Genomic DNA, 113,944 nt, shown 5'->3' on the forward strand with positions numbered 1-113,944 from the left:
TCACGCATGGCACGCGTCAGGGCGTACGACAGTCCGGCTACGCCGCCGTTCATCCACTTGGCGATGCCGCCTCCGTCGGCCGGCTCGACGAAGACGCGTTTGCGCAGCCAGTCGATGTACGTGACCTGCCAACTGCGTCCACCGAGCAGCAGGCGCCTGGGGCCGGGGCGTTCCTCCGTGAGCACGCTCGGGTCGGTGCGGCCGATCTCCGTGCGTCCGGACAGAACGGTGAACTGCGGGGGTGCGGTAAAGGAGGCGGTGAGTTCGATGAAGTGCCTTTTGCCGAAGCGGCGTTCCGCCTCGGGGCCGACGAACAGCATCCCACCGTCGCTGTCGAGGAAGCCCTCCTGAGTGAGGAAGCGCAGGATGGGGGCAGCCGACTTGTCGAAGGGGGCGAGGCCGTTCCACTGCCGGTCCCACAACCGGTCGCCGAGCTTGTGCTGTTGCAGGGTGACAGCGAGCAGTTGCTGGGCCACCAGGTGACGCGGCTCCGGCGGGGGGACGACCGGTTCCACCCAGCCCCGCGACCACAGCAGCAACAGGCCCGCCGCCTGCAGCAGTGTGTCCTTGCGGGTGGTGAGGAACAGACAGTTCCGCGCAGTGCCGGAACGCCGGCCGGTGCGGCCGATGCGCTGCAGGAACGAGGCGACAGAGGTCGGTGAGTCGATCTGGATGACGCGGTCCAGGTCACCGACGTCAATGCCGAGCTCGAGGGTTGACGTGGAGACGATGACGCAGTCGCGGGCCTCGGCGAACGCCTGCTCGGAACGGGTGCGTTCGTCGACGGAGAGCGAGGCGTGGGACAGGAAGACGGTCACCTCACGCGCCCGGAGCGCGGCCCCCAACTCCTCGACCTGGCGGCGCGAGTCGCAGAAGACGAGCCGCTTCTCCCCCCTGTGCAGCGCCGCGATGAGTTTGGCCGCGTTGTCGAGGGAGCCGACGTAGTCGAGTTCCACTTCGCCCGCAGCCCTGCTGGACGGTCCGGGAGTCGCTGTGGCGCCGTGTCCGCTGCCGTCGGTGGCCGGCAGGTGCACTCCAGGGGCAACCACCTGACCGGTGCGGCTGCTGACACCCGCGCCTTGCAGCCAGTGCAGCAGCTCGGCCGGGTTGCCGACGGTCGCCGAGAGCCCGACGCGCTGGATGGGCCGTCCGGTGACCCGCTCCAACCGTTCGAGCACGGCGAGCAGGTGCCATCCCCGGTCATCCCCTGCGAACGCGTGCACTTCGTCGATGACGACGGCCCGGACGCTTCCCAACAGGCGGGCGTGGTCGGTCTTGACACCGATCAGCATCGCTTCGAGCGACTCGGGCGTGGTCAGCAGGATGTCCGGCGCCTCGGCCCGGATGCGCTGCCGCCTCGATTCCTTGGTGTCGCCGTGCCAGAGCGCGGCCCGTCGCCCCAGCCACTGGGCGTACGCGTCGACACGGGCGACCAGATTGTTGAGGAGTGCCTTGAGCGGGCACAGGTACAGCACGGATGTGCCGGTCCACTTCTGCTCGGTCATTGCCGACAGCAGGGGGAAGCAGGCCGCCTCGGTCTTGCCCCCTGCCGTCGGAGCCAGCAGTACGGCGTCCTGCCCGTGCATGAGCGGCGTGATCGCCGCCCGCTGCAGGGGGCGCAGATCGGGCCATCCGAGGGTGTTGACGATGTGGTGCAGGACGACGGGGTCGAGTCGGTCCAGTACGTCGGCGTCGGCGTCACCCGGCTCTCTCCCGGCCGCGAGTCCCCCGTCCGCCATCACAGCTCCAGGTCGATGTCATCGGCCGACGCGGAGTCCCCTGAGACCGTGGCGGCCAGGTTCCGCTCGACGTCGGTGAGTTCGCTGCCGGCGACGGTGAGCCGGTAGTGCTGCCGGGGGTCGAAGTCGTCGAACTGGTCCACGCGGTCGAGCACGTCCCCGACCAGTTTCTTCAGGAACAGCCGGGGAGCCACCCCGACCTTCCCGCCCAGCGCCCCGCCGACGGCCACCGCTAGGTCAGCGACATACGCGTCGTCGACGACCTTCCGCACGCGCTCGGGCATTTCCGCGGCATCGGCGTACAGGTCACGGATGGTGAGGCCGAGTCCGACCAGGGACTCCTGGTTGAAGCCGGGAAGCCTGATCTGTACGGCGCGAGGGTTGTCGAAACGCGGGTCGGTGGTGAAGTCGGTGGCCAGCCGCTGAGCGAGCGGGGCCAGGCGCTGCACGCCCTGCTGGCCGTCGTAAAAAGCCGGGGTGCCCGTGATGACCAGGTAGAGGCCGGGGAAGCGGCCGGAGTGCACCTCGTCGATGAGTTGCCGTAGCGCGTTGAGTGCCTTGTCGCGGGCGTCCGACCGGACCCGCTGCAGCGTCTCCACCTCATCGAGGACGACGAACAGCCCGGTGTGCCCGGAGTCGCGCAGCACAGTGAGAAGCCCTTGGAGGAACCCGAGGGCGCCGAAGTGGTCGAGGTCGCCGCGCACCCCGGCGGCCCGGCGGGCGGAGGCAGCGACATGCGGCTGGCCGCCGAGCCACGCCAGAACGGCCGCCGCAGTCGCCTCATCGCCGTCCGCGAGAGCCGCCCGGTAACCGCGCAGAGCGGTCGCGAAGGACGGAGCGTGCCGGGACACCTCGGCGAGCCGTGCGACGAGCAGCTTCTCCACCTCGCTCGCAAGCTCCTCCTCGGTGGCGCCGGCCGCGAGGGCGTCCTCCTCCAGGGCGTAGAACCAGGCGTCGACGACGGGCCGCAGCGCACTGGGCGGGAAACTGGAAGTAGTGAGTCGTTCGGTGAGCCGCCGGTAGACCGTCTCCAGCCGGTGCAGTGGGGTCTCGTTCTCCGAGATCTGGATCTCGGCCACGGCGAAGTTACGGCGCTTGGCCCGCTCCCCCAGCCATCGGGTGAAGAACGTCTTGCCCGAACCGTATTCGCCGCGCACGGCCTTGAACACAGAGCCGCCGGACGCCACGGCGTCCAGTTCCGCGTCCAGCGCCGTTTCGAACCGGTCGAGTCCGGTGGCCAGCAGGTCGAGTCCGCTGTCGGGTACGGCGCCGCGTCGCAGCGCGTCGATGACGGTACGGCGGCGGGCGGCCGAGACGGGTGTGGCGCGGTGCTGGATCACCCTGCCAGTTTCCCATCCGCGGTGCGGACCGAAATGCCCTACCTCCAGTAATCGGGGCGTACGCCCTTGACCTGCGCCATGGTCTCGCACGACGTGTGGTCTTCGTGCCCCACTTCGGCAGAATCGGTTGACGGTGACCGGAAAGCGCTGCTGAAATCACTCTCCGTACATGCGGCAGGGTGGGAAGTGGGATTCACGTGGCGGCACTGGACAATGTGAAGCTTAAGGACGTACTCGCGGACGTCGCGTCTGGCTCCTTACAGTTGCCCGATTTCCAGCGGAACTGGAAGTGGGACGACGACCGGATCCGCGCGATCATCGCGACGGTGACGCTGGACTATCCGCTCGGCGTGGTGATGACGCTGCAGACCGGTGGTGCCACCCGGTTCCGCTCCCGGACTCTCACCGGGGCACGGCCGGACGGGGATCCTGCCGCGGACCTCCTTCTGCTGGACGGGCAGCAGCGCCTCACGTCGCTTTTCCAGGCCCTTTGGCTGGACGCCCCGGTGGAGACCGCGGACGCCCGTGGCAAGCCCATCGAGCGGTGGTACTACGTCGACATCGCGAAGGCCGTCGGCCCGGCCGCGGACCGCGACGAAGCCATCCTGTCCGTCCCGGCGGACAAGGTGCTCCGCACCGACTTCAACCGTACGGTGGTGCTGGATCTGAGCACTACGGAGAACGAGTGCGCGGCAGGTCTCTTCCCTCTGCATCTCGTCTTCGACGCCCAGCGTGTGAACCAGTGGATGATGGCCTACGTCAAGGCGGACGAGGAGCGGAACTGGGGCCTGTGGGGTCAGTTCGACGAGTTGGTCCTCCAGCAGGTTCGTGCCTTTCAGGTCCCGATGATCCGGCTGGCGGCCTCCACCTCCATGGATGCCGTCTGCGCGGTGTTCGAGCGGGTCAACACGGGGGGTGTGCCGCTGAACGTCTTCGAACTGCTCACCGCCACCTATGCCGGGGACCGCGAGTACGTGGACCGGACCGGGGACTACTACCAGCTCCCCGAAGTGTGGCGGGAGATCAAACAGGCGCTGGCTGCCAAGTACCCTGTCTTCGGCCGGCTGGAGAGCGGCATCGAGAACGGGCTGAGCAGTATCGACTTCCTGCAGGCCATCGCCCTGGTACGCACCTGGGAGCGGAAGCAGGCCGGCATCGGGGCGACGGTGTCGTGCAAGCGCCGGGACCTGCTGGACCTCCCGCTGGCCGACTTCGTCCGCCTGGCGCCGAAACTCGCCGACGCCTTCGCCTGGGTGGGCGACTTCCTGGAACGGCAGTGCATCGTCCGCCCGAACGACCTGCCGTACAAGACACAACTCGTCCCGCTTGCGGCCGTCCGCGCCATCCTCGACACGGCGATGGACGGCCTGGGGGCGGAGGAGAGGACCGAGCAGTGGTACTGGTGCGGGGTTCTCGGCGAGATGTACGGCGGCTCCACCGAGACCCGCTTCACCCGTGACGTCGAACAGCTCGTCCCCTGGCTCGCGCAGGACGACCGGGCACCCGACACCGTCACCGACGCATTCTTCTTCGCCGACCGCCTGGACAGCCTCACCACCCGTAACAGTGCCGCCTACAAGGGCATCTACGCCCTGCTGGTCAAACAGGGCGCGGTCGACTGGCACTTCACCGACGCACCGCTCAGCCCAGGTCGGCTGGACGAGTACAGCGTGGACCTCCGGCAGATCTTCCACAAGGCATGGCTGAAGCGGGGCAACAGCCAGGGCCTGCCGACCAACTCCATCGTGAACAAGACCCCCCTGTCCTACCGCGCAGCGATGGACATGACCGGGGCTCCGGCGTCCTACGTCTCCACGCTGGTGGCGGCCTCCGACATGCGCCCCGAGTGGTTCGACGACGTACTCGCCACTCACCTCATCGATCCGGAAACGCTCCGCCAGAACGACTACGAGCGGTTCTACAACGATCGTTCCAAGCAGTTGCAGGACCTCGTGCACGCCGCGATGGGCAAGCGGACCATGCTCCGTGATCTCGCGGAGGGCGAAGCCCGATGACCACCGCACCCAGCGGGCAGGATCTCGCCGCGCTCAAAGGCAGGTCCGTGCCCGTGCAGGACATCCTCGACCTGTTCCAGGTCAGAGTCCGCGACCACCGGACGGTGCACCGCATCTCGCAGGCACTCACGGACGCCGGGCTGACGACGCTCCCCGACTTCGCCGTCTGCGGCCTGCGCAGCAACGTCGACGTGGTACCGCTCGCGTCCGTCCCCGCGCAGGCCGCCCCCGCCGACACCGAGGACGACGAAGCGGAGGAAGCACTGCCCTCGGCCGCCCTTCCGCAGCGTCTGCTGCTCGGGGACATTCCGTCGGCGCGGCGCGGCCTGGTGTCCGTCGGTCCCGGTACCCCCCTGCCGCAGGCCACGTTCCTGATGCGCACGAAGGGTGTGGCACAGGTCCCGGTGACCACCGGCATGGCGCAGATCCACGGGGTGGTCACGTGGGGATCGGTCGCCAAGATGTACGAGGCGGGCAAACAGCCGACGCTGGACAACGCGATGGAGAAGGACTCCCTTCCGGTCGCCGACACCCGCCAGGAATTCTTCTCCGCCCTGCCGGTCATCCGCGAACACGGTTACCTTCTGGTCCGCGGCGACGACGGCTGTCTCTCGGGCATCATCACCGCCGCGGACGTCACGGACCGCTTCGAGGGCGCGGCACGGCCCTTCTTCATCGTCGGGGAGATCGAGTCGCTGCTGCGCCGTTGCCTGGGCGCGGCGCTGGACGAGGAGACGATCAAGGCCGTCCAGACGAACAAGAAGTCCGAGCAACGCACCGGGCTGGTCTCCGACCTCATGTTCGGCGACTATCTGAAGCTCCTTGACGGCGACCAGACGAAGACGTCGCTGGCCGAACGTGCCGACGCCAACTGGGAGGCCCTGAAGTGGCCCAACATGCCCAGGGAGCAGTTCATCGGCCGCCTGAAACGAGTGAAGGACATCCGCAACCGGATCGCCCACTTCGACGAGAAGCCGCTTCCGCAGGAGATGATCGACGAGCTGACGACCTTCGCGAAGCTGCTGCGGGCGTTCGTGGCCTGAGGCGGCGCTCGGGGTGCCTGCAGACGAACGTCAACGGCACCCCGAGCATGTCAGCCCGTTCGGAGGACGAACTGCTCGCGCAGCAAGCCCTCGTGGAGCCGTAGGGTGCGTCCGTCCGGCAGAGTCTCCAGCACCTGTACGCCGTCGTAGTTGAGGAGCTGCCGCAGGACGGCGGCGAAGCCGTCGCCCCGACCGGTGGGCATGCCCGCGCGCTGGGCGAGTGCGGTCGCCGGCAGCGTGCCGCCCGCGTCGAGCAGGGCGGCGATAGCCTTGTGCACCTGCTCCTGCTGCGGCTTGCGGGCCAGACCGTCGAGCTGCCCCTGGTACGTCTCCGAGTCGAGCAGCGCGGTCACGAGCGACTCGGTCCGCGAGACGGGGGTCGGGGTGAGCAGGGCATCGTCGCCCCCAGGGGTCAGCGCAACCTCGAAGAGAGCATCGGGAAGTGTCCCCGGTTCGGGTTGCTTCTTACGGGGCTTCGCCGGCCCCTTCTTCGTAGCCGCGCCGGCAAGCTGAGCCGAGGGCTCGTCCGGGACCGGCCTACCCGCCTCCTCCGGAGCCCACCAGACCGGCCGCTGGTCCCCCAGCTCCCGCCAGCCCTTGGGCGGTTCCGCCCCGAACGGCAAGAGGGCGAGCACCGGGATGGTGAACTCGGCGAGGGAAGCCCCGCCGTGGTAGCCGGCCTTGAGCGCGGTGTAGCGGGAGTCCGCGTCCCAGAGCGCGACGACGGATGCGCCGGGTTCGGGCCACACCACGCGCGGCCCGGAAAGGGCGATCTCCCGTTCGCCGAGCGGGCCGCCGCCGGGCGGGCGGTGCCGGGCGGACGCCGGCTCGGTGGCCGCGTCGGCCTTCGTGCCGTGCCGGTCGACCACGTGACCGTGGTCGCTGGTGACGATGACGGCCATGCCCTGGGCCGCGGCTACCCGGAGCAGATCGCGCAGGCCCGGTACGTCATCGACGCGCCAGGCTCCGTCGCCGAGCTTCTGTTCCTTTGCGAGGCGGTCGTCGATGGCGTTGAGGACGACGGCGACATGCGTCCTGCCGTCGGTCAGCGCTTCCGTGAGCGCCGGCCCGAAGGTGTCGCCCGCGGTCTCGGTGCGCAGGTCGTCCTTGTGGAAGACGGCGGCGGGGGCCCCGCCCCACAGCTTCAGCGCGGGGAAGAGCCGCTTCTCGTCGGCCTGCGTGCCTTTCATCAGAGTGCCCGCGAAGAGCGAGGTCCGGGACACGGCCGTCACCGTGGGCAGGGCGGCGGCCATGGCCCGCCGACGCGGGGCGTCCTCGGCCAGCGGATCGAACTCCGCCCAGGAGCGGCGGAGTTCCTCGCTGAGTTCGTTCGCTATGGCCGCGCTCATGCCGTCGAGCACGAGCAGCAGCACCCGCCGCTCCTCCCCGCGCCGGACGACGGGTCCCACCACCCGGTCGAGGAAGGTCTCGACGGTGAGCATGCTGCCGGGCGGGGTGCCGTCCTGCGTCCAGCCGGCCAACGAGCGCGCGAAGGACGCGTCGATCTGCCGCCGCCGGTCCCGGGCACGGGTGCCCAGGGTGTCGTAGGCGGCCTTGAGGACGGGGTCCGGGTCGCCGCCGGCCTCGATGTGCTCAAGGGCGAGGTCGGCCCAGCCGGTCTCGGTGACGTGCCGCTGCAGGGCGTCGGCGACGGTAGGGGCGTCGGCGGCCGGATCGGTGGCCAGCCAGCGGGCTAGACGCTGTCCCATCCGCGCGCGCTCGATACGGGCGGACTCCTCCGGGTCACCGGCGAGCCGGTGGTCCGCAAGGCGCTGCACGGCGTCCGCCATCGCGGCCGTGTCACCCGTCATGAGGGCCTGCCCGACGGCGGTGAACCGGGCGTCGAGTCCGCCGCGCAGGACGGGGCTCGCCGCGACGGCGGCCTCGGCGCCGAACTGGCGCGCCAGCACGGCCGCCCGGTCGAGCACGATGCCGGTGGTGCGGCGTGCCTCGCGGGCCTGGTCGGCGTCGGCGCCGCCGCCCCGGTTTCCGGCTGTCAGCAGCGTGGTCACGTACTCCTCGGCGGACCGGCCGAAGACGGTGACAAGAGCGTCGAGTTGTTCGCCGACCGCCGGGGACCAGTCGCCGAAGTAGCGTTCGGCGCGGCCACGGGCCTGGTAGGTCTCGGGGGCGGGCTCGGCGTGCTGCCACAGCGCCGCGCACACGAGGCCGAAGGCGGCGGCGTCCGCGCCACGCTCGGCGTCGACGAGCGAGAGCAGGGCTCGTCCGGCGAGACCGGCCTGGTCCTCCTCGCCGAGCAAAGCGGTCAGCCCGGTGCGCTCGGGACCGCGCAGGTCCGCCAGCCGTTCGGGGGCGCCGGGCCGGGTCGACCAGTGCAGCAGGGTCTGCGCGTCGAGCCGGTCGTCACCGGGACGTCGCGTGCCCCCCTCGGTGTCGTAGCGGCCGAGGCGCAGGCGGCGCTGGGCGAGCGCGGTGAGGGCGTACTGCCGGGACAGCCAGCCCCCGGGCACGGGTGCCCAGCCGCCGGGCGGAGTGGCGTCGAGCAGGGCTTCGGCCGCCCAGTTGACGTCCTTGAGTCGCGGGTCGATCTGCCGGGCGCCGAAGGCCTCCCGTACGACGTCCCAGCTGTCGACCGTGTCGATGCGCAGCTTGTGGACGCGGGCGATGATCGCCGGGTCGAGTTCGTTCTGCTCGCGGTCGGTGAGGACGACCAGGACGGCGGGGCCGGGGCGGCGACCCGTCAGGTGGTCGAGGACGAGTTCGTGGACGGCGAGCGGCGAGAGCGCCACCGCGATGCCGGCCGTCCGGTCCTCGCCCCAGGCCGGCTCGGCGGGGCCTTCCCACTGGGGCGCGGACCGCAGCAGCACGACCCGGCGTCTGCCCCCGCCGTTCCCCGTCAGGGAGGCGGCGAGGGAGGACTGCGAGGACAGGTACTGGGTGACGGTCGCGGTGTTCAGCCGGACGGCGCCGGGGGCGGCAGCGACGGTGCCCGTCATTCGACGACCTTCCAGCTGATCTCGATGGTCGCGTCGGGGTGGCGGGCGGCCAGTTCGGACAGCTCCGCCTGGAGGTCGGCGGCAGCGCGAGCCGCGGTCGTACGGCGTCCACCGGACGTTCGCGCCGTACCGCTACCGCTGCCCGAGGAGGCCGGTGTGGGCGTCTCCTGCGGGGTGTAGGGGATCCGCGGATCGCTGGTCGGCGTGTTCAGGGACAGGTCGTCGGCCGTGGGCTGGGGCGCGACGGGAGCAGGCGGCGGGGTGGCGGCGGCCTGGCTGCGCTTCACCAGGGCGACGACCTCGCGCTGGGTCCGGGTCAGGGCGTCACGCAGGTCCGCGGTGCGCTGGTCGTCGCGGGCCACGTTGCGCAGCGAGTCGAGCAGTGCCGCGCCCTCGGGGCCGAGTCCGGCGGCCAGTTCGAGGGTGCTCCAGGGCGCGGAGGCGACGGCCTCCGCGACGCTGCGGGCCTGCTTGATGGAGGTTCCGTAACGGTCGGCGCTGGTCTCGCCCAGGTCGAAGGAAGCGAGGGCTTCCACGGTCTTCTTCGCTCCGGCCGCGCCCTTTCCTGCCTCCGCCGTGAGCGCGTCCAGCAGTTGCAGGGAGCGGCGGGCGAGGGCGAGCCGTCCGGTGTCGGCGGTCTGGTCGAGGCCGAGGAAGGAGGCGTGGACCTCCAGCTGGTGCGCCAGGTCCGCCGCGTGGTCGCGGTGGGCGCGGGCGGCCTCGATGATCTGGCGGGCGAACTGGTTGACCATCCGGCCGCGCCGCAGGGCGGGTGCCTTCTGCCCGAAGACCGTCTCGAAGCGCTGCCGTGCCGTGTCCCAGTCCGACTCGGCGGGCAGTGGCTGGCTGCGCAGCGCGTCGTGGTCCTTGATCGCGGACAGTTCGGGCGCGGGGTCGAGTACGGTGCCGCCGCGCACCCACACCCGGTCGTCCGTCTCGGCGAACGCGGCGACGACGAGCCGGGCGAGGAAGTCGGGCAGGCCGCGCGGGTCGGGCTTGTCCGTCCAGTCGGTCAGGGTGATCAGGGACAGGTCCCCGGTCGCGCCCTGGGCGCTGGCGAGCTGACGGAAGTGGTCGGCCCAGTAGCGGGACAGTTCGAAGTACGCCTCCTTCTGCTGCCCGAGGCGCAGCGGCCCGGCGATGCGCTGCATGAGCTTGCGGTCGGCGGCGGGGACCTCCACCCGCCCGTCGCGCGCCTCCGCGGCGGCCCGGACGTGGACGAACACCTTCTTGGTGTCGGTGGACTTGACGGCGATGCCGGTGCCGTCGGGGTCGAGGTCGGGATGCGCCGGGTACTGGTGGGTGAGCAGCTTGCCCGCGACGTGCCGGATGCCGTCGTGCAGGCTCTGCCCGAAGGACAGGGTGAGCCCGTCGGCATCGGGCAGCGCGACGAGGTGGTCGTCGAAGTCGGGTACGACGTCGGCGGCCTGCTTCTGGGCGAGCCCGTACGCCTGCTTGAAGGCACCCTTGACCTGCTTCAGCAAGGCTTCGCGCTGGGTTTCGAGGAGGCCTTTGGCCCGGCTGCGGTTGTCGGCGTTGAGGTGGCCGGCGTACTGGGTGTCGAAGCGGTGCTCGTCGGCGAGGGCCTTGTCGATGACGACGAGCCGCCGGAAGTCGGCGAAGCGCTGCGCGGACAGGTGGGCGGGCAGCCAGGCGACGGTACGGGACCGCTCGCCCTGCTGGCGCTCACGCAGCCGCCGGATCCGGTTGACGTCCTCGACGGGGCCCCACTCGCCCTCGTCGAAGGGGAGGTCTATGGCGATGCGCCAGTGGCCGTCCTCCTGCGGCATCAGGTCGTGGTCGGGCAGCTCGTCCTCGTCGGCGACGTTGCCGAAGACGATCTCGGCGGTGCGGGCGGTACCGCGCCAGGTGAAGCTCAGCTGATCGCTCAACTGGCCGTGCTCGACGCCCAGTTCCTCGGACAGCAGGCGGCGGGCGAGCGCGACCCGGTTGCCGGGGTTGTCGTTGACCTGGGCGTTGGCGATGACGGAGTCCACGTCGACGCCGGACAGCTCAAGGCGTACGCCGGGGTTGGCGTCGGTGCCGGTCTCCTTGATCTCGGGGAACCGGGCCGCCCACTCGGCGACCTTGTTCTTGATGATGCCGACCTCGGCGCCCGGGATCGGGGCGAGGACCGACCCGTGATTGAGCGCGCCGAGCCGCCGGATGGTCAGCTCGGCCAGCGCGGGCACGCTGGGCGCGAGCGCGGACAGCAGCAGGGTGCACACGAGCCGGTTGTCGCCGACGAACATCCGGCAACGGTTGGCGCGCTGCGGGTCGGTGATGGACTCGGGCCGGTTGACGTACTGCTCGACGTCGTCCTCGGTGATGTCGTACGAGCTGAGGAGGTACGGCCGCAGCTTGGTCTTGTAGAGCTTGTCGGCGGCCTCGAAGACGACCTTCAGGCTGTCGGTGAACGGCTTGTCACCGCCCTCCGCGATCACCGGGTAGAGGTCGCCGACGGGGATGAGCTGCCCGAGGCGGATCTCGTTGCGGTGGTCGGCGAGGAGCTGGCCCATCAGCTTGAGACCGGTACGGGAGCGCTGCAGCGCGGACGAGATGTGGACGAGGGTGTCCATGAACGCCGGCGAGAAGGGGTACGTGAGCCGGAACGACTCCGCGTCCGCGCCGGTGGTGCCCTTCTCCGAGCCGAGAAGCGTGTCCCACACCTGAGTGCCGACCCGCTTGGTCTGCTCGAAGGCCGTGTCGACGAGCCGTTCCGCCTCGGGGTCCTTGGGCTTGAGAAGCCGGGCGTGGGCGATCTGCGGGAGGTTGCGGTCCTCCAGAGTGATCTTGTCGAATCGGCCCGAGGCCAGGTTCAGGGTGTCCTGGATGGACGACTCTGCGGCACCGGAGACCTCTTCGCCGACGAGTTCGCGCAGGTCGCGCTGGCGCGCGATGAACGACACGACGGGAATGGCGCGGCGGGCGTCACCGCCCTCGACGAAGTTCGTGATCTTGCTGGCCTCACGCGCCACGAACTTCTGGTCGTGGATGAGGGTGGCCAGCCAGAGGATCAGCTCGTCCATGAACAGAATGAGTCCGTCGTAGCCGAGCGACTTGGCGTGCTCGGCGATGACGGACAGACCGGCGTCCAGGGAGATGAAGCCGTGCTCGTCCTCGACGGCGTTCTTGGCGAAGCCGGGGAGGAGGTTGGTGCTGGCGTCGTTGACCAGCTTGGCGCGCAGCTCGGCCGGGGTGGAGGGGTTCGTGAGGTTGAGCGGGACGCCTGCCTCGTGGTTCTCCTCGGCGGCGAGTGCGATGTCCAGGAGCTGCGGGGTCCATGCGAAGCCCTCGCCCCACTCGTCCTCGTCATCGTCGTCCACGCCGGTACCGAGGCCCCGGATCACGGCCTCGTCGCCATAGGTGGCACGCTGCGCGCGGATGTCGTCGAAGAGTCCGTCGGTCCGGTACACCTGCGGAGTGGATGCCTCCGGGTGCAGCTTCTTGACGTGGTGCACGTACCCTCCGAGCACCCGCTGTTCGAGGGCCTTCGCGCCGAGCATGTGGTACGGCACGAGCAGGAACTTCTTGCCGTCCGTGGTCAGCCACTCGTGCTTGGTCAGCACCGGGTCGAACTCGGTGCGGGCACGCGCGGCCGTGTCGCCGCTGAGCAGGGCGTACAGCACGGCCATGAAGTGCGACTTACCGGAACCGAACGAGCCATGGAGATACGCGGCCTTGGAGCGGTGCCCGTCGAGCGAGGACCTGATGAGCTTCAGCGCCTCGTCGAAGTTCTCCAGGAGCCGCTCGGTGACCACGTAGTCCTTGAGCGCGTGCTCGGCACCCTCGGGTGTCGTCGCCTCGGCGAGGGACAGCACGAAGTCCGAGGTGGAGATGGACTCCTTGATGTCGATGACATCGCGGAGGAGTGGCGGCTGAGCCATTGCGGGTCTCGCTCTCCCTGGCAGTTTCCGGTGCTGCTGCTCGTACTCGATGTGGTGCGGGTGTGCCGTCCCGGCCCGAAGCCGGTTACCGGTCCGGGCCGCAGAGGAGGACCCGGAAGTACGGGTGACCGGTGGGCGGTGCGACGTGCCGGTGGTCCTGGCCGGTGGCGAGGAGAGGACCGGGCACGTGCCACCGGGCGAGAACGACGTTCACGGCACCGGTCAGGTCAAGGGAGACGGGCTCGCGGCGCTTGCACTCTTTGTCCCCCTCGTACTGAACGATCACCCGTACGGCCTGCGCATAGCACCCTACATCGGTACTCCGGCCGACCCCGTGCCGTACAGCCCCGTGCACCGTCCGCGCATCCTGCTCTCATCCGCCGGGCGGCTGCGGCGGGTGCCACTGACCCGACCGGTGTTCGTCCAGCAGCCGGCGGCTCGCGACCGTGAAGGGGTGTTCTGGGCCCAGGCTGCGTTCCCGTCGTGCGACGACATCGGTCATCAGCTCGATCGCCGCGTCCAGGTGGCCGAGCGCGGACCGGGTCCGGGAGGAAAGCTGCCGGGCCGCGAGCACGATCGGGTACTCGGGGCCGAAGCGCCGCACATACGCTTCGACGATCTGCCTTATCTCCTCGTCGGCCTCGTCGAAGCGGCCCAGGAGATACAGCGCCCAGGCGTGGTTGTGCCCGGCGCCCAGCGTCACCGTGTGGTCGGGGCCGAGGAGCCGGGCGCATTCGGACGGCAGTGAAAGCAGGGCGCCCCCTTCTTCGGTGACCACATCGGAGGCGGGCAGCATCTCCAGCAGACTGGCGCGGGCGCGCAGGGTCAGTGGGTGTGCGGGGCCGAGTGCCGTACGCCGACCGGCGACGACGGCCCGGAGAAGCGCCACCGACTCCTCGCGTCTGCCGAGGTTCGCCAGCACGAGCTGAAGGCCGTAGCCGCTGTCCGAGGTGTCGGGGTCGTCAGCGCCGAACAGTCTCTCCTGGGTGACACGGACACCGCGCAGCGACGCCTCGGCTTCGGCGTACCTGCCCAGTCGGAACAGCGCCCGGCCGGCCCTGGAACGGGCGGCCAGTACCAGACGGTGATCAGCGCCGAGCTGCTGCTGTGCAAGATCCACCGCGGTACGTGAGGTGTCCCAGGCCGAGAGGTAGTCGCCGGTGCGGTGCAGGGCGACCGACAGCCGGGTCGCGACGGCCAGGGCGTCGGCCAGGGCCGACGGATCGTCGATGCGTCGCAGCAAGGCGAGCGCGTGAGGTACCAGCAGTCGCAGCTGTGGATCGTGGGGGCCCGCGTCGGGGACGGCGGGAACGGCCGCGTCGAGCAGCCGGACGGCCGTCGTGTCGAGAGCGGGCAGCCGGTCCCCAGGTGTCGCCGCCGCCACGCTGTCGAGGAGTACTCCATGGCTCTGTACACAGCGCACGCCGACGTCGACCAGTTCGGTCAGCGACTGGTCGAGCAGGGCTCTCAGCGCTGTTTCGGTACGGGCACGCGGGAGGACTCCGCTGATGTCGGCACGGTTGAGCAAGGACAACGGCAGCGGCTCCGGAGCGAACCGGGCCAGCAGCCGGAGCAGTGCCGCCGCTTCAGGCAGCCCGCGCGCCTCGAACGTGTCGAGGGTCAGCTGCCAGGTCAGACCGACCAGGTGCCGGGGGTCCGCATCGGACAACGCGTCCGCACCTTGGTCGATGAGCTGGACCCGTTCGCCTTCGTCGAGATGATGCCCGTAGGCATCCATCGTCCAGGGGTCGAGCACCTGATGGGAGAGGAAACCGCCGGCGAGGGTGAGGGCGAGTGGCAGCCGCCCGAGCCGGTCCGCGATCTGCGCCGCCTGCTCTGCCGTGCCGCTGTGCGGGGCGAGGTCGCACAGCACGAGTGCGGCGTCCTCCCGGGGCAGTACGCCGATGTGCTGCAGTTCGGCCCCTGGCCACCAGCGAGCGGCTGCCCGGCGGGTGGTCACCACGACAGTGCCGCGTGGGCTGGTGCGCAGCCAGCTGCCGTCCCGCAGGATCTCCGGCTCGTCCGCGTTGTCGAGGACCAGCAGCCAGGGCTCGGCGGAGCGGTCGAGATACTGCCAGACGAGATCGGCCGCGGGACGGAGACCGTTGCGGGCAGCCAGCAGTTCGCCGTCGCTCGCCCCCCGGTCGGCAGCGACCGCCAGCATGCCGGCGCGCAGGCTCGCTCGGTCGGAGGCATTGACCCACAGGCCTGCCCGGCCGTAGTCGCCGGTGGCCATCTGGAAGAAGGCACAGGCGACCGCTGTCTTGCCGGAGCCGCCCATGCCGTAGAGCACGTAGACCTCGCCGCCGCGCCGTGCCTCGACGCCTGCCCGCAGGCGTTCCATCACCTCTGTCCGGTCGCGCAGCACGGCCGGAGACCGCCCGACCGCCGGACGGCGGACCGAGTCCGGGCCACTCGGCCCGGACGTGTCGCCGCCGTAGTGGTGGTGTTCGTTGATGTGCTGGTCGCCAGACGCCTGGTAGACGCGCCCCTGGTCCTCAGCGTGACCGTCCATCCCGCCCGTCATCGGTCGGCGATGTGCTGGTCTCGTCCCGCCTGGTAGACCCGGGCATGACCGGACGCCGTGGCGTGCTGCGTGACCGACCCGGCAGCCGTGCCGTCGGGGTCGAGTTCGGCCAGGAGCGCGCGCAGTTCACCGGCGGCGGCAGGTCGGGCGACAATCAGGCGTCGCACCAGCCCCTGCCACTGCAGACGCAGTTCGTTCAACGTCTCCTGGTCATGTGTCGCCATGGCGGCCAGTACATCCTCGCGGCCGGCCTCCAACTCGGCAGCCACGATCTCCGCACGCTCCGGTTGCATCCGCCGCCAGAGCTGCGTGAGCCCGTCGCGAGTGCGCTGCCAGGCATCGGCTGCCATCAGCGTGACCAAGGTGGTTCCTGCGCTTTGTGCGAGCGAGGTGACCTCTGGGTCCACGGCACCTCTCCATTCACTCGTCTTTCCGACAGCATGGCGGAAAAGCGACGCCTGTCAGGTGCTGGCGTGAATCCTTCTCCCGGTCAATATCGTTCCACTCTTGAGCGAGGTGAGACAAGGAGGCATGGCTCGACGCCATTCCGATCGCAGTCGGGCTTAACTCATCGTCAGGCGAGCTGCTTGAGCGGTACAGTACCGTCACCCAACCGATTGAGGGGGCGACGGCAGTGACCAGGCCATGGGAAGCAGATCCTGACACGACTTTTAAACGGCGTCTGGGTAAATCGCCCCAAGAACTGGGGAACACCACCGGCACCCCTGACTGCCCCGACATCTGGGAACTCGCCAACGGAGACATCGCCGTCATCGGCAGGGACCTCACCCAGTCGCTCGGCGCGAACCTGCCCGATGGGGTCTCGATCGGGGCGGACGAACGACTCGTCGTCATCCCGAGGAACATGCTCGTCGCGGCGAAGCCGGATATCCCCAGTGTTTGATTCCTTCCCTAACGGGGTTTCCGAGCACATGGATCGCCCCGCGTATCATGCGGACTTCAGCCGGATCTACAACAGTGGCATCAGCTTCCTGAACAAGCTCGAACGCGGGCAGAATTTCAAGGAGCGAGGCTTCGACAGTTGGGAGGCTTTCGCCGCCGGCGACTGGACGAGGGCATTGTCTCTCGCCGACGAAAGACGCGACGACTACGCGCAGGAGCTCCGGAATGCGGCGCGGCTAGGCATCCCTCATCGCCGTCTTCGTGTCGTGGAGTTCCCCATTACGCCCTACGTACAGTGGGAGTTTTTCGTGCTGCGGGTGCGCGTGGACCTGGGCGACGACATCAAGGTGCTCGACGCCCGCAAGATCTCGGACATCGAGAAGGACCGCGCCGTTCCGGAGGTGGTGATCCTCGGGGACGCGGCCATGTACGAGGTGGTCTACGACGATGACGGGAACGCGGCAGGCGCCAACCGCTTCACCGAGCGAGCCCTGATCCGGGAAACGTCCCTCGGATTCGACACGCTCTACGAGCGCGGTGAGAGCTTCTGCGACTTCTTCGACCGGGAGATCGTCCCGCTTGCCCCGCCGAGGGGGTCCAGTGCTCCGACGGGCTTTCGCGATTCGCGGTGATCAGCGAGGCGGGGTGACGAGCCAGCCCTCCCGCCAACAGATCAGCACCCCGGCGACGATGACGAGAACGCCCGCCGCCTCGGCCACCCCTCGGCACTCAGGAGTGCGCTCGTCTTGTCATGACTGAGGTTCCTCCATCTCGACGGCAGTGGTGTCCGCGCCGTGCTGTTCAGTGTGCGCTGCGGCGGAAGGCCCTTGGTCTTCCACGACCTCGCCGTCCACGACTTCCCCATCCATCACTCGGTGCGACGGTTCCGCCAGTGGCAGGCTGGAGAGGTGCCTCTTGAGCCTCTTGGCCATCGGAAGGTAGGTCGCAAAAGTGAGCCCGCCGGAGACAGCGGCCCCGACGAGGGGGATGGCCTTCGAGACGGTCTTCGCGAAAGAATCCTTTGTCATCTTGACACCGAGGTAGGCCGCGACTTTTTTGACGACGGGATAGACGAGGCCTTTGGTGAGTGCCTTCTGAGGCAGCTTCTTGACGGCCTGCTCCGACATCATCCCCGCGACTTTCCCCACAGCAGCGTTCGCCGACTGGGTGCCGAACATCACGCCGAAGAACAGCGTGAGCACTCCCATGGTCGCGTCGTCGAGGTCATCGCCGTCCTCGGAGAACAGATCGGGCCAGCTGTAGAGGTACGCGAGCTTCTGCGCGATACGCACCATGTGGCCGAAGTACTGGGCCAGGTCGGCGGGCACAGTGGCGGGAAGGGCGAGGACGCCGGGTATTCCGGCAGCGGCGGAGAGGGCGCTGACCTTGGCGGTCTCGTAGCGGATGGAGTCGTTGGCCGCCTTGTCGAGAACCTCGAAACTGATGCCCGCCGCAGCGGGGGTCTCTTCTATCGCCCTTCGGATGTCGTCCTCGGAGCAGTGGCGAGCCAGCGCACTTCGGAGGTACGCCTCCCTGTGAATACGCACACCCGGGAGCTTCGCTGCCGCCAGCAGCACCGCGGAGAAACGCGACTCGGGGTTCTCGACCTCTTTACCCTGTTTCATGGCAGGAACTTACAGTAGCTCGGCACCCCAAGGGTCCTACTTTGTCAGCTCCGTTGGGACCTCGTTATGCGAGTGACGGTGGCGTGCGGGCCGGGTCCATCACGGTGTCGATCGTCACCGGGGAAGGCGACCGCCGTCGCGAACCAAGCGCCTCCGGGCGGACGTTGATCGCCGTGGCAGCCGGCGCCGGCGCGACACCTGGCGGGCGAGGCGCCGAGGCTGCTGAAGGTGCTGCGGAGGCGGACATGCGCAGGGCTCCCGGCAAGCACATGCCCGCCGGAAGGCCCTGCCATCGAGGGGCCGCCCCTGTCAGAGTGCCGCGAACTCGACGAACGCGGTCCACGCCGTGGGGTCTACGGCCAGGGCGGCGCGGGCTGTGTCTTTTGAGTCGCGGACGTGGACCGTGCCGGGGCGGGCGGCTACCTCGACGCATTCGCCGCCCGAGCCTGTGCTGTAACTGCTCTTGAACCAGGCCAACTCGGGTACCGGCTCTATGAGCTGTTTGGCGTTCATCTCTCTCCAAGCAACTTCTCGATGAGGGCCAGCGACTCGCGCGGAGTGAGCGCCTGGGCCCGAAGGATGCCGTACTGCTCCTCGATCTCCCGTACCTGCCTCCGCTCCGTGTAGAGGCGACTGTCCTTGTACGCCTCCACGTAGGCGATCCTCTGCCCTTCGTGCGTCTCGATCAAGGTGAATGGACCTTCCAACCCAGCATGCTCGTCCCGCTCGATCGGCATCACCTGGATCTCCACGTTGCGCCGGTGCCCGTGCAGCAGGATCTGCTCCAACTGGCCCTGCATCACGGCCCATCCACCCAGCGGTCGCCGCAGAACGAACTCCTCGATGACAAAGCTGATGGTGGGCATCGGGGCTCGGGAGAAGGTCTCCTGTCGTGCCAGGCGAGCCGCGACCCGCTGGTTGATGGTCTCCTCGTCCAGCAGCGGCCGCCACATGGAGAACACCGCTCGCGCGTAATCTTCCGTCTGCAACAGCCCTGGAACCGCCTTCGTCGCATACACGTGCAGGGCTGCCGCCTTGGCCTCCAACCGCGCCGCATCCCGAAAGAACGCCGGATACTGAGCGCGAGCCACCTCCTCCTTGCTCGCGCTCAACACCCCACCCGCGTCCAGCACCTCATCCGCCTGATCGATGAACTTCGGCGGCGGAATACGTCTCCCCTGCTCGAACGACGCGATCGTGGAGGCCGAGTACCCGGTCAGCGACCCGAGCTTCGCGCGATCCATCCCCGCCCGATCCCGGAACAGCTTGAGCTGCCGCCCGAACACACACAGCACGCCCGCGCCGAACTCGTACTCCGACTGCTGAACCTCGTCGTCCACGCCGCAGCTCCTCCCGTACGACCATCACGGTCAGCGGACTCCGCCCGGCCAACGCATGGTCCGGAAACCGGTCGCGCCCAACACCACGTACAAGCACACAGCCCACGTGTACAGCCCGTACCCGTCAGCGCATCACTCCTGTTCAACGCTACTCACAGTCCGCGACCGTTGACCGCATGAAGTCAGCAACTCCCCCGAACGGGCATATGCCACAGCATCCCGTCCACGACCGCGAGTTCACCATGCGCTTCACCTCAACCCCGCGCGGTGCCCGCCTGGCCCGTCGACTGGTCTCGCACCGCGTGAACGACTGGGGCCACCCCTACACGACCCCGGTCAACGAGGCACTCACACTCATCACGGCTGAACTCACCGCCAACGCCGTACGCCACGGCCATGTCCCCGGCCGGGACTTCCACCTCCAACTCGCCCTGACCGAGGGCACCTTCCGCATTGAGGTGACCGACACCCGCGCCGAGAAGCACCCCTTGCCCACTCCTCCGATCCCCGGCTCCCTGTCCGAGTCCGGCCGCGGCCTCTACCTCGTCGCCGCGCTCGCGGACGACTGGGGAGTCACTCCTCGCTCGGCCGCTCCCGGCAAGACCGTATGGGCAGAGCTGCGCGTACCGGCCGAAGGCCACCCACACACGCATCAGGTGGCCCCTCGTCCGGGAGACTCGGCATCGGCGTACGGGCACAACACCGAGTCGTTTACGGCTACTTCTTCACAGCTGCGCGGCGGCCTCGGGTTGCGGCCTGGGGACGCCAGTTACGGAGATCGTCGTCGGTGAGTCCGTGCTCGCCCTGCTTCTGCTGGCGGTAACCAGCGAAGAAGTCCGCCGGGGAGCCGCTGTAGAGCATGTCGAACTCGTTGTGCCACTGCGACAGCCACGGCTGGAGTTCCAGCAGGCCAGCGAGGAACGGCGTGATCTCCTCGGTCGACAGCGCGGTGTTGGTGAAGTACGTGGCGAGCGCCTGCGCCCGCTCCCGGTGATCCCAGCCGGCCCACCCGTACAGCTCGGGGGTGGCGGCATTGGTCTCCCCATAGGAGATGAACCGCTCTTTGGGCACGTCGAGCTTGCCGCGCGCCTTCCAGTAGGAGGGGCGGAGGAAGTCGGCGGAGGTGTACTTCGGCGGTACGGGGATGGAGTCCCGGATCTTTCGCTTGGCGGGCTCGTCGGGTGCGGCGTCCTCCTTGCGCTGGAGGTCCCACACCTCTTCCCAGTCGGCGCGCTTCTTCATACCGGAGGGCTTATAGCGCAGGGCGGAGAGGAACGGCACGTGCTCGTCGGTGATCAGCTCGGCGACGACCTTCGCAAGTTCCTTGCGCGGCGCGTAGAGATTGGCGACGGAGACGAAGTCCTCGTCACGGGAGAGGGCGTCGGTGAGGCGGGCCAGGGTGAGGATCGTGGGCTGACCGTTCTCGTCGAACCAGAGGTCACGGTTCTCCATACGGTCGAGCAGCCAGGAGCGGAGGGCCTTCTCCTGGAGGGCGTCCCAGCCTTCGGTGGCCCAGCGTCGCTTGTACTCAGAGCGCTCGACCATGCCGATGGCGCGGTTCGACTCGATCGCGTCAATGCGCTTTTGGACGATCTCGCGGTAAGCGGCAGGCCAGTGAGCAGGGATCTCCGTGATGAGAGTGGAGTCGTTTCGCCTGAACCACTCATCGCTGGCTTCGCCTGCTTCAACTCGGCGAGCCAGGACGATTTCGAAGGCACGCTCACCGAAGGCGAGTGCGGGGATGTTGGGGTCCTCAGGTTCCTCGGAGACGCGGAGGTCTTCAGAGTGAAGGTTATAGAGGGCGTAGACCTGCCAGTCCAGCTCTTCCTGGAGAGCGGTCATTCGGGCGCGAATGGAGTGCCAGGCAGCGCCGGACTCTCGAAGGGCGAGGGCGGTTGGGATTGCATTAGCCGTGAGGAAGGATGGGCTCGTATCAGAGAGTCGCTGGGCGAGAGCGTCGATGGCGGCGGCAAGGACGGCCGTATAAGGTTTGGGAAGTGGGAACTCCTGGAGCTTCGTGCCTGTGAACTCATAGTGCACCATCCACTGTTCAGGCACCCAGCGATTACCGCCACCACTGGAATTATCCATGCCACCTTTAGCTTGGCTCACCATTTTAAGCCAGAAGCATGCAGCAGAGCTATTCAGCAATCCAAGGACTTGCAGACGCTGCTCCTCACTCGCTCCTTCGTTCAGCTTGACCACCGGTGCGGACTGCTTGAAGACCTTTCCGCCTCGATCCAACACGAAATGATTCAGCCGCGAAACAAATGAAAAGGTAATTGAATATGGGTCTCGGTGACGATCCGCAAACAGCATGCCCAGGTCAAACCAGCGAAGTCCGCGCTCCTCCGGAACTCTCCCGAAATAGAGACGTCGCCGGAGATTGGTTCGACAGGGCCAGAGGTACCTCATAGCCTGCGGGCTGAGATCCCGTTCCTTGCCATCCCAGCTCCTCGGCATGATTACGTGCTGAGGCGAGTTGATCGAGTAGTCACGAACCTCATCCCCATTGACCAGGTAGACGCAATCAGCAGCGAATCCTAGGCGCGACGAAACTTCTGCGGGCAACAGAAAAGCGTCATCCTCCAGCGTGAGCGCTGTCATGCCAATGGCGGCCGATTCTTGGGCGAGAGATGTGACTGCCGAACGAGATAGTCCTTCGACCATTTCCAGGCCGCCATCGGCCAGGATCCAAGGCTGCTTACCGAAATAGCGATGCCGCTCTAGATCGTCCACGGAAATCCACTGGCTTACAGAGCCCGGCTCATCAATTTGTTTGACGATTGCCTGCCATACGTTTCCGTCTTCTGGGCTTAGCGGAGCTGTGGGTTCGCCTTGGACACTACGCGCGGTGCGGACGGTCTCCGCCCTCCCGGCACCGCCTCGACGCTTTCCCACCAGGATGACCGTCGGCGTCCCATGCCCAGGGATGTATGCCCCAGAAGTGTCAATTACCTCCGTCAACTCAACTTCATGACCGAAGTACGTCTCAATCAGCCGGGTACCAAACTCACGCTTCATGAATGAGTTCGCCGTAATCTGTCCGACCATACCGTACCCGAGACCGCTCTTAGCGTCCCCTACCCCCGCCAACTCGAAGAACCTCTGAGCAAACGGCACCGACAGGGCGTACTTCCCCGCGCAAGCGTCATACAACCCACGATAAAGCTCGTTGAGCTTCTTGTCTTTAACCGTGATGTACGGCGGATTCCCCACCACCACGTGATATCGCCCCGGCCGCAGGATGTCCGGATACTCATGCACGTCCTCTGTCTCGTATTTGAAGTCGGCAAGTTCGTCCGCAACCTCCTCCAGTCCATCGAACAAGTTGCCCTGCCTGTGCCGGTGCTTGATTAGTGAATCTCCCACCGCTAGGTGAATTGGCCACTCATATTTGGCCGCCTCCGCCAGGGTCCGCACACCACCCGCCGCCATAGCCGCAACCAGCAACCGGAACCGCGCGATAGCCACCGCGAACGGGTTGATGTCCACCCCATGCACCGAGTCCAGCGCAGCCCGCACCCGCTCGTGCACGTCCTTCCCCGGCTGCCCCTCCCCCCACAGCCGCACCAACCGCCGAAACGCCCCCAGCACAAAGTGCCCCGACCCACACGTAGGGTCGATCATCTTCAATTCCTCGTAGCCGAACTCCCGCACCGCCGGATTCATAGTCCGGTCAAGGATGAACTCCTCAACAAACTCCGGCGTCTGAAGCAGCGCATACGTCTTCCGCGCAGCCTCGCTCAAGTCCTGGTACAGGTCCCCCAGGAACCGCGTGTCCCATCCCTCCGTGCCGTCCTCGTTCAGCGGGTCGGTGAAGTCGTGGACGAGGACGCCCGCCTCGTCCCTCCCCCGCCAGAACTCGACCAGCTCTCGCGCACCATCATGCGAAACCGGCACCTGATACAGCGGGTTGTGCCGCTTGTCAAAAAGCAGCCGTCCCGCCTGCCCCTGCCCCAGCTCCTCGAACGCCTTCTCCAGCCACCCCCGGTACGTCGGGTCGTCGTCCGACTCCACATACGCGTCGTACCGAGACTCCGCCAGCTCCCGCCGGTCACCGTCCGGCCCCGTCAGGTACGGCTCGGGAATCAGCCGGTTGTCCTCGCAGAACCGTACGAACACAGTGCCCAGCACCCACGCCACCGCGACCTGCGTGACCCGCTCGTCCAGCCACGAGGTCCACGTCGCCGCCGTACGCCCCAGCTTGCGCGCCTGGTCGTACTCGGCCCTCAGCCGCGCACCGACATCCCCCAGCACCTTCACCTGTCGCCCGAGGTCGGTCTCGACCGCCTTGACCTGCTGCTTCAGGTCGTCCAACAGAGCCTTGCGGTCGATCACTTCGCGTCTCCCTCGACACCACTGGCACTAGTAACAACCTCACCGGACCCACGGTGTGCGTTACCCACCCACGTGTCCGGAAGCTGAATCCACTCCCCCAGGCCGGCCTGGTACGGCACAGCCACCTGCCCGAGCCGGGGCTCACGCAACGGGTCACTCTGCGGGACCAGGAGCCACAGCCCCCGTCCGCCCCGCCGGGCCGCCGATGCCAGCCGGTCCAGGACGCCCATCGCGTCGTACCGCGCGAACACCCCGGCCTCCGTCAGCAGCACAGGACCGGCCCCGCCACCGCCGTGACCCAGAAGCTCCGCAACCCGGGGCTCCACCGTGCCCCACGCCGTCCGCACGTACTCCGCGAACCGCACCGCACCCTTCGAACCCGGCTCGGCCGCGTCCGCCTTCAGCAGGGTCTCCCAGGTCGGCTTCGTGCCCGGAGTGACCTGCGCGTGCAGGGCCTCCAGGAACAGCTCCGTCACCGACAACGCATCCGCGCCCAGCCGCTCGGCCCCCAGTTCCCGCACCGCGTCCCGCACCAACTGCTGCCGGACGGTCAGCACTCGGTACCCGTCCCGCCGAGCCGACGCCAGCAGCCGTTCCTCCGCGCGCACCGCGCCCGCGAGCTGCGGGTCGTCGGCGTACCGCGTCACCGCACCCGTACGCGTCGACTGCCGCCACGCACCCGTCGTGAGGTAGCTGGACGCGTCGTCCACCCGCGTCGGCAGGTAGCGCAGGGTGCCCGTGTCGTCGCGCATGTTGAGCGACAGCTCGAAGCCCGCGTCCCGCAGGGCCTTGGTCAGCGGGCCGGCCGTCGGCAGTTCGTGGGAGGCGCCACCCCGGCCGTCCATCACGACCAGCTCAGGGAAGCGAGCGCGCACCCGCTCGTGCACGTCCTCGCCCGTCAGACCCGGCTGCCGCCCCTCCGGCACTCCCGGAATCCAGCGCACAAGCCCTGCCTGCGTGAGCCGCAACGCCCTGACCAGCGACAAGTCACGCGGATAGATCTCCAGACGCGGAGTGGCCGCGGCGTTCACCGACGCCGCAGCCGCCAGCTCCACCATCCGCCGCTCGTCCCACTCCACCGCCCCCGGCGGCACCGTCAGCGCGCCCAGCTCGGCCAGCACGGTCGCCGCCGTCGGCAGGGTGTCCAGCCTCGCGAGCCGATCAGCCGTCTTGCCGAGACGCGTCGCGTACTCCAGCAGGCCCGGCGCAGTGGGAGTGTCCGGGCCGTCGATCTCCCTCACATCAAGGGCAAGCAGGCCTGCCCCCAGGGACTCGTCCGTCGCCTTGCGGTTCGGCTGGTGCTGGAACTCCGCCTCCTGCGGCACCAGTTGCTCGACCTCGACCACAGCCCGTACGGCCGCCAGCGCCATCGCCCGCCGCTGCTCACGCCCCGCGAGATGTGTGCCGCGCCGGACGGCCAGGGCATCCGCGATCTCCACCGCCGAAGCGACCCGGCCCATGCTCACCAGCAGGTCGACGATCTCCTCGCGCAGCGCCTGGACGGAGGGCTCCGCCTTCCAGCGCTTGCGCTCCTCCTTGAGCATCTGCGGGATACGGCCGTGGCTCAGCCCGAGGCCCTCCGCGACGTCCTTCTGCTTCGGCCAGACGCCGATGTCCGGCAGCACCCCGTGCTCGTCGGGCAGGCGCAGCAACAGCCGCACCATCTCCGCCTTGTTGCGGTTGGAGCCGTTGTTGTTGACGGCGGGCACGAAGACGGTGGCGAGGGTGTCGAGGCTGACCGAGCGCAGCGTGCGGGCGGGCAGCGTGCCCGCCGAATCGCCCGTCGCGAGGTGGCCCACCAACGCCGACTCGGCGGCGGTGAGCTGGTCCAGCTCCTCCTTGGCCTCCGCCCGTCCCTTGGGCGTCAGCGGGGATACGGGCGCCTCCCGCAGCCGCTCGCCCCACTCGCGCTGCCGCTGCTGGACCTCGTTGCGGGTCTTGGCACCCAGTCCAGGTGCGTTGACGAGCTTGCGGCGGCTGTAGTCCAGCAGTTCGCCGACCGTCGTGATGCCCAGGCCGTACAGGAACGACTGGGCAGCCGGCGTAAGACCGGAGACGGTCAGCGGAGTGTCCCGCGTGACCTCGGCGGCCAGCCGGTCCCGCTGCTGCTCGGCGCTCTCCGGCTCGGCATCCGCGATCGCCGCGGCGGCGGCGCCCTGTGCAGGCAGCGTCTCCGCCGCCGCCGTAGCCGCCGGGGCCGACGCGCGGGTGCGGTGGCTGGACGGGACCGTCTGGGAGGCGTCGAGGAAGACCTTGCGCCAGGCGTCCCGCATCGGCTTCAGCTCGGGGTACCGCTTGCCGGCGTCGCGGTGCAGGGCCTTCTGGAAGAAGGCGACGAGACCGTCCCGTACGGCCGGGTCGAAGGCCTCGGCCGCGATGGTCGGGTACGGCCACTCCTTCGCGTCGGTCATGCGCGGCAGGACGCTGCCGTCGCCCCACTTGGGCAGCTCGCCGGAGGCCATCTGGTGCAGGGTGACGGCGACGGCGTACCGCTCGGCGTGCGAGTCGTACGAGCCGCGGGTGATGACGTCGACGAAGGGGTCGAGGTAGCCGTCGGTGCCCGCGTTGGTGCTCTTCGCCGGGTAGCCGGCGAGGGAGAAGTCGATGAGGACGAGTTCGCGGGTGCGGTTGGGGCGGATGCGGATGGCGATGTTGTCGGGCTTGATGTCGCGGTGCCAGACGCCTTCGCCCTCCAGGAAGTCGACGGCTCCGAAGAGGTAGTCGCCGTACGCCTCAAGCTGGTCGACCTGGAGGCGGCCGTTCTCGCGGAGCTGTCGGGCGACGGTCTCCTCACGGCGGCGCGGGCGTCCGCCGCCCTCGGTGCTCTGTCCGTTGTCGTCGCGCTCGTCGCCGACGTATTCCAGTGCCAGGACGGTACGGCCGCCGAGGTGCAGCGGCTCGGGTTCGACGAGGCGGATGATGCCGGAGTGGGGGCGCAGGCGTCCCATGGCCTCGGCCTCGCGGGCGAGGATCTCGCTGCGGCTGTCGGAGAGGGCGACCTTCAGCACGGCCAGCGGGCGGGTCTTGCGGGCTTCGGCCTGAAGGTCGCGGACGAGGAAGGCGCGGCTGGTGGAGCCGGTGCCGAGGCGGCGGCGGATCTCCCACCGGCCGGCGAGCAGGTCACCGGCGACGGCCTCCAGCGGGTCCTTGTCGGTGGCGGTTCCGTCGTCCTCGTCGCCCGGCTCCTCCGTAGCGGTGGCCGCCGGGGCCGGGGCGGTGAGGGAGTCCTCGACGACCTCCAGCAGCTCCAGGAACTCGTCCACGCTGGACAGGCGCTGACCAGGCCGGTAGGCGGTGGCGGCCTGCACCAGGTCGTCCACGTCCTCCGACAGTCCGTCCACCAGGGAGCTGGGGCGCAGGCCCTCCCCCGCCTCCAGGCGGGCGAGCAGCTCTGCCTGGCTGGCGGCCGGGGCCTTGCCGGTGACCAGCAGGTAGGTGAGGACGCCGAGCCCGTACACGTCGAGGTGGACCGGGTCGGGGTTGAGGGCGGTGAGTTCGGGAGCGAGGTAGGCGTCGGCGTCGTCGGCCAGGTGCATCGCGGACAGGGCGGTCGGCGCGAAGCGGGTCATGCCCTGGCCCTGGGAGGAGTCACCGCTGCGCTGGGTGGCGATCTGCCAGTCGGAGATCTGGAGGTGCGGGGTGAGCCAGGCGGCCTCCTCCCCCACGGCCCGGCCCTTCCTGCCGCGCGGCCGGGGAACGACGAGCACGGAGCGGGCGGCGAGCGCCCGGTGGTGGATACGGCTGGAGTGCGCGGAGCGCATGGTCTCGGCGAGCTGGCGTACCAGCGCCATCCGCCCGAGGATGTCCAGCTTCTCGCCGTACTGGACCAGGTACTCGTCCAGCTTCAAGGTGTCCGGGTGGTAGTCGAAGATCAGCGCGGGGCCGGCGGTGTGCCCGGAGGGGAAGTACTGCTTGAGCTCGACCACGCCCGGGTGCCTGAAACGGCCCAGCACCGCGGCCTCGCGCCGGGCTGCGTTCTCGACGGACTGGCGCAGGGAGGCGTCGGAGCCACGTTCGCTGAGATAGATGCGGACGCGGGCGGCCTCGGGGAGGTCGCTGTGGCGGGCGAGGTAGTCCGCCCACGTGGGACCGGAGTCGAAGGACTTCCGCTGCAGCTCGTACGGGCCGACCTTGTACTGCGCGTCGCTCTTGCGGATGCCGATGTTGTTGAGGGCCGCCTCGATCTCGCGCGAGCCGATCGCGGTGATACGGCGCCGCTCGTCACGCGGGGGCTGCCCCAGCATCTCGACGAGCTGGTGGACGGTGTGGACGCCGTTCTGGTCGTGGGCGGGCAGCCGTACGCGGAGGCTGCTGTCCGTGAAGCAGACGGCCTCCGCGACCCAGACCCGCTTGCCGCCGGGCAGCGCGAGCAGGCCGGCCAGTTCCTTGGCCTTGCGGTTGACCAGGTGCAGCGGGTTGCCGTGCGTACGGCGGCGGCCACCGGGAGTGGTCTGCACCCAGGTGCCGTTCTCGGACGTGACCGAGCCGTGCCAGTCCTTCAGCTCGATCATGCAGACACCGCCGGGGGCCACGACCAGCAGGTCGACCTCGCGGACGTGGCCGGTGTTGGCGGTGAAGGTGAAGTTCGACCAGGCACGCCAGGGGTCGGAGTCCAGCAGCTTCTCCCGGATCGCGTCCAGGCCGCGGCGCTCGTGATCGAACTCGGACTCGGTGACCGTGACCCACCGGCCTTCCCGCATGCCTGTTCCCCGCTCCTCGTGTCCCGCAAGGGCGACCGTTCCCCGTGGTCAGACCCTTGACGCAGATCCTAGTGGCTGGCCGTGCCATGAAAAGAGACGGTGAAGGACGGAAGTACGGGACGTTCTCCCCATATTGCCCGACTCCGGTGACTCGTGGTGCGCGCACCACCAATATCCTGGAGTCCCGCCAACGCCTTCAGGTGAAAAAGCGCAAACTCCACACAGCCGATGTCATCGTGATCGACGCCGTCCAGTCCGGCGCCATCACGTCCGGTGCCATCGCGTCCGGTGCCCGGGGGAAGACACCGCAGCGTCCGAAATCGATCTACATCAACTGGCGCGTGCACTACCGTGGTTACCCGCTGCGCACCTTCCCGGAGGGTACGTCGGCGGTGTTCCAGGTGCCGGTCCTCGGCGATGAGCGACGAGTGGTTTCCACCGCGTGTTGCACGTGGTGTGACTGCGGATGCCCGGTAGGGCGATCCCTGCCATTCCCAGCTCACGCTCAGGAGTGGAAACCGATGAACCCCGTTGAGTACAAGCTTGCACGTCGTGACCGGATTCGTCAGATTCTGGTCGACGTCACGGTGGGAGTCGTCACCAATCTGCTGGTGACGGCCCTTACCGTGGCAGCACGCCTGGTCTTCTGACCGGCAGGTGGCGGGCCCGGGAGCCCGCCACTCCACCTACCGGCCCACCGTTTCAGAACAGACGCATCTCTCCGGGCGGAGTGTCCTTCTTCTGACGCTTTCTGCGACGGCGCCGTCCCCGGCCGGGACGGGGCAGATGTGGCTGTCGCGCCTGCTCCGGCAGGTTCTCCCAGGTGGGTCGCAGACCGTGGATCTCGACGTCGCCGACGAGCCCTTTCAGGTAGTCCCGGGTCTCCTCGTCCGTGGAGTAGAGCACGGTCGCCCGGCTCGCCCGGGTCATCAGCACGTGGTAGGCGTGCCGGACGAGTCGGGCGAACTCGTCGTCGTCCACGCTCTTCGGCTTCACCTTGGGATCGAACGACCCGGGAACGGCGACCCGCTTGACGCCCGCCTCCTTGTCCGCCCGCTCCTTGCCCCGGCGGAACACCCAGCGGTCGCCCCGGCGCACCATGTCCTCGCCCATGATCACGCCGCACCAGTCCCACTCCAGGCCCTGCGCGGTGTACACACAGCCGATCTGGCCGAGGCCGTTCTCGTGCACGGACCAGATCTTGGAAGGCGGGACGGTCTTGTTCTCGCAGAAGGATTCGCTGTCCGCGTTCCACGGCCGGTGCCAGTCACCGATCCGGACGTCGGGTTCGAGTCGCTTCTCCTTGCCCAGGGGTTTCGTCCAGGGCCAGCAGTATCCGGCGACCATGCGCGCGGATGCTCCCGCCCCGGCCTCGGAACGGATGATCCGCTCGAGTTCCTCGGGGCTGTCCACGACCTCGACGTGCATCAGTCCGTCAGGGGTCCACAGCTCAGGCTCCGCGTCCGACACCCCCAGCGCGCCTCGCACCCAGCGGATGTAGGCGTCGCTGCCGCCGCACCGGAACTGTTCCCGCAGGCGGCAACGGACAAGGTGGGCGTCGTAGCGCCGTGCCGCGTCCTCCACCAGAGCGGCGGTGCCGACCTCCTGCGGGCGAACGGACTGACCCTCGTCGAGGAAGAACACCGTCAGGCGGGAGGCGTCGAGGAGTTCGTCCACCTGAGGCTTGGTGCCCCAGTCCTCGGGTTTCCAGAAGCGGTTGGTGGAGCGTTCGCGCAGACGATGGGCCTCGTCGCAGATCAGCACGTCCAGAGGCGGGTCGGGCGGAGTGACGAAGTTGCTGAAGTAGGTGAAGGTCTCCTTGAACTCACGGTCGCCGTAACCGACATGCTCCTGCAGGGCGCCGTTGAAGGCCCTGCTACCGCTCGCGTACTTGACCGTGCGGCCCTCCGCCTCCAGTTCAGCCTTGAGCTGGAGGCCGATGGCGCTCTTGCCCGTGCCGGCACCGCCCGTGACGAGGAACACCACCCGTCGCTCGTCAGGGAGGAGCGCGGGCTGCAGAGGATCGGGAAGCACCTTGGCAGCCGTGTCGAGGATCTGGTCAGCGACCTTCTTCTGCCGGCCGCGCAGGGTGAAGACCGTGTCCTCGCCGCTGGAGCGGATCATGGCGTCGAGCAGCGGGGTATTGCGCAGTCCCATGCTCCGTAGCAGGATCTCGGCCGCCGAGTCGGCGCCGTCGGCGGCGAAGCTGCTCCGCAGGTCCGACAGCAGTTGGGCACGGCGGTCGTTCGTGTAGACACGGGCGTAGGAACCGGTCGGCGCGTCCACGCCGACCAGTGGGAGCACCGAGGCGTCGGTGGCGTTGTGCAGATAGGCGAAGCCGCCGCACTCGAAGTCCAGTCCGTACAGCGGACCTCTGTCACTCGTGAACGCCTCGTAGTACTCGCGCAGTTGCAGCGCGGGATGCTTCTTCTCCCCCATGCCGGGGACATGCACCAGCTCCGCGGTGGCTCGCTCCACCCGGGTCACCGTCGACCACCGCTTCAGCTCGACGAGTTGGACGGACAGCCCGTTCTCTTCGGGATGATGCCCCACGAGGACGACGTCGATGAGCCGCGGGTCCCCGGCGCGGTCGGTCTCGTCGAGCGTGGCCGCGCACTCGACGACCATCTCGACGTTCCCGCGGTCGGCGGCGACCAGGTCCTCGGCAAGATGTACCAGGCTCTCTGCCCAGGCGGAACGTTCGGTCAACGAAGCGTCGGTGCTGAGGAAGTGCTTCCACCTCGCGGCGAGGTGGGGCACCATACGGCGTCTTGAGTTCAGGTTGAGCAGATCCCGCGCTGCCAGTTTCAGCAGGAGCATGGACACGAGGTGGATCCCCCAGGGCACGAGTGACTCGTGCGGATGGGGGCATGTCCACGTGGGGAAGCCCGTCGGACCGCAATGACGTCTGGGATCTTAAAGAAGTGATCACCTTCCCGGCGCATATGACACGTCGGTCGGCTGGAAGCACGGACATCATGGCCGGATATCACGCGCTCACCGCCGCAGCAGGGGCTCCTCGATCCCAGCAGGCCGTGGCTTCGGTCGACCGGACACCAGTTCCCGTAGCTTCTCCCGGGTCTCCGAATCGGTCGAGTACACGATCGTGCCGACCATGCCCCGCGTCAGCAGCACCTTGTAGGTGTTCCGGATGAGACGGTCCACATCGGTGTCCGGTGTGGACTTCTTGAAGACCGGGTCCTTGGACGCGGTGCGGTCGGTGATCCAACGGTCACCCCGCCAGACCAGGTCCGGGCCGATGATGACGCCGGACCAGTCGTACTCGAACCCCTGGGCCGTGTAGACGCAGCCGATCTGGCCGAAGCCCGCAGGGTCGGTGGCCCACAGCGCGGACGGGGGCGCGCCGGAGACCGACCGGTCCCCGCGCAGGTTCCAAGGCCTGGCCCAGCCCCCGATGACGACGTCGGCGGGCAGTGGATCGCCGGGCTTGGGCTCGGGGGACCACCGCCAGCAGTAGCCCGCGGACATCCGGGCGCCGTATTTCTCGGCGCGGCGGGCGTCGAGGAACGCCTCCAGTTCCTCAGGGCTGTCGGCGACCAGCAACTGCATGCGGTCGTCGGGCTCCCACACGACCGGCCCGCCGGGCTCCAGGCCGAGGAGCCGGACCACCCAGCGCAGGTAGGCGTCGCTGCCTCCGCAGCGGAACTGGCTGTCCAGGGGGACGACATGGCAGTCGATGCCCCGTCCGGCCGCGGCCTCACGGATTTCGTCCACGGTGCCCATCTCACCGGGACGCACCACCTGGTGCTCGTCGAGGAAGAAGACCGGCACGTGGGCGACGTCGATGAGTTCGTCGATCTGTGCCCTGCCGGTCCGCAGTGCCGCGCGGGTGTAGCGGTTGGCGGAGGTCTCCCGGATGCGGTGCGCCTCGTCACAGATCAGGGCACCCAGGCTGTTCTTCTCCGTGGTCATGAAGCTGTTGAAGTACTTGAAGAGATCCTGGACTTCCCGTTTCCGGGAGCCGGCCACCTTGCGCATCGTCTTGGTGAACGACTGCGAGCCGGTCGCGTGGACCGCGGCCACACCCCTCCGGTACAGCTCGCCGAGCAGTTGGAGCGCGATCACGCTCTTCCCGGTACCGGGGCCGCCAGTGACGATGACGACTTCCTTGTGATCGGCGCGCTTCGCTCTCTCCACCGCGTTGAGCACCATGCGGTAGGCGACCTGCTGCTCGTCGAGGAGGACGAACTGCTGTCGCTCCCTCACTTCCTGGGCTGCCACGGACATCAACTGCTTCGACGGCACGGTGGCGCCCGCGAGCAGTTCGTCGGCCGCATGAGCACCGGGGTGCTTGTCGCTCAGCTTCGACCGGAGGTGGTCCAGGAACGCACCGCGACGCTCCCCTGTGAAGAGCCGTCCCTGCCCGTCACGCTCGATCTCCCGCAGCCCCGCCACGCCGAACTCGGTGGCGTTGTGCAGGAAGGCCACTCCCTGGATCCGCTCGCCGTGCCCGGCCACCGCGCCATTGAAGTTGACCAGGTAGTCGCAGTATCGCCGCACCTGCTCGATCGGGTTGAGCACGGGGTGCGCGTAGGCGTCGACATGGCACAGGGTGGGGTCGTCCTCGTGCGGAGCCGCCTGGCTCCACTGCTTCAGCTCCACCACGACGTAGGACGGATCCTGCGTGACCGGGTGCACTCCGGCGAGGACGACGTCGGCGCGCTTGCTGTTCAGCGGGAGCGCGTACTCCAGCATGACTTCCACGTCGCCCAGGCCGGCGTCGTTGAGTGCGGCGGCCAGGACGGGGATGCTGCGCTCCCAGGAACGCGCCTCCGAGGCGCTGGGCCGATAGCCGTGCATGTGGACGAACTGGTCTGTGAGGTGCAGGAACAGCGAACCGTCGAGTGCCATGACGGCGACCGTTTTCGCGGACGCGCGGAACAGCAAGGACTTCCCCCAGGCAGCACGAAGTGACACGTGCGGGTGGGGGCGTGTCCTTCGAGACTCCACCGGGGTGGAGCGGAAGCCCGTCGGGCCGCGTTGACGATGTGTCTGAGGGTACCTGGCGGTACTGGCAGTCCTACCGATGGGCGCAGTGGGGGCAGCGGACGCCGTGCCCGGTCTCCCCTACCGGAGTGCACGGCCTCTGCCCTCTGGAGTCGGCGCGGTCGACCTCGGTGGCGTCCGCGTCACTCGCCAGTCAGCGCATCGCGGATACCGGCACCGAGTCGCGCCTACCCGAAGAAGCCAGAAGGCTCCGTCGCGGCCGTATTCCTCGGCCGCGGCCACCTGGACGCGGCCCTCGGGTAGGTCCGGCAGCGCCCGTTCGATCATCCGCTCCGCCAGACGGGGCTTCACGGCGAAGCCCGCGCCCGTCAGGGAAAAGCGCGGCCCGGAACTCCGCCAGTCGCTGGTCCACTCGGGCGGCACATACAGCTCAGTATTGTGCTCTGACGGTTGCCGCGAACGGCCGGCTCCGAGGCCTTGCCCGCTTATCTGCGCCAGGGACCCTTCAGGGAATTCAGTGCTGCCCGAGGGGCTTTCCGCCGCCTGACGCGGCAAAACTCCGAAAGATCGGAAATGGCCTCCGCCACAGGTCAGAGACCCTTTCCAAGGCAAAGCCGCAGGCAGCGGCAGACGAGTCGGGCTGTACGCCGGGTTCTGTTCCCCGGGTTCCTCGCGGAGCCCGGGGCGACGGCCATCCATCTAGGGCCGGCGTTGCCGCCGGCCTCGTGCGGTCTACCCGCGGACTCGGGCGGGCAGCCCTCGAACGTCCGCGCAGAAACACCGGGGTGTTTCCTTTTGACCTTGCTCCGGGTGGGGTTTACCTAGCTGCCCAGGTCACCCTGGGCACTGGTGGTCTCTTACACCACCGTTTCACCCTTACCGAGGACCGAGATCCCCGGCGGTCTGCTTTCTGTGGCACTGTCCCGCGGGTCACCCCGGGTGGCCGTTAGCCACCACCCTGCCCTGTGGAGCCCGGACGTTCCTCGGGAAGCCCCCTAGGGGGACTCCACGCGGCCGCCCGCCCGGCTCGTCTGCCGTGTCGACCATGGTACCGGCCGGGTGGGCCGGCGCGGACCGGCGGCCGTCGCGAGGACCGAGCCCGCCAGGATGAGCGCGAAGGCGGCCAGCACCGTCAGGGTCAGCGGCTCGTCCAGGAAGAGCGCGCCCGCCGCCACCGCCACCGCCGGATTGACGTACGTGATCACCGTCGCCCGCGTCGGACCCGCCTCCTTGATCAGTTCGAGGAACGCCACGAAGGCGACCGCCGTGCAGATCACTCCCAGGCCCGCCAGGGCCGCCAGGACCGAGGGGGAAGGGAGGGAGGACGGGCGGGTCAGGGCCGCGGCGGGCGCGTAGACCAGGGCCGCCAGCGTCAGGCAGGCCGCCGTCAGGTGGAGGGAGGGGACCTCCTTCAGACGGCGTGCGGCTATCAGGGGGGCCGTCGCATAGCCGAGCACCGTCAGCAGGACCTCCACCAGGGAGCGGGCGTCGCCGCCGGTGAGGTGCGGGAGGGTCAGGACCGTCACGCCCGCCAGGCCCAGCAGCAGACCGGTGGTGCGGCGGGCTCCCAGGTGTTCCCTCTCCTGCGCGACGAGGAAGCGCGAGACCAGGACCCCGACGATCGGTACGCCCGCTATCAGCAGGCCGGCCGTGGAGCTGGACAGATGCCGTTCGGCGTCGGTGAGGGTGAACCAGGGGCCCATGATCTCCAGGCCCGCGAAGGCCAGCATCGGGCGCCAGTGGGCTCGGACGGTGCCCGCGAGGCCGCCCTGCCGCAGCGCGAACGGGAGCAGCAGGGCCGCGCCGAGCGCACAGCGGGTGAACACCACCACCGGCGGGGACACCGCGTCCACCGCCACTTTGATCATCAGATAGGGGATGCCCCAGACCACTCCCATCAGGGAGAACAGGAACCAGCCGCGTGCAGTCATGCAGTGAGTGTCGGCAGGGTCAGCCGCCGGCGTCTTGAACGCTGTTGCGGTAAGCGGCCGGGGTCGCCCCGAGGACCCGGCGGAACCAGCGGGTCAGGTGCGCCTGGTCGGCGAAGCCCACCAGGCCCGCCACTTCGGCCGGGCGCAGACCGGCCGCCAGGAGGCCGCGGGCCCGGCTCACCCGGTACTGGGCGAGCCAGGCGTACGGCGGTATGCCCATCGTCGTACGGAAGGCCCGCAGCAGCTGGTAGCGGGACAGGCCGAGGTCGGCGGCGAGCAGGGCGAGGGAGGGCGGGTCGGTGAGTTCGTCGGCCAGCCGGTCGCGTACGACGTGGGCGATGTGCGCGCCGCCCGCGACCGTGCCCTCCGGGACACGCGCCGTGGAGTGGCGGCAGGCCAGGGCCGTCAGCAGCCAGGGCAGGCGGGACTCGGCCTCCAGGGGGTCGGGGCAGGCGCTGAGCTCGGCGTGGGTGATGCGGAGCGCGGTGGCCAGACCGGGGTCGTCCAGGAGGGGTTCGCGGAAGTGCGGGAGGCCGCCGAGGGTGCCGTCGGCCAGCAGGGACGGCTCGGCGTACAGGGCGCGGTAGGCGTAGCCGTCGGTGGGGGTGCCGGGTCCGCCGGTGTGCATCTCTCCGGGTTCGAGGACGACGATGGTGCCGGGGCCGGTGCGGATGTGACCGCCCCGGTAGTCGATGACCTCACTGCCGCCGACGCACACGCCGACGGTGTACTCCTCGTGTGCGTGCGGGGCGTACACATGGCTGTCGAAGCAGGCGGTGAGCAGGTCGAGCGGGGGCCCGCCCCGGCCCAGTCGCGCTCTGGTCCATGACGCCTCTTCCGCCATCGGGCACCCCCTTGCCGTGCTGCCTGCTCCCGCTGCAACGCTCCCGGGGCCCGCTTCCATGCCGCGTCCCGGCCAGGCTTCGGCAGGAGACCGTGCACGCCTCCCACAACCGCGCGCAACCCTCGCACCACGGCGCGCCTCCCCCGGCAGCGCGCAACCCTCGCACCACGGCGCGCCTCCCCCGGCAGCGTGCAACCCTCGCACGACGGCGCGTCTCCCCCGGCAGCGTGCACCCCGCTGCCGGCAGCACCCCTCCTACGACAGCGCGCACTCCTCCCCCGGCAGCACACACGCGTCCCGTAACAGCACACACGCCTCCCGTAACAGCACACGCGCCTCCCCTGACAGCCCGCACTCCTCCTACGGCAGCGCCCGCTCCAGCGCGTCGAAGGCCGCCCCGATCCGGGTCCGGTGGTCCTCGGCGACCTCGTCGGCCCGCTCCCCCGCGAGCAGGCGGCGCGCGGAGGCGACGTAGACCGAGCGGTAGGCGGCCGCCGTCAGTGCCGCGAGGAGGTCCGGCTCGGCGGTCCCGGCCTCCGCGAAGGCCCCGGCGAGCGCCGCCTCCACCTCCTCGGCCCCTTCCCGGGCGCGGTCGCGCAGGCCGGACGAGTCGACGACGATCCGCCAGAAGGCCGGGAAGTCGTCGTCGACCCCGCCCAGCGGGTGCCTCTGGTCGAGGAGTTCGAGCGCGAGGCGGCGCAGCGCGGCGAGCGGGGTCTCGCCGGGGTCGCGCCGGCGCACCGCCCCTGTGAAGATCTCGACGGCCTCCGGGATGCGGTCGAGGAACAGGTCTTCCTTGCGGGGGAAGTAGTTGAAGACCGTCATGGCGGAGACGCCGGCCGCGCGGGCGATCTCCGTGACCGTCACCCGGTCGAATCCGCGCTCCACGAACAGGTCCGTCGCCACGTCGGAGATCCGCTGCCGCGTCTGCCGCTTCTTGCGCTCCCTCAGGGGAAGGGCCGCCTCTTCGTCGTCCGTCACAGGAAAACTATAGCGGCCCAAAACTTTTAGTGACTATAGTCAGATGCATGACGACGACGGACTATGACGTGGTGGTGGCCGGCGGCGGGCCGGTGGGACTCTTCCTCGGCTGCGAACTGCGGCTCGGCGGGGCCCGGGTGCTGGTCGTGGAGCGGCTGACCGAGGTCGACGAGACGATCAAGGCGGGCGCGGTCAACATCCCGAGCGCGGTCGCCTTCTACCGGCGCGGGCTGCTGCCCGCGATGGCGGCGGTCTGGGAGGCGTCCCTGAAACGGATGCGGGCCTTCGGGGCGGGACACAAGCTCCCGCCGAAGTTCGCCGGGCACTTCGCCGGGATCATGATGGACCCCGACCTGTTCGACGGCTCCGACCCCGCCTGGGCCGACGCGGGCCCGGCCGCGCGGGCCGGCCTCGGCGTGCCGCAGGCCGAGCTGGAGCGGATCCTGGCCGCGCGCGCCGCCGAACTGGGCGTCGAGGTGCGCCGTGGCGTGGAGCTGACCGGCTTCGCGGCCGACGAGGACGGGGTGAGCGTGCGGCTCGCCACCGCGAGCGGTCCCGAGGACGTCCGGGCCGGCTGGCTGGCCGGCTGCGACGGCGGCCGCAGCACCGTCCGCAAGCTCGCCGGGTTCGACTTCCCCGGTACGGCACCGGAGATCACCGGCTACCAGGCCGTCGTGGAGCTGACCGGCGCCGAGCGGCTGCGCCAGGGCTGGAACACCACCGACGTCGGGACGTACGTCCACGGGCCCTTCCCGGGCCGTATCCTCAGCGTGGAGTTCGACGGGCCTCCGGCCGACCGCTCGGCGCCCATCACCGCCGAGGAGCTGCAGACGAGCCTGCGCCGGGTGTCCGAAGTGCCGGAGGTGACGATCACGAAGGTGATCTCGGCGACCCGGTTCACCGACAACGCCCGTCAGGCCACCGAGTACCGCAGGGGCCGCGTCCTGCTCGCGGGCGACGCGGCGCACGTGCACTCGCCGTTCGGCGGGCAGGGGCTCAACCTCGGCATCGGGGACGCGATGAACCTGGGCTGGAAGCTCGCCGCCGTGGTGTCCGGCCGGGCGCCGGAGTCCCTGCTGGACAGCTACACCGCCGAACGGCATCCGATCGGCGCCTGGGTGCTCGACTGGACCCGCGCGCAGATCGCCCTGATGCGCCCCGACCGGCACGCCCGCGCCCTGCGCCGGGTGGTGACGGACATGGCGCTGACCACCACCGGCACCACCTACCTGGTCACACAGATCTCCGGGGTCTGGCAGCACTACGACCTGCCCGGCGGCCACCCGCTCACCGGCCGGAGCGCCCCCGATCTGGAGCTGGCCGACGGCACCCGGCTCGGCGACCACCTGCACACCGGCCGGGCGCTCCTCCTCGACCTCTCGGACGACCCCGAACTGCGCGCCCGCGCCGAGGAGTACGGCGACCGGCTCGGCGTCCTGACCACCGCCTGCCCCGCCCGTCCGGGCCTGGCCGCGCTGTTCGTGCGGCCCGACGGGTTCGTGGCCTGGGCGGGAGACACCGGGGACGACTCCACGGCACTGGCCGGGACCCTGGAGCACTGGCTCGGCGCACCGGCGACCGCCGCCCGGCCCACACCTTGACCCTCCGCGACGTCGGCATCCGTACCGGTCCCCGCCGGATGCGAGGTCGGCGTGGTCCGGCCGCACGCGGTTGACGCACCGGTGCCGGCGGATGACGTACCGGCGCTCGGGTGCCTCACGCGGGTACGAACAGGACCTTCGCCGTCCCCGGATCGGCCCGGGTGAGCCGTACCCGCAGCCGCTGCCCGAGCGACAGGTGCTCGCCCTCGATCCGGCCGATGACGGCCGGATCGGCCAACTGCACGGTGCCGACCGCCGGCTGGCGGTCCGACAGCTCCACCACACAGGCGTCGAAGGATTCCCCGACGCGGTCCTTGAGCAGGGCGGCCTCGACCAGGTCGATGCACTCGCGCTCGACCGTGGCCGCGCGTCGGCTGCCGTCGGCCATCTGCCGGGGCAGGGCGTCGAGCGCCGCGAGCACCCAGCCGGGCGGGGCGTGGCCGGCGGCCGCCGCGAGGCAGAGCTCCCCGGCATAGCGGTCGGCCAGGCGGCGCAGCGGGGCCGTGCAGTGGGCGTAGGGCGCGGCGACGGCGGCGTGTGTGGTGATCGCGGGCGGCTTCCCGTCCCGGAAGACCGTGTAGCCCGCGCCGCGCAGCAGGGTCGTGCACTCCTGGAGGAAGGCCGCGTGCTGGGGACGGTGCGGGTCCAGGGTGCGGATCAGGGCCGCGTACGACACATGGTGCGGCCAGTCGATGTCCAGGGCGGCCGCGGTGCGGCGCAGACGGGCCACGGCGCCGTCGGGGGCGGCCGGGAGGGTGCGCAGGATGCCGGTGCCGATGGCGAGCATCAGGTCGGCGGCGGCCATCCCGGTGAGCAGGGAGATCTGGGCGTTCCAGCCGTCGGCGGGCAGCGGGGCGCGGTAGGCCGGCTCATAGGTGTGGTTCCGCTCGGTGATCTCCTGCTCGGGGACGTTGAGGGAGATGCCGCCGCGCTCCACCTCGAGGCGCTCCCGGGCCTGCCCGATCTCCTGGAGCAGCGCGACCGGCTCCTCGGCCGTCCCGCTGTCGATCTGCCGCTGCACACCCGCGTAGTCGAGCTTCGCCCGGCTGCGGACGAGGGCCCGGCGCACGTCGACGGCGACGGTGCGGCCCTGCGCGTCCAGGTCGAGGGTCCACAGCACGGCCGGCCGCGGCTGCCCGGGCAGCAGGCTCGCGGCGCCCTCGCTGAGCACGGCGGGGTGCAGCGGGACCTTCCCGTCCGGGAAGTAGAGCGTGTTCACCCGCCGGTGCGTCTCGGCGTCCAGGGCGCCGCCCGGGACGACGAAGGCGGCGACGTCGGCGATGGCGTAGCGGACCCGGTAGCCGGTGCCGGGCCGGGACAGGTGCATCGCCTGGTCGAGGTCGGTGGAGGCGGGAGGGTCGAGAGTGAAGAAGGGGATGTCCGTGCTGTCGTACGAGGGCACGGCGGGCCGCCTCGCCGCGCGCTCCGCCTCCTCCTGGACCTCGGCCGGGAAGCTCTCCGGAACGCCGAGCTCCACACGGAGTTCGGCGAGGGCGGCCCTCAAGGGGGCCTCGGGGGCACCGGTCACGCGGATGGGCCGACGGAGCATACAAACGAGCGTAAGCACAAACCGGCCCGTCCGGCGCCCGAGGACGGGCCCGTCGGGCCGAACGGGGGGCCAGGGCCGAAGCCAGGGCCGAAGGCAGGGCCGGGGTCGAGGCCCGGGCTGGAGCCGAGGCCCCGTCCTGGGGGGCCGGCACCCCAGGACGGAACGGCAGCGCCCCGGGACCGTAGGGCAGCGCCCCCGGACGGTCCGGCAGCACCCCGTACTCTGGCGCAGAACCGAAGAGAAGGAGTACCCGTGCTTGTCCTGCTGCCGCCCTCGGAAGGCAAGGCGTCCTCGGGCCGTGGCGCCCCGCTGAAGCTGGAGTCGCTGTCCCTGCCGGGGCTGACCGGCGCGCGCGAGGCCGTGCTCGGGGAACTGGTCGGGCTGTGCGCCGGGGATCCCGGGCAGAACGAGAAGGCGCGCGAGGTGCTCGGGCTGAGCGAGGGGCTGCGCGGCGAGCTCGCGAAGAACGCCGGGCTGCGCACGGCCGGGGCCCGTCCCGCCGGGGAGATCTACACCGGTGTGCTGTACGACGCCCTCGGCCTGGCCTCGCTGGACGCGGCCGCCAAGAAGCGGGCGGCGCGCTCGCTGCTGGTCTTCTCGGGGCTGTGGGGCGCGGTGCGGGTGACGGACCGCATTCCCTCCTACCGCTGTTCGATGGGCGTGAAGCTGCCGGGGCTCGGCGCGCTGGCCGGGCACTGGCGTGCGCCGATGGCCGAGGTGCTGCCGGAGACGGCCGGTGACGGCCTGGTGCTGGACCTGCGCTCGGCGGCCTACGCGGCGGCCTGGAAGCCGAAGGGCGAGGTCGCCGGGCGGACCGCGACCGTGCGGGTGCTGCACGCGCCGACGCGGAAGGTCGTCAGCCATTTCAACAAGGCGACGAAGGGCCGGATCGTACGGAGCCTGCTGTCGGCCGGGATCGCGCCGAAGGACCCCGCCGGGCTGGTGGAGGCGCTGCGGGACCTCGGGTACGAGGTGGAGACGCAGGCGCCGGAGAACGCGGGCAGGCCGTGGGCGCTGGACGTGCTGGTGGAGGAGATCCACTGAGGTCCCTCGGTCACCGCTGACTCCCCGACGACCTCGCCAAGTCCACCGGCTCCACCGACTCCACCCACTCTTCCAAGTGCGTTGCAACATGCGCAACGCCCTTTGCGCATGTTGCTGCTCCTGGGCACGATGAGGGCATGACCTCACCGCTGCCCTCCTCTTCGGCTGCCTCCGTGCTGGATCTCGCGCCCGTCGTCCCCGTGGTGGTCGTGCCGGACCCCTCCGTCGCCGTACCGCTGGCGCGGGCGCTGGTGGCCGGCGGGCTGCCCGCGATCGAGGTGACCCTCAGGACCCCGGCCGCGCTGGACGCGATCCGGGCGATCGCCGAGGAGGTGCCGGACGCCGTGGTCGGCGCGGGCACGGTCCTCACGCCGGAACAGGTGACGCGGTGCGTGGCGGCCGGGGCGCGCTTCCTGGTCAGCCCGGGGTGGACGGAAGCCCTGCTGGGCGCGATGCGCGGATCCGGGGTGCCGTTCCTGCCGGGGGTGTCGACCACCTCGGAGGTCGTCGCGCTGCTGGAACACGGGGTGCGGGAGATGAAGTTCTTCCCGGCGCAGGCGGCGGGCGGTACGGCCTATCTGAGGTCGCTGGCCGGTCCGCTGCCGCAGGCCCGCTTCTGCCCGACGGGAGGCATCGGGCCGGCCACCGCGCCGGAGTATCTCTCCCTGCCCAACGTCGGCTGCGTGGGCGGCAGTTGGATGGTCCCGGCGGACGCGGTGACCGCCGGGGACTGGGCCCGTGTCGAGGAGCTGGCGCGGTCCGCCGCCGGGCTCAGGGACGCAGGTGGGACGTGTCGTTGAACAGGCGCACGCTCGCGTTGCCGTCCGCGTAGTACGCCACCGCCGACAGGGAGGCGGCGGAGAGCTCCATGCGGAACAGCGACTGGGGCGGAGCGCCGAGGGCGAGCCGGACCAGGGTCTTGATCGGGGTGACGTGCGTGACCAGCAGCACCGTGCGGCCGGCGTACGCCGCGACCAGCTTCTCCCGGGTGGCCGCCATCCGGGTGGCGGTCTCCGCGAAGCTCTCGCCGCCGCCCGTGGGGTGGGCCTCCGGGTCGGCGAGCCAGGCGTTCAGGTCGTCCGGGTAGCGGTCGCGGACCTCGCCGAAGGTGAGGCCCTCCCAGGCGCCGAAGTCCGTCTCCCGCAGGCCTTCTTCGATCGCCACGTCCAGACCGAGGCGGGCGGCCACCGCGCCGGCGGTCTCGCGGGTGCGGGCGAGCGGGGAGGCGACGATCGCCTGGATCGTGCCGCGCCGGGCGAGCGCCTCGGCGACGCGCCGGGCCTGTTCACGGCCGGCGTCGGAGAGGGAGGGGTCGGTGCCGCCGCTGCCGGAGAAGCGCTTCTGAGGGGTGAGGGGGGTCTCGCCGTGGCGGAGGAGCACCAGGGTGGAGGGCGCGCCCATGTCGGGGACCGCACTCCAGCCGGGCCGCTGCTGCTCACCGGGAGCGGCCGGGGCTTCGCCGTGCGTGGGAGCGGCCGGGCTCTCGCCGCGAGCGGGAGCGGGAGCGGCCGGAGCCTCGCCGCGAGAGGGAGCGGGAGCAGCCGGAGCCTCGCCACGGGTGGGAGCGGCCAGGGCCTCGCCGCGAGCGGGAGCGGGAGCAGGAGCAGGAGCAGGAGCAGCCGGAGCAGCCGGAGCTTCACCGCGGGTGGGAGCGGACAGGCTCTCGCCGCGGGATCCGGAACCCGGTGTCCGGCCCTCCGCCAGCGCCGCCCGCGCCCTCGCCGCACCCGCCACCGGGTCCCCGGGCGGGCCCGACGGTTCCGGTGCGGCGGACGGGGTGTCCAGGGCCGCCCGGGACTGCGACGGCGACCACTGCTCGCCCTTCGCGCCCGCGTCCATCGCCTCGTTGGCCAGGCGGTCGGCGTGCTTGTTGCGCTCGCGGGGGATCCACTCGTAGGTGACCCGGTCCGACGGGAAGACCCGGCGCGCCTCGGCCGCGAGCGGCTTCAGGTCGGGGTGCTTGATCTTCCAGCGGCCCGACATCTGCTCCACGGCCAGCTTGGAGTCCATCCGGACGCCGACCCGGGCGGAGGGGTCGAGGGCGTGCGCCGCGCGCAGGCCGGCCAGCAGGCCCCGGTACTCGGCCACGTTGTTCGTGGCGACGCCGAGGTACTCGGCGGCCTCGGCCAGGACCTCCCCCGTCGCCGCGTCGCTCACCACGGCCCCGTAGCCGGCGGGCCCGGGGTTGCCCCGCGACCCGCCGTCGGCCTCGACGATGAACTCCCGCACCGCGCCGGCTCCTTACAGACCCGACTCGGCCGTGCGCACCAGGATGCGGCGGCAGTTCTCGCAGCGGACCACCGTGTCCGGCGCCGCCGTGCGGATCTCGTTCAGCTCGGTGATCGCCAGCTCCTGGCGGCAGCCCTGGCAGGTGCGGGCGTACAGCTTGGCCGCGCCGATGCCGCCCTGCTGCTCGCGCAGCTTGTCGTACAGCTTGAGCAGGTCCGCGGGGACGGAGCCGGCGATGACCTCGCGCTCCTTGGTCACCGAGGCGGCCTCGCCGTCGAGCCCCTCGAACGCCGCGTCCCGGCGCCCGGTCGCGTCGTCGATCTTCGCCTGGACGGAGGAGACCCGCCCGGTCAGCTCGCCGACCCGCTCCTGGGCGGCCTCACGGCGCTCCATGACCTCCAGGACGACGTCCTCCAGGTCGCCCTGCCGCTTGGCGAGGGAGACGATCTCGTGCTGGAGGTTGGACAGGTCCTTCGGCGAGGTGACCGCGCCGGAGTCCAGACGCTGCTGGTCGCGGGTGGCGCGCTGGCGCACCTGGTCCACGTCCTGCTCGGCCTTGGTCTGCTCGCGGGCGCAGTCGCCCTCCTCCGTCTGCGCGGCGACCAGCAGGTCGCGCAGCTGCGTCAGGTCCTTGGTCAGGGACTCGATCTCGGCGTGCTCGGGCAGCGACCTCCGCTTGTACGCCAGCTGCTGCAGGCGGACGTCGAGGGCCTGGACGTCGAGGAGGCGGATCTGGTCGGCGGGCGCGGCGTTCAGTTGGGGGCTCCCATTAGCTACTAGTGGCGGAGGACGCCGCGTGGGCGGTCCAGGGGTCGGTGACCGTCTTGGAGACATGGACCCTGAGGTCCCAGCCGTGGCGGTCGGAGATCTCGTCGAGCTGGGCTGCGGCCAGCTCGCACCAGGGCCACTCGGTGGCCCAGTGCGCCGCGTCGAGCAGCGCGAGGGGACCGTGCGCCACGGCCTCGGAGGCCGGGTGGTGGCGCAGGTCGGCGGTGAGGAAGGCGTCGACGCCGGCCGCGCGGACCTGGTCGAAGAGGCTGTCGCCGGAGCCGCCGCTGACGGCGACCGTGCGGACGACGGTCTCGGGGTCGCCCGCCACCCGGATGCCCTGCGCGGTGGCGGGCAGCCGCTCGGCGGCCCGGGCGGCCAGTTCGCGCACGGTCACCGGGTGGTCGAGTTCGCAGACGCGGCCCAGGCCGCGGCGGCCCTCCGGATCGGACGGGTCCGGGACGAGGGGCCGTACGACCCTCAGGTCCAGTGCCCCGGCGAGTGCGTCGGAGACGCCCGGGTCGGCGGTGTCGGCGTTGGTGTGGGCGACGTGCAGGGCGATGTCGTTCTTGATGAGCGTGTGCACCACCCGGCCCTTGAAGGTGGTGGCCGCGACCGTGGTCGTTCCGCGCAGATAGAGCGGGTGGTGGGTGACCAGCAGGCCGGCGCCCAGCTTCACCGCCTCGTCGACGATCTCCTGGACGGGGTCCACGGCGAACAGGACCCGGGTGACCTCCTGGTCGGGGTCGCCCACGACCGTGCCGACCGCGTCCCAGGACTCGGCCCGCTCGGCGGGCCACAGGCTCTCCAGCGCGGCGATGACTTCAGACAGACGGGGCACGGGGAAAAGGCTACCTGGCCGTTCTGCGGGGCTGAACCGCTCCGCTCTCGCGCGGCCCAGCTCAGCACATACGTCCCCGTTCCCTCAGGCGAATCGATTTTGCGACACCCGTATGTGTGAAGCCCAGGTCAGCCGGTCCCACGTCTGTGCGTGCGAAAACTAGCTTCGTCGCCGGAGGTGACCGAACGATGACGGCCTGTGCGATCGAACCCCCTTCCACCGGGGCGTCCGGTGCGGACGGCGGTGTGCCCGGGACGGGGTGCGCCATCACGGCGGACGGCGCGTACGCGGCCCGCCTCGCGCTGGACGGCGATTCCTGGTTCCCGGAGCGCTGGACCCTGGACGGCCCGGAGCCGTACGCGGTCCCGCTGCCGGGCAACCAGCCCGAGGAGCCCGGCACCCAGGTGCAGCCGATGGCGGACGGACGGGTGCTGATCCACCGGCTCGTCGAACGGCGGCACGCCTTCTCCCTGCTGTACCCGACCGGTCCCGGCACCGGCGAGCTGCCGCTGGGCGCGGTGGAGTCCCGGGAGCCCGGCATGCGGCTCGGGCTGCTGCCGCCGGCACCGGGCGGTGCGCACGCCTACGCCCTCGCCGTCGGCCCGCGCTCCACGGCGGTGTGGCTGGTGACGGGCGGCGCCTTCGGGCCCGAGCAGCTGGCCGAGGTCCCGGGGCGCTGCTCGGGCGGGGTCTGGCTGGACCGCACCGGGCGGATGCTGGCGCTGGACCGGGAACTGGGCGGGCGCACCAAGACGGTCGTGGTGGACCTGGAGCGCGGCGGTGAGGTCTCTCCCCTGCTGCAGATCGCGGACGGCAGCGACGACCGGCTGCTGCTCGCCGACCCGGACAGCGGGCTGCTGCTGATCTCCTCGGACGCGCCGTCCCCGGGGCAGGAACGATTGGGCTGGGGGGTCATGGGCAGCACCCTGCCGGTGCGCTTCCCGGAGTGCCTGCGCGTCCCGGACTGTGCGGTGACGCCGTTCGCGATCCAGCCGGGCCAGGTGCTGATGCCGGAGAACTGCGCGGTGGCCCTGCGCTTCGAGGGGGCGTTCGGCAGCTGGATGGGCATCTGGCGGCCGGCCGAGCGCAGGGTGTGCCATCTGCCCGCGCCCCAGGGGTGGCTGACCGGGTCCGGGCTGTGGACGCGGGACGGGCTGCTGCGGCTGCCGTACGCCACGGGGGAGGTCCCGTGCGGCGTCGCGGAGCTGACCGCGCCCAGGGAGGAAACGGCGGGACCCGGGGCACCGGGGGCCGCGGGCCCGGGGGATCCGGGCCGCGGCGACACGACGGCGGCGGGGGCTACGGCCGCGGCTGCGGGGGCGCCCGAAGTGTCCCGGCAGGCGGCGGAAGCGGAGCGTCCGGACCCTGTGGCGGCCCGCCCGGTACCGCTGCAGCAGGCCCCCCTCGGCCGACTTGTAACGAAGTAGCACCGGTCGGCGTGGCCGCCTGGATTCGGCCCGAGGTGTGCCGGTTACACTCGCCCGGCTGTAAGAGATCATGTTGACGGGGTGAATTCTTCCGATGAGCGACACCAGCACGACGGAGCAGCTGTCTGCCGACTCTCAGGAGGCTGCCGGCCACGGCCGGCACCGGGGCCCGGTCGCGGCTCAGGACGGTGAGGCGATTCCGCACGGGCGGCACCGCAAGCCGGCCGAGCAGAGCGCCGAGGCGGCTGCCTGACCACAGAACGACAAGGGGGGCTGTGCACCGTACGGTGCACAGCCCCCCTTGTCGTTCTCCCGGCTCACCCGCGCTTGAGGCCCAGTACCTCCGCCGCGGCGAACGTCTCCCCCGGTGGCCGGTCCGCATAGTGCGGGGTGAGCAGCGCGTCGAGTTCGTCGTAGCTGAACGCCTCCTGCTTGCTGTCGAACTTCGCCTGCACCCGCGGCCGTTCGACGATCGCGACCATGCCGCCGTGGACGACGAGCAGCTGGCCGTTGACCCGGGCGGCCGCGGGCGAGGCCAGGTAGCCGACGAGCGGCGCCACATGCTCGGGGGCGAGCGGGTCCAGGCCCTCGTCGGGTTGCCGCAGGCCCGCGAAGACGTCCTCCGTCATCCGGGTCCGGGCCCGCGGGCAGATCGCGTTGGCCGTGACGCCGTACCGGGCGAGGGCGAGCGCGGTGGAGGTGGTCAGGCCGACGATTCCGCCCTTGGCCGCCGCGTAGTTGGGCTGCCCCGCGGAACCGGCGAGGAACGCCTCCGAGGAGGTGTTCACGATCCTGCCGTACACCGGTCCCCCGGCCGCCTTGGACCGCTCCCGCCAGTGCGCGGCCGCGAGGTGGGTGGTGTTGAAGTGTCCCTTGAGGTGGACCCGGATCACCGAGTCCCACTCGTCCTCGGTCATGGAGAAGACCATGCGGTCGCGCAGGATGCCCGCGTTGTTGACGAGGATGTCCAGCTTGCCGAACTCGGCGATCGCCAGGCCGACCAGTTCACGGGCCTGGCCCAGGTCGGCGATGTCGCCGGTGTGCGCGACGGCACGGCCGCCGGTGTCGCGTATCTCGGCGGCGGCCTCCTCGGCGGGGGCGGCACAGGCCGCGCCGGAGCCGTCGCGGCCGGGCTGTCCGTAGTCGTTGACGACGACGGCGGCGCCGAGCCGGGCGAGTTCGAGGGCCTCGGCCCGGCCGAGACCGCGTCCGGCGCCGGTGACGACGGCGGACAGCCCTTCAAGTGGCAGTGACATCGGTGGAGTCCTCAGATCTCGATGCACGTACGCAGGGCCGCCCCGGTACGCATCTGGTCCAGTGCCTCATTGATCTCCGCGAGCGGCACCCGGTGGGTGATCAGGCCCTCCAGGTCGACGCGGCCCGCCCGCCACAGGGCGATGGTGCGCTCGTAGGAGCGCAGGACGTCCCCGCCGCCGTACATGGACGGCAGGATCCGCTTCTCGTCGAAGAACAGCTCGAACATGTTGAGCTGCAGGAAGTCGTCCATGGCGCCCGCGCCGACCACGACGAGGGTGCCGCCGCGCCGGGTGTTCTCGTACGCGGTGCGGGCGGTGGCCGACCTGCCGACGACCTCGAAGACGTAGTCGAAGCCCTCGCCGCCGGTGACCTGCTGCTTGGCGTCGGCCAGTTCCTCCGGGGAGACGGCCTTCGTGGCGCCGAACCTCAGCGCGGCCTCGCGCCGGGAGGCGACCGGGTCCACGGCGACGATCTCGGCGGCGCCCTTCAGCCGGGCCCCCTGCACGGCCGAGATGCCGACGCCCCCGCAGCCGATGACGGCGACCGACGAACCGGCCTCCACGTCCGCGGTGTTGAGGGCGGCGCCGAGGCCCGTCGTCACCCCGCAACCGATCAGGGCGGCGATGTCGAAGGGCACGTCCTCGGGGATCGGCACCGCGCAGCCCGCGTCCACGACGACCTCCTCGGCGAAGGTGCCGGTGCCGGCGAAGCCGAAGACGTCACCGCCGGGGCGCTTGAAGTTGGGGGTGCCCGCGTTCATGAACCCGGCCAGGCACAGCTCGGTCTGGCCGCGGCGGCAGGCGGGACAGGTACCGCAGGCGGGCAGCCAGCAGACGACGACCCGGTCGCCGGGCTTGAGGTGCTTCACATTCTCGCCGACTTCGAGGATCTCGCCCGCGCCCTCGTGGCCGGGCACGAACGGGGCGGGCTGCGGCAGCACCCCGTTCATCGCGGACAGGTCCGAGTGGCACAGCCCGGTGGCCCGCACCCGGACCCGGACCCTTCCCGGTCCAAAACCCACCGCCTCGATGTCCTCGAGGACCTCCAGCTTGTCCTGGCCGATCTCGTGCAGTACGGCTGCGCGCATGGTGCGGCTCCCCTCTGAGGCTGTTCGGACGTGCTTTCGGCAGTGCTGTCAGGAGTGCTGTCCGGAGTGCCGTCAGGTGTGCCGGACGACGGTGTCGGCGAGAACGGGAGCGTCGTCCCGCTCGGCCGCGCTCACGGCGACCCGCACCGTGCCCTCCTGCCGCCACATGCGGATGCGCAGGGTCTCGCCCGGGTACACCACTCCGGCGAACCGGGTGGTGTAGGAGCGGACCCGGGTCACATCGCCGCCGAGCAGCGTGTCCACGACCGCCTTCAGCGTCATGCCGTAGGTGCACAGCCCGTGCAGGATGGGCCTGTCGAACCCGGCGAGCTTCGCGAACTCGGGGTCGGCGTGCAGCGGGTTCCAGTCGCCGGAGAGGCGGTAGAGCAGGGCCTGGTCCTCGCGGACACGGCGTTCGACGGTCCGGTCGGGTTCGCCGGCCGGCGGGTCGAGGCGCCGGGACGGGCCGCGGTCGCCGCCCCAGCCGCCCTCGCCGCGTACGAAGATCTGGGAGTCGTTGGTCCACAGCGGGCCGTCGGCGTCGGCGACGTCGGTGCGCAGGACCAGGACGGCGGCCTTGCCCTTGTCGTAGACGGCGGCGAGCCGATGGGTCGCCCTCGCCCTGCCCTCGGCCGGGATGGGGCGGTGGATCTCCAGCGTCTGCCCGCCGTGCAGGACCTTGGCGAGCTCGACCTCCACACCGGGCATGGACAGCCCGCTGATCACGCCCGGGGCGCCGGAGCCCGCGACGGTGGCGAAGCCCGGCAGGACGTGCAGCCGGGACTCCAGGGTGTAGCGCAGCTCGCCGGGATCGGTGGCGGGGCTGTCCTTGTCCGGGTTGTCGCCGGCGCCGATGCCGAGGTGGTAGAGCTGGACGTCCTTGGTGGTCCAGCTGATCTCGCCGGTCCGGGGCTCGGCGGCGAGGGCCTTGGCTGCGTCGATGGGCATGGGGCTCCTGACGGGTCTCAAGACCTCGGTGCGGACGCCCGCACCGTCGGCCGCACCGAGGTCGTCCACGGGGCGGATCTAGAACGCGTTCCAGTCCGGCGCCCCCTGTATAGCCCAGCACTCCGCAGTTGTGAAGGCTCCTGACGAGGCGTCAGGCAGCGGGGGGTGTGACATTTGTACTGCCCGAGTGCGGACATCCGCCTCTGCCGCGGACGGCACCCGGACTCCTAACGTCGTAGGCATGACACACACGACACGGATGCGGAGCGCCGAGTCCGTCACGGGGGGCGATCATGGTGCCGACCGTCCGACCGCCGGCATCCGGTTCGTAGGCTGTGCCGTCGTACCGCCGTCGGGCGGACACATCTGATCGGGGGAAGCAGAGACATGTCGTGGTGGGCGCAGACAAGACGCCGCATTCAGTGCCTGCGCGAGGCGCGGGCCCGCTGGCAGGCGGACATGGAGGAGTTCAAGACCGCGCAGCGGGCCGCCAGGAAGAGCGGCAACGTCCCGGCCGTCGACCATCCGGGCCCGCCGCCCACCGGCTTCGCCCTGCTGCCCTGGCTGCTGATGGGCATGGGGGCCTTCTCCAACCTGCTCCAGGGCAAGACCCCGAACCCGTGGGTCGGCGGCCTGGGCCTGTTCGCCTTCAACTCCCTGTACGTCTACGTCACCTTCCGCGCCTTCGACCGGGAGAAGCGCGAGGCCGTCTCCACGCGGGTGGCCCTGCTGCTGATGGGCCTGCTGACCACGGGGCTGTCCGTCGGGTACGGCGGCAACTGGCTGATGTTCTTCCCGCTGCTGGGCCTCGCCACCGGCGCCACCCTGCGCGGCCCCTGGCTGGGCCGCACCGGCGTGCTGCTCGCGGTGTACGCGGGGGCCGTCTCGGGCGTGCGCGACGGATGGGGGGACGCGTCGAACATCGGCTACGCGACCTTCCTGTCGAGCATGGTGACCGCCGCGATACTCGGCCTGTCCGAGGCCGTGCGGGAGCTGCGCGCCGCCCGGGAGGAGCTGGCCCGGCGGGCGGTGGAGAAGGAGCGGCTGCGCTTCTCCCGCGATCTGCACGACCTGCTCGGCCACACCCTGTCGGTGATCGTGGTGAAGTCGGAGGCGGCCCGGCGGCTGGCCCCGCGCGACATGGACGCGGCACTGGCGCAGATCGGGGACATCGAGTCGGTGGGCCGGCAGGCCCTCACCGAGATCCGCGAGGCGGTGACCGGCTACCGCGAGGGCAGCCTGGCCACCGAGCTGACACGGGCCCGCTCGGCGCTGTCCGCGGCGAGCCTGGAGCCGGTGGTGCGCCAGTCCGGGACGCCGCTGGCCCCGCAGACCGAGGCGCTGCTCGGCTGGGTGGTGCGGGAGGCGGTCACCAACGTGGTGCGGCACAGCGACGCCAGCCGCTGCGAGATCACCGTCGAGAGCACCACCGAACAGGCACGGCTCACCGTCACGGACAACGGCAGCGGCAAGGCCGTCACCCGCCCCGCGGAGGGCATCGGCGGCACCGGCCTGAAGGGGCTGACCGAGCGCCTCGCGGCGGCGGGCGGCTCCCTCACGGCCGGCCCGTCGCCGCGCGGCGGCTTCACGGTCACCGCCGAGCTCCCGGTGGATCCGGCGGAACCGCTGGAGCCGGCCGGGGCCGTGGCGGCTACGGCGCCCAGGGCGGGCTGACCGCCCAGCTGACGTCGTCGCTCCACGAGGTGCTGCTGTCCCAGGCGTTGGAGCCGCCGTCGCCCGCTATGTAGGCGTTGTAGTCGTAGTGGCGCAGGTACTTCGCCGGGTAGTTGTACGACGCGAACGAGGTGCCGGTGCCGCTCCTGCCGGTCTGCGGGCAGAAGGTGGCGTCGGCCCGGAACCGGCCGGTGCCGTCCATGGGCTGCCGGCGGATCCGGTAGTCGTAGTGGCGCAGGAAGTCACCCGGGTAGTTGCGCGACTCGAAGGAGACACAGGAACTGTCGGCGAGACCCCGGCGCACGATCCAGGTCGCGTCGTTCTTGTCGAGGGACGAACTGCCCGAGGTCACCGGGGACAGGACGCCCGCGCCGTTCTGGTGGCGGACGTAGTCGGCGGTGCAGCAGGACGTCGTCGCGCGCAGCGAGATCTCCGAGCCGGGGCTGAGCGTGCCGGTGCTGCCGGTCGGGCCGCCGTAGCCGGCGGAGACCACATCGGCCTGGACGGCGTCGTCCGCGGCGTCCGTCGGGATGCCGGAGGTCATCACGCCCTCGAAGAAGGAGCCGATGGAGCCGTTGCTGTTGTCGCCGCCGGTGCCGAGGACGATGGCGCCCTCCTGGTGCATGGGCGCGTAGCCACTGGTGGTCGGCTCGCCGCCGGAATAGGTGGTGGTCAGTCCGCCGGATTGCGCATTGCCGTATTTCAGCGCGAAATGGTTCTGACCGTTGTTCTTCAGCAGTGCCGTCACGAACGGCAGGGGTCCGGTGCCGGTGTCGGACGTGTTCCTGCTGTACCCGGCGTCGGACTGGAACAGCCCGTTCTCCAGATCGGCCTGCACCCAGGGCCCCTGCCCGTAGCACGGGGAGAACCAGCACTCGGTGCCGAAGTTGATGGCGTCCATGTGGCCGTTGCCGGTGTCCTTGTTGTCGGTCTCGGCGTTGCCGTAGTCGAAGCAGCAGGCGCCGTTGACATGAGTGCCGGAGGTCACCATGTACATCCCCTCGGCCTGCCCGTTCACGGCCACACCCGAGGTGGAGTCGTCCCGGTAGCCCATGCCGGCGGAGATCTCCAGGCCGTAGACCCGGTGCCCGCCGACGGTCACCGGCAGGGCGTCCGCGGGCGCTCCCACGTCGGCGGCACCGGCACCGCCCGCGCCCTCGACGGTGAGGTCGTTGTGGCGCGGGGACTGGTCGTGGATCTCGGTGATGATGCAGGTCGTGCCGGCGCAGAAGGAGTCCTGGGCGGCGGCGTCGGCGTAGCCGCCGGCCTTCGTCGGGCCGATGTTCGCGGTGGCGCCGTCGGAGGCCCGCTTCACCTGGTAGAGCGGGCCGCCGTACGACGAGTAGAGCGCGCGGACGAGGCTGTGCGCGGCGACGCAGGGCGTGCCCGAGGCGGCGTAGACGTCACAGGGCAGCGAACCCGCGGCGGCGGCCGGGGGTGCGCCGGCGCCGATGAGCAGCGCGGCGAGGGTGGCGCAGATCGCGAGGACGCAGAGGAGGACGCGGGGGGTTCTCAAGAGCACGGTGCACCTCGGTTTCGTCGTGGGGCGGTGCGGGATCCGGTTCCTGGTGCATGGGGGTGCGCGCACCGGCCGAGGTGCACACACATCCACTGGTCGATATTTCGGACGCCGTTCGATCGAAATACCGAACCTGTTCAGAGGAAGAATTGGACGGGGATTACTGGAAATGCAGAGGCGATTTTTTTGCGTACCGTCCAAGGCCGTCAACCCCTGCGACGACGGAAAAGGGAGAGTCTTTAATCGAGCCCGGCGGCGATGCCCCGTGGACGGTCGGGCGTGCCCTCACGCACCGGCCGCGGTCTCCGGGGCGCTCCACGGGGATCCCGGGTTTCCGGCCGGGCGGGCTCGCGCGTCCGCCGTAGTCTGAGCGCATGAACGAGTTGCCCCGGGAGCACCGGCCCGCCAAGTCCATCCGGGTTCTGCTCGCCGAGGACCAGGGCATGATGCGCGGCGCCCTCGCCCTGCTGCTCGGCATGGAGGACGACATCGAGGTGGTCGCCCAGGTCGCGAGCGGCGACGCGATCCTCCGGGCCGCGGAGCTGCACCGGCCGGACGTGGCCCTGCTGGACATCGAACTCCCCGGCATCAGCGGCCTGGACGCGGCGGCCGAGCTGCGTGAGCAGGCGCCCGACTGCCGGGTGCTGATCCTGACCACCTTCGGCAGGCCCGGCTATCTGCGCCGGGCCATGGAGGCCGGAGCGGCCGGGTTCCTGGTCAAGGACGGACCGGTGGAGGAGCTGGCCGCGGCGATCCGGCGCGTGCTCACCGGGGAGACCGTGGTCGATCCGGCGCTGGCCGCGGCCGCGCTCAGCGCCGGGCCGAATCCGCTGACGGCCCGGGAGTGCGAGGTGCTGAAGGCGTCGGCGGACGGGGCCACGGTCGCGGACGTCGCCGCCCGGCTCCATCTGTCCGAGTCCACGGTCCGCAACTACCTCTCCGCCGCGATCGGGAAGACGGGCACCCGCAACCGGGCGGAGGCGGTACGGGAGGCCCGGCAACAGGGGTGGCTATGACCTCCCGGGGGCATGCTCCGCCGCCGCGGCCTGACCTCCCGGAGGGGCTGCATCATCACCATGACCGTTGCCTCCCGGAGGGGATGCTCCCCGCCGCGGCCATGACCTCCGGAGAGGCCGTCACGTCAGCATGACCGTGACCTCCCGGAGCGGCTACTTCGTCACCTCTGCCGACGCGTAGGACGTCCCCGCCGGTGCCGTGCACACGAACCAGTCGGCTCCCTGGAAACCGTCCACCGAGCGGATCGCGGATCCCGTGTCGTGGGCGGAGAAGCCCTGGGCCGGCTCGGCCACGGCCGTCGTGCCGTCCTTCCAGTGGCAGGTGACCTGCCGGGCGGTCTTGGCGACGATGCCGATCACCAGCCGGCCGGAGCTTTCGCCGCCGGTCCCCAGGCGGGTCGCGGCGGCCTCCAGGTCCGTGCCCGAGAACGTGTCGAGCTTCTCGACGCTGTTGAACATCACCTGCTGCGGGCGGCCGGTGTCGCCCCAGCCCCGGGTCGCGAAGTACGAGATCCTGCCGATCAGGTCGGCGGGCCTGTGCGCGTCCGCCGGCTTGATGCCCAGCTCGGCCATGGCGTCGAACTGCCGCTTCGCCTCGTCCTCGGTGCGCGGCGCCCCCCACACCTGGACGGCGGCGTGCCACTCCTTGCCCTGGTAGGTCCCCCGTGCCAGCTCGGTCCGCTGCGGCTCGTACACATGCCGCGCCTCGGCCGAGGCGGGCGGCTTCGCCACGTTCGACTGCCGGTCCGCGTGCCCGCCGCCCGGCAGCCCCGAAACCGCGAGCGCTCCCGTCGATCCGGCCACCACCATCACCGTGGCCGACGTCACCGCCCAGCGGCGCGCCCTGCGCCGCCGGCCGCCGTGCAGCACCGCCCGTACCGGGGCCGTACCGATCTCGACCCCGTCCGCGGCGTCCGCGAGCAGCAGGGCGATGTCCGTCTGTGTCATGCCGTGGTTCTCCCGGTCCTCGCTCATTACATCCGCCCTCCGTACGTCACCGTCTCCGCGAGTGCCGGTACGGCGCGGAGTTTTGCGATCCCCTTGGCCGCGTTGCTCTTGACCGTGCCGACCGAGCAGCCCATCGCCTCCGCCGTCTGGGTCTCCGTCAGGTCCTCCCAGTAGCGCAGGACCACCGCCTCCCGCTGCCGCACCGGCAGCCGGGCGAGCGCCTCCAGCAGGGCTCCGCGGTCGTCGGCCTGGGCCATGCGGTCGCCTGTGTCGGCCACTTCGCGCACCAGGCCCGAGTCGTCCCTGGGCGCCAGGAACTCCTTCAGCCTTCTTCTGTGCCTGCGCGCATGCGCGTTGATCATCACGCGCCGTACGTACGCCTCCGGGTCGTCGGCCGAGGCGACCTTGCGCCAGTGCACATAGACCCGTTCGAGCGTCGACTGGACCAGGTCCTCGGCGGTGTGCTGCTCCCCCGTGAGGAGAAATGCCGTACGCATCAGCCGCGGCCAGCGGCCGATCACGAATCTCCGGAACTCTTCGTCCCGGGCCTGCTTGCGATCCCCCATGGGCACCTCCTAGATGTCACAAGGAGTCCACGGGGCGCCCGGACCGTTGCCTCAGTTCGCGGAACTCGGGGAAATCCTCCGCGGCAGCCACAGCAGCATGAGCACCGCCCCGCCCAGCACCACCCCGGTGCCGGCCCGGAACGCCGGCGCGTATCCCTCGGTGAGCGCCTGGGCGCCGGTGCCGCTGCCGGTGTGCGCCGTGCGCGCCGCCGCTGTCGTCGACATGACGGCGAGCCCCAGCGAACCGCCCATCGTGCGCGAGGTGTTGACGAGGCCGGAGACCAGCCCGGCGTTCGAGGGCGCCGCACCCGAGGTCCGCGCGCATCGACGGCAGGGCGACGTTCACCACGGACACATCGAGCACGACCAGGAACTGTCCGGCGCAGGCCGGCGCCACCACCAGCCAGGTGGGCGGGGTGACGCGGCGGGACATGAGGGGCGGGGTGTCGGTGGCTTCCGGCATGAGTGTCATGCCCTCAACCCGGTTACGGTCCTTGCATCGGCATTTCGGACCACGGGGTCCTGGGCCGTACGGCCTACGCCCGCCTAGGCCGCCCGCAGCAGTGTGACCACCGCCGCGCCGCCCAGACCGATGTTGTGGGCGAGGCCCACCCGGGCGCCGGGCACCTGCCGCCGCCCCGCCTCGCCGCGCAGCTGCCAGACCAGCTCGGCGGCCTGGGCCAGGCCCGTCGCACCCAGCGGGTGCCCCTTGGAGATCAGCCCGCCGGACGGGTTCACCACCCAACGGCCGCCGTACGTCGTCGCCCCGGACTCCACGAGCTTGCCGGACGCTCCGGCCGGGCACATGCCGAGCGCCTCGTAGGTCAGCAGTTCGTTGATGGAGAAGCAGTCGTGCAGCTCCACGACGTCCACGTCCTCGATGCCGAGCCCGGCCCGCTCGTACGCCTGCCGTGCCGCCTCGCGGGACACCGGCTGCCCGACGACGTCGATGCAGGAGCCGGACGCGAAGGACTCCTCGGTGTCCGTGGCCATGGCCTGCCCGGCGATCTCGACCAGTCCGGTCAGGGAGCGCTCCTCGGCGAACCGCCCCGAGACCACCACGGCCGCGGCCGCGCCGTCCGAGGTCGGCGAGCACTGGAGCTTGGTCAGCGGCCGGTGCACCGTGCGCGCGGCGAGGATGTCGGCCACCTCGTAGACGTCCCGGAACTGGGCGTTGGGGTTGTGCGCCGAGTGGCGATGGTTCTTCGCGGCGACCGCGGCGAGCTGCGCCTCGGTGGTGCCGTGCCTCTCCATGTGCTCGCGGGCCGCGTCCCCGAAGATCTGCGCGGTCGGCGGGCTCATCTCGAAGCCGTGCCGGGCGGCCATGATCCCGTAGTGCCGGGCCACCGGTGAGGTCGAGAAGTCGCCCCCGTCGGCCCCTCCCCCGAGCGCGCCCTTCTTCATCTTCTCGAAGCCGAGCGCCAGCACGCAGTCGCAGACACCGCCCTCGATCAGCTGCCGGGCCAGCATGAGCGCGGTCGCGCCGGTCGCGCAGTTGTTGTTGACGTTGTAGACGGGGATGCCGGTCAGGCCGAGTTCGTAGGCGGCGCGCTGGCCGGCGGTCGAGGGCTGGAAGCAGTAGCCGACGGGAACCTGTTCCACATCGGTGTAGGCGATGCCGGCGTCCGCGAGCGCCGCGCTCCCGGCCTCCCGCACCATGTCCCAGTACTGCCAATCCCGGGTCTCGGGCTTCTCGAAGCGGGTCATGCCGACCCCGGCGACATAGGCCTTCATGGCGGGCCAGACTAGAATGTGTTCCACCAACGCACCAGACCCTGACGACAGATCAGAAACCCATGGCTTGGTCAAGGATTCATTAGAGGCCCGAAGCAACGGAATAGTTGCCTGTGCATACGAGGTTTACCCGCCACTCATCTCGCGCGGAAGGCCTTGATCCATGACCCACACGACGACCGACCAGCCCGACCGGAGGGCCGGCGCGGCAGTGGTCCCGGTGCTCGCCTTCGCGGGCATCGTCGTCGCGGTGATGCAGACGCTGCTGGTGCCGGTCATCAAGGACCTGCCGCAGCTGCTGGACACCGCCCCCAGCAACGCCACCTGGGTCCTCACCTCGACCCTCCTGTCCGGCGCCGTCGCCACCCCGATCATGGGCCGGCTCGGTGACCTCTACGGCAAGCGGCGCATGCTGATCCTCAGCCTCGCCGTGATGGTGGTCGGCGCCCTGGTCAGCGCGCTCACCAGCCAGCTCCTCACGATGATCGTGGGCCGCACCCTCCAGGGCTTCGCCATGGGCGCGATCCCCCTCGGCATCGGCCTGATGCGGGACATGCTGCCGCGCGAGAAGCTCGGTTCGGCGATGGCTCTGATGAGCTCCTCCATAGGCGTGGGCGGCGGCCTCGCGCTGCCCGCCGCCGCCCTGGTCGCGCAGCACACCGACTGGCACGCCCTGTTCTACGGCGCCGCGGGCCTCGGCGTCCTCGCCATCGTCCTGACCCTCCTCGTCGTGCCGGAGTCCCCGATGCGCGCCGAGGGCTCCTTCGACCTGCTCGGCGCGATCGGACTGTCGACCGGCCTGGTGCTGCTCCTGCTGCCCATCACCAAGGGCAGCGACTGGGGCTGGTCCTCCGGCACGACGCTCGGCCTGTTCGCCGCGTCCGTGATCGTGTTCCTCCTGTGGGGCCTGTTCGAACTGCGCAGCAAGGCGCCGCTGGTGGACCTGCGCACCACCGCCCGCCCCGCCGTGCTCTTCACCAACCTCGCGTCGATCATGGTCGGCGTCGCCTTCTACGTCGTCTCGCTCGTCCTGCCCCAGCTGCTCCAGCTGCCGAAGGCGACCGGCTACGGCCTCGGCCAGTCCATGGTCGTCGCGGGCCTGTGCGTGGCCCCGCTGGGCCTGACGATGATGTTCACGGCTCCGGTCTACGCCCGGCTGTCCGCCCGCTACGGCCCCAAGGTCACCCTGATCACCGGCCTGCTGATCATCGCCGCGGGCTACGGCGGCGGCCTCGGCCTGATGGACGCGGCCTGGCAGACCATCGTCACCTCGGTCGTCCTCGGCGCGGGCATCGGCCTCGCCTACTCCTCGCTGCCCGCGCTGATCGTCGGCGCGGTCCCGGCCTCGGAGACCGGCGCGGCCAACGGCCTGAACACGCTGATGCGGTCCATCGGCACGTCCGTCTCCAGCGCCGTCATCGGCATGGTGCTGGCCAACACGGCGAACAACGTGGGCGGGGTCGCGATCCCGACCATGCACGGCTTCCGCGTGTCCTTCCTGATCGCCACCGCCGCCGTCGCGGTCGGCCTGGTGCTGGCCCTCTTCCTGCCGAAGGCAGGCCGCCCGGCTCAGCCGCAGCACACGCAGCTGCGGGCGAGCAGCGAGGAGGACGCCGTGCTGGAGCTTGCCGAGGAGGTGCTGCGGGGCTTCCGGGGCCGGGTTCTGGATGCCGCGGGCGTCCCGGTCGCCCGGGCCAAGGTGACCCTGATCGACCGCCGGGGCCGGCAGGCGGGCGCGACCCTCTCCGAGGCGGACGGCAGTTATGCCCTCGCGGTCCCGGCCGAGGGCGCGTATGTGCTGGCCGCCAAGGCCGCCGGGCACGGGCCGCTGGCCTCGTCCGCGACCCACTCCGGGGACGAGCACGCCGTCGAGCTGGACCTTTCGCTGCCGGGCGAGACGGTCAGCGCGTAGCGCTCCGCGGGGGGGCCGGGCGCGGTCCGTGGGGGGGCGGTCTGTCGTCGGGCGGCTGCGGGTGCGAGGTGGCTGATCGCGCAGTTCCCCGCGCCCCCTTCGGGGTGCCGGTCGTACCCCCTGTCGATCAGCTGGCGGGGAGTGCGGCAGGAGCGGCGCAGGCTTCCGGCCCCTGTCTCGCGGCTGCGGGTGCGTCGTGGGCGGGCGCGCGGTTCCCCGCGCCCCCTTCGGGGCGCCGGTCGTACCCCCTGTCGGGCAGCTGGCGGGGAGTGCGGCCGCAGCGGCGCAGGCTTTCGGCCCCTCTCTCGCGGCTGCCGGTGCGTCGTGGCCGATCGCGCAGTTCCCCGCGGCCCCTTCGGGGCGCCGGTCGTACCCCCTGTCGGGCAGCTGGCGGGGAGTGCGGCAGCAGGTTGGGGTGCCGGTCGTACCCCCTGTCGGGGAGTCGGTGGGGGAGGTGGGGCAGCATGGGTGGTCAGACTGTCGTACGACCGGAAGGCCGCTCATGCCCGCCGTACCCGCCCCCGAGATCCTGGCCGCGTTCGAGGCTGCCAAGGGGTTCATGCCCGTGGACGAAGGGCTGGCTCTCTACGCGGCGGCGGTGGAGGCGGGGCGGCTGGGGCTGCCGCTGCTGGAGGTCGGCACGTACTGCGGACGGTCCACCGTCCTGCTCGCCGACGCGGCCCGCGAGGCCGGCGTCAGCGCGCTCACCGTCGACCACCACCGGGGCAGCGAGGAGCAGCAGCCGGGCTGGGAGTACCACGACCCGGAGACCGTGGACCCCGAGGTCGGGCTGATGGACACGCTGCCGACGTTCCGCCGCACCCTGCACCGGGCGGGCCTGGAGGACCACGTGGTCGCGCTGGTCGGCCGCTCCCCGCAGATCGCCGCGATCTGGAACTCCCCGCTCGGCCTGGTCTTCATCGACGGCGGCCACACCGACGAGCACGCGAGCGCCGACTACGAGGGCTGGGCACCCCATGTGGCCGAAGGCGGCCTGCTCGTCATCCACGACGTCTTCCCGGACCCGGAGGACGAGTTCACCGGCCAGGCGCCGTACCGGGTCTACCTGAGGGCCCTGGAGTCGGGCGCGTTCACCGAGGTCTCGGTGGCCGGGTCGCTGCGCGTCCTGCGGCGAACGGAAGCGCGGACCCGGACCCACGGTTAGAGTCGCACTCGTGTCGTACGTAGGCCCTGACTTCGAACCGCCGCAGCCCCGTCGACCCCGGCGCGGCCCGCTGACCATCGCGCTCGCCGCACTCGTGCCCGGCGCCCTGCTGGGCTGGCTGGTGTACGAGGCGGTGGGCGGCTCCGGGAGTCCGGACGGCTCGGACACGGCGGGCGCGCGGAACTCCGCGACCTCCCCGAGCACGGCCGCGCCCTGGTCGGCACCCGCCACCGCCGACGGGAAGGCACCGGCCACCGGCGGCGCCGGGAAGACGAGTCCGACGCCCACCGCCACCGGCTCCGGCCCCCTCAAGGGCAAGGTCGTCGTCATCGACCCGGGCCACAACCCGGGCAACTTCCAGCACCCGGACGAGATCAACCGTCAGGTGGACATCGGCACGAACAAGAAGGAGTGCGACACCACCGGCACGTCCACCAACGCGGGCTACACGGAAGCCCGGTTCACGCTGGACGTGGCCCACCGGCTGCGCGCGATCCTGGAAGAGCAGGGCGCCACCGTGAAACTGACGCGCGACGGCGACTCCCCGCCCTGGGGCCCGTGCGTCGACGAGCGGGCCCGGATCGGCAACACGGCGCACGCGGACGCCGCCATCTCGATCCACGCCGACGGCTCGGCCGAGGGCAACCGCGGCTTCCACGTCATCCTCCCGGCGTCCGTGCACGCCGGCGCCGCCGACACCCGCCCCATCGTCGGGCCCTCCCGCGACCTGGGCGAGCGCATCGCGGGCAAGTTCCTGAGCGTCACGGGGGAACCCCCCTCCAACTACATCGGCGAAGGTACCGGTCTCGTCACACGTCAGGACCTGGGCGGTCTCAATCTGTCAACGGTTCCCAAGGTCTTCATCGAGTGCGGCAACATGCGGGATAGCAAGGACGCGGCACTGCTCACCAGCGGGGCCTGGCGGCAGAAGGCCGCGCAAGGGATCTCTGAGGGAATCGTGAGTTTCCTGCGCGAGTCGTGACCGGCGGGCGGAACCGGCCGGACAGCAGGATCTTGTGGACGATAGTGTCTACCGACGACGAGACGACCTACGAAGGACCTGAAGTGAATATCCGCTCCCTCACTAGAGGCGACGGCGTGGTGATCGGGGCAGCGGTATTGCTGTTCATCGCGTCGTTCCTCGACAACTACTCGTACGACGGGGCCGACGGCCTCGACCTTCCGAACCTGTGGGCCAGCGGACCGGTTCTGCTCAGCGTCGTCCTCGCGGGACTCTTCGGCGCCGGGCTCCTCGTCTTCACCCGTACCACCGAGAAGCCTCTCAAGGTGGCGGGCCTGGACCTCGGCCAGTTCGGCGTCGCGTTCACCGTCTTCGCGGCGTGGAGCGCCCTGGGCAACGTCATCGACCCGTCGGGCGGCGCGAACAACATCCGCGACGTCGGCAGCGGTCCGAGCGCCGGCACGGGCCTGGTCCTCGCGCTGATCGCCACCCTGGTGATGGCCGCCGCCGCCATCGCCACCCCGCTGGTCCCCGCGCTGCAGGCCGGCCTGGTCCCGGCTGCCAAGCCCGCCGCCCCGCAGCCCTACGGCGCCCAGCCGCCCGGTGGTTACGGCTACCCGGGTGCCCAGCCGCAGCAGCCCTACGGTGCGCAGCCGCAGCCGGGCCAGCCGTTCGGGCAGCCGGGTGTTCCGGGTGCCCAGGGTGTCCCGGCCGCCGCGGCCGCCCCGGCGCCGCAGCCGGCCGCCGCGGACTTCTCGCCGTTCTGGTTCGCCGTTCCGGTGGCGCGTCCGCTGTTCTCGGAGGACGGCTCGCCGGCTCCGATCGCCGAACTGGCTCCGGGTACCTGGTACCTGGCGGTCGAGCAGCGCGGTGCGCAGCTGATCGCGCAGACCCAGGACGGACGCCGCGGTGTGCTGCAGGACACCTCCGGGATCCAGCGCGGCTGAGCCGCACCGGCACCGCTCCGCACGGCCCCTCGCCCTTCCGGGCGGGGGGCCGTTGCCGTACAGTCGCCTCCCCGAACGAACTGACGGATCGTCAGGAGGTAGGCATGCGGCTCGGTCTGGCACTCGGCTACTGGGGGCGCGGTCCGGACGCCGGCCATGTGGCGCTGGCCCAGGAGGCGGAGCGGCTCGGGTACGCCTCCGTGTGGACGGCCGAGTCCTGGGGCTCGGACGCCTTCACCCCACTGACCTGGATCGCCGCACGGACGTCAACGATCGGACTGGGTACGGCGGTTGCCCAGATGGCCGCCCGTTCCCCGGCCACCACTGCGATGCACGCGCTCACCCTGGACCATCTCTGCGGGGGGCGGATGACGCTCGGGCTCGGCCTGTCCGGGCCGCAGGTGGTGGAGGGCTGGTACGGCCGCCCGTTCCCGAAGTCGCCGCTGACCGCGACCCGGGAGTACGTGGACGTCGTACGGCAGGTGCTGCGGCGGGAGGGGCCGGTGGTCTCGGACGGCCGCTTCCATCCGCTGCCGTACCGGGGGGCGGACGGCACCGGGCTGGGCAAGCCGCTGAAGTCGATCACCCACCCGCTCCGCCGCGATCTGCCCGTCCTGCTGGGCGCGGAGGGGCCCAAGAACGTCGCCCAGACGGCCCGGATCGCCGACGGCTGGCTGCCGCTGTACTGGGCGCCGAGCCGGCCGGAGGTGTACGGGGACGCGGTGCGGGAGCTGCCCGAGGGGTTCGTGGTGGCCCCGATGGCGCGGGTGAAGGTGTGCGACGACGTCGCCGAGGGGCTGCTGCCCGTGAAGGCGATGCTCGGCTTCTACATCGGCGGGATGGGGCACGCGGCCCGCAACTTCCACGCCGACCTCATGGCCCGCATGGGCTACGAGGAGGCGGCGCGGCGGATCCAGGAGCTGTTCCTGGCCGGGCGGCGCGAGGAGGCCGTGCTGGCCGTGCCGGACGCCTTCGCCGACGAGATCTCCCTGGTCGGCCCGCGTGAACGCATCGCCGAGCGGCTGGAGTTGTGGCGCAAGGGCCCGGTGACGGACCTGCTGGCCCTGTCACCGGACCCGCACACCCTCAGGGTGCTGGCGGAGCTGAACTCCTAGCCGCCGGTCAGCTGGGAGGCGGACGGAACCTTGTCCTTGACGGGGGCACCGGCGCTGCTCCCCGCGTCCTTGACCTTGTTGATGATGTCGTCGAAGGCGCCTGGCGCGGATGCGTCACCGCTCTTCAGCTTGGACGGCAGGCTCTTGAGCGCCTCGATCCCGGCGGTCAGTGGGGCGAGGGCCTTGGAGAGCGTGGGGTCGCCCTTGGCGTTGCGCTGGGCTGCCTTGAGCCGGTTGTAGGTGAAGGCGCCGGCGAGACCGGCCTTCACCAGGGCCAGCCTGCGGCCGTGGGCGCCCTTCTTGAACTTGCCCGCCTTCCAGGGCTTCACGATCCACTGGTAGGTGGCACCGGCCGCGAGGCCCGCGTTGGCGACGAAGCGGGTCTTGGCGAACTTCTGGCGCTCGGCGGACGTACTCGGGCTGGGCGTGGCCGCGTCCACGGCAGCCACCTCCACGGTGCCCTTCGTGCTCGTCTTCGCGGTGCTGCCGTAGGCGGTGGAACCGGCCAGCAGGGCGCAGCACAGGGTGAGCGCCACACAGAGGCGCCGTATCGGTATGGCCACGGGGTCCTCCGGACATGTGTCTCCCCGAGTGGTTGTTACCACCGGCCAGCGTCACCCGAACGGCCGCTGTGCGCCACTCGGGACGGCCCCGCCCGGGCGTGCCGGACCCGGACAGGTTTCAGGCCCCCGGTTGCGGCAATCCGGTTTCCATGTCTAGATACCGCACTGGAGCGAATCAAGCCGGCACGGTCATAGCGGTCGTCGCCGACATCATGGCCCTCATCCTGGGCCTGTGGATCCTGATGTACCTGCTGGACGCGAACCGGGCCAACAGCCTGGTCCAGTTCGTCCATGACGCGGCCTCCTGGCTGGCCGGGTGGTCCCACGATCTGTTCACCTTCGACGAGGCCTGGGCCCGGGTGGTCGCGGGCTACGGGCTCGCCGCCGTGGTCTACCTGTTCGTGGGCCACGCCGTCGCCAACCGGATGCACCGGCACTGACCGTTCAGCGGCAGCAGTCGGGTGCGAGCCCGGACGGCAGGTGCTCCCCTCCGAAGACCGCGCAGGTGGCGTCGTGACCGCCGAGCGCCGCGACGGCCAGCAGCAGGGATCCGGCCGTCCAGGTGGTGAGTTCACGGGGCCAGACCGCGTCGTCGTCGAAGACGTAGCCCGTCCAGTACAGGCCGGTCTCCGCGTCGCGCAGGTGCTGGATGGACTGGAGGATCTCCAGGGCGCGGTCGGACTCGCCCATCGCCCACAGGGCGAGGGCCAGTTCGCTGGACTCGCCGCCGGTCACCCAGGGGTTGGGCGCCACACAGCGCACGCCCAGTCCGGGCACGACGAAGCGGTCCCAGTCCTCCTCGATGCGGGACTTGGCCTCCGCGCCGGTCAGCGCACCGCCGAGGACCGGGTAGTACCAGTCCATCGAGTAGCGGTCCTTGTCGAGGAAGCGCTCGGGGTGCCTGCGGATCGCGTGGCGCAGGGCGCCCACCGCCAACTCCCAGTCGGGCTGCGGTTCTTCACGCTGGTCGGCGATGGCGAGCGCACAGCGCAGGGCGTGGTGGACGGAGGAGCTGCCGGTGAGCAGCGCGTCCGTGGTGGGCGTGCCGTCGTCCTCGCGCCGCCAGCCGATCTGGCCGCCGGGCTGCTGCAGCCGCAGCACCCACTCCATGGCCGCGTACACACAGCTCCACATGCGGTCCAGGAACGTGTCGTCGCCGGTGGACAGGTAGTGGTGCCAGACGCCGACGGCTATGTAGGCGACGAAGTTCGACTCGCGGGCGCGGTCGGTGACGTCGTCGTGGGCGCCGTCGGCGTACGCCGCGTACCAGGAGCCGTCCTCGTTCTGATGGGCGGCGAGCCAGAGGTAGGCCCGCTCGGCGGCCTCGTGTTCGCCGGCCGCGTCCAGGGCCATCGCGGCCTCGGTGTGGTCCCACGGGTCGAGGTGGTGTCCGCGGAACCACGGGATCGCGCCGTCCTCCCGCTGCCCCGCGAGGATGCCGTGCACGGTCACGGCAGCCTGCTCGGCGGTGAGGACCCCGGGCAGGACGAGGTGTTCTGTCCGGGGCGTCGTCACTTGGCGGCCGCCCCGTCGGTCTCGGCGAGCCGGGGCAGATGGGGCTTGGTCGCGTAGAGGACGAAGCTCTTGCCGATGACCGGGTTCAGCGCCTGCTCGGCGATCCGGGTGGCCAGCGGCTTCTTCATGATGTCCCAGACCAGCAGCTTGTGGTACGCCCGTACCGGGAGCGCCTTGTCGTTGTCCACGCCGAAGGCGCACTTGAGCCACCAGTAGGGCGAGTGCAGGGCGTGCGCGTGGTGGGTGCCGTACGGCTTCAGGCCCGCCTCGCGGACCTTGGCCAGCAGTTCGTCGGCCTTGTAGATGCGGATGTGGCCGCCCTCGACCTCGTGGTAGGCGTCGGAGAGTGTCCAGCAGACCTTCTCGGGGCCGTAGCGCGGCACGGTGACGGCGATCCGGCCGCCGGGCCTGAGCACGCGCACCATCTCGGCGAGCACGCCCTTGTCGTCGGGGATGTGCTCCATCACCTCGGAGATGATGACGACGTCGAAGGACTCGTCCGGGAAGGGCAGCGCGAGGGCGTCGCCCTCCATGGCGGTCGCGGTCGCCCCCTCGGGTGCCTCGCCGGCCTCCTTCATCGCCGCGAACCACTTGGCGACCTCGCGGATCTCCTCGGCGTTCTGGTCCAGGGCCACGACCTGCGCGCCGCGCCGGTAGCACTCGAAGGCATGCCGGCCGGCCCCGCAGCCGAGGTCCAGGACACGGTCGCCGGGGGCGAGCGGGAACCGGGAGAAGTCGACGGTCAGCACGTGGCCCTGCTTTCGGAAGAGATGCCTGCAACGGTGGCTGGGGCAGCCAGGCGTCCGGGGTGCCGGGCCGGCGAGGAGCCGATCGCCTCGCGGTAGCGGGCCACCGTGCCCTCGGCCGCTCGGGCCCAGGTGAAGTGCCGCAGGACCCGCTCACGGCCCGCGCGGCCGAGCCTGGTGCGCAGTCCCGGATCGCCGAGCAGCCGGCCGAGCCCGGCGGCGAGCGCGCCCGCGTCACCGGGCGCGACGGCCAGACAGGTCTCCCCGTCGCGTCCCGCGACCTCGGGGATGGCACCGCCGGTGGTGGCGACCAGCGGGGTGCCGGTGGCCATGGCCTCGGCGGCGGGCAGCGAGAACCCCTCGTAGAGCGAGGGCACACAGGCGACTTCGGCCGAGCGGATCAGGTCGACCAGCTCGGCGTCGGAGATGCCCTTGACGAACTCGACGGCGCCTTCGAGGCCGTAGCGCTCGATCATCTGGGCGACCGGGCCCTCCGTGGGGCGCTTGCCCACGACGACGAGGTGGGCGGCGGGGTGTTCGGTGCGCACCTTCGCGAGCGCCTCGACCAGGAAGACCAGGCCCTTGAGCGGCACGTCCGCACTGGAGGTGGTGACGATCCGGCCGGGCACCTCGGCCACACCCGGATTCGGCGCGAACAGGTCGGTGTCGGCGCCGATGTGGACGACGTGGACGCGGTCGTCGCGGACGCCGAGGTGGTCCACGATCTCCTTGCGGGAGCTGCCGGAGACGGTGAGTACCGAGGGCAGCCGGCGGGCGACGCGCTTCTGCATCCGGGTGAAGGCGTACCAGCGGCGCACCGAGTAGCGGCGCTTCCAGCCCTCGGCCGCGTCCAGCTCCAGCCGGCGGTCGACGGTGATGGGGTGGTGGATCGTGGTGACCAGGGGGGCGCCGATGTCGCCGAGCAGGCCGTAGCCGAGCGTCTGGTTGTCGTGGACGACGTCGAACTCACCGCGGCGGGCGCGCAGATGGCGGGCGGCGCGCAGGGAGAAGGTCAGCGGCTCGGGAAAGCCGCCGGTCCACATGGTGGCGACCTCCAGGGCGTCGATCCAGTCGCGGTACTCGTCCCGTTTCGGGGTGCGGAAGGGGTCGGGCTGGCGGTAGAGGTCGAGGCTGGGCAGCTCGGTCAGGGCCAGGCCCTCGTACCCCTCGTCCAGGACGGGATAGGGCTGTGAGCCGATGACCTCCACCCGGTGGCCGAGGCGGGCCAGCTCGCGGGAGAGGTGCCGTACGTACACGCCCTGGCCGCCGCAGAACGGGTTCCCTTTATAGGTGAGGAGCGCGATGTGCAGGGGTCGCTCGCCATCCGCGGCGAGGTCCGGTCGGGGACCCGCCTGACTGGCCTCAGCGGTCACTCTGGGCCCCCTTCTGCCTGCACTGTCCCGCGAGACTACGACGGGACGCTAATCTAGAACAAGTTTCAGACTTGATCGTTCAAGAGGCTCTGAATCTACCGGCAGGTAGGAGCGCTGAGAGCAGTGGATCAGGTGATTCACGCCACGGCGCCGACCCCCGCCGTGCAGGATGATCACAAGCCCTACAGACGCCCTCACCGACTGTCACGGAACGGGACCCATGCCTGTGGAATCCAAGGTGGAAGCGCACGGCGCCCGGCCCCCCACGCCGCCGCTGACCGAGCGGCAGGAGGCCCGCCGCCGCCGGATCCTGCACGCGAGCGCACAGCTGGCCAGCCGGGGCGGTTTCGACGCCGTGCAGATGCGTGAGGTCGCCGAGTCCTCGCAGGTGGCCCTCGGCACGCTCTACCGGTACTTCCCGTCCAAGGTGCATCTGCTGGTCGCCACCATGCAGGACCAGCTGGAGCACATGCACGGCACGCTGCGCAAGAAGCCCCCGGCGGGCGACACGGCCGCCGAGCGGGTCGCGGAGACCCTGATGCGGGCCTTCCGCGCGCTGCAGCGCGAGCCGCATCTGGCCGACGCCATGGTCCGCGCCCTCACGTTCGCCGACCGCAGCGTCTCCCCCGAGGTCGACCAGGTCTCCCGGCAGACCACCGTGATCATCCTGGACGCGATGGGCCTGGAGCATCCGACGCCCGAGCAGCTCTCCGCCGTCCGGGTCATCGAGCACACCTGGCACTCGGCCCTGATCACCTGGCTCTCGGGCCGCGCCTCCATCGCCCAGGTCAAGATCGACATCGAGACGGTGTGCCGGCTGATCGACCTGACGGACCCGGAGGCCTCCCCCCGCTGACCTGCTCCGTCCTGGCTGCCGACGGTGTGGCGGTGCCGATGCTGCCGACGGTGTGGCGATGCCGGTGCTGCCGGTGCTGCCGACGGTGTCGGTGCTGTCGGCGTCGTCAGTGCTGTCAGTGCTGTCAGTGCTGCCGATGTCGAGCGCCGTGTCGTACAGGCGGTCCGCCTTCAGCCGGATGACCACCCGGCGCTCGGCGACCAGTTGCTCCAGGAACGCGTCCTCGTCCCCCGGTTTCACCGCCGCCGGGACCATCGTGAGGCACTGGCAGCACCTCGTCACATGCCGGGGGAGCGACTGCGGAACGCAACTCCCCCCTCCGTAGCCGCCGCTGCCCGAGTTCGGCCCGTCCGTGATCCGCCTGCGCACCGGCGGCTTCGGGCAGACGCCCACCGGGCCCCGGCACCTCGCGACCCGGCTGAGCGCTGGGCCCGCGCGACACCGCCGGCCACGTCCGGGCCGCCCAGGCCGCACCCCGGGCCGGTCCGTACGCCCTGCCCGAGTCCGCCCTCCGGCACCTCGGGCACGGCGCTAGTCCTCGGGTGGGAACACCGGCTCCCCGCTCCCCGTCAGCGTGATGACGATCGCCTCCACCGGACAGCTCTCGGCCGCCTTCAGGACCTGCTCGCTCGCGTCGGTGTCCGGCTCGACGGGATGGGACTGACGGGCGGAGTCGAGGCGGAAGCCGGCCGGGGCGTGGTGGAGGCACTGGGCCGAGCCGATGCACACGGACCGGTCGACCTCGACGTGCCAGCGGTCGCCCATCCCTAGGCCCCCGCCGGCAGGTGGATCATCTTGTGTTCGAGGTACTCGCCGTAGCCCTCGGGGCCGAACTCCCGCCCCAGGCCGGAGTTCTTGTAGCCGCCGAACGGGCCGAGCATGTCCAGGCTGAAGGTGTTGACGGAGTAGGTGCCGGTACGGACCTGCCGGGCGACCTCGATGCCGCGCTCGACGTCGGCCGTCCACACACTTCCCGACAAGCCGTAGTCCGAGTCGTTGGCGATCTTCACCGCTTCCTGCTCGTCACCGTACGGCAGCAGGCAGATCACCGGGCCGAAGATCTCCTCACGGGCGATCCGCATGGAGTTGTCGACATCGCCGAAGAGGGTCGGCTCGACGTACCAGCCGCGTTCCAGACCGGCCGGGCGGCCGCCGCCCGTGAGGACCTTGGCGCCCTCCTCCTGGCCGATGCGGATGTAGTCGAGGTTGCGCTGCTGCTGGCGCCGGGCGACCAGCGGGCCGACCTGGGTGGCCGCGTCGAGCGGGTCGCCGACCTTCAGGGCACCGGCCGCCCGTGCGAAGGCGTCGGCGAACTCGTCGTAGCGGGCGCGCGGGACGAGGATGCGGGTCTGGGCGACGCACGCCTGCCCGTTGTTCATCCAGGCCGCCGGGACGATGCCGGCCACCGCCGTCGCCACGTCCGCGTCGGGCAGGACGACCGCGGCCGACTTGCCGCCCAGCTCCAGCGTGACCCGGGTGAGGTTGCGGGCGGCCACCTCCATCACGCGCCGGCCGGCCGCGACCGAGCCGGTGAAGGAGACCTTGTCGATGCCGGGGTGCCCGACCAGGTACTCGCTGACCTCGCGGTCGGCGGGCAGGATCGACAGCACGCCCTCGGGCAGCCCGGCCTCGCGCGCGATCTCGCCGAGCAGATAGGCGTCCAGCGGCGACTCCGGGGACGGCTTCAGTACGACCGTGCAGCCGGTGAGCAGCGCGGGGGCGAGCTTGGCGGCGGCGACGAACTGCGGGACGTTCCAGGGGACCACGGCCGCGACCACGCCGACCGGTTCGCGCCGCACGAGGATCGGGCCGAGGGCTCCGTCGCGGCGCTCCTCGTGGACGAAGTCCCGGGCGACCCTGATCGCCGAGTCCCACACCATCATCGCGCCGAGCGCCTGGGCCAGCACGCTCCAGGAGTACGGGGAGCCGTTCTCGGCGGAGATCACCCGGGCGATCTCCTCGTGCCGGGCGGCGATGCCGTCCTTGATCCGGGTGACGACCTCGATCCGCTCCGCCAGTGAGGCGCGCGGCCAGGGTCCTTCGTCGAAGGCGCGGCGCGCGACGGCCACCGCCCGGTCGACGTCCTCGCGGCAGGCGTGCGGCACCCGGCCGATGACCTCCTCGGTGTGCGGGGAGATCACCTCGATGACGTCCTTGCCCAGGGGATCGCACAACTCCCCGCCGATGAACAGCTGTCCGTGTTCCACGAGCTCGGTCATGACCGACTGCCTCCCGCCGCACCGCCTGTTTCTGACGCTGTTTCAGAACTGATATCAGTTCTAGTTATAGGGGGCAATGGGCAGGGCCGAATAGGCCCGGACCAGCGGTTTCGCCGCTGGTCCGGGTACCTCCAAGCCGCTTGGGCCGCCTGTGGGCCGTCGCCGGCGGCCCCGTAGCTGCCGTAGATCGCCTTCCGCGTGCGGCACTCGCCGCTCGGCATGAGGTGCGTGTAGACGCGCAGGGTGAACCCCGGGTCGCCTTGCCGAACCGGAATTCGTCGTTGGCTGATCACAGCCGGTCGACGCTGCCGAAGGCCTCCGACTGCAGGGTCTCGTGGGCGCGTTGATCACGGACGGTCACTCCTCAGCTCTCGTCCCCCCAGACGGCCTGCAGGTCCTCGCAGCGGACGGTGATCGACGCGTCGGTGAGCGCGATCTCGTGCACGCAACCGCCGTCCGCGTGCGGGAGGACCTCGTCGAGGAGCACGGTGTCGACCAGCATCCAGTCGATGGCGCGCTCATAGTCGATGGAGAAGTGTGTCACGCCTGAATACCTGATGCGCAGCCCTGAGTCGTGCTTCCACTGATTCGGAGCGAATTCCAGGGTCAGCCCACCACTTTTGTCGGTGTCCACCTGAATACCGGACAACTCTAGATCCTTGACACAGCGACTGTTGCCGTGCCCCAAATCATAATGCGCCGGATCGGACGCGAAGGCCCAGGCTCCGGCTGGCAATTGGTGGCGGAACTCGGGGAGTTCGGCCAGATAAGCCCTCGGATCCACGAAGAACCCGCCGTCGTCCCAGACGGCAGTGACGTACTTCATTTGCAACCTTCCGCGGCGAGAGGTGGTCGCCTCCACGGGCAGTGGAAATGCCCATCGATGAGGTCGAGTTCGTCGCTTTCGGCCGACTGCGCAATAGCATCTGCTTCATGGCCGTCATGCCCTGCGGCATCGCTCAACAGGCCAGTGATGCCATGCTCTCCAGCTTGGCCAGCGTACTCACCGGCACTCCCGGCGCGGGTAGCTTCCGCATAACCCACCTGGTGCCGGCCCCGGGACCGAGTCTGTTCCTCTCGATGCCGGCGCCTGCGGTCTGCCAGGCGGGTAGAAGCAACGGCAACCAGGCCGCCGATCACCGCGCTCACCGGTGCCGTGCAGTCCGTACGGCCAAGCTTCTGCCCCTGGGCGACCTCTGCGGTAGCAGGGGCTTCCCGTCGTGAGCCGGTAATCCCCCAGGTTCTGGCTGCGTGAGCCACTAGGTTGGTGGGCGTGGAGACGCGGGGGCAGCGTTATCGGTATGTGGGTCCGGCGGAGCTGAAGGCGCTCGTTCAGGCGAGCAGTGAGGGTCACAGCATCCGCTCGTCAGCAGACTTCGGCGAGTGGGTCTCTGCGCTGACCGTGGATGAGTTGGCCGAGCCCTTCACATTCGTCGTCGACGGCGGCGGGGTGCTGCGACTGGCTCCGCGCCGCAGCGAGCACGTGGTGTGCGCCGGCGGCGGAGAGGTGCTGAGCGCCGGCGAGATGAGCTTCCGCGAGGAGTCCGGACGGTGGGTGGTCGAGGAAGTCAGCAACCAGTCGACCGGCTACTGCCCGGACGTCAGCTCATGGCCAGCCGTGGCCGAGGCCCTGGACCGGATCGGGATCCATCGCCCGTCCGGGTTCACGCACGAGGTGGTCTTCCGCCGATGCCGCTCCTGCCGGGAGCTCAGCATCGTGCGGGAGGAGGACTTCGTCTGCGTCTTCTGCGGCGAGGATCTGCCGCGGGAGTGGAACACGGGGGAGCCCGGGTGACCGGCCGGACAGCGAAGATCACATCGCGGTGCGAGTGCGGCAGCACTGCGGTGCGACAGGTGAACCAGTTCGTCCTTCACGATGAGTTGTGGTGGGACTCGGAGTTCTCTTGCGGGTCCTGCGGCACCCACTTGTGCGAACACGCCGGTCGGGGACCAGCGCCTGATGATGTCCGGGAGGCCCTGCTCGCAGCGCACGGACCCGTCAGGCTCCGGCTGGTCGGCCCGGTTCCCCATCTCGTCCCGACTTTGAAGGTCCTTCGGGAGGTCTCGGCGGCCTCGTTGTCGCGCGCGCGTGAGCTGGCTGGGGAGCTGAGCCGTGATGGCCTGGTGGGGACCTTGCCGGAGATGGAGTTCCTCAGGGCCCGGCTGCAGCTGCGCGGGGTTCACGCCGACATCGATCAGTAGCTGTCCCCGGAGACGCCGACAACTCACGCGCTGAAGACGTCGTCGAGGACCTTCACCGGCAGCGGGATGGCGTCGAGCACCGCCACCTGCCCGGGCCGGAAGACGACCACAGGCGAACCGCCGGGCTCCACCACCGCGGCCGAACGAACGTAGCGCTGACGGGCGCCGTCCGGTGCTCGCCGGCGCGTATGACCGCGAGGAAGGCACGGGCCGGGATTGCGCGAGTTACCCGGCGGGTCCACAGCGCGTGGAGGGAACGGATTCCGACCAAGCCAGTCCGGAGTATTTCCAGCATAGATTTTGATCTATTTTTGGACCGGGCGAATTGAATTCGAAACAACCGTTTACCCAGTGGTGCCGCTCGCCGAACAGGAGCACAGTGGAAATAGTCATGGGCGACCTTGCAGTAAGAGGTGCGAGTCGCGGTCCCGGGGTCTGTTGCGCGGCAGCGCAGTCGAAGCTGCATCTGCCGGACGCGGCGGGATTCTCCGTGCTCATTTTTTCGGCCCGGGAGATCATCATGAAGAGGACCAGTGGGACACGACGGCTGTCGTTGATCACTGCCGCACTCGGTCTTTCAGCCGGTGTCACGCTGGTGCCATATTCAAGGGAGGCCGCCGCCGCGGGCCAGTGCAGCATCGCTCCCTACGGCCTCATCGGCGGGACATGGACCGACTTGCGCAAGGCGGAAGGGAATACCTCCTGGCCGTGGCGCATCGGGTGCCCCATCAATCCGGAGCATGATTTCCCAGGACGGCACGGCCGTATACAGGACTTCCAGTACGGCCAAATCGCATGGTCTCCCGACCAGGCACCGAAGATGACCGTATGGACCCAAAAGGATCCCGGAGACCCGAGTCGAATCCGAGTCCAGTGGGATACGAACGACAGGGGATACAGCTACGACTTTTACATCATCCGCTGGGACAAGGACGGACACAACGTGGGACAGAAGGACATCAGCGGCACATACAACGGCTGGTGGGACTTCAAGATGAACCAATCGGGCCTCTACAGTTTTATTGTAGAAGGCTGCTCCAGCAGAACATTCGGATCGAAATGTCGGCACGGTTGGACGATTCCCGTTCTGGGGTGGGCCGACGTCTCACGGAAGCCGCCGCCTCCGCCTCCCCCGCCACCGCCACCCCCGCCGCATCCTGCGGCGCCCCCCGTCATCGACGCCTCCATCCAGTACGCCTCCGACACACTGCGGACCCTGCATGTCACCGGTGGTGGATTCAAGCCCCGAGAGCGGGTCACCATCTGGACATGGACGGGCGTCAGCGGCAGCTCCCGGAAACAAGAGGACGTTCGAATGGTTGCCACCGACAGCACCGGCCACTTTGCGTCCGACACCGGCGTCTCATGCCCGCCCGGCCAATTGACACAAGTAAAGGTCTCCGCTTACGGGTGGAACACCCACAAATTCTCCAACAGCGCCGGAGCTTCATGCTGAAGATCGACCGCCGACTCCATGACGGACCCCGGTGCAGGTGATCGCGGTCTTACCGCGCGCCGAGGAGGTCATCGGGCGGCAGGGACGCCGGCCCCCGCCGGCGGTGCACACCGTGTGGAGTGGTCGCACAACTATCTGACGTTCAGTCAGTTCTCGTTATAGTGGGCCGTGGTCGTGGGGTGCGGGCGGCGGGGCGGAGGACTGATGACGAAGACGTTCGATCACGGCGGGGGCGTACGGTCCGTTCAGGTCCCGATCCCGGACAATCCCCTGGGGCACACGCTGGTGTACGTCGTGGACACCGACCGGGGCCCGGTGCTGGTCGACACCGGCTGGGACGACCCGGCGTCCTGGGACACGCTGGCGGCAGGTCTCGCGGCCTGCGGCACGTCGGTCCAGGAGGTGCACGGGGTCGTCATCACACATCACCACCCGGATCACCACGGGCTGTCGGCGCAGGTGCGCGAGGCCTCCGGTGCCTGGGTGGCGATGCACGCGGCGGACGCGGCGATCGTACGCAGGGCGCGGGAGACCCGCCCGGAGCGCTGGTACGCGTACATGGCCGTCAAGCTGACGGCCGCCGGGGCGCCCGAGGAGCACGTCGCCCCGCTGCGCCGGGCCCGCAGCGGCCGCACCCTCCCCGGCCTCTCCCCCGCCCTGCCCGACCGGGAGATCGTCCCCGGCGAACTCCTCGGCCTGCCCGGCCGCCGGCTGCGGGCGATCTGGACCCCGGGCCACACCCCGGGACATGTCTGCCTGCACCTGGAGGAGGAGCACCCGGCCCGGCTGCCCGGGCACGGGCGGCTGTTCAGCGGTGACCACCTGCTCCCGGAGATCACCCCGCACATCGGTCTGTACGAGGATCCGGACGACGCGACGGTGACCGACCCGCTCGGCGACTACCTGGACTCGCTGGAGCGGGTGGGACGCCTCACCCCGGCCGAGGTGCTCCCCGCCCACCAGTACGCCTTCACCGACGCGCCCGGCCGGGTCGGGGAGTTGCTCGCCCACCACGAGGAGCGCCTGACCGGTCTGCTGGCCCTCCTGCGCGAACCGCTCACCCCCTGGCAGCTGGCCGAGCGCATGCAGTGGAACCGTCCCTGGCCCGACATCCCCTACGGATCGCGGACCATCGCCGTCTCGGAGGCCGAGGCCCATCTGCGCCGCCTGGTGAAACTGGGCCGGGCGGAACCGGTGCCGGGGAGCGGGCCGGTGGCCTACGTGGCGGTGTGACGGGTCAGCGGGCCGGGGACGGAGCGCGCTGGTCCCGGGCCTGTGCCAGGGTCGCCAGGAAGGCCCGCTCGTCCGCGGTCAGGGGCGGTCCCGACAACGGCGGCAGCGGCGGGCCGGTCAGCGCGGACAGGACGGCGTCCGGTCGCATCAGCCGTGTCGGGCCCGTGCGCAGGCAGGTGACGTCCCACAGGGCGGAGGCCGCCCGGTAGGAGCCGGTGGCGGCTCTGGTCAGCCGCCGCGAGTAGCCCGCGGTGAGGCGGTGCGCGAGGGTCGGCGCGCCGCCCTCCACGCCGGGATAGAGGATGTCCGTGCTGACGGCGACGGACCACGCCGCCTCGACGGACCGGGCCACCGTGCGCTGGACGCGGCGGGCCAGCCCGGGGGCGCCGACGTCGGTCTGCCGGACGGCCTCGGCCAGCGAGCGGGCGCCGAGCGCGGCCACCGACATGCCCTGTCCGTAAAGGGGGTTGAAGGTGGCCGCGGCGTCGCCGAGCGCGACGAGGCGGTCCGGCCAGACGCGGGACTTCTCCGGATACCGGCGGGAGTTGCTGGTGCTGTGGCTGGTGAAGACCGGTGTGAGGGGCGTGGCGCCGGCGATGAGCCGGCCCACCAGGGGGCTCGGCAGGCCGAGGGCGTACGCGAGGAAGTCGTCGGGGTCCTTCGGGGGTTCGCTGCCGCGGGTGCCGCCGAGGCTGACCATCCACTGGTCGTTCTCGATGGGGACGATCATGCCGCTGCGTCCGGGGCGACCGGTGTGGGGGTCGGCCTGGACCAGGGTCAGCGGCCAGTTCTGCGCGCCCTGCGGAACGCGGTAGACGCGGGTGGCGTTGACGAGCCCGGAGTCGAGGTTCTCCTCGCGGACGTCGTGGATGCCGAGCGCTTCGAGCCAGCGCACGATCCGGGTGCCCCGGCCGCCGGCGTCCACGACGAAGTCGGCGTCGAGTTCGCCGTCCCGGCCGTCGCCGCACCGGCGCAGGCCGTGGTCGGCGAGGAGGCCGGGGGCGAACTCGCCGTCGGCCCGCGGTGACAGGCGTACGCCGGTCACCTGCCGGGCACTGCCGAGCAGCCCGGTCACCTGGGCCCGGTGGACGGTGACGGCGGGGTTGCGCAGCACCGCGGTGCGCACCACCCAGTCCAGCAGGGCCCTGCTGCAGGTGATCGTGAGGTACTCGTCGTGCCGCCAGCGTCTGAACCAGCCCGCGGGGGTGAGGGCCAGCATGCCGGAGCTGAGCGAGATCTGCCGGGCCCCCGCCGCCAGCAGCTCCGCGCGCAGGTCCGTCCCGGGAACCAGTTCCTCCATCGCCTCCAGGCCACCGTGCATCAGCAGATGGGCGTGGCGGCCCTGGGGCACACCGGTGCGGTGCTCGGGCCCGTCGGGCAGCTCGTCGCGGTCCAGCACCACCACCTGGTCCACGACCGGCGCCAGCGCCGCGGCGGCGAGCAGGCCGGCTATGCCTGCACCGATGACGACAGCTCTGCGTCTACGCGACATTGCACTCCCCGTTCCTTCAGCTTCGAGAGGTCCGCTGCACACCGTCGCGTGCCGCTCCGACGACCGGTGAGGTCGCCAGGGCCTGGGACAGCCGGACCAGTTCGCTTGTATCCGAAAAGACTGCCGTGTGCAGGCGGGACGTGCCGGCCGGCTCGGAAAACTCGGGTGGCTGCGACTGCTTGGCCTGGTGCGCGGCATCGACCACCATGGCGGCGGCCGCCACGAAGTCGGCCTCGCCGGGCGAACTGCCCTGGGCCACCGCCTGTTGGTAGGCCTTCTCCCGGATCCGGCCGTCGCAGCGGGACTGGAGGGCGAGCAGGGCGTCCAGGATCCGTAACTCGCGGTAGTACAGCCTGCCGCGGGGCAACTGCCAGCTCGGAGGTGCGGGCTTGGGGGCGGTCGGCACGTCGCGGAGTTCGGCCCACAGCGGGGCCAGCGCCCGGTAGTCCCACAGGCTGCGCCACTGGGCCTGGGCGGCGGGCAGCAGCCGGGGAAGGACGAAGCCCGCACTGCAGATCAGGGCGCCGAGCGAGGTCACAGGCGGTGCGATGTCGGTGGACAGCAGGTCCAGGTCGTGCCCCGTCCAACGGGCGATGACCGCGGTGAACTTCGCGCACTCGAAGCCGATCACGTCCAGCGACAGCCCCACCATGATCAGGCGCAGACCGGTCCGGAGGATTCCGGTCACTTCGCGCGACCAGCGCAGACACACGTAGCACATGGTGATCATGCAGGCGCCGTGTCCGGCGAGGTAGAGGACGATCATCTCCCGCATGTACGGGGTGTTGGCGTAGTACGTGTCGAGGTCCCTGAGGCGCTCCACGGGCGCGTCCGCCAGGGTGAACAGCGTGATGATAGCGGCGATCAGCAGGCTGTAGACCACCGCGATCCGCACACTCCAGTACCTGATCCGGTCGGCGGGACCACCGCGCCAGTTGATGAGAAGGATCAGCAGCGAGGCGCTGTACGCCGAGATGACGCTGTAGGTCATGGGGGCGCCGAAATTGGGTGTCCCGGTCAGGTCGTTCACCGCGCCCAGGGTGACGGGCGCGGAACAGAAGAAGCACAGTCCGCCGAGGAAGATCGCGGCACAGGTGGTGGCGGTCAGCGGATCTCTCAGGGCGACGCGCGGCTTCTGGAAGAGCAGCAGGGCGGCCATCCCGAACAAGCATGACGCTGAGTACACGACAAGGCTCATGGGTCGAGAGCTCCGTTCAGCATGGGCGAAGGTGCGCCGGGGACGAGCGTCGGCGTCATACCGATTCAGCAGCTGCAGCGCCCTTGTCGAGGTGCAGGACCGGCACGCCCTTGCAGCCGGGCAGTGCGTCGGCGATGCACAGGAGAGCCGGGAGGTCGGGGCGTGCCGGCAGGGGCCCGGGTGCGCCGACGGCCGTGAGAGCGTCATCCCGTTCGCCCGCGGCATGGGTCGCGGCGGCGATGGCGGTGGCCCACGCGACGGCTTCCGCCTGGTGCGCGTCGCCGGCCGCGTCGAGCTGACCGACGTACGTGTCCCGGTACAGCCCCCGGTCGAAATAGCGCTCCAGGTAGTACAGGCCGTTGTAGATGGCGGTCTGGCGCCAGGTCAGCCAGCGGGTGGCCGAGGGCCAGAAGGGCCGCGGCGCACGCAGGCTCTCGCGGGTCAGCAGCTCCGTCAGTTCGTGGTCGAGCGGGCCCAGCCGCGCGTAGGCGCGCCAGCACCGGGCACGGTTCGCGAGATAGGGGCCGGCCAGCGGGATCACGGTGCCCGCGACGGTCAGCGCCGCACCCAGCCCGGCACAGGCCGGCGAGAGCCTCGTACCGAGCCGGGACCAGTCGTGTCCGTACCAGCGGGCGGCCACGGCCACTATCTTGGATGCGCTGTAGCCGGCGCCGAGGACGATGCCGACGCCCATCGTGACCAGTCCGGCGCGCAGATGGCCCCGCACGTGCCGGGCCCAGCTCAGTGAGCGGTACGCGGAGACGACGACGGCCGTGAGGTGCGCGACCAGGTACAGGACGATCAGCTCGGCGATGTACGGCGTGGTGGCGTAGTAGGTGTCGAAGTCCGTCCGGCGTTCCACCGGTGTGCGGCCCAGGGCGAACATGACGGCGATGCCGCCGAGGACGGCCGCGTACCCGAGGATCCAGTACCGGGCGGTGCGGGCCGTCTCGGGGCCGCCGCGCCAGTACACGATGAGGACCAGGGACGAGGCGCTGTAGGCCGTGATGGCCGCGTAGGTCAGGGGAGCCGCCAGGTTCGGCACACCGCTGACCGAGTTGATGAATCCGACCGTGCGGGGTGCGCCGAACAGAAAGCACAGGGAGGCGAAGGCGAGAACGCTGCTGATGGCGAGCAGAAACGGATCACGTCGCTGGCGTATGAGGTCGGGTACTTTGGCCAGCAGACCCAGCCACAGGATTCCGCAGCTCACATAGTTGATCCAGTCGCTCATCGGTCGGTCCCGCGGTAATTGAGAGCCGCGCCGATGCGTCCGGCGAGGTCGCCCGTGTTCGCGGTGCGTGCCGCGTAGACGGAGTCGGGCGAGGCCTTCAGCCAGGGGCGCAGCCGGTCGCCGATCAGCATTCCGAACAGGTCGGCCCGCTGCTCCGCGATCTCCAGGAACCGGGTGCGCGCGGCGGCGGGCTGGGAGCGTTCGCCGTCCGCCAGGGGGTAGAGGCTCTCGGAGTGCGCGGCGAGTGCGGACGTGTCGTTGTCCGCCATGTGCCAGAGCTCGTGCCCCAGGATCACCAGCTTCATCCAGGGCGGGGCGCCCGCCTCGATGATGATGTCGTCGCGCATGTCCCGTTCGATCCACAGGCCCGTGGTGGCGGTGTGCGGCGCCGGGAAGTTGGCCATGTGCACCACGATGGGACGCCCTCGCCATTCCGAGGCCGACTCGACCAGCGCGTCCAGCAGATCACCGGGATCCGCGGGGATCGGAACCCTGAGAGGGTCGATGAGCGCGTTGGCAAGTCGGCGCATCTTCCTGGTCGTACGCACCATGCTCCCCGTCGGCCCTCGACTGAAGTGGAAGGAGCCGCGGTCAGGCCGGTCCGCAGCTCAACGTGGCAGGGCGGTCACGTGTGGTCGCAAATATGCCAACCTCATGTCACTTCAGCCACCTTCATTGTTTAACCGCCGCCGGGAGGAAAGGGATGTAACGCGGAAACAGGGTGCTTCACCGCGTGACGGATGGCCAAAACGTGGCACCCTCGCGCCACGGCCCGTCCCGCCCTTGCGAACCCCCGCCCGCGAAGGCCCCTCAGACGGCCCGATGGGCCTCGTCCTGCGGGCGGGTGATCCTCTCCGCCCAGTACAGAAGACCCTCCAGCGCCCCGTCCGGCATGCTCGGTGCCCGCCGCGCCAGGCGGTACATGGCCTGGGTACGCAGTGGTCCGAGCGGGTCCGACATGCGCTCCAGCTCCCGCAGCACCGGGGCGAGAGCGAGGTTCAGGGCCGTGGGCTCGTCCGTGGTGAAGAACCCCGGCGTGAGATTGAAGAACTGACGCAGCCGCTCGGCCGCCTCCAGACCGGGCAGGCCCCTCTTGTACCACTCGCTCAGGGTTTGTCGGGTGACACCGGCGATGGCGGCCAACTCCTGCTGGGAGTACGGCTTTCCGTCCTTGCGCAGATAGTGCGCACGGAGGAAATCCAGCCGTTGGCGTACCCGGGCGGGTACGGACGTCTCCTCGGCCCGGCCGCCGTCCAGGAGGGTGGCGACGGCCTCCCGCTCGATGCCCGTCTGCAGGGACAGCGCGGCGACGTCCACGGCCCCGGCCTCTGCGAGTCGTTCCGGCTGACCGGCCGCGAAGGCCAGCGCCTTGAGGGTTTCGGCCAGGCCGGCATATGCGTCGTCGTGAGCCACCGAGCGTTCTCCGGGGGGCGTCGTCTGTTCTGGTGCTGAGGCAGACGTGAGGGTATCCGGTCATCTTCCAGACAACCAGAGCGTCGACTCCATCTGCATGACAATGCAGAAGATCTTGACAATCGAAGGAAGGTGGTAGCAGGATCACCGCACACCTGCGATGGCGGTTGACCGAGCGAGTGGGACCCCAGGCCGGCAACACCGCTCACGGCCCGTGCCCATCACCTGCCGCCTCGCCTTTCCCCGGTGTCAGAACGGCCGGCGCACAGGTGCCCGGTGAAGGACGACCGATCTCCCCGCGTACCCGCTCAGGGCTGCGAGCTGCCCGCCCCACCACCGGAAGGAAGAACATGGACGCCCTGGTCCTGACGCAACGACACGTGGGAAAAGTGGTCGAGCTCTGCGGCCGTGACCTCTTCGCCGATCTGGTCATCGACCGGCTGCACCGGGCCCTGGTCGGCAAGGGCAAGGGGGTCGCGCCGCCCCGGGCCGGTTTCGGCAGGGGCCCCGGGGACATCGGGGCCATCGAGTGGATGCCGTACCACCTGCCCGGCGATTCCATGACGCTCAAGACGGTGTCCTACACCCCCTCCCGCCCGACGCGCCCCCAGTACTTACCCTCCCTCAGCGGAACGCTGACCCGCTTCGACGACGCGACCGGCAGGCTGACCGCGGTGTGCGACGCGCGACTGCTCACCGCGGTGCGCACGGGTGCGGCCTCCGCCGTGGCCAGCCGCATGCTGGCGCTGCCGGAGAGCCGGGTGCTGGGGCTGGTGGGGGCGGGCGCCCAGGCCGTGACACAGGCCCACGCGCTGAGCCGGGTCTTCCCCCTGGAGGAGATCCTCGTCCACGACATCGAGGCGAGCCACGCGGCCTCCTTCCGGGACCGCGTGGGCTTCCTGGACGCTCATGTGCGCCGGGCCGGCCTCGCCGAACTGGTCGCCAGGTCCGACATCATCTGCACCGCCACCACCGTCACCGTCGGGGAGGGGCCCGTGCTGTCCGCCGACGGGCTCCAGCCCCATGCGCACATCAACGCGGTCGGCGCCGACCTCGTCGGCAAGACCGAGCTTCCCCTCTCGCTGCTGCGCGCGGCACTCGTCGTACCCGACCACCTGGACCAGGCACGGCACGAGGGGGAATGCCAGCAACTGTCCGAGCCCGAGATCGGCCCCCGGCTGTCGGCCGTGTGCTCCCACCCCGAACGCTGGGCGCCCTACCGGCACCGGACGACGGTCTTCGACTCCACCGGTTACGCCCTGGAGGACCATGTGGCCCTGGACGTCCTGATCGAGCTGGCGGAGGAGACGGGCGTCGGCGAGCGCATGCTCATGGAACACGTCCCGATCGACGCCCTGGACCCGTACACGTTCGCCGACTGAGCGCCGCAGAGAGCTGCGGCCGGCCGGTCCGCCCGGCGGGGCCGACCGCGACAGGCCGTGGCAGGCCGTGACGAGCCGTGGCCGGCCGTGCCAGGCCGTGGCAGACCGCCGGCCGGAACCGGATCAGGGGCGCCCGACGCTCTCCACCTCTCCCCGGCCGCCGTCCTGCCCCGACATGATGATCATCTCCACCAGGTCGGCGAGGGTGGCCAGCTGACGGGCGTTCATCTGCGGGGCACGCGCGGCCAGCCGGACCAGTCCGCACTCGCGCAGCCGCAGCAGCGGGTCCGCCTCCACCTCCAGGCCCTGCAGCACCGGCTGCAACGCCTCGTGGAGCGCCTCCGGTTCGTCCGCGGCGAAGAAGCCCGCCGGCAGACCGAAGAACCTGCGCAGCCGGTCGACGTGTTCGAGGCCCGGCATGCCGCTCTTGCGCCACTCGCTCAGCCACTGCCGGCTGGTTCCGGCGATCCTGGCCAGTTCGTCCAGCGAGTACCGCTTGCCGTCGGGACGGCGCCGGGTCTCCCGGATGAAGTCCAGTCGCTGCCGCACCCGTTGGGCGAGGCAGGCCTCGGGCGCCCGGCCGCCGGAGAGCAGCTCGACGACGACGCCGACGGGGATGCCGGTGCGATGGGAGAGGTCGGCCACGTCCAGGACCTCCGGCAGCCGGCCGGGTCGGCCGGTCAGTTCCCCGAGCCGCTCCAGCGCAGCGGCCAGCGGGGCGTAGGCGTCACTCACCGAGGTCCCCCCTGGGCGTGTCATGCGTTCGGTGGCTGGGCTGACGCGAGGCTACCCGGTCACCCGTGCGCCGACCAGACGGGACAACGCATCCTGCGGAATTAGGCAGTAATCGTTGACAGTTGAGGGCGCGGTGGGTGAGGATCGAGGCACAGAGAGCAAGATCGACCCGCCTCGGGTGCTGCCTATGGGGGAGCAGCATCCGGGGCGTTCCTCTGTCCGCCTTCTCCCGCGTAGGTGAGGCGACCATGCCGCATCCCGTCCTTCTGCTCGGGGCCGGCCGGCCGGCCGCGTACGGCGAGTTCACGCTGGCGCGGATCGCGGCGGCCCACCCGGTGGTCCTGGCCGGCAGCGCCCCGCCCGGCTGGGCACTGCCCTACCTGGCCGGCCATATCGCGGCCGACCCGGGCCAGGGGCCGGCCACGGCCGAGGAGGTCGCGCGGCACGCGGCCCGGCACGGCGTCGGCGGCGTGCTGACCTGGGACCGGGAGCAACTGCCCGCCGCCGCCCGGATCGCCGCCCGGCTGGGGCTGCCCGGCCTCCCGGAGGAGACGGCCCGGGCCTGCGCCGACCCGGCCGCGCTCCGCTCCCTGCTGGCCCGCCGAGCCGCCCCGCCGACCGGCCGGGACGACACCGAGGGACCGCTCGTCTCCGCCGAGGCCGTCGTCCTCGACGACGAGGTCCGCATCGCCGCGCTCACCCGTACGACCCCGGGCCCGCCGCCCGCCCGGCAGCCGCTGCGGCACGCCGTGCACGCCCATGACGGGCTGCTGCACAACCCGTTCCTGCGGCACACGGTGGAGCGGACCGTGCGGGCGCTCGGCCTCGCGCACACGGTGGTGCACATCGGTCTGCGGCTCACCGCCCGCGGCCCCCGTGTCACCGACGTCGTCCCCCACCTGCCCGGCGATCTGATCCCGCTGCTCGTCGAGCGGGCCACCGGCGTCGATCTCGCGCGGGCCGCCGCGGCCCTGGCCACCGGCGCGCCCGCGGACGTGACCCCGACCCGGCAGCGGGCCGCCGCGATCCAGTTCGCCTACCCGGTCGTGACCGGCCGGGTGACCCGGCTGGATCTGGACCCGGCCGCCGCGTACGAGCCGTCGGCCGAGCGCATGGTCCTCACCCGGCAGGCCGGAGACCAGGTCACGGCGGCCTGGCACGCGGGCCCGGCCGACCGGCTCGCCCACTGGGTGGCCGAGGGCGAGGATCCACCGGAGTGCGCCCGCACCCTGCACCGGATGGCGGGCTACCTGGACGTCACCGTCGGCACCCCACGGACACAGGCCGCCTGAACCGGGTGCCGCCCGGGCCCGACCTCGACCATCTCCCGGCGCTCTCCCGGCCGTCTCGCGGCAGCCCTTGTGGCCGTGACCCCGGTCACCGCTCCCGTGTGCGTACAGCCAGCCCTCGTGACCGTGACCCCGGTCACCGCTCCCGTGTGCCCACGGCCACCCCTCGGGCCGCGCGCGGCTGCCGGTAAAGTGGCGGGGTCGTCATCACACCCGTACGGGAGGAAGCCGGTGCAATTCCGGCGCTGACCCGCAACCGTGAACCGTCCGTCCGGACGGTGAGCCGGACCGCTCCGCACGGGACGTTGACCGGCTCGCGCGCGGCGCCCGTCGCGCGGTGCACCGTCGAGGTTTACGGAGCCGAGCCGCCCGGGGGTTCCCGTGCGCTGCCGGTTCCCCGCAGGAGAGGCAGTCGCCGACCATGAACGTCCGCCGCAGTGCCGCGGCTCTCGCCGCCATAGGCGTGCTGGCCGCCGCCGCACCCGCCATGGCCGCCGGCCCGTCCCCCTCCCCGAAGACGCGGCTCCCGTCCGGGCTGTTCGGCAAGGGCGACCCGATGTACGACGGGGTGTGGCGCCAGTCGTTCGCCCTGCTCGCACAGCACACGGTCGGCGAGCGTCCGGCCGCCTCGGCCGTCGACTGGCTGGTCGGGCAGCAGTGCGACGACGGAGGCTTCCCCGCCTTCCGCGCGGACACGGCCAAGCCCTGCCCGGTCAAGGGCGGCACCCAGCCGGACGTCGACGCGACGGCCGTCGCCGTCCAGGCGCTGCAGGCGCTCGGCGGGCACGACGGCGAGGTCCGCAAGGCGGTGACCTGGCTGAAGACGATGCAGAACAAGGACGGCGGCTGGGGCTACGCGGCGGGGCAGCCGAGCGACACCAACCACACCGCCGATGTCGTCGGCGCGCTGACCGCGGCCGGTGAGGACGCCGCCGGACTGCGCACCGGGGGCAAGACCCCCTACGACGCCCTGGCCAAGTGGTCCGTCCCCTGCTCCGCGGACGGCGGCGGCGCGTTCGCCTACCAGCCGGACAAGAAGGGCAAGCTGGCCGCCAACGCGGACGCCACGGCGGCCGGGGTGCTGGGCGCGCTCGGCAAGGGCTTCGCCGCCGGGCCCGGCAAGGCCCGCGACAAGGCCCCCGCCTGCACGGCCTCCGGCAAGCCGACCTCGGCGCAGCTGGCGGACAACGCCACCGCGTACCTCGCCGGCGCCGTCGCCAAGACCGGCCACCTCATGTCCGTCCTGGCGGGCGCCGAGGACCAGCCCGACTACGGCAACACCGCGGACGCGGTCGTCGCGCTCGCGGCGAACGGCTCGGCGGCGCAGGCGAAGAAGCCGTACGCCTGGCTGGAGAAGAACGCGGCGGCGTGGGCACAGCAGAGCGGTCCGGCCGCCTATGCCGAGCTGATCTTCGCCGCACACGCCCTGGGCGAGGACCCGCGCGACTTCGGCGGTACTGACCTGGTGCGGGCGCTCGACGCGACGGGCCCGGCTCCGCAGCCGGCGAAGGCCGCGCACTCCGAGGCGAAGAAGGCCGATCACGACTCGGGCACGAGCGTCTGGTGGATCGTCGGCGTCGGCCTCGTCGGCGGCATCGGCATCGGCATCCTGCTCAGCGGCCGCCGGAAGCGGCAGCCGTGACCGCCGTCCGCCGTGCCGCGGCCCTGCTCGTCGCCGCGCTGCTCCTCGTCGCCGGTGCCGCCCAGGCGCAGGCCGCCGGCTACCGCTACTGGTCGTTCTGGGAGCGGGACGGCGGCCGCTGGACCTACGCCACCGAGGGCCCCTCGACCGCCCGTCCCGACGACGGTGCCGTCCAGGGCTTCCGGTTCGCGGTGAGCGAGGACTCCGCGGACGCGAGCCGGCCGCGCGGCACGGCGGACTTCGCCACGATCTGCGCGAAGACGCCCGCGAAGGCGGGTACGAAGCGCGTGGCTCTCGTCATCGACTCCGGCACGGCGGCGGACGCCCCGTCCGGGGAGGCGCCGCCCGCGCGCCGCACGGCCTGCGCCCGTGTCTCCCCCGACGCGACGACGGCCGAGGCCCTGGCCGCGGTGGCCAGGCCCCTGCGCTACGACACGAACGCCCTGCTGTGCGCGATCGGCGGGTATCCGAAGAAGGGGTGCGGGGAGCAGGTGTCCGCCGACGGCTCGCACCAGCGGGAGAAGGGGAAGCCGACGGCGAAGGGTGCGGACGGCGGGCCTTCGCTGGGGCTGCCGATCGGTGTGGCCGTGGTCGTACTGCTGGGCGGCGCGGCGGTGTGGCAGGCGCGGCGGCGCGGCAATGCGTAGCGGGGGTGGGCCGCGCGGTCGGTCTGCGGGCCGTCGTCCGAGTGCGGGTCCGTGGTGGCTGGTCGCGCAGTTCCCCGCGCCCCTGGGGGGTCGACGTGACGTCGGCAGTGGCGTTGCCGCAACTGGCGGTCGGCGAGAGCGCATGGCTGCGGACCGCCGTCGACTCGCTGCGGGGCCGCGGTGGCTGGTCGCGCAGTTCCCCGCGCCCCTAAGGGGTCGACGTGACGTCGGCAGCAGTGTTGCCGTGGCCGACGGTCGGCGAGAGCGCATAGCTGCTGGCCGTCGTCGTCCGAGTGCGGGTCCGCGGTGGCTGATCGCGCAGTTCCCCGCGCCCCTAAGGGGTCGACGTGACGTCGGCAGTGGCGTTGCCGTGGCTGACGGTCGGCGAGAGCGTGTGGCTGCGGGGCGTCACATGGGTGTGGGGGTGGTCCGTGGGGGTGGGCAGCGGGGCCGCGGGGTGATTCATCCCGGTGCCTGGTGGCTCTGGTCTCTGGGGCTGGGCGCTGCGGCCACCCGGACGACCAACCCCCTCCTCCTCGCCCTCCTCATGGCCGCCGCCGGCTACGTCGTGGCCACCCACCGCTCCGCCGCCCCCTGGTCCCGCTCCTACACCGCCTTCGCCCGACTCGCCGCCGCGGTCCTGCTCGTACGCCTCGCCTTCACGGTCGTGCTCGGCTCCCCCATACCCGGCAGCCACACCCTGTTCACCCTCCCCGAAGTCCCGCTCCCCCACTGGGCCCAGGGCATCCGCCTGGGCGGCGGGGTCACCGCGGAAGCCCTCCTCTTCTCCGGCTACAACGGCCTGAAGCTGGCCGCCCTCCTCATCTGCGTCGGCGCGGCCAACGCCCTCGCCAGCCCGGCCCGCCTCCTCAAGTCACTGCCCGGCGCCCTGTACGAGACGGGCGTGGCCGTCGTCGTCGCGCTCACCTTCGCGCCGCATCTCATCGCGGACGTCCAGCGGCTGCGGGCCGCCCGCCGGCTGCGCGGCCGCCCGGACCGGGGCGTACGGGGCCTGCTGCAGGTGGGACTGCCGGTCCTGGAGGGCGCGTTGGAACGTTCGGTCGCCCTGGCCGCCGCGATGGACGCCCGCGGCTACGGCCGGACCGCCGAGGTCCCCGCCTCCGTGCGCCGTACGACGAGCGCCCTCACCCTCGGCGGCCTGCTGGGCGTGTGCGCGGGAACGTACGGACTGCTGACCGCGGAGGGCGGTACCTACGGGCTGCCGGTGCTGGGCGCCGGGATCGCCGCCGCGCTCGCCGGCCTGCGGCTGGGCGGCCGCCGTACCCCGCGCACCCGGTACCGTCCGGAGCCCTGGGGCACGCACGCCTGGCTGGTCGCGGGCTCGGGCGCCGCCGTCGCCGTGCTGCTCGCGCTGGCCGCCGTACGCGATCCGGACGCGCTGAACCCGGGAGTGGTCCCCCTCGCGGCCCCCGTCCTCCCCCTCTGGCCGGCCGCGGCGGTCCTGCTCGCGCTGCTGCCCGCCTTCGTCGTGCCCAAGACCTCACCCGACCCCGAGGAGCCGTCGTGATCCGCTTCGAGGAGGTCGCCGTCACCTACGAGGGCGCGGCCGGACCGACCGTCCAGGGTGTGGACTTCGAGGTGCCCGAGGGCGAACTCGTGCTGCTCGTCGGCCCGTCGGGGGTCGGCAAGTCGACCGTGCTGGGCGCGGTCAGCGGACTGGTTCCGCACTTCACCGGCGGCACCCTGCGCGGCCGGGTCACGGTGGCCGGCCGGGACACCCGTACCCACAAGCCGCGCGAACTGGCCGACGTGGTCGGCACGGTGGGGCAGGACCCGCTCGCGCACTTCGTGACGGACACGGTGGAGGACGAACTCGCCTACGGCATGGAGTCGTTGGGGCTCGCCCCGGAGGTGATGCGGCGCCGGGTGGAGGAGACCCTGGACCTGCTGGGCCTCGCCGATCTGCGCGACCGGCCCATCGCCACGCTCTCCGGCGGGCAGCGGCAGCGGGTCGCGATCGGTTCGGTCCTCACCCCGCACCCGCGGGTACTGGTGCTCGACGAGCCGACCTCGGCCCTCGACCCGGCCGCGGCGGAGGAGGTGCTGGCCGTCCTGCAGCGCCTGGTCCACGACCTCGGCACGACGGTCCTGCTGGCCGAGCACCGCCTGGAACGCGTGATCCAGTACGCCGACCGGGTCGTCCTGCTGCCCGCCCCCGGCGCCGCCCCGCTGTTCGGCGACCCGGCCGAGGTGATGGCCGTCTCGCCGGTGTACCCGCCGGTGGTGGACCTGGGCCGGCTGGCGGGCTGGTCCCCGCTGCCGCTGACCGTGCGGGATGCCCGCCGTCGCGCCGGCGACCTGCGAGAACGGCTGACGGACAGCCGCCCGAACAGGCCACGGCCCCGGACCGGACCGCCATCCCACCGGCCGACGTCCACCACCGGAGCGTCATCCCACCGGCCGACGTCCAGCATCACGGCCCCGCCGCACGAGCCGACATCCACCACCGACGCGCCGTCCCTCCGGCCGACGTCCGCCGTCACAACGCCGCCGCACGAGCCGACGCCCGCCACCGGAACCCCGCCGCACGAGCCGACATCCACCACCGACGCGCCGTCCCTCCGGCCGACGTCCGCCGTCACAACGCCGCCGCACGAGTCGACGTCCGCCACCGGAACCCCGTCACACGCGCTGGCGTCCACGGCCAAGACTCCGCCCCACCGGCCGACGCCCACGGCCGAAACCCCGCCCCACCGGCCGACGCCCGCCACCGAGACCCCGGCGCACGAGCCGGTCCCCGTCGGCGGGATCCGGCGTCGGCGGCTGTTCCGGCGGGGCGCCGTTCCCGGTGCCGCCGTGGACGCGCAGGTCGCCGAGGTGCGTGCGCTGGCCGTGCGGCGGGGCCGGATCACCGCGCTGCGGCACGTCGACCTGACCGTGGCACCCGGCGAGACGGTCGCACTCATGGGCCGCAACGGCGCGGGAAAGTCCACCCTGCTGGGCTCCCTGGTCGGACTCGTGGAACCGACCTCCGGCACGGTCCGCGTCGGCGGAGCCGTCCCGCACCGCACCCCGCCGCGCGAGCTGGTGCGCCGGGTCGGTCTCGTCCCGCAGGAGCCGCGCGACCTGCTGTACGCGGACACGGTGGCCGCCGAGTGCACGGCCGCCGACCGGGACGCGGGGGCCGCCCCCGGCACCTGCCGGGCCCTGGTGTCCGAACTGCTGCCGGGCATCACGGACGACACGCATCCGCGTGACCTCTCCGAGGGCCAGCGGCTGGCGCTCGCCCTGGCGGTCGTCCTGGCCGCCCGCCCTCCGCTGCTGCTGCTCGACGAGCCGACCCGCGGCCTGGACTACGCGGCCAAGGCCCGCCTGGTCACGGTGTTGCGCGGGCTGGCCGCCGAGGGGCATGCGCTCGTCCTGGCCACGCACGACGTGGAGCTGGCCGCCGAGATCGCGCACCGGGTGGTGCTGCTCGCCGACGGCGAGGTGATCGCCGACGGCCCGACGGCGGAGATCGTGGTCTCCTCGCCGTCCTTCGCCCCGCAGGTCACCAAGATCCTGGCCCCGCAGCAGTGGCTGACGGTGGCCGAGGTCAGAAAGGCCCTGGCATGACCGCCGCACAGGCCCGGGTCCGTGCCGTCCGGCTCGGCCGCCGTTCGATCGCCGCGCTGGTGCTGGTCAGCGCGGTGGGAGTGGTCGCCTTCTGCTGGCCCTTCCTCGCTCCCCCCGCCTCCCGGATCAGCGCGCACGCCCAGGACGCGCCCTGGCTCTTCGCGGCTCTGCTGGTGCTGCTGGTCGCGGTCGTGGCGGCGACGATCTCGGAGTCCGGGCTGGGACCGAAGGCCGTCGCCATGCTGGGCGTGCTGGCGGCGACCGGGGCGGCGCTGCGTCCGATCGGCGCTGGTACGGCCGGGATCGAGCCGATGTTCTTCCTGCTGGTGCTCAGCGGCCGGGTGCTCGGACCCGGGTTCGGCTTCGTCCTCGGCTCGGTGACGATGTTCGCGTCCGCGCTGCTCACGGGCGGGGTGGGCCCCTGGATGCCGTTCCAGATGCTGGCGATGGGCTGGTTCACCATGGGCGCCGGTCTGCTTCCGGGCCCGGTGCGTCTGCGCGGCCGGGGCGAGCTGCTGCTCCTGGCTGTCTACGGCTTTCTCGCGGCCTTCGCCTACGGCACGGTCATGAATCTGGCCGGCTGGCCCTTCATGGGGGCCCTGACCTCGAACATCGCCTTCGACCCGCACGCGGCGGTCCCCGCCAACCTGGCCCGGTTCGCCGCCTACTGCCTGGCCACCTCCATGGGCTGGGACCTGGGCCGGGCGATCTGCACGGTCGTCCTCACCCTGGCCCTCGGCCCGGCGCTGCTGCGCGCGCTGCGCCGGGCCACCCGGCGTGCCGCGTTCGAGACCGCGGTCACATTCGACGCACCCGCTGGGTGAGGGGGCGTATCCGTGCCGTGAGGCGGGCGGTGAAGCACCCCACATGACACAGGTCACCTACGACCGCCGACCGTAGACTCTTATGTCCGATACATCCTCTCGTGCACCCCCTCCGACCTGCACATTGAGACCTAGGCCACACAAACGACCTTTCCCCTCGTTCCGGCCACAACTAGTAAAAGGGGTCATTGCGGACCGGCTGCGGGCCTGGTTCTGTGGACGACGTCGCCAGGCGCCACGAGCCCGAACGGGTCGCGGCGCCACCGTATGGGGGCCATCGCACGAAGCGTGGCCCGGGCATACGGGCGATCCCCTGTCCCCGACGCAAGAGGTTCTCCGTGCCCGTCTCCTTCATCCGCCGCATCGCTTCCCCGAAGAAGGCCCTCACCGCCGCCGCCGTGGCCGCCGCCACCGCCGGTATGGCACTGGCCGCGGCGCCCGCCCAGGCCGCCACGACCTCGGCCTCCTCCGCTCAGGCGATCGCGCACAAGATGATCCCGGACGCCGCGCAGTTCACCGCGTTCAGCAAGATCGTCGAGCACGAGAGCGGCTGGAACCCGGCCGCCACCAACAGCTCCTCCGGCGCCTACGGCCTGGTCCAGGCCCTGCCGGGGTCGAAGATGTCCTCGGCCGGCGCCGACTGGAAGACCAACCCGGCCACCCAGATCAAGTGGGGCCTGGACTACATGAACTCCCGCTACGGCAGCCCGACCCAGGCCTGGAGCTTCTGGCAGGCCAACGGCTGGTACTGAGCCGCTCCGCCGCCGGACCACCGGGTCCCCTTCGGCAGCGCTCCGACGTGCGGCCCCACGTGGCCGGCGTCCCCCTGACGCAGCACGCGCACCCTCGCCCCCTGACCGGCGAGGGTGCGCTCGCATGTCCGGACGCCCGGACGTTGCCGACCGGCACGTCCGTTTCGCCTCCGTGTCCGCCAGGACGTACGGCCCGGCTCCGCACCCGCCAGGGCGTACGGCCCGGCCACCGAGCGGGCCCCCCGCGCAGCGCGACGGCCGCTGCGGCATCCGCCATCCGGATAGGCCGACCGGGCTGCTTTTCCGCCGATGTGCGCGTGTCCTCTGTGATGCCCCGAACGCCAGGGACGCACGCTGCGCCAGGGCATCCGGGCGCCTCCCCGCGCCCGTGGTGGACGTGTCCCGCCCAGCGTGTCCGGCCGACCGGAGGAACGATGACGACACCGACGGCGGACCCGGAGGTGCGCGGGGTGCGGCTGGTGGTCGTGCTCCTGGCGCTGACGATGGTCAGCGGCCTCATCGACGCGGTGAGCTATCTGGGCCTCGGCCGGGTCTTCACGGCCAACATGACCGGCAATGTGGTGGTCCTCGGCTTCGCCGCCGCCGGAGCCCCCGGCTTCTCGGTTCCGCACACGGCGACCTCGCTGGCCTGCTTCCTGCTCGGCGCGGTGGCCGGAGGACGCGTGGCGGCCCGCTGCAACGACGGGTCGCGCCGCAAGTGGACCCGGCTGACCCTGGCGGCCGAAGCGCTCCTGGTCGGCGGCGCGGCCTCGGTCGCCCTCGTCTGGCCGGACACGAACGGCACCCGGTACGCCCTCGTCGCCCTGACCGCGTTCGCGATGGGCCTGCGCAATGCGACGGTCCGCAAGCTGGGCATCCCCGACCTGACGACCACCACCGTTCTGACGATGACCCTGACCGGCCTGGCCGCCGAATCCCGGCTGGGCGACGCCACGGGCCGCCACTCCCCCCGCCGCGCGGCCGCGGTGATCGCCATGTTCGCGGGCGCCTGGCTGGGTGCCTGGCTGGTGCTGCACCACGGTCTCGCCCTCCCCCTGCTCCTGGCGGCCGTGGTCTCGGGGGTGCTGGCGCTGGTGGCTTCGGGGCGCGAGTGAGCGGTGCGGACCTCGGGGGAGGCAGGAACCGGGCATAGGGACGGGAGTGTTCCTGCCTCCCTCGGGGCGGGCCGGCGGTGCCGGGTGCCGTCGGCCCCGATCACGGGTCAGGCCGTGGTGACCCGGAGTTCCTTGACGCCGTTGATCCACGCCGAGCGCAGCCGGCGGGGATCGCCGACCAGGCGCAGGGACGGCATGGCCTCCGCTATCGCGTTGAAGATCAGGTCGATCTCCAGGACCGCGAGGGACTTGCCCAGGCAGAAGTGCGGGCCGCCGCCGCCGAAGCCCAGGTGGGGGTTGGGGTCGCGGGTGATGTCGAAGGCGTCCGGGGACGCGAAGACCTCGGGGTCGTGGTTGGCGGAGGCGTAGAAGAGGCCCACCCGGTCGCCCTTCTTGATGTGCGCGCCGCCGAGTTCCGTGTCCTGGACGGCCGTGCGCTGGAAGGAGTTGACCGGGGTGGCCCAGCGGACGATCTCCTCGGCCGTCGTCGCCGGGCGTTCACGCTTGAAGAGGTCCCACTGCCCGGGGTGGGTGAGGAAGGCGTGCATGCCGTGGGTGATGGCGTTGCGGGTCGTCTCGTTTCCCGCCACCGCCAGCATCAGCACGAAGAAGCCGAACTCGTCGGAGTTCAGGTTGCCCTCGTCCTCCGCGGCCACCAGCGTCGTCACGATGTCCTGGGCCGGGCACTGCTTGCGCTCGGCGGCCATGTTCATCGCGTAGGCGAGGATCTCGGTGGCCGACTCCGCGCCGACCTCCTCGGTGATCGCGTACTCGGGGTCGTCGTAGGCGATCATCTTGTTGGACCAGTCGAAGATCTTGGACCGGTCCTCCTGCGGTACGCCGATCAGCTCGGCGATGGCCTGCAGCGGCAGTTCGCAGGCGACCTCGGTGACGAAGTCGAAGGGGCCCTCGTGGGCGCGGGCGGCCGCGACGATCGCCTCGGCGCGGGCGCGCAGACGCTCCTCCAGGGCGCGTATCGACCGTGGCGTGAAGCCGCGTTGCACGATCTGGCGGACCCTGGTGTGCTCGGGGGGGTCCATGTTCAGCAGGATCAGCCGCTGGGCGTCGATCGCGTCCCGCCGGATGTGCTCGTTGAAGCGGATGATCGCGGTGTTGAGGTTGGAGGAGAACAGCTCGGGGTGGGTGGAGGCGTACTTGACGTCCGCGTGCCGGGTCACGGCCCAGTAGCCGTCGTCGGCGAAGCCCGCCAGCCCGTGCGGCTGGGCGATCCAGCGGACCGGCTCGGTACGGCGCAGCTCGGCGAACTCCGGGAAGGGCACGCGATGGTGCAGCAGGTCGGGGTCGGTGAAGTCGAACCCGTCGGGCAGCGCGGGGCAGTGCATCGGCGGCTCCCGTCGTCCGTGCTGGCGATCTGTCTGACGGTTCATCAGACGTGCAGGCTGCCGTGAAGGTAGTAACGGGTTCTAGAAGTCGCAAGACGTGCGGCGGCCCCAATTGCGTGCGGAATTCGTGCAGATCGCGACTTCCGCGGCTGCACGACCCTTGCGGCAGTGGACACGATGTCAGCAGACTGCAGACAGAACTAGTACGCGTTCTAGTTCTGCGTGGCGGGCGGGCCGGGACGCCTCCGCGCCGCGCGGGCGACCGAGGAGAGGACGCACCCCCATGGCCGCGGAACCCGTGATCGTCGAAGCCGTACGGACCCCGATCGGCAAGCGCGGCGGCGCGCTCGCCCATCTGCACCCCGCCTACCTCCTGGGCGAGACCTACCGTGAACTCCTCGGCCGCACCGGCATCCCCGCCGACGCGGTCGAGCAGATCGTCGGCGGCACGGTGACCCACGCCGGCGAGCAGTCCATGAACCCCGCGCGCACCGCGTGGCTGACCATGGGCCTGCCGTACGAGACGGCGGCGACGACCGTCGACTGCCAGTGCGGCTCCTCGCAGCAGGCCTCGCACATGGTGGCCAACATGGTCGCCGCGGGGGTGATCGACGTCGGGATCAGCTGCGGGGTCGAGGCGATGTCACGGGTGCCGCTCGGCTCGGGCTCCAAGCACGGGCCGGGCAAGCCGTTCCCCGACGAGTGGAACGTCGACCTGCCCAACCAGTTCGAGGCGGCCGAGCGGATCGCCCGGCACCGCGGGCTGACCCGCGAGAACGTGGACGGGCTGGGCCTGCTCTCGCAGGAGCGGGCGGCGAACGCCTGGGCGGAGGAACGCTTCAAGCGAGAGACCTTCGCCGTGCAGGTGCCCACCACCGAGGAGGAGCAGCACGCCGGGCAGGGCATGTGGCGCCTGGTCGACAGGGACGAGGGGCTGCGCGACACGTCGCCGGAGGCGCTGGCGGGCCTGAAGCCCGTGATGCCCACGGCCGTCCACACGGCCGGGAACTCCTCGCAGATCTCCGACGGCGCCGCCGCGCTCCTGTGGGCCTCCAAGCGGATGGCCCGGGCCCTGAAGCTGCGGCCGAGGGCCCGGATCGTCGCCCAGGCCCTGGTCGGTGCCGACCCGCACTTCCATCTGGACGGGCCGATCGACGCCACCAAGGCGGTGCTCGGCAAGGCCGGGATGTCCCTCAAGGACATCGACCTGGTCGAGATCAACGAGGCGTTCGCCTCCGTCGTCCTGAGCTGGGCCCGGGTCTTCGAGCAGGACCTGGAGAAGGTCAACGTGAACGGCGGTGCGATCGCCCTGGGGCACCCGGTCGGGGCGACCGGCGCCCGGCTGATCACCACCGCCCTGCACGAACTGGAGCGCGCCGACAAGGAGTTCGCGCTCATCACCATGTGCGCCGGTGGCGGCCTGGCCACCGGGACGATCATCCAGCGGCTGTAGACGGCCGCGGGTGCGGGCGCCGGTCCGCCCGGAGCACCGGGGCGAGGCGGCCCTGTCAGGTCGGGGCCGCGTCCTTCACGGGCTCCGGCGCGGGCCGGGCCGCCACCGCCGTGACCGTCCGCGCCCGCGGCCCCTGGAAGAGGTACGACAGGCCGAAGCCCGCGGACACCACCACCGCGCCGCCCACCGCGTCCAGCACCCAGTGGTTGCCGGTCGCGACGATGGCCGAGACGGTGAAGAAGGGGTGCAGCAGGCCGAGGGCCTTCATCCACCACTTCGGGGCGATGACCGCGATCACGATGCCGCACCACAGCGCCCAGCCGAAGTGCAGGGACGGCATCGCGGCGTACTGGTTGGTGAGCGCGGTCAGGGTGCCGTAGTCCGGCTTGGAGAAGTCCTGGACGCCGTGGACGGTGTCGATGATGCCGAGGGTGGGCATCAGGCGCGGCGGGGCCAGCGGGAAGAGCCAGAAGCCGATCAGGGCGAGGAAGGTGGCGAAGCCGAGGGAGGCGCGGGCCCAGCGGTAGTCGACCGGGCGGCGCCAGTACAGGATGCCGAGGATGGTCAGCGGGACGACGAAGTGGAACGACTCGTAGTAGAAGTCGAAGAAGTCCCGCAGCCAGTCGATCTTCGCCACGGCGTGGTTGACGGCGTGCTCGATGTCGATGTGCAGGAAGCGTTCGAGGTCGAGGACCAGGTGGCCGTGGTGTTCGGCGGCCGCACGGCCCTCGGAGTTGCTGCCTCCGGTCGCCGCGAGCCGTACCTGCTGGTAGGCGGCGTACACCACGCGGATGAGCAGCAGCTCCAGCAGCAGGTTCGGGCGGGTCAGCACCCGGCGCAGGAACGGCAGCAGGGGGATGCCGCGGAAGCGGGCCGGGACCGGCGGCGCGTACTCCGTGGGGACCGGCGTGCGGTAGTACGGCGAGGTGCGGGACAGGAACGGTACGGCCGTGGCGGCGGCGACGGCCGCGAGCAGCACGATGTTGTCCCGCAGGGGGTACAGCGCCGACATGTTCGGCAGCAGCATCTTCGCCGGGAGGGTGGTGACCAGGACGACCGCGACCGGCCAGACGAAGCGGTCCGAGGCCCGCCTGCCGACCTGGCCGACCACCGCGAACAGCACCCACAGCAGCTGGTGCTGCCAGGTGGTCGGGGAGACGGCGACGGCGGCGCAGCCCGTGAGGGCGACGGCGAGCAGCAGCTGTCCGTCGCGGGCGTAGCGGACGGCCCGGCGCAGGGCGAGGGCCGCGACGGCGGCGCCGAGGACCAGGAAGAGGGCGATCTCCAGGGGGCCGGACAGACCGAGGCGGAGCAGGGCGCCGTGCAGGGACTGGTTGGCGAGGGCGTCGGCCTTGCCGCCGAGGCCGGCGCCGGCCATGTGGTGCACCCAGTAGGTGTACGAGTCGTGCGGCATCGCGGCCCAGGCGAGCGCGGTGCACCCGGCGAAGGCGGCGGCCGTGGTGAGGGCGGCCCGGCGGCGGCCGGTGAACCACAGCAGTGGGGCGAAGAGCAGCACGGTCGGCTGCAGTGCGGCGGCCAGTCCTATGCACAGCCCGCCGGCCCGTTCCCCGCGTACGGCGAAGCAGCCGAGCAGGACCAGCAGGACCGGGATGATGCTGGTCTGGCCGAGCCACAGGGCGTTGCGGACCGGCAGCGACAGCATGAGCAGGCTGATGGCGACCGGAGCGGCCAGCAGCGAGGCGCGGCGGCCGACCGGCCGGGGCAGCGCGCGGGCGGCGACCAGGCCGAGGGCGACGACCAGGAGCAGGCTGCCGAAGGTCCAGCCCCAGCCGAGTGCCTGCTCGGCGGACTTGGTGAGCGGCTTGAGCACGAGCCCGCCGAAGGGAGTGCCGGTGAACCGCGTCGAGTCGTACAGCGAGCCCTTCACGTGCAGGACGCCGTTCGGGCCGACCCAGGTCTCCAGGTCGGTGAGCCGCTCGCCGCTCGGGGTGGTCAGGACGACGGTCATCTGCCGTATCGCGAGGACCGCGGCGACCGCCCACAGCGCGAGCCGGGCCGCACGCAGCCGGGCTCCTGCCGCAGCCGTCCCGAAGGCATCCGTCGCTCGCCCGCTGTGCTCCACGTTCGCCACGCCCGTCGGCCTCCCGCCCCGTTCGTACGCTCTGAGAACCCTAAGAGGCTCCCACCACCGCTGGACAGAGACGCAGGCAACCCCCTCTTCACCTGACGTCCGCCCCGCTTTTGTCCGGAAGACGACAGTGCACGGGGGGTGAGGTTGCCCGGACCGGACGCGAGAAGGATCACAGCGGGGGCCGGGATTGCGCCGCGGAGACGGGGCAGACGTGGCTGCACAGGCACCGTTTAGCTGCAGCATGCATCCACTTGCACACAGGACGTGAGGGAGCGAAGTCCACCTATCGTCGCTTTTCGGCCCGTCGCACGTCACCGCCGACGTCCGGGCCGCGTCCCTGTCCCCGTCGAAAGGTAGGCGAGCCCCGTTTTGGCGACCGCCACAGCCGTCACCCCCCTTCCGAAGACACCGCGGGCCGCACAGGCCCCGGCCGACGTGACCGTCACCGACCCCGCGCTCGTCAGACGCGCCGTGAAGGCGGCAGCGCTGGGCAACGCCATGGAGTGGTTCGACTTCGGTGTCTACAGCTACATCGCGGTCACCCTGGGCAAGGTCTTCTTCCCCTCCGGCAACCCGACCGCGCAGCTGCTGTCCACGTTCGGTGCCTTCGCCGCGGCCTTCCTGGTCCGCCCCCTCGGCGGCATGGTCTTCGGCCCGCTGGGCGACCGCGTGGGCCGCCAGAAGGTCCTCGCCGTCACCATGATCATGATGGCGGTGGGCACCTTCGCGATCGGCCTGATCCCGTCGTACGCGACGATCGGTGTCGGAGCGCCGCTGCTCCTGCTGGCCGCCCGGCTGGTGCAGGGCTTCTCCACCGGCGGTGAGTACGCGGGCGCCTCGACCTTCATCGCCGAGTACGCGCCGGACAAGCGGCGCGGCTTCTTCGGCAGCTGGCTGGAGTTCGGCACGCTCGCCGGCTACATCGGCGGCGCGGGTCTGGTCACGCTGATGACGGCCCTGCTCTCCTCGGACGACCTGCTCTCCTGGGGCTGGCGGATCCCGTTCCTGATCGCGGGCCCGATGGGCATCATCGGCCTGTACCTGCGGATGCGGCTGGAGGAGACCCCGGCGTTCGCGGCCGAGGTCGAGAAGGCGGAGGCGGCCCGGCCGAAGGTGCCGCTGCGCGAGATGGTCGCCGGCCAGTGGAAGGCACTGCTGCTCTGCATGGGCCTGGTGCTGGTCTTCAACGTCACCGACTACATGCTGCTGTCGTACATGCCGAGCTATCTGACCAGTGAGCTGAAGTACGACGAGACACACGGTCTGCTGGTCGTGCTCGGCGTGATGGCGCTGATGATGATCGTGCAGCCGTTCGCCGGTGCGCTGACCGACCGGATCGGCCGCCGTCCGGTGATCGCCGCGGGCTGCGCGGGGTTCCTGTTCCTGTCCGTCCCGGCGCTGCTGCTGATCCGTCAGGGCAGCCTGGTGGCCGTGGCGCTCGGCATGGGGGCGCTGGGCCTGCTGCTGGTCTGCTTCACGGCGGCCATGCCGGCCGCGCTGCCCGCCCTCTTCCCGACCCGGGTCCGCTACGGCTCGCTGTCGATCGGGTTCAACGTGTCGGTGTCCCTGTTCGGCGGGACGACTCCGCTGGTGGTCACGGCGCTGATCGGGGCGACCGGGAACATGATGATGCCCGCGTACTACATGATGGCCGCGGCCGTCGTGGGCGGGTTCGCGGTGTGGCGGATGAGCGAGTCGGCGGGGCGCCCGCTGCCCGGGTCGGCACCGGCGGTGGAGCGCTAGGCCGCAGCGCCTTCGGGCGGCGCGGCCGTCCCCGGGGGCCGTCCCCGGGGGGCGGGTGCGGGGGGGGCGGGACGGGTGCGCGGTGGCCGGCCGCGCCGTCCCGGCTCGGCCGCACGGCGGTACGGCCCCGCGCCCCTCCGGGGCGTTCGGGGCCCGGTCGCCGGAACCGGTCACTCCCCGGTGCCGTCTGTAGCCGCGTGAAACGCGCCCGCATCCTCACCGTCGTTCTCGTGCTCCTCGGCATACAGCTCAGCCGGCTGATCGCGCCGGCCTACGCGTGCGGCTGCGGCGCCATGGTCCCGGACCCCTCCGGGCAGATCTCCGTCGCGAGCGAGCAGTCCGTGCTGCGCTGGGACGGCCGGCAGGAGCAGATCGTGATGCGGCTGACGGTCTACGGCGACGCCCGGGACGCCGCCTGGATCATGCCGGTCCCGCACCGGGCGACGGTCCGTCTGGGCGAGGCGGCCCTCTTCGACCAGCTGGGCAGGGCCGTCGCCCCCGTGCACCGCACCCGGTACCACTTCTGGCCGCGGAACGGGGACTGGCCCTTCGACGGCCACGACGAGGTCGGCGACGCCGCGCCCCCGGCGGCGGGCGGCGTCGGTGTGGTCGGCCGGCAGCGGCTCGGCCCCTTCGACGTGGCCCGGCTGACCGCCACCGACCCGGCCGCCCTGGACACCTGGCTGCACGACCACGGCTTCACGTTCCCGGCGAGGCTGAAGACCGCCCTGCGGCCGTATGTCGACCGGCACTGGGAGTACGTGGCCGTACGGCTCGCCCCGAAGGCCTCGCACACGCCGCTGCGGGGCGCGCTCGACCCGCTCCACCTCACGTTCGCCGCCGGCAGCCCGGTCTACCCGATGCGGCTGTCCCGGCTGGCCCGCACCCCGCAGTCGCTCGGCCTGTACGTACTCGCCGCGCACCGCATGCGGACCCGGACCGCGATCGGCGGACCGCAGCCCCGGGTGGTCTTCGCCGGCCGCCTCGACAGGCCCTCCGGCGCCCTGGGCAGGCTCGCGGCGGGCACGCCGTACCTGACGGCGCTGACCCAGCAGTTCCCGGATCCCGCGCGCATCTCGGGCGACCACGAGCTGCGCCGCGCGGCCTCCGACACTCCGGTGCGCCAGGTGATCTACGACGACCGGCTGCGCGAGGTGGCCGGGATCCCGGCCTGGCTGCTGACCGCCGGTGGCGGCCTGCTGCTGCTCGTCACGGCCGTGGCGCTGGTGGCCGTGCGGCGCTCCCGGCGGCCGGTGACTCCCCCTCCGCCCGTCCAGCCCCCGCCGCCGCTCTCCCCGTCCGCGCCGATCGGCTGAGACCATTCAGGGAGAAGTGCCAAGGAGCCTCGGGAAGAGACCCGGGGAGACACTCGGGAAAGGCAGCAGGCGCATGAGCGGGTCGCAGCTCTGGGACGACGTCGACTTCTACTTCAGCAGCCACCTCACGCCGGACGACGAAGTGCTCCAGGCGGCCCTGCGCGACAGCGAGGCCGCCGGGCTGCCGCACATCAGCGTCACGGCCCCCCAGGGCAAGTTCCTCCAGATGCTCGCCGTGATCCAGGGGGCCAGGAACATCCTGGAGATCGGCACGCTGGGCGGCTACAGCACGATCTGGATGGGCCGCGCCCTGCCCGCCGACGGCAGGCTGATCTCACTGGAGTACGACGCCAAACACGCCGACGTGGCCACCCGCAACATCGCCCGCGCTGGTCTGGACCGGATCACCGAGGTGCGGGTGGGCCCGGCCCTGGAGTCGCTGCCCAAGCTCGCCGACGAGAACCCGGCCCCCTTCGACCTGGTCTTCATCGACGCCGACAAGCCCAACAACGCGCACTACGTCGAGTGGGCGCTGCGGCTCACCCGCACGGGCAGCCTGATCGTCCTGGACAACGTGGTGCGCGGCGGCCGGGTCGCCGACTCCGACAGCAACGATCCGGACATCATCGGCACCCGCGCCGCCATCGAGCTGATCGCCGCCCACCCGAGGCTGACCGGCACGGCGGTCCAGACCGTGGGCAGCAAGGGGTACGACGGCTTCGCGCTGGCCCGGGTGCTGGGCTGAACGGCCCGCCGCGGGCTCACATCTCGTGGTAGAAGCCCACGTTGACGCTGCGCGGGGCGGTGCGGTCCTGGACGACGATCTCGCCGGAGCCGCCGCGCGGCAGCGCCACGGCCGAGCCGTAGCCGACGGTCTGCGCGTACTCGCCGACGATCAGCCGCACCTCGGCGGACGGCTCGGCCTGCGAACCGCGCAGCCAGGTCAGCTGCCAGCCGCCGTCGGGGCCGCACAGGAACTCCAGGTGGACCCGGGAGACGAACAGCCAGTCCTCGGGGGTGACCAGCCGGCACACGGCGGCGTCCCGGCCCACGCGCAGCACGGCGCCCGGCTCGCTGGGTGCCTCGGCCATCGTCATGCCGGCCGTGGCGCCCGCGTCGGCCCCGGAGACGGTGGCCATGGTCAGTTCGAGCACGTGCGTTTCCCCCTGCAGCAGCTGCGACGTCCGGAACGTCCTTGTGCGGTGGCGGGTTTGCCGCACCGCCGCCGAATGATAGAACGCCCGGCCGGGCGGCGTCCGGCACAATGGGTTCATGACCGAGCGAAAGCCACCGGGCCTCCCGTTCGAGTCCTGGGTCGACCATCAGATCCGTGACGCGCAGCAGCGCGGTGAGTTCGACCGGCTGCCGGGCGCGGGCGAGCCGCTGCCCGAGGGTCTCGACTCCGGCTACGACGAACTGTGGTGGATCAAGCGGAAGATGGCGCGCGAGGGGCTGGCGGTACTGCCGCCGGCGCTGGCCCTGCGCAAGGAGGCCGAGGACGCGCTCGCGGCGGCCTGCGCGGCGCCCTCGGAGCGGATCGTCCGGAAGATCATCACCGAGATCAACGTGAAGATCCGCGACATGATGTTCAAGCCGCCGCCCGGCCCGCCGCTGGGCAAGAAGCCGTACGACGTCGAGGAGGTCGTACGCGAGTGGCGGCAGCGCCGGGCCGCCGCCGAGGGGGAGGCGGCGCGGCCGGAGGGGTAGACGCGCCGCCGTCACAGGTGCAGCAGGCGTCCGGCCAGTTCCCGGTAGTCGTGCAGGGCCAGGCGCAGGTGCTCGGTGTCCCGCTCGTCGCCGTCCCGCCAGGACATGCGCAGGTTCCGGCGGCGCCGCGTCACGGCCTCGCCGAACCGCGCGGCGATCTCCTCCAAGGCCCGGTCGGCGTCCTCGACGGCGGCCCGTGGGGTGTCCGCGAAGGCGGCCGCGTCCTGCCGCAGCCGCGCCTCCCACCGCTCCGACTCCTCGCGCGGGAGCAGCGGGATGCCGCCCGCGCCGGCAGGCGCCCAGCCGGGGCCGGCCGGCCAGGCGTCCGGGGCCAGGCCTTCCGTCGTCGCCGCCTCCCGCCCGGACAGCTCACCGGGCGCCGGCACCCCGAGCCCGTCCTCCGGCATCGGATCGTCCGTCCCGGGGTGCTCACCGCCGGATCCGGTCGGGTGGCTCCTGGTGCGGGGTGCGGTGTCCCTCTCCTGTGGCATGGCTCGGCCCTCCTTCGGACGGCCCCGGGTGCCGGGTGACCCGGAGGGCGGGCGGCAAACGGCCGTCAGTCCGCGAAACGGCGCAGTCCGGTCACCGACCACACGGTCGCGATGCGCCCGTCCGCCACCTCCAGCAGGTCGATGCCGCTCTTCCCGCCGCCGTCGGGCAGCGTCACGTTCCAGCGGGACGCGACCTGCGCCGGCCCGCCGTCCACCAGCGGGGTGCCCTCGACGGCGTACCGCAGCCCCGGGGTCGCCGTGCGGAAGGCGGAGATGTAGGAGACGACGCCGGCCGGGCCGTGGATCTCGTCGGTGGACGCGTTCTCGGGGCTGTTGCCGAACCGGATGCGGAAGCCGGGGGCGAGGAAGGCCTCCGGGTCGCTGAAGTCGCCGTTCCACAGGGCGGTCCAGCGGTCGATGAGGGCGATGCCGGCGGCGGGGGCGAGGCGGCCGGTGGTCAGGGGGGCCGTGGTCATGGCTGATGCCTCCGATGAAGGTCGTTGCTGATCGGAACGGGCACCAGCCTCGGCCCCGTCCGCGACATCCCCCTGTCGGTGATTGCCGTCACATTCCCAGCTCGCCCAGGGGCACCACGTCCGAGCCGAGCGTGTCGAGCGCGGTGAGGTCGACGGTGCGGTGCGGGACCCGCTCGTCGAGGGCCGTGACGGCGCGCACGCGGTCGAGGCGGAAGCCGCGCGGCGCCCGGCGGAGCCGGCACCACGCGGCCAGGTACCAGTGCTCCGTGCCGCCGAGAAAGGCGAGCGGCTCGACCTCCCGGGCGGTGACGGCGCCCGCCGCGTCGGCGTACTCCAGGCGCAGCACCCTCCCGGCCGACAGCGCCTCCCGCAGCGCGGCGGGCACCACCGGGCCGGCGGCCCCGGCCGGCCGCGCGGCCGGTACGAGCAGCCCCACCCGCCCGGCCAGCTCCGCGGCCGCCCCCCGCTCCCTGCCGGGCATCACGGCCAGCACCTTGTGCAGGGCGCTGCGCGCGTCGGCCGCGAACGGCGTCCCGGCGAGGGCGTGCAGCGCGACGGCCAGGGCGGTCGCCTCGGCCGGGGTGATGGTCAACGGCGGCAGGGTGCGCTCCTTGTCCAGCACATAGCCGCCGGTGCGGCCCGGTTCGGCGTGGATCGGCACCCCGGACTGCTGCAACGCCGCCAGGTCCCGTTCGACGGTACGGACGCTCACCTCGAAGCGCCGGGCCAGCGCACGGGCGCTGCGGGGCCGGGGGGCGGCGGCGCGCAGCTCCTCGACCAGGGCGTAGAGACGGTCGGTTCGGTTCACGACGCACAGTCTCCGGAATTTTCCCGAACCGGTGTACCGACGCCACGTGCACCGACTCCCCGCAGGCCATCCGAATGCACGCTCACCGACTCCCGCAGGCCATCCGAATCCACGCTCACCGACTCCCCGCGGACCGCCCGAATCCCCGCGCACCGACTCCCCGCGGACCGCCCGAATCCCCGCGCACCGACTCCCCGCGGACCGCCCGAATCCCCGCGCACCGACTCCCCGCGGACCACCGGAATCCTGTTGCGCGGGGGCCGCGGGGGCGCCCGAGAATGACCGGCATGACCTGGACCATCGCCCCGGAACCGTACGACTCCCCGGCCGCCGCCGCGCTGTGGCGGGCCTACTACACGGAGGTCAGCGACCGCTGGTACCTGCTGCACGAGGGCCACCGCACCGGCCCGGACGAGCTGGAGCGCGAGATCGCGGCCCGGCCGGGTGCCGAACTCGCCCCGCCCACAGGCCGGTTGCTGATCGCCCGGTACGGCGGCGAGCCGGCGGGCTCGGCAGGCGTACGGCTGCTGGCCCCGGACACGGCGGAACTGACCCGGGTGTTCGTGTACGAGGGCATGCGCGGCCGGGGCGGGGCGGCACTGCTGGTCGCCGCCGCCGAGGAGGCCGCCCGCTCGCTGGGGGCGGGGCACCTGGTCCTCGACACCCGCAGCGACCTGGTGGAGGCCCGCGCCCTGTACACCCGCCTCGGCTACACGGAGACCGGGCCGCACAACGACGACGTCCACGCCGAACACTGGTTCCGCAAGAGCCTGGTGGCGGGCGGGATCGTCAACTGAACCTGGTCGGGGTTTCGTCGGTGGGGCGCTCGCGTTCCGTGCCGCACAGTTCGCCGGTGAGCTCCTTGACCAGCTTGACCAGGTCGGTGGACCGGCGCGGCTGCCACCAGTCGCCGAGCAGCCCGGCCAGGGACTCCTCGCGGGCCGTGGCGAGCCGTTCGGCGGCCTCGCGGCCCTGCTCGGTGAGCGTCAGGTCGAGTCCCCGGCGCTCGACGAGGTGCCGCTCCTCGATCTGGCGTTCGGCGGCGAGGATGTTCCGCATCGGGACGTCGGTGCGCTCGGCGAGCACGCCCGGTTCCACCGAGCCGTACTTGCGGATGCGCAGCAGCATCCAGCTGGCGGCGGGCAGCAGGTCGTACCCGGCCCGCTCGGTGATCTCCCGGTAGATCTGCCGGCGCCCCTCACGGGTTCCGAGCACGGACAGCGCACGGCACACCTCGTCGTAGGAGGAGCGCTGGACCGGGTTGGGCGGGATCGTCTCGGAGGCGTCCGGTGCGGTGACCGAGCCGCGCAGCCGGTCCTCCTTCAGGAACCAGGCCAGGAGGAATCCGAGGGCGGCGACCGGGGCGGCGTACAGGAACACGTCGGTGATGGACGACGCGAAGGCGTGCAGGGCCGCCGGGCGCAGGGCGGACGGCAGGGCGGTGATGCCGCGCGGGTCGGACTCGAGGGCGTCCGCCGTGACACCGGGTGGCAGTCGCACGCCCCGGAAGGCCTCGGCGAGCCTGTCGCCGAGGCGGCTCGCGAAGACGGTGCCGAAGATGGCGACGCCGAAGGACGCGCCGATGGAGCGGAAGAAGGTGGCGCCGGAGGTGGCGACGCCCAGGTCCTCGTACGCGACCGCGTTCTGCACGATGAGGACGAGGACCTGCATGACCAGGCCGAGGCCCAGGCCGAAGACGAAGAAGTAGACGCTCATCATGGCGGTCGAGCTGTGCTCGTCGAGCCGGTGCAGCAGGAGCAGTCCGACGGCGGTGACGGCGGTGCCGGTGACCGGGAACACCTTCCAGCGGCCGGTGCGGCTGACGATCTGACCGGAGGCGGTGGAGGACAGCAGCAGGCCGATCACCATCGGCAGCATGTGCACACCGGACAGGGTCGGGGAGATGCCGTGCACCACCTGGAGGAAGGTCGGCAGGTAGGTCATCGCACCGAACATGGCGAAGCCGACGATGAAGCTGATGACGGCGGCGAGGGTGAAGGTGCGGATGCCGAACAGCTTGAGCGGGAGGACGGGCTCGGCGGCCCGGCGCTCCACGGCGACGAACAGGGCGGCGAGGAGGACGCCCAGCACGGCGAGGCCGATGATCTGCGGCGAGCCCCACGCCCAGGTCGTACCGCCGAGGGAGGCGACCAGCACCAGGCAGGTGGCGACCGCGGCGATCAGGAAGGTGCCGAGGTAGTCGATGACGTGGTGGGCGGCCCGGCGCGGGATGTGCAGGGCGGTGGCGATCACGGCGAGCGCGACGACGCCGACGGGCAGGTTGACGTAGAACACCCAGCGCCAGCTCAGGTGCTCGGTGAACAGCCCGCCGAGCAGCGGTCCGAGCACACTGGTCGCGCCGAACACGGCACCGAAGAGGCCCTGGTAGCGCCCGCGTTCACGGGGCGGCACGATGTCGCCGACGATCGCCATCGACAGCACGATCAGCCCGCCGCCGCCCAGGCCCTGCAGCGCCCGGAAGCCGATCAGCTGGGGCATGTTCTGCGCCATGCCGCACAGCGCGGAGCCGACGAGGAAGATGACGATCGCGATCTGGAACAGCTTCTTGCGCCCGTACTGGTCGCCGAGCTTGCCCCACAGCGGGGTCGCCGCGGTCGAGGCCAGCAGGTAGGCGGTGACGACCCAGGACAGGTGCTCCAGGCCGCCGAGGTCGCTGACGATGGTCGGCAGCGCGGTCGAGACGATGGTCTGGTCGAGCGCGGCCAGCAGCAGCCCGAGCAGCAGGGCGCCGATCGAGACGAGCACACCGCCGGAGACGTTCTCGGCGGCGTGCCTCTCCCTCGACGTGCCGTGCGTGTCCAGGGCCATGGAGACCTCCCGGGGCTCGGGTACACCCCTTCCATCCTGGGCGGTGTCACCGTTTATGGCCTGTTGAGTTCCGTGAGTGGCCGGTTTGCCGCGTGTTCCGCCTCGGCGGATGTGGAGGAGGTCTGCATAAACTCTGGAGTTCGCGAGGGGAGGGGACCCGACGCATGACCGGACCGAGGAGCCACACCTGCCCGGAGTGCGGGACACCGCGGCAGCCGGACAACACCCCGTCCTGCGACTGCACCCGGCGCGCGGCCGACGCGCTGCGCGAGACGCGTACGGCGGAGGCGGCCGCGGCGGAGGACTTCGATCCGCTGCGGATACGGCCCTACGTCGAGGTGACCGACGCCTCCGAGGACGGCGCCGCCGCCCCGACCGCGCCGCCGCCGGCCGCCGAGGTCACCCGGCCGCCGGCCCCGGCACCCGGGCCGAGCACGACCGACCTGCGGCTCTTCGCGCCTCGGCCGGCGAGCGAGCCCGGCGCGCAGTCCGGCGATCCGGCGGGGGAACCCCGGCGGCGCTCCCGCCGCACGCTCCTGCTGTCCGTCGCGGGTGCGGGGATCGCGGTCGTGACGGCTGCCGGACTGGCTGGCGGACTGTTCTCGTACCATCCGCCCACGCGGGACCGGGCGGCCCAGGAGGTGCGGGAGAGCGTCCCGGAGGTGACGCCCCCGGGCGCCTCCTCGGCGTCGGCGCCGGCACCACCCCCGAAGGCCGCCCCGCCCCGCCCGGCCACTCCGTCCCGCTCCCCGTCGGCCGACCCGAGTCCGGCCTCGAGCAGCGCGCCCCCTTCCCCGTCCCCCACGGCTTCCCGCAGCGCATCCGCCCGGCCCTCCGTGACGCCCTCGCCGACGGCCGACCGCACCCCGCACACGGCACCCACCGCGCCCCCCGTACTGCGGTGGGGCGACCAGGGCCCGCAGGTCACCGAACTCCAGCTGAGGCTCCGGCAGCTGAACCTCTACGACGATCCGGTCACGGGCATCTTCACCGACTCCGTGGAGGACGCCGTACGCACCTACCAGTGGGCCCGGGGCATCACCGAGGACGAGCCGGGCGTGTACGGCCCGGCCACCCGCACCAGCCTGGAGTCGGAGACGGCGGACCCGTGAGCCGGTCCGGCGGACCCGTGAGCCGGTCCGGCGTCCGAGGACGCGACCGTTCGCAGCGGTCGCGGCCCATGGGACCGATCGGGGGCAACCGGACCGGTCGGAGGCCATCGGACCGGCCGGAGGCCATCGGCGGTCCGGAGTCAGAGGACCGGCCGGGGGCCATCGGCGGTCCGGAGCCAGGGGACCTGTAGGGAGTCTGAGGGGACCGGTAAGGAGTCAGGGAGCACAGCCCTCCCTGGCGGGGCGCTCAGCCCACGTGCAGCCGGATCTCTCCGTCGGCCGCGCCCTCGACCCTCACGTGCGTGAGGTCCGGCACCACGGCATCGGGCCCGTGCACGGCGGCCCGCGGCCCGACGCCCACGACCGTCATCCCCGCGGCGCGCCCCGCCGCGATCCCCGCACCGGAGTCCTCGAAGACGACACAGTCCACCGGATCCGCCCCCAGCTCGGCTGCACCCTTCAGGAACCCCTCGGGGTCGGGCTTGCTCGCGCCGACCGACTCGGCCGTGATCCGCACCTCGGGCAGGCCCAGCCCGGCGGCGGCCATGCGAGCGGTGGACAGCGCGACGTCGGCGGAGGTCACCAGGGCGTGCGGCAGTCCGCGCAGGGAGGCGAGGAAGGCGGCGGCACCGGGCACCTCCACCACGCCGTCCATGTCGGCGGTCTCCGCGGCGAGCATGCGGGCGTTGTCGGCGAGGTTCTGCTCCACGGGCCGGTCGGGCAGCAGCACCGCCATCGAGGCGTGGCCCTGCCGGCCGTGGACGATCTTCATCACCCGGTCGCCGTCCAGCCCGTGGCGCCGCGCCCAGCGCCGCCAGATGCGCTCGACCACGGCGTCCGAGTTGACGAGGGTGCCGTCCATGTCGAGCAGGAGGGCGCGGGTGGTGAGGACGGTGGCCGGCATCGGCAGCTCCAGGTACGAGGTGCGGGACAAGGCGGCCCCGCCCGCCGGTCAGGGGAAACGGGCGGGAGCCACTTTGTTTCTTCACGGTACAAAACCAGGACCCGATCCCGCCACCACCCCCGGCAAGGGTTCACCCGCCGTTCAGCTCAGCCCGCCACGGCCTCGTAGAGGCTCCACACGCCGAGCCCCAGCATCAGCAGGGCCGCGATCTGCGTGATCAGCCGCAGCGGCACCCGCTTCATCAGGGCCTTCCCGCCGACGATGCCGAGCCCGGCCACCGCCCACAGCCCCAGGACCGCGCCGAGGCCGACGGAGACGGGATCGTCGTAGCGGGCGGCGAGGTTGGCGGTCATGATCTGGGTCAGGTCACCGAACTCGGCGACGAGGATGAGCATGAAGCCCGTACCCGCGACCTTCCAGAAGGACTGGTCGGCCGGCCTGCGGACGTCCTCCTCGTCCTCGCCCTTCTTCATCAGGAGCACCGCGGCGCCGCCGAGGAAGAGGACGCCGGTGATCGCGTGCACGATCCGCTGCGGCAGCAGGGTCAGCACGCTGCCGGCCGCGACGGCGAGCACGACGTGCAGCAGAAAGGCGGCGGCGACGCCCGCGAAGACGTACGAGGCGCGGTAGCGGGTACCGAGGACGAGGCCGGCGAGGGCGGTCTTGTCCGGCAGTTCGGCGAGGAAGATGACGCCGAAGACGAGCGCCGTCACGGTGATGCTGATCAAGGTTCCTCAATCGGTCGGGGCTGCCCCGCCGAGAGTGCTGAACCTCACATGAGACACCTCGGCACGGCAGCGCACTGGCCACCCGTGCGATGAGGCACGGGCGTGCACTGCTTGCCGAAGGTCTCGCTGGGCGGTCCTTGCGGAATCCGCCTCCGGGCGCCGGCTCAGGCTTGCTGAGCAGTATGTCGACGGTCCGGCGAAGAGCTACTCCCCTTCTGCGCTCCCCAGTGTAAGGGACGTGAAGGTTCCGCCATGAGGGACGTGAAGGTTCCGCCCCGAATCTTGTCATGTCATGAACACGTCACTAACTTCTCACCGAGCGCTCACTCCACCGCAACACGGCGCCGCGAGCATTCCCTGGCTCGCGCCCAACACCCCCACCCCACAAGGGAGTTCGCATGCCGAAGTTCTACGCGCGTCGACGCCTGAGCATACTCGCCACCCTCACCGGCCTGATAGCCTCCGCCGCCCTGTTCAACTCCCCGAGCGCCTCCGCCGCCCTCCCCACGCCGGTCAGCGCCGCCACCGCCCGCAGCTACCTCTCCCAGCTCACCGTGGCCACCGAGAACCGCACCGGCTACGAGCGCGACCTCTTCCCGACCTGGATCACCATCTCGGGCACCTGCAACACCCGCGAGTGGATCCTCAAGCGGGACGGCTCGAACGTCGTCACCAACTCCGCCTGCACCGCCACCAGCGGCAGCTGGTACTCCCCCTACGACGGCGCCACCTGGACCGCCGCCTCCGACCTGGACATCGACCACCTCGTGCCGCTCGCCGAGGCCTGGGACTCCGGCGCGAGCAAGTGGACCACCGCCCAGCGCCAGGCCTTCGCCAACGACGTCACCCGCCCCCAGCTCCTCGCGGTCACCGACAACGTCAACCAGGCCAAGGGCGATCAGGACCCGGCCACCTGGGTCCCGTCCCGCTCCGCGTACGTCTGCACGTACGTCCGCGCCTGGGTCCAGGTGAAGTACTACTACAACCTCTCGGTCGACTCCGCGGAGAAGACCGCGCTGACGAACTACCTGGCGAACTGCTGACGCCGTCGCCCACGAACCACCTGGCGAACCGCTGACGCCGTCGCCGGGCATCCCCCTCCTCGGTCCGCCGCGTGCGCCAGGCGCCGGACCGGGGAGGCGGTGCGGGGCCGCGCCGGGAGCCGGCACCGGGCCCCGAAAGGCCGGTCCCCAAGAGGCCGGGCCCGGGAGCGGGGCCGCTCCGTCGGGCGCGGCCGTCGAGGCCCCGGAGCCGCTACGCCGGCCGGCGCCGCATCAGGAATCCCGCCGCGGCCCCCGCCCCGAACAGTGCCGCCACCGACACGGCCGTGGCCAGCCAGGTGGCGCCCAGCCAGCGGGCGCCGAAGTAGCCGAGGGCGACGCTGTAGACGGCCCAGGACAGGCCCGCCAGCGCGGACCACGGGACGAAGTCGCGGGGACGGCGGTGGGCGGCGCCCGCACAGAGGGAGACGACCGAGCGGCCGGCGGGGGCGAAGCGGGCCAGGACGACCAGGGCGCCGCCGCCGCGGGACAGCGCCTCGCCGAGACGTTCCTGCGCAGTGCTCAGGCGGCGGGAGCGGGCGATCGCGCGGTCCAGGCGATCGCCGCCCCGCCAGGCCAGGCGGTAGGCGACCAGGTCGCCGAGGACCGAGGCGGTCGCGGCCGAGAAGGTCAGCGCGAGGATGTCCGGCACACCGTGCGGGAACCGTCCGGTCGCCGCGCCGGAACCCGCCGCCGCAGCCGTGGCCGCCGTGATGACGAGCACTCCGCTCGGCAGCACCGGCACGAACACGTCGAGCAGCACCGACAGGGCCACCATGGCGTAGATCCATGGACTGCCCGCCAGTGACCCCACGCTATCCAACACGACGATTCCCCCGCTCCCCCGCGATTCCCCCGATGACAGCCATACAGCGTACGCCGGGGGTGTGACAGGAGGTGCGCGGGGTCCTCATGGGATCCACGCAGGGTGACCATGCCGAGGGGACGCGCGCAGGGCGACCATGCCGTTCCGGGTCCGGCCGCAGCGCGCGGGCGCAGGCGCAGACACGGCGTGCGGGCGGCCCGCACGGCGGCGCCCCTCCCCGTGCGGCAGGGGAGGGGCGCCGTGACGTCGGCGGATCGGTCAGGCCGCTATCGGGGCCTGGTCCACGGCCGGCTGCCGCGTCGCGGCGGTGCGACGGGCGACGAGGCGGTCCAGGCCGAAGGCGCCGGAGCCGGTGAAGACCAGCAGCAGGAACGCCCAGCTGAAGAGGGCCGAGAGTTCGCCGCCGTTCTGGATGGGCCACAGGGCGGCCTGCTGGTGGACGTCGAAGTACGCGTAAGCCATCGAGCCCGAGGCGACCAGCGCGGCGGCACGGGTACCGAGGCCGAGCAGGACGAGGCCGCCGGCGACCAGCTGGATCACGGCCGCGTACCAGCCCGGCCAGGTGCCGGACGGGATCGTGCCGCCGTTGGTGCCCATGGCGCCGCCGAGGACGCCGAAGAGCGAGGCGGCGCCGTGCACGGAGAACAGCAGGCCGATGACGATGCGGAAGAGTCCGAGGACGTACGGCTGGGCGGAGTCGAGACGAGCGGACATGGGGGGTCTCCTCTTCGGTGTCGGCCGGGCCGTTCCGTCCGGTGGAGCCGGACAGGGCGCACCGGGCCGGTCGTGGGGGCGTCGGTACCGAGCGAGGGACCCAGGTTAGGGGGACCTAATCAATGCTTGCAAGTTCAACATCAGGCCACGATGTCGCCCGGGTGTGCGATTCCATATCGGCCACGGCCGCACGTAGGACGGCTCGCGCCACCGCGTCGGCGTCCGAAAGCGTGACCGAATCCACCCCTGGACGGGCGCCCGCCGCGGTCACCCAGTGCACGCCTTCCGTCGGTACTCCGAACGCGAACCGCCTTTCGTGCACCAGTCCTTGACGGTCGATCAGACGGTAGGGGCGCGATGTCACGTCCAGCCCTCCGGTTTCGTAGCCGTCCACGGTGTGCGGCCGGCAGCCGCCGCCGTCCAGCAGCCCGGAAAGCAGGTCGTCCGCCGTCCGGCGCAGATCGGGCTCCGGAAGACGCGCCTCTATGAGGGTCGTCACACGCACCGCCGAGCCCGGCACCCGCGGTGAGCGCGCCACCCACGCCCCGTCCTCGGCGCGCACGTCGAGCCGTGGGCCCAGCACCTCCACCACGCCCGCCTCCAGCAGGGCCGCCAGCTCCTCGATCCGGCGCCGGGGCGGGCCGATGGACAGAAAGGCGTTGAGTGGGGTGTACCAGCGGTCCAGGTGAGCACGCCGGGAGTCGCCGGTCAGGCCGCCGTGGTCCACCACCAGCCGTATCTCGTTGCGCAGGTCGCGCAGCACGTCCAGGGCCGCCTTCAGCGGACCGCGCACATTGCCCAGGGCGGCCTCCGCCGCGTCCTCGCGCAGATACGCCAGCAGCCACGCCCGCCACTGCCCGGCATCCGCGAACTCCCGTTCCCCGTACGGCCGGGAGATCCGCTCCCAGCACCACCGGTCCCCGGCGCCCACCCCGAACTCGTCCAGCAGTGCGGCCTCCCGGGGATCCCCGTGCGGCACGGCGAGGAAGCGGCCGGCGAAGTCGGGCCGGCCGGTCAGCGCGCCGTAGTAGACCGTCTCCACCTCCTTCGCGACCAACGGCCAGACCTCCTGGAGGAAGTCGGGCGCGTCACCGGAGTCGGCTCGCCCGCGGAAGCCCGCCGTCACCTCGGGGGTGAGCACCAGCGGGAGGTGACGGCCGTAGGGACCCTTGGCGTTGTCGCCGCGCGCCCGGTACGGCACCCCGCGCCGCGAACCCGCGTACAGGCGCGGTTCCCGGCCGCAGGCCCGGTACCCGAGGGCACCGTCGGCGCCGCGGACGAAGCGGCCTCCCCGGCCGGTGGTCAACAGGGCCATGTGGTCGAAGAAGTTGAGGCCCAGGCCGCGCAGCAGCACCGGTTCGCCGGGGGCGAGCGCGGAGAGGTCGACGTCGGCCGGATTGGCGGGCGGAACATGGCGCAGACCGTGCCGCCCGGCGTGCCCGGCGGCCCGT

Annotated in this window: 91 protein-coding genes, 1 other RNA gene and 5 pseudogenes (2 of these 97 running past the window's edge); 40 read left to right on the top strand and 57 right to left on the bottom strand. The window is 71.4% G+C overall.

The window, feature by feature from the left end; genetic code table 11:
• Together ACZ7P3_RS07045 and brxD are read right to left on the bottom strand one after the other, a co-directional pair.
• Positions 1-1,739, bottom strand: partial view of a DEAD/DEAH box helicase gene (locus ACZ7P3_RS07045; protein ID WP_472079541.1) — the 5' portion only. The gene continues 460 nt to the left of window position 1, outside the view; the window shows 1,739 of its 2,199 coding nt (coding positions 1-1,739); its start codon is at positions 1,737-1,739; its stop codon lies off the left edge, out of view.
• A complete protein-coding gene (gene brxD / locus ACZ7P3_RS07050) occupies positions 1,739-3,079 on the bottom strand; it encodes a BREX system ATP-binding protein BrxD (protein ID WP_472079543.1) in 1,341 nt (446 codons plus the stop codon). Before brxD ends, ACZ7P3_RS07045 begins: the two co-directional genes overlap by 1 nt.
• A gap of 197 nt (positions 3,080-3,276) precedes the next feature.
• Here brxD and ACZ7P3_RS07055 point away from each other — a divergent pair, with 197 nt between their 5' ends.
• Positions 3,277-5,094, top strand: coding sequence for a GmrSD restriction endonuclease domain-containing protein (locus ACZ7P3_RS07055; RefSeq protein WP_472079545.1), 1,818 nt, complete (start codon positions 3,277-3,279; stop codon positions 5,092-5,094).
• On the top strand, positions 5,091-6,137 hold the full coding sequence (locus ACZ7P3_RS07060) for a CBS domain-containing protein (protein WP_472079547.1): 1,047 nt from the start codon (positions 5,091-5,093) through the stop codon (positions 6,135-6,137). The genes ACZ7P3_RS07055 and ACZ7P3_RS07060 overlap by 4 nt, the downstream gene beginning before the upstream one ends.
• Before the next feature lie 50 nt (positions 6,138-6,187).
• On the opposite strand, the gene pglZ is transcribed toward ACZ7P3_RS07060, so the two are convergent.
• The 5 genes from pglZ to ACZ7P3_RS07085 all read right to left on the bottom strand — a co-directional run bounded on the left by pglZ (position 6,188) and on the right by ACZ7P3_RS07085 (position 15,915).
• Positions 6,188-9,094 (bottom strand): BREX-2 system phosphatase PglZ, encoded by a 2,907-nt coding sequence (pglZ, locus tag ACZ7P3_RS07065; protein ID WP_472079549.1) that lies wholly within the window; start codon positions 9,092-9,094, stop codon positions 6,188-6,190.
• Entirely contained in the window at positions 9,091-12,981 is a 3,891-nt protein-coding gene (pglY, locus tag ACZ7P3_RS07070; RefSeq protein ID WP_472079552.1) for a BREX-2 system ATPase PglY, read from the bottom strand. Before pglY ends, pglZ begins: the two co-directional genes overlap by 4 nt.
• Positions 12,982-13,066: 85 nt before the next feature.
• The gene (locus ACZ7P3_RS07075) at positions 13,067-13,267 is read right to left on the bottom strand and encodes a hypothetical protein (protein WP_472079554.1); all 201 of its coding nucleotides are present in this window, start codon (positions 13,265-13,267) and stop codon (positions 13,067-13,069) included.
• An 87-nt stretch (positions 13,268-13,354) separates the two neighbouring features.
• Positions 13,355-15,496: a tetratricopeptide repeat protein gene (locus tag ACZ7P3_RS07080; RefSeq protein ID WP_472079556.1), complete on the bottom strand. Its 2,142-nt coding sequence runs from the start codon at positions 15,494-15,496 to the stop codon at positions 13,355-13,357.
• An 8-nt stretch (positions 15,497-15,504) separates the two neighbouring features.
• Positions 15,505-15,915, bottom strand: coding sequence for a hypothetical protein (locus tag ACZ7P3_RS07085; RefSeq protein WP_472079558.1), 411 nt, complete (start codon positions 15,913-15,915; stop codon positions 15,505-15,507).
• Positions 15,916-16,142: 227 nt separating this feature from the next.
• On the opposite strand from ACZ7P3_RS07085, the gene ACZ7P3_RS07090 reads away from it, so the two are divergent.
• Positions 16,143-16,412, top strand: a complete 270-nt coding sequence (locus ACZ7P3_RS07090) for a hypothetical protein (RefSeq protein ID WP_472079560.1) — start codon at positions 16,143-16,145, stop codon at positions 16,410-16,412.
• Complete coding sequence (locus ACZ7P3_RS07095; RefSeq protein WP_472079562.1) at positions 16,405-17,043, top strand: DUF6879 family protein; 639 nt, start codon at positions 16,405-16,407, stop codon at positions 17,041-17,043. Before ACZ7P3_RS07090 ends, ACZ7P3_RS07095 begins: the two co-directional genes overlap by 8 nt.
• A gap of 117 nt (positions 17,044-17,160) precedes the next feature.
• On the opposite strand, the gene ACZ7P3_RS07100 is transcribed toward ACZ7P3_RS07095, so the two are convergent.
• The 3 genes from ACZ7P3_RS07100 to ACZ7P3_RS07110 form a co-directional block, all read right to left on the bottom strand.
• On the bottom strand, positions 17,161-18,036 hold the full coding sequence (locus ACZ7P3_RS07100) for a hypothetical protein (protein WP_472079564.1): 876 nt from the start codon (positions 18,034-18,036) through the stop codon (positions 17,161-17,163).
• A 309-nt stretch (positions 18,037-18,345) separates the two neighbouring features.
• On the bottom strand, positions 18,346-18,549 hold the full coding sequence (locus ACZ7P3_RS07105) for a DUF397 domain-containing protein (protein WP_472079566.1): 204 nt from the start codon (positions 18,547-18,549) through the stop codon (positions 18,346-18,348).
• Positions 18,546-19,376 carry a helix-turn-helix domain-containing protein gene (locus ACZ7P3_RS07110; RefSeq protein WP_472079568.1) on the bottom strand — a complete coding sequence of 277 codons (831 nt, stop codon included), beginning with the start codon at positions 19,374-19,376 and terminating at the stop codon, positions 18,546-18,548. The genes ACZ7P3_RS07105 and ACZ7P3_RS07110 overlap by 4 nt, the downstream gene beginning before the upstream one ends.
• Before the next feature lie 206 nt (positions 19,377-19,582).
• On the opposite strand from ACZ7P3_RS07110, the gene ACZ7P3_RS07115 reads away from it, so the two are divergent.
• Positions 19,583-20,167, top strand: a complete 585-nt coding sequence (locus ACZ7P3_RS07115) for an ATP-binding protein (RefSeq protein ID WP_472079570.1) — start codon at positions 19,583-19,585, stop codon at positions 20,165-20,167.
• Here the strand turns inward: ACZ7P3_RS07115 and pglX are convergent.
• Together pglX and pglW are read right to left on the bottom strand one after the other, a co-directional pair.
• Positions 20,094-23,717, bottom strand: coding sequence for a BREX-2 system adenine-specific DNA-methyltransferase PglX (pglX, locus tag ACZ7P3_RS07120; RefSeq protein WP_472079571.1), 3,624 nt, complete (start codon positions 23,715-23,717; stop codon positions 20,094-20,096). The two genes, ACZ7P3_RS07115 and pglX, sit on opposite strands and share 74 nt — an antisense overlap.
• Positions 23,714-28,417, bottom strand: a complete 4,704-nt coding sequence (pglW, locus tag ACZ7P3_RS07125) for a BREX system serine/threonine kinase PglW (protein ID WP_472079572.1) — start codon at positions 28,415-28,417, stop codon at positions 23,714-23,716. Before pglW ends, pglX begins: the two co-directional genes overlap by 4 nt.
• 200 nt (positions 28,418-28,617) lie before the next feature.
• Here pglW and ACZ7P3_RS07130 point away from each other — a divergent pair, with 200 nt between their 5' ends.
• Positions 28,618-29,067 (top strand): DUF6408 family protein, encoded by a 450-nt coding sequence (locus ACZ7P3_RS07130; protein WP_472079574.1) that lies wholly within the window; start codon positions 28,618-28,620, stop codon positions 29,065-29,067.
• A gap of 52 nt (positions 29,068-29,119) precedes the next feature.
• Here ACZ7P3_RS07130 and ACZ7P3_RS07135 read toward each other — a convergent pair whose 3' ends face one another.
• The 6 genes and pseudogenes from ACZ7P3_RS07135 to ACZ7P3_RS07160 all read right to left on the bottom strand — a co-directional run bounded on the left by ACZ7P3_RS07135 (position 29,120) and on the right by ACZ7P3_RS07160 (position 37,141).
• Positions 29,120-31,237 carry a DUF2075 domain-containing protein gene (locus ACZ7P3_RS07135; RefSeq protein WP_472080289.1) on the bottom strand — a complete coding sequence of 706 codons (2,118 nt, stop codon included), beginning with the start codon at positions 31,235-31,237 and terminating at the stop codon, positions 29,120-29,122.
• Positions 31,238-31,414: 177 nt separating this feature from the next.
• Positions 31,415-33,325: a DNA/RNA helicase domain-containing protein gene (locus ACZ7P3_RS07140; protein WP_472079575.1), complete on the bottom strand. Its 1,911-nt coding sequence runs from the start codon at positions 33,323-33,325 to the stop codon at positions 31,415-31,417.
• Between the two features lie 687 nt (positions 33,326-34,012).
• Positions 34,013-34,415: RNase P RNA component class A (rnpB, locus tag ACZ7P3_RS07145), an RNA gene on the bottom strand.
• A gap of 115 nt (positions 34,416-34,530) precedes the next feature.
• Positions 34,531-35,316, bottom strand: a pseudogene (locus ACZ7P3_RS07150) (DMT family transporter); the annotation flags it as partial.
• A gap of 19 nt (positions 35,317-35,335) precedes the next feature.
• Positions 35,336-36,160, bottom strand: coding sequence for an AraC family transcriptional regulator (locus ACZ7P3_RS07155; protein WP_472079577.1), 825 nt, complete (start codon positions 36,158-36,160; stop codon positions 35,336-35,338).
• Positions 36,161-36,520: 360 nt separating this feature from the next.
• Positions 36,521-37,141, bottom strand: a complete 621-nt coding sequence (locus ACZ7P3_RS07160) for a TetR/AcrR family transcriptional regulator (RefSeq protein ID WP_472079579.1) — start codon at positions 37,139-37,141, stop codon at positions 36,521-36,523.
• A 47-nt stretch (positions 37,142-37,188) separates the two neighbouring features.
• Here ACZ7P3_RS07160 and ACZ7P3_RS07165 point away from each other — a divergent pair, with 47 nt between their 5' ends.
• The gene (locus tag ACZ7P3_RS07165) at positions 37,189-38,742 is read left to right on the top strand and encodes an FAD-dependent monooxygenase (protein ID WP_472079581.1); all 1,554 of its coding nucleotides are present in this window, start codon (positions 37,189-37,191) and stop codon (positions 38,740-38,742) included.
• Between the two features lie 115 nt (positions 38,743-38,857).
• Here the strand turns inward: ACZ7P3_RS07165 and ACZ7P3_RS07170 are convergent, their stop codons facing one another.
• The gene (locus ACZ7P3_RS07170; RefSeq protein WP_472079583.1) at positions 38,858-40,291 is read right to left on the bottom strand and encodes an RNB domain-containing ribonuclease; all 1,434 of its coding nucleotides are present in this window, start codon (positions 40,289-40,291) and stop codon (positions 38,858-38,860) included.
• Positions 40,292-40,543: 252 nt separating this feature from the next.
• On the opposite strand from ACZ7P3_RS07170, the gene yaaA reads away from it, so the two are divergent.
• Positions 40,544-41,335, top strand: coding sequence for a peroxide stress protein YaaA (gene yaaA, locus ACZ7P3_RS07175; protein WP_472079585.1), 792 nt, complete (start codon positions 40,544-40,546; stop codon positions 41,333-41,335).
• Positions 41,336-41,472: 137 nt separating this feature from the next.
• The gene (gene eda, locus ACZ7P3_RS07180) at positions 41,473-42,135 is read left to right on the top strand and encodes a bifunctional 4-hydroxy-2-oxoglutarate aldolase/2-dehydro-3-deoxy-phosphogluconate aldolase (RefSeq protein ID WP_472079587.1); all 663 of its coding nucleotides are present in this window, start codon (positions 41,473-41,475) and stop codon (positions 42,133-42,135) included.
• Here eda and ACZ7P3_RS07185 read toward each other — a convergent pair.
• Genes ACZ7P3_RS07185 through ACZ7P3_RS07195 form a run of 3 tightly spaced genes read right to left on the bottom strand, consistent with a single transcriptional unit; the run spans position 42,107 to position 45,173 of the window.
• Positions 42,107-43,564 carry a bifunctional RNase H/acid phosphatase gene (locus tag ACZ7P3_RS07185; RefSeq protein ID WP_472079589.1) on the bottom strand — a complete coding sequence of 486 codons (1,458 nt, stop codon included), beginning with the start codon at positions 43,562-43,564 and terminating at the stop codon, positions 42,107-42,109. The two genes, eda and ACZ7P3_RS07185, sit on opposite strands and share 29 nt — an antisense overlap.
• Before the next feature lie 12 nt (positions 43,565-43,576).
• Positions 43,577-44,320, bottom strand: coding sequence for a zinc ribbon domain-containing protein (locus ACZ7P3_RS07190; RefSeq protein ID WP_472080291.1), 744 nt, complete (start codon positions 44,318-44,320; stop codon positions 43,577-43,579).
• Between the two features lie 13 nt (positions 44,321-44,333).
• Positions 44,334-45,173, bottom strand: a complete 840-nt coding sequence (locus tag ACZ7P3_RS07195) for a Nif3-like dinuclear metal center hexameric protein (protein WP_472079590.1) — start codon at positions 45,171-45,173, stop codon at positions 44,334-44,336.
• 188 nt (positions 45,174-45,361) lie between these two features.
• On the opposite strand from ACZ7P3_RS07195, the gene ACZ7P3_RS07200 reads away from it, so the two are divergent.
• Positions 45,362-46,600, top strand: coding sequence for a hypothetical protein (locus tag ACZ7P3_RS07200; RefSeq protein ID WP_472079591.1), 1,239 nt, complete (start codon positions 45,362-45,364; stop codon positions 46,598-46,600).
• A 94-nt stretch (positions 46,601-46,694) separates the two neighbouring features.
• Positions 46,695-46,853 (top strand): hypothetical protein, encoded by a 159-nt coding sequence (locus tag ACZ7P3_RS07205; RefSeq protein ID WP_472079592.1) that lies wholly within the window; start codon positions 46,695-46,697, stop codon positions 46,851-46,853.
• Positions 46,854-46,917: 64 nt separating this feature from the next.
• On the opposite strand, the gene ACZ7P3_RS07210 is transcribed toward ACZ7P3_RS07205, so the two are convergent.
• The 3 genes from ACZ7P3_RS07210 to ACZ7P3_RS07220 form a co-directional block, all read right to left on the bottom strand.
• Positions 46,918-47,856, bottom strand: a complete 939-nt coding sequence (locus tag ACZ7P3_RS07210) for a 3-oxoacyl-ACP reductase (protein WP_472079593.1) — start codon at positions 47,854-47,856, stop codon at positions 46,918-46,920.
• Positions 47,857-47,867: 11 nt separating this feature from the next.
• Positions 47,868-48,944 (bottom strand): Zn-dependent alcohol dehydrogenase, encoded by a 1,077-nt coding sequence (locus tag ACZ7P3_RS07215; RefSeq protein WP_472079594.1) that lies wholly within the window; start codon positions 48,942-48,944, stop codon positions 47,868-47,870.
• A 72-nt stretch (positions 48,945-49,016) separates the two neighbouring features.
• Entirely contained in the window at positions 49,017-49,892 is an 876-nt protein-coding gene (locus tag ACZ7P3_RS07220) for a MaoC/PaaZ C-terminal domain-containing protein (RefSeq protein ID WP_472079595.1), read from the bottom strand.
• A gap of 387 nt (positions 49,893-50,279) precedes the next feature.
• On the opposite strand from ACZ7P3_RS07220, the gene ACZ7P3_RS07225 reads away from it, so the two are divergent.
• The gene (locus tag ACZ7P3_RS07225) at positions 50,280-51,566 is read left to right on the top strand and encodes a sensor histidine kinase (protein ID WP_472079596.1); all 1,287 of its coding nucleotides are present in this window, start codon (positions 50,280-50,282) and stop codon (positions 51,564-51,566) included.
• Here ACZ7P3_RS07225 and ACZ7P3_RS07230 read toward each other — a convergent pair.
• Positions 51,544-53,088, bottom strand: a complete 1,545-nt coding sequence (locus ACZ7P3_RS07230) for an alpha-L-arabinofuranosidase B (RefSeq protein ID WP_472079597.1) — start codon at positions 53,086-53,088, stop codon at positions 51,544-51,546. The two genes, ACZ7P3_RS07225 and ACZ7P3_RS07230, sit on opposite strands and share 23 nt — an antisense overlap.
• A 371-nt stretch (positions 53,089-53,459) precedes the next feature.
• On the opposite strand from ACZ7P3_RS07230, the gene ACZ7P3_RS07235 reads away from it, so the two are divergent.
• Entirely contained in the window at positions 53,460-54,101 is a 642-nt protein-coding gene (locus ACZ7P3_RS07235; protein WP_472079598.1) for a response regulator, read from the top strand.
• Positions 54,102-54,254: 153 nt separating this feature from the next.
• On the opposite strand, the gene ACZ7P3_RS07240 is transcribed toward ACZ7P3_RS07235, so the two are convergent.
• The 4 genes and pseudogenes from ACZ7P3_RS07240 to ACZ7P3_RS07255 form a co-directional block, all read right to left on the bottom strand.
• Positions 54,255-55,076 (bottom strand): hypothetical protein, encoded by an 822-nt coding sequence (locus ACZ7P3_RS07240; RefSeq protein WP_472079599.1) that lies wholly within the window; start codon positions 55,074-55,076, stop codon positions 54,255-54,257.
• On the bottom strand, positions 55,076-55,615 hold the full coding sequence (locus ACZ7P3_RS07245; RefSeq protein ID WP_472079600.1) for a SigE family RNA polymerase sigma factor: 540 nt from the start codon (positions 55,613-55,615) through the stop codon (positions 55,076-55,078). Before ACZ7P3_RS07245 ends, ACZ7P3_RS07240 begins: the two co-directional genes overlap by 1 nt.
• 51 nt (positions 55,616-55,666) lie before the next feature.
• A pseudogene (locus tag ACZ7P3_RS07250) lies at positions 55,667-55,930 on the bottom strand (MFS transporter); the annotation flags it as partial.
• A gap of 231 nt (positions 55,931-56,161) precedes the next feature.
• Positions 56,162-57,349: a lipid-transfer protein gene (locus tag ACZ7P3_RS07255; RefSeq protein ID WP_472079601.1), complete on the bottom strand. Its 1,188-nt coding sequence runs from the start codon at positions 57,347-57,349 to the stop codon at positions 56,162-56,164.
• 163 nt (positions 57,350-57,512) lie between these two features.
• Here ACZ7P3_RS07255 and ACZ7P3_RS07260 point away from each other — a divergent pair, with 163 nt between their 5' ends.
• The 5 genes from ACZ7P3_RS07260 to ACZ7P3_RS07280 all read left to right on the top strand — a co-directional run bounded on the left by ACZ7P3_RS07260 (position 57,513) and on the right by ACZ7P3_RS07280 (position 63,449).
• Entirely contained in the window at positions 57,513-59,261 is a 1,749-nt protein-coding gene (locus ACZ7P3_RS07260; protein ID WP_472079602.1) for an MFS transporter, read from the top strand.
• Positions 59,262-59,763: 502 nt separating this feature from the next.
• A complete protein-coding gene (locus ACZ7P3_RS07265; RefSeq protein ID WP_472079603.1) occupies positions 59,764-60,426 on the top strand; it encodes a class I SAM-dependent methyltransferase in 663 nt (220 codons plus the stop codon).
• Positions 60,427-60,436: 10 nt separating this feature from the next.
• Positions 60,437-61,408, top strand: a complete 972-nt coding sequence (locus ACZ7P3_RS07270; RefSeq protein WP_472079604.1) for an N-acetylmuramoyl-L-alanine amidase — start codon at positions 60,437-60,439, stop codon at positions 61,406-61,408.
• An 83-nt stretch (positions 61,409-61,491) separates the two neighbouring features.
• On the top strand, positions 61,492-62,334 hold the full coding sequence (locus tag ACZ7P3_RS07275) for a hypothetical protein (RefSeq protein WP_472079605.1): 843 nt from the start codon (positions 61,492-61,494) through the stop codon (positions 62,332-62,334).
• Positions 62,335-62,438: 104 nt separating this feature from the next.
• A complete protein-coding gene (locus ACZ7P3_RS07280; RefSeq protein ID WP_472079607.1) occupies positions 62,439-63,449 on the top strand; it encodes an LLM class F420-dependent oxidoreductase in 1,011 nt (336 codons plus the stop codon).
• On the opposite strand, the gene ACZ7P3_RS07285 is transcribed toward ACZ7P3_RS07280, so the two are convergent.
• Positions 63,446-64,012 carry a hypothetical protein gene (locus ACZ7P3_RS07285; protein ID WP_472079608.1) on the bottom strand — a complete coding sequence of 189 codons (567 nt, stop codon included), beginning with the start codon at positions 64,010-64,012 and terminating at the stop codon, positions 63,446-63,448. The two genes, ACZ7P3_RS07280 and ACZ7P3_RS07285, sit on opposite strands and share 4 nt — an antisense overlap.
• Before the next feature lie 149 nt (positions 64,013-64,161).
• Between ACZ7P3_RS07285 and ACZ7P3_RS07290 the strand changes: the two genes are divergently transcribed.
• Positions 64,162-64,452, top strand: coding sequence for a hypothetical protein (locus tag ACZ7P3_RS07290; RefSeq protein WP_472079609.1), 291 nt, complete (start codon positions 64,162-64,164; stop codon positions 64,450-64,452).
• 4 nt (positions 64,453-64,456) lie between these two features.
• Here ACZ7P3_RS07290 and ACZ7P3_RS07295 read toward each other — a convergent pair whose 3' ends face one another.
• Genes ACZ7P3_RS07295 through ACZ7P3_RS07305 form a run of 3 tightly spaced genes read right to left on the bottom strand, consistent with a single transcriptional unit; the run spans position 64,457 to position 67,646 of the window.
• Positions 64,457-65,527 carry a prenyltransferase/squalene oxidase repeat-containing protein gene (locus tag ACZ7P3_RS07295; protein ID WP_472079610.1) on the bottom strand — a complete coding sequence of 357 codons (1,071 nt, stop codon included), beginning with the start codon at positions 65,525-65,527 and terminating at the stop codon, positions 64,457-64,459.
• Positions 65,524-66,276, bottom strand: a complete 753-nt coding sequence (locus ACZ7P3_RS07300; RefSeq protein ID WP_472079611.1) for a class I SAM-dependent methyltransferase — start codon at positions 66,274-66,276, stop codon at positions 65,524-65,526. The genes ACZ7P3_RS07295 and ACZ7P3_RS07300 overlap by 4 nt, the downstream gene beginning before the upstream one ends.
• Positions 66,270-67,646 carry a glycosyltransferase family 4 protein gene (locus ACZ7P3_RS07305; RefSeq protein WP_472079613.1) on the bottom strand — a complete coding sequence of 459 codons (1,377 nt, stop codon included), beginning with the start codon at positions 67,644-67,646 and terminating at the stop codon, positions 66,270-66,272. The genes ACZ7P3_RS07300 and ACZ7P3_RS07305 overlap by 7 nt, the downstream gene beginning before the upstream one ends.
• 220 nt (positions 67,647-67,866) lie before the next feature.
• Here ACZ7P3_RS07305 and ACZ7P3_RS07310 point away from each other — a divergent pair, with 220 nt between their 5' ends.
• Positions 67,867-68,502, top strand: coding sequence for a TetR family transcriptional regulator (locus tag ACZ7P3_RS07310; RefSeq protein WP_472079614.1), 636 nt, complete (start codon positions 67,867-67,869; stop codon positions 68,500-68,502).
• A gap of 135 nt (positions 68,503-68,637) precedes the next feature.
• Here ACZ7P3_RS07310 and ACZ7P3_RS07315 read toward each other — a convergent pair.
• The 5 genes and pseudogenes from ACZ7P3_RS07315 to ACZ7P3_RS07335 form a co-directional block, all read right to left on the bottom strand.
• A pseudogene (locus ACZ7P3_RS07315) lies at positions 68,638-68,769 on the bottom strand (PPOX class F420-dependent oxidoreductase); the annotation flags it as partial.
• Positions 68,770-69,033: 264 nt separating this feature from the next.
• Entirely contained in the window at positions 69,034-69,267 is a 234-nt protein-coding gene (locus tag ACZ7P3_RS07320; RefSeq protein WP_472079615.1) for a ferredoxin, read from the bottom strand.
• A 2-nt stretch (positions 69,268-69,269) separates the two neighbouring features.
• Positions 69,270-70,721, bottom strand: a complete 1,452-nt coding sequence (locus ACZ7P3_RS07325) for an aldehyde dehydrogenase (RefSeq protein WP_472079616.1) — start codon at positions 70,719-70,721, stop codon at positions 69,270-69,272.
• Positions 70,722-70,855: 134 nt separating this feature from the next.
• Positions 70,856-70,978: pseudogene (locus ACZ7P3_RS07330) on the bottom strand (tyrosine-type recombinase/integrase); the annotation flags it as partial.
• Between the two features lie 107 nt (positions 70,979-71,085).
• Positions 71,086-71,547 carry a hypothetical protein gene (locus tag ACZ7P3_RS07335; RefSeq protein WP_472079617.1) on the bottom strand — a complete coding sequence of 154 codons (462 nt, stop codon included), beginning with the start codon at positions 71,545-71,547 and terminating at the stop codon, positions 71,086-71,088.
• 492 nt (positions 71,548-72,039) lie between these two features.
• Between ACZ7P3_RS07335 and ACZ7P3_RS07340 the strand changes: the two genes are divergently transcribed.
• From ACZ7P3_RS07340 to ACZ7P3_RS07350, 3 genes are all read left to right on the top strand, one after another.
• Entirely contained in the window at positions 72,040-72,516 is a 477-nt protein-coding gene (locus ACZ7P3_RS07340) for a hypothetical protein (RefSeq protein ID WP_472080293.1), read from the top strand.
• 897 nt (positions 72,517-73,413) lie between these two features.
• Complete coding sequence (locus ACZ7P3_RS07345; RefSeq protein WP_472079618.1) at positions 73,414-74,379, top strand: hypothetical protein; 966 nt, start codon at positions 73,414-73,416, stop codon at positions 74,377-74,379.
• Positions 74,380-74,583: 204 nt separating this feature from the next.
• Positions 74,584-75,612 (top strand): MBL fold metallo-hydrolase, encoded by a 1,029-nt coding sequence (locus ACZ7P3_RS07350; RefSeq protein ID WP_472079619.1) that lies wholly within the window; start codon positions 74,584-74,586, stop codon positions 75,610-75,612.
• 4 nt (positions 75,613-75,616) lie between these two features.
• Here the strand turns inward: ACZ7P3_RS07350 and ACZ7P3_RS07355 are convergent, their stop codons facing one another.
• The 5 genes from ACZ7P3_RS07355 to ACZ7P3_RS07375 form a co-directional block, all read right to left on the bottom strand.
• Complete coding sequence (locus tag ACZ7P3_RS07355) at positions 75,617-77,104, bottom strand: NAD(P)/FAD-dependent oxidoreductase (RefSeq protein ID WP_472079620.1); 1,488 nt, start codon at positions 77,102-77,104, stop codon at positions 75,617-75,619.
• A 16-nt stretch (positions 77,105-77,120) separates the two neighbouring features.
• Positions 77,121-78,263 (bottom strand): MAB_1171c family putative transporter, encoded by a 1,143-nt coding sequence (locus ACZ7P3_RS07360; RefSeq protein ID WP_472079621.1) that lies wholly within the window; start codon positions 78,261-78,263, stop codon positions 77,121-77,123.
• A 94-nt stretch (positions 78,264-78,357) separates the two neighbouring features.
• Positions 78,358-79,536, bottom strand: a complete 1,179-nt coding sequence (locus ACZ7P3_RS07365) for an MAB_1171c family putative transporter (protein ID WP_472079622.1) — start codon at positions 79,534-79,536, stop codon at positions 78,358-78,360.
• Positions 79,533-80,066 carry a toxin gene (locus tag ACZ7P3_RS07370; RefSeq protein ID WP_472079623.1) on the bottom strand — a complete coding sequence of 178 codons (534 nt, stop codon included), beginning with the start codon at positions 80,064-80,066 and terminating at the stop codon, positions 79,533-79,535. Before ACZ7P3_RS07370 ends, ACZ7P3_RS07365 begins: the two co-directional genes overlap by 4 nt.
• 280 nt (positions 80,067-80,346) lie before the next feature.
• Complete coding sequence (locus tag ACZ7P3_RS07375; protein WP_472079624.1) at positions 80,347-80,949, bottom strand: helix-turn-helix transcriptional regulator; 603 nt, start codon at positions 80,947-80,949, stop codon at positions 80,347-80,349.
• Positions 80,950-81,299: 350 nt separating this feature from the next.
• Between ACZ7P3_RS07375 and ACZ7P3_RS07380 the strand changes: the two genes are divergently transcribed.
• Positions 81,300-82,331 (top strand): ornithine cyclodeaminase family protein, encoded by a 1,032-nt coding sequence (locus ACZ7P3_RS07380; protein WP_472079625.1) that lies wholly within the window; start codon positions 81,300-81,302, stop codon positions 82,329-82,331.
• Between the two features lie 123 nt (positions 82,332-82,454).
• Here the strand turns inward: ACZ7P3_RS07380 and ACZ7P3_RS07385 are convergent, their stop codons facing one another.
• Positions 82,455-83,066, bottom strand: a complete 612-nt coding sequence (locus ACZ7P3_RS07385) for an XRE family transcriptional regulator (RefSeq protein WP_472079626.1) — start codon at positions 83,064-83,066, stop codon at positions 82,455-82,457.
• Positions 83,067-83,314: 248 nt separating this feature from the next.
• Between ACZ7P3_RS07385 and ACZ7P3_RS07390 the strand changes: the two genes are divergently transcribed.
• The 8 genes from ACZ7P3_RS07390 (at position 83,315) to ACZ7P3_RS07425 (ending at position 92,911) form a co-directional block, all read left to right on the top strand.
• On the top strand, positions 83,315-84,358 hold the full coding sequence (locus tag ACZ7P3_RS07390) for a hypothetical protein (RefSeq protein WP_472079627.1): 1,044 nt from the start codon (positions 83,315-83,317) through the stop codon (positions 84,356-84,358).
• 418 nt (positions 84,359-84,776) lie between these two features.
• Positions 84,777-85,997 (top strand): prenyltransferase/squalene oxidase repeat-containing protein, encoded by a 1,221-nt coding sequence (locus ACZ7P3_RS07395; protein ID WP_472079628.1) that lies wholly within the window; start codon positions 84,777-84,779, stop codon positions 85,995-85,997.
• Positions 85,994-86,644 carry an SCO2322 family protein gene (locus tag ACZ7P3_RS07400; protein ID WP_472079629.1) on the top strand — a complete coding sequence of 217 codons (651 nt, stop codon included), beginning with the start codon at positions 85,994-85,996 and terminating at the stop codon, positions 86,642-86,644. The genes ACZ7P3_RS07395 and ACZ7P3_RS07400 overlap by 4 nt, the downstream gene beginning before the upstream one ends.
• Positions 86,645-87,056: 412 nt before the next feature.
• Positions 87,057-88,172: an energy-coupling factor transporter transmembrane component T gene (locus ACZ7P3_RS07405; protein ID WP_472079630.1), complete on the top strand. Its 1,116-nt coding sequence runs from the start codon at positions 87,057-87,059 to the stop codon at positions 88,170-88,172.
• Positions 88,169-90,220 carry an ATP-binding cassette domain-containing protein gene (locus ACZ7P3_RS07410; protein ID WP_472079631.1) on the top strand — a complete coding sequence of 684 codons (2,052 nt, stop codon included), beginning with the start codon at positions 88,169-88,171 and terminating at the stop codon, positions 90,218-90,220. Before ACZ7P3_RS07405 ends, ACZ7P3_RS07410 begins: the two co-directional genes overlap by 4 nt.
• Positions 90,217-91,044 (top strand): ECF transporter S component, encoded by an 828-nt coding sequence (locus tag ACZ7P3_RS07415; RefSeq protein WP_472079632.1) that lies wholly within the window; start codon positions 90,217-90,219, stop codon positions 91,042-91,044. The genes ACZ7P3_RS07410 and ACZ7P3_RS07415 overlap by 4 nt, the downstream gene beginning before the upstream one ends.
• Positions 91,045-91,382: 338 nt before the next feature.
• Positions 91,383-91,796, top strand: coding sequence for an aggregation-promoting factor C-terminal-like domain-containing protein (locus tag ACZ7P3_RS07420; protein WP_472079633.1), 414 nt, complete (start codon positions 91,383-91,385; stop codon positions 91,794-91,796).
• 434 nt (positions 91,797-92,230) lie between these two features.
• On the top strand, positions 92,231-92,911 hold the full coding sequence (locus tag ACZ7P3_RS07425) for a YoaK family protein (protein WP_472079634.1): 681 nt from the start codon (positions 92,231-92,233) through the stop codon (positions 92,909-92,911).
• Positions 92,912-93,018: 107 nt separating this feature from the next.
• Here the strand turns inward: ACZ7P3_RS07425 and ACZ7P3_RS07430 are convergent, their stop codons facing one another.
• Complete coding sequence (locus ACZ7P3_RS07430; protein ID WP_472079635.1) at positions 93,019-94,254, bottom strand: cytochrome P450; 1,236 nt, start codon at positions 94,252-94,254, stop codon at positions 93,019-93,021.
• Between the two features lie 283 nt (positions 94,255-94,537).
• Here ACZ7P3_RS07430 and ACZ7P3_RS07435 point away from each other — a divergent pair, with 283 nt between their 5' ends.
• Entirely contained in the window at positions 94,538-95,707 is a 1,170-nt protein-coding gene (locus ACZ7P3_RS07435; protein WP_472079636.1) for a steroid 3-ketoacyl-CoA thiolase, read from the top strand.
• A gap of 55 nt (positions 95,708-95,762) precedes the next feature.
• Here the strand turns inward: ACZ7P3_RS07435 and ACZ7P3_RS07440 are convergent, their stop codons facing one another.
• Positions 95,763-97,799: a bifunctional glycosyltransferase 87/phosphatase PAP2 family protein gene (locus ACZ7P3_RS07440; protein WP_472079637.1), complete on the bottom strand. Its 2,037-nt coding sequence runs from the start codon at positions 97,797-97,799 to the stop codon at positions 95,763-95,765.
• Positions 97,800-98,168: 369 nt separating this feature from the next.
• On the opposite strand from ACZ7P3_RS07440, the gene proP reads away from it, so the two are divergent.
• The 3 genes from proP (at position 98,169) to ACZ7P3_RS07455 (ending at position 101,603) form a co-directional block, all read left to right on the top strand.
• Positions 98,169-99,542, top strand: coding sequence for a glycine betaine/L-proline transporter ProP (gene proP / locus ACZ7P3_RS07445; protein ID WP_472079638.1), 1,374 nt, complete (start codon positions 98,169-98,171; stop codon positions 99,540-99,542).
• A 197-nt stretch (positions 99,543-99,739) separates the two neighbouring features.
• Entirely contained in the window at positions 99,740-100,858 is a 1,119-nt protein-coding gene (locus ACZ7P3_RS07450; RefSeq protein WP_472079639.1) for a DUF2330 domain-containing protein, read from the top strand.
• 73 nt (positions 100,859-100,931) lie between these two features.
• Positions 100,932-101,603 carry an O-methyltransferase gene (locus ACZ7P3_RS07455; RefSeq protein ID WP_472079640.1) on the top strand — a complete coding sequence of 224 codons (672 nt, stop codon included), beginning with the start codon at positions 100,932-100,934 and terminating at the stop codon, positions 101,601-101,603.
• Between the two features lie 16 nt (positions 101,604-101,619).
• Here ACZ7P3_RS07455 and ACZ7P3_RS07460 read toward each other — a convergent pair whose 3' ends face one another.
• Positions 101,620-102,012, bottom strand: coding sequence for a hypothetical protein (locus tag ACZ7P3_RS07460; protein WP_472079641.1), 393 nt, complete (start codon positions 102,010-102,012; stop codon positions 101,620-101,622).
• Positions 102,013-102,130: 118 nt separating this feature from the next.
• Here ACZ7P3_RS07460 and ACZ7P3_RS07465 point away from each other — a divergent pair, with 118 nt between their 5' ends.
• Positions 102,131-102,565, top strand: a complete 435-nt coding sequence (locus ACZ7P3_RS07465) for a DnaJ family domain-containing protein (RefSeq protein ID WP_472079642.1) — start codon at positions 102,131-102,133, stop codon at positions 102,563-102,565.
• Positions 102,566-102,576: 11 nt separating this feature from the next.
• On the opposite strand, the gene ACZ7P3_RS07470 is transcribed toward ACZ7P3_RS07465, so the two are convergent.
• The 3 genes from ACZ7P3_RS07470 to ACZ7P3_RS07480 form a co-directional block, all read right to left on the bottom strand.
• Positions 102,577-103,056, bottom strand: a complete 480-nt coding sequence (locus ACZ7P3_RS07470; protein ID WP_472079643.1) for a hypothetical protein — start codon at positions 103,054-103,056, stop codon at positions 102,577-102,579.
• Positions 103,057-103,121: 65 nt separating this feature from the next.
• Complete coding sequence (locus tag ACZ7P3_RS07475; RefSeq protein ID WP_472079644.1) at positions 103,122-103,532, bottom strand: nuclear transport factor 2 family protein; 411 nt, start codon at positions 103,530-103,532, stop codon at positions 103,122-103,124.
• An 88-nt stretch (positions 103,533-103,620) separates the two neighbouring features.
• On the bottom strand, positions 103,621-104,340 hold the full coding sequence (locus ACZ7P3_RS07480; RefSeq protein WP_472079645.1) for a helix-turn-helix transcriptional regulator: 720 nt from the start codon (positions 104,338-104,340) through the stop codon (positions 103,621-103,623).
• Positions 104,341-104,627: 287 nt separating this feature from the next.
• On the opposite strand from ACZ7P3_RS07480, the gene ACZ7P3_RS07485 reads away from it, so the two are divergent.
• Entirely contained in the window at positions 104,628-105,137 is a 510-nt protein-coding gene (locus tag ACZ7P3_RS07485) for a GNAT family N-acetyltransferase (protein WP_472079646.1), read from the top strand.
• On the opposite strand, the gene ACZ7P3_RS07490 is transcribed toward ACZ7P3_RS07485, so the two are convergent.
• Positions 105,130-107,169 (bottom strand): MDR family MFS transporter, encoded by a 2,040-nt coding sequence (locus ACZ7P3_RS07490; RefSeq protein WP_472079647.1) that lies wholly within the window; start codon positions 107,167-107,169, stop codon positions 105,130-105,132. The genes ACZ7P3_RS07485 and ACZ7P3_RS07490 overlap by 8 nt on opposite strands.
• 164 nt (positions 107,170-107,333) lie before the next feature.
• Here ACZ7P3_RS07490 and ACZ7P3_RS07495 point away from each other — a divergent pair, with 164 nt between their 5' ends.
• Positions 107,334-108,281 carry a peptidoglycan-binding domain-containing protein gene (locus tag ACZ7P3_RS07495; protein WP_472079648.1) on the top strand — a complete coding sequence of 316 codons (948 nt, stop codon included), beginning with the start codon at positions 107,334-107,336 and terminating at the stop codon, positions 108,279-108,281.
• A gap of 247 nt (positions 108,282-108,528) precedes the next feature.
• On the opposite strand, the gene ACZ7P3_RS07500 is transcribed toward ACZ7P3_RS07495, so the two are convergent.
• Both ACZ7P3_RS07500 and ACZ7P3_RS07505 read right to left on the bottom strand, forming a co-directional pair.
• Positions 108,529-109,185, bottom strand: a complete 657-nt coding sequence (locus tag ACZ7P3_RS07500; protein WP_472080295.1) for an HAD-IA family hydrolase — start codon at positions 109,183-109,185, stop codon at positions 108,529-108,531.
• Between the two features lie 146 nt (positions 109,186-109,331).
• A complete protein-coding gene (locus tag ACZ7P3_RS07505; RefSeq protein WP_472079649.1) occupies positions 109,332-109,913 on the bottom strand; it encodes a TMEM165/GDT1 family protein in 582 nt (193 codons plus the stop codon).
• Between the two features lie 398 nt (positions 109,914-110,311).
• Between ACZ7P3_RS07505 and ACZ7P3_RS07510 the strand changes: the two genes are divergently transcribed.
• Positions 110,312-110,956: an HNH endonuclease family protein gene (locus tag ACZ7P3_RS07510; RefSeq protein ID WP_472079651.1), complete on the top strand. Its 645-nt coding sequence runs from the start codon at positions 110,312-110,314 to the stop codon at positions 110,954-110,956.
• A gap of 334 nt (positions 110,957-111,290) precedes the next feature.
• On the opposite strand, the pseudogene ACZ7P3_RS07515 reads toward ACZ7P3_RS07510, so the two are convergent.
• The 3 genes and pseudogenes from ACZ7P3_RS07515 to ACZ7P3_RS07525 form a co-directional block, all read right to left on the bottom strand.
• Positions 111,291-111,731 (bottom strand): annotated as a pseudogene (locus tag ACZ7P3_RS07515) (DedA family protein); the annotation flags it as partial.
• Positions 111,732-112,037: 306 nt separating this feature from the next.
• The gene (locus ACZ7P3_RS07520) at positions 112,038-112,493 is read right to left on the bottom strand and encodes a DoxX family protein (RefSeq protein ID WP_472079652.1); all 456 of its coding nucleotides are present in this window, start codon (positions 112,491-112,493) and stop codon (positions 112,038-112,040) included.
• Positions 112,494-112,608: 115 nt separating this feature from the next.
• Positions 112,609-113,944: the 3' portion of an FAD/NAD(P)-binding protein gene (locus ACZ7P3_RS07525; protein ID WP_472079653.1), read on the bottom strand. 587 nt of this gene lie beyond the right edge of the window; 1,336 of the gene's 1,923 nt are visible here — the last part of the coding sequence; the start codon falls outside the window, past its right edge; its stop codon occupies positions 112,609-112,611.

It is taken from the genome of Streptomyces sp. NPDC107581, from assembly GCF_055657175.1.

Excerpts from the sequence above, each read along its gene's own strand:
- ACZ7P3_RS07060 (WP_472079547.1), top strand. The coding sequence starts at position 5,091 with ATGACCACCGCACCCAGCGGGCAGGATCTCGCCGCGCTCAAAGGCAGG.
- pglZ (WP_472079549.1), bottom strand. The coding sequence starts at position 9,094 with ATGACGGGCACCGTCGCTGCCGCCCCCGGCGCCGTCCGGCTGAACACC.
- pglY (WP_472079552.1), bottom strand. The coding sequence starts at position 12,981 with ATGGCTCAGCCGCCACTCCTCCGCGATGTCATCGACATCAAGGAGTCC.
- ACZ7P3_RS07080 (WP_472079556.1), bottom strand. The coding sequence starts at position 15,496 with ATGGACGGTCACGCTGAGGACCAGGGGCGCGTCTACCAGGCGTCTGGC.
- ACZ7P3_RS07100 (WP_472079564.1), bottom strand. The coding sequence starts at position 18,036 with ATGAAACAGGGTAAAGAGGTCGAGAACCCCGAGTCGCGTTTCTCCGCG.
- ACZ7P3_RS07105 (WP_472079566.1), bottom strand. The coding sequence starts at position 18,549 with ATGAACGCCAAACAGCTCATAGAGCCGGTACCCGAGTTGGCCTGGTTC.
- ACZ7P3_RS07115 (WP_472079570.1), top strand. The coding sequence starts at position 19,583 with ATGCCACAGCATCCCGTCCACGACCGCGAGTTCACCATGCGCTTCACC.
- pglW (WP_472079572.1), bottom strand. The coding sequence starts at position 28,417 with ATGCGGGAAGGCCGGTGGGTCACGGTCACCGAGTCCGAGTTCGATCAC.
- ACZ7P3_RS07135 (WP_472080289.1), bottom strand. The coding sequence starts at position 31,237 with ATGCTCCTGCTGAAACTGGCAGCGCGGGATCTGCTCAACCTGAACTCA.
- ACZ7P3_RS07155 (WP_472079577.1), bottom strand. The coding sequence starts at position 36,160 with ATGGCGGAAGAGGCGTCATGGACCAGAGCGCGACTGGGCCGGGGCGGG.
- ACZ7P3_RS07165 (WP_472079581.1), top strand. The coding sequence starts at position 37,189 with ATGACGACGACGGACTATGACGTGGTGGTGGCCGGCGGCGGGCCGGTG.
- ACZ7P3_RS07170 (WP_472079583.1), bottom strand. The coding sequence starts at position 40,291 with ATGCTCCGTCGGCCCATCCGCGTGACCGGTGCCCCCGAGGCCCCCTTG.
- eda (WP_472079587.1), top strand. The coding sequence starts at position 41,473 with ATGACCTCACCGCTGCCCTCCTCTTCGGCTGCCTCCGTGCTGGATCTC.
- ACZ7P3_RS07200 (WP_472079591.1), top strand. The coding sequence starts at position 45,362 with ATGACGGCCTGTGCGATCGAACCCCCTTCCACCGGGGCGTCCGGTGCG.
- ACZ7P3_RS07205 (WP_472079592.1), top strand. The coding sequence starts at position 46,695 with ATGAGCGACACCAGCACGACGGAGCAGCTGTCTGCCGACTCTCAGGAG.
- ACZ7P3_RS07210 (WP_472079593.1), bottom strand. The coding sequence starts at position 47,856 with ATGTCACTGCCACTTGAAGGGCTGTCCGCCGTCGTCACCGGCGCCGGA.
- ACZ7P3_RS07215 (WP_472079594.1), bottom strand. The coding sequence starts at position 48,944 with ATGCGCGCAGCCGTACTGCACGAGATCGGCCAGGACAAGCTGGAGGTC.
- ACZ7P3_RS07220 (WP_472079595.1), bottom strand. The coding sequence starts at position 49,892 with ATGCCCATCGACGCAGCCAAGGCCCTCGCCGCCGAGCCCCGGACCGGC.
- ACZ7P3_RS07225 (WP_472079596.1), top strand. The coding sequence starts at position 50,280 with ATGTCGTGGTGGGCGCAGACAAGACGCCGCATTCAGTGCCTGCGCGAG.
- ACZ7P3_RS07235 (WP_472079598.1), top strand. The coding sequence starts at position 53,460 with ATGAACGAGTTGCCCCGGGAGCACCGGCCCGCCAAGTCCATCCGGGTT.
- ACZ7P3_RS07240 (WP_472079599.1), bottom strand. The coding sequence starts at position 55,076 with ATGAGCGAGGACCGGGAGAACCACGGCATGACACAGACGGACATCGCC.
- ACZ7P3_RS07245 (WP_472079600.1), bottom strand. The coding sequence starts at position 55,615 with ATGGGGGATCGCAAGCAGGCCCGGGACGAAGAGTTCCGGAGATTCGTG.
- ACZ7P3_RS07255 (WP_472079601.1), bottom strand. The coding sequence starts at position 57,349 with ATGAAGGCCTATGTCGCCGGGGTCGGCATGACCCGCTTCGAGAAGCCC.
- ACZ7P3_RS07260 (WP_472079602.1), top strand. The coding sequence starts at position 57,513 with ATGACCCACACGACGACCGACCAGCCCGACCGGAGGGCCGGCGCGGCA.
- ACZ7P3_RS07265 (WP_472079603.1), top strand. The coding sequence starts at position 59,764 with ATGCCCGCCGTACCCGCCCCCGAGATCCTGGCCGCGTTCGAGGCTGCC.
- ACZ7P3_RS07280 (WP_472079607.1), top strand. The coding sequence starts at position 62,439 with ATGCGGCTCGGTCTGGCACTCGGCTACTGGGGGCGCGGTCCGGACGCC.
- ACZ7P3_RS07290 (WP_472079609.1), top strand. The coding sequence starts at position 64,162 with ATGTCTAGATACCGCACTGGAGCGAATCAAGCCGGCACGGTCATAGCG.
- ACZ7P3_RS07310 (WP_472079614.1), top strand. The coding sequence starts at position 67,867 with ATGCCTGTGGAATCCAAGGTGGAAGCGCACGGCGCCCGGCCCCCCACG.
- ACZ7P3_RS07320 (WP_472079615.1), bottom strand. The coding sequence starts at position 69,267 with ATGGGCGACCGCTGGCACGTCGAGGTCGACCGGTCCGTGTGCATCGGC.
- ACZ7P3_RS07325 (WP_472079616.1), bottom strand. The coding sequence starts at position 70,721 with ATGACCGAGCTCGTGGAACACGGACAGCTGTTCATCGGCGGGGAGTTG.
- ACZ7P3_RS07335 (WP_472079617.1), bottom strand. The coding sequence starts at position 71,547 with ATGAAGTACGTCACTGCCGTCTGGGACGACGGCGGGTTCTTCGTGGAT.
- ACZ7P3_RS07350 (WP_472079619.1), top strand. The coding sequence starts at position 74,584 with ATGACGAAGACGTTCGATCACGGCGGGGGCGTACGGTCCGTTCAGGTC.
- ACZ7P3_RS07355 (WP_472079620.1), bottom strand. The coding sequence starts at position 77,104 with ATGTCGCGTAGACGCAGAGCTGTCGTCATCGGTGCAGGCATAGCCGGC.
- ACZ7P3_RS07360 (WP_472079621.1), bottom strand. The coding sequence starts at position 78,263 with ATGGCCGCCCTGCTGCTCTTCCAGAAGCCGCGCGTCGCCCTGAGAGAT.
- ACZ7P3_RS07365 (WP_472079622.1), bottom strand. The coding sequence starts at position 79,536 with ATGAGCGACTGGATCAACTATGTGAGCTGCGGAATCCTGTGGCTGGGT.
- ACZ7P3_RS07370 (WP_472079623.1), bottom strand. The coding sequence starts at position 80,066 with ATGCGCCGACTTGCCAACGCGCTCATCGACCCTCTCAGGGTTCCGATC.
- ACZ7P3_RS07380 (WP_472079625.1), top strand. The coding sequence starts at position 81,300 with ATGGACGCCCTGGTCCTGACGCAACGACACGTGGGAAAAGTGGTCGAG.
- ACZ7P3_RS07390 (WP_472079627.1), top strand. The coding sequence starts at position 83,315 with ATGCCGCATCCCGTCCTTCTGCTCGGGGCCGGCCGGCCGGCCGCGTAC.
- ACZ7P3_RS07395 (WP_472079628.1), top strand. The coding sequence starts at position 84,777 with ATGAACGTCCGCCGCAGTGCCGCGGCTCTCGCCGCCATAGGCGTGCTG.
- ACZ7P3_RS07405 (WP_472079630.1), top strand. The coding sequence starts at position 87,057 with ATGGGTGTGGGGGTGGTCCGTGGGGGTGGGCAGCGGGGCCGCGGGGTG.
- ACZ7P3_RS07415 (WP_472079632.1), top strand. The coding sequence starts at position 90,217 with ATGACCGCCGCACAGGCCCGGGTCCGTGCCGTCCGGCTCGGCCGCCGT.
- ACZ7P3_RS07425 (WP_472079634.1), top strand. The coding sequence starts at position 92,231 with ATGACGACACCGACGGCGGACCCGGAGGTGCGCGGGGTGCGGCTGGTG.
- ACZ7P3_RS07430 (WP_472079635.1), bottom strand. The coding sequence starts at position 94,254 with ATGCACTGCCCCGCGCTGCCCGACGGGTTCGACTTCACCGACCCCGAC.
- ACZ7P3_RS07435 (WP_472079636.1), top strand. The coding sequence starts at position 94,538 with ATGGCCGCGGAACCCGTGATCGTCGAAGCCGTACGGACCCCGATCGGC.
- ACZ7P3_RS07455 (WP_472079640.1), top strand. The coding sequence starts at position 100,932 with ATGAGCGGGTCGCAGCTCTGGGACGACGTCGACTTCTACTTCAGCAGC.
- ACZ7P3_RS07465 (WP_472079642.1), top strand. The coding sequence starts at position 102,131 with ATGACCGAGCGAAAGCCACCGGGCCTCCCGTTCGAGTCCTGGGTCGAC.
- ACZ7P3_RS07470 (WP_472079643.1), bottom strand. The coding sequence starts at position 103,056 with ATGCCACAGGAGAGGGACACCGCACCCCGCACCAGGAGCCACCCGACC.
- ACZ7P3_RS07475 (WP_472079644.1), bottom strand. The coding sequence starts at position 103,532 with ATGACCACGGCCCCCCTGACCACCGGCCGCCTCGCCCCCGCCGCCGGC.
- ACZ7P3_RS07485 (WP_472079646.1), top strand. The coding sequence starts at position 104,628 with ATGACCTGGACCATCGCCCCGGAACCGTACGACTCCCCGGCCGCCGCC.
- ACZ7P3_RS07490 (WP_472079647.1), bottom strand. The coding sequence starts at position 107,169 with ATGGCCCTGGACACGCACGGCACGTCGAGGGAGAGGCACGCCGCCGAG.
- ACZ7P3_RS07495 (WP_472079648.1), top strand. The coding sequence starts at position 107,334 with ATGACCGGACCGAGGAGCCACACCTGCCCGGAGTGCGGGACACCGCGG.
- ACZ7P3_RS07500 (WP_472080295.1), bottom strand. The coding sequence starts at position 109,185 with ATGCCGGCCACCGTCCTCACCACCCGCGCCCTCCTGCTCGACATGGAC.
- ACZ7P3_RS07510 (WP_472079651.1), top strand. The coding sequence starts at position 110,312 with ATGCCGAAGTTCTACGCGCGTCGACGCCTGAGCATACTCGCCACCCTC.
- ACZ7P3_RS07520 (WP_472079652.1), bottom strand. The coding sequence starts at position 112,493 with ATGTCCGCTCGTCTCGACTCCGCCCAGCCGTACGTCCTCGGACTCTTC.